Origin of the sequence: Thalassospira sp. B30-1, assembly GCF_015767575.1 — a bacterium.
Taxonomy (GTDB): Bacteria; Pseudomonadota; Alphaproteobacteria; order Rhodospirillales; family Thalassospiraceae; genus Thalassospira; species Thalassospira xiamenensis.
The window spans coordinates 57,672-147,500 of the sequence record NZ_CP065232.1; the positions used below are offsets into that span (position 1 = coordinate 57,672).

At 53.6% G+C, this 89,829-nt stretch carries 86 protein-coding genes, 1 tRNA gene, 1 other RNA gene and 1 riboswitch (2 of these 89 running past the window's edge); of the genes, 47 read left to right on the plus strand and 41 right to left on the minus strand.

The features are described 5' to 3' along the window. The 10 genes from IT971_RS00250 to IT971_RS00290 all read left to right on the plus strand — a co-directional run. Positions 1–547: the 3' portion of a response regulator transcription factor gene (locus IT971_RS00250; protein WP_007088270.1), read on the plus strand. Its footprint begins 170 nt before the window's first position; 547 of the gene's 717 nt are visible here — the last part of the coding sequence; its start codon lies off the left edge, out of view; the stop codon is at positions 545–547. A 63-nt stretch (positions 548–610) separates the two neighbouring features. Then, positions 611–1,948: a stimulus-sensing domain-containing protein gene (locus IT971_RS00255; protein WP_252724169.1), complete on the plus strand. Its 1,338-nt coding sequence runs from the start codon at positions 611–613 to the stop codon at positions 1,946–1,948. Beyond that, positions 1,927–2,268, plus strand: coding sequence for a sensor histidine kinase KdpD (locus IT971_RS22320; RefSeq protein ID WP_252724170.1), 342 nt, complete (start codon positions 1,927–1,929; stop codon positions 2,266–2,268). Before IT971_RS00255 ends, IT971_RS22320 begins: the two co-directional genes overlap by 22 nt. A 94-nt stretch (positions 2,269–2,362) precedes the next feature. Next, positions 2,363–2,803, plus strand: a complete 441-nt coding sequence (locus tag IT971_RS00260) for an HPr kinase/phosphorylase (RefSeq protein ID WP_063092122.1) — start codon at positions 2,363–2,365, stop codon at positions 2,801–2,803. Beyond that, positions 2,800–3,735, plus strand: coding sequence for an RNase adapter RapZ (gene rapZ, locus IT971_RS00265; RefSeq protein WP_063092123.1), 936 nt, complete (start codon positions 2,800–2,802; stop codon positions 3,733–3,735). Before IT971_RS00260 ends, rapZ begins: the two co-directional genes overlap by 4 nt. Before the next feature lie 18 nt (positions 3,736–3,753). Beyond that, on the plus strand, positions 3,754–4,158 hold the full coding sequence (locus IT971_RS00270; protein WP_037989365.1) for a PTS sugar transporter subunit IIA: 405 nt from the start codon (positions 3,754–3,756) through the stop codon (positions 4,156–4,158). Positions 4,159–4,253: 95 nt separating this feature from the next. After that, positions 4,254–4,529, plus strand: a complete 276-nt coding sequence (locus IT971_RS00275; RefSeq protein ID WP_007088265.1) for an HPr family phosphocarrier protein — start codon at positions 4,254–4,256, stop codon at positions 4,527–4,529. Positions 4,530–4,611: 82 nt separating this feature from the next. Next, entirely contained in the window at positions 4,612–6,408 is a 1,797-nt protein-coding gene (gene ptsP / locus IT971_RS00280) for a phosphoenolpyruvate--protein phosphotransferase (protein ID WP_063092124.1), read from the plus strand. Between the two features lie 246 nt (positions 6,409–6,654). Further along, positions 6,655–7,950 carry an adenosylhomocysteinase gene (gene ahcY, locus IT971_RS00285; protein WP_007088263.1) on the plus strand — a complete coding sequence of 432 codons (1,296 nt, stop codon included), beginning with the start codon at positions 6,655–6,657 and terminating at the stop codon, positions 7,948–7,950. Positions 7,951–8,061: 111 nt separating this feature from the next. Next, positions 8,062–8,430 carry a 5-carboxymethyl-2-hydroxymuconate Delta-isomerase gene (locus IT971_RS00290; protein ID WP_063092126.1) on the plus strand — a complete coding sequence of 123 codons (369 nt, stop codon included), beginning with the start codon at positions 8,062–8,064 and terminating at the stop codon, positions 8,428–8,430. A gap of 20 nt (positions 8,431–8,450) precedes the next feature. Here IT971_RS00290 and IT971_RS00295 read toward each other — a convergent pair whose 3' ends face one another. Further along, the gene (locus IT971_RS00295; protein ID WP_063092127.1) at positions 8,451–9,386 is read right to left on the minus strand and encodes a DUF294 nucleotidyltransferase-like domain-containing protein; all 936 of its coding nucleotides are present in this window, start codon (positions 9,384–9,386) and stop codon (positions 8,451–8,453) included. A gap of 332 nt (positions 9,387–9,718) precedes the next feature. Between IT971_RS00295 and IT971_RS00300 the strand changes: the two genes are divergently transcribed. After that, a complete protein-coding gene (locus IT971_RS00300; RefSeq protein ID WP_139189994.1) occupies positions 9,719–10,216 on the plus strand; it encodes a hypothetical protein in 498 nt (165 codons plus the stop codon). Between the two features lie 154 nt (positions 10,217–10,370). Continuing rightward, positions 10,371–10,700 (plus strand): DHCW motif cupin fold protein, encoded by a 330-nt coding sequence (locus IT971_RS00305; RefSeq protein WP_007088259.1) that lies wholly within the window; start codon positions 10,371–10,373, stop codon positions 10,698–10,700. Positions 10,701–10,717: 17 nt separating this feature from the next. Here the strand turns inward: IT971_RS00305 and IT971_RS00310 are convergent, their stop codons facing one another. From IT971_RS00310 to IT971_RS00320, 3 genes are all read right to left on the minus strand, one after another. Beyond that, positions 10,718–12,061 (minus strand): TrkH family potassium uptake protein, encoded by a 1,344-nt coding sequence (locus tag IT971_RS00310; protein WP_110252830.1) that lies wholly within the window; start codon positions 12,059–12,061, stop codon positions 10,718–10,720. Positions 12,062–12,064: 3 nt separating this feature from the next. Next, positions 12,065–12,742, minus strand: coding sequence for a TrkA family potassium uptake protein (locus IT971_RS00315; protein WP_063092129.1), 678 nt, complete (start codon positions 12,740–12,742; stop codon positions 12,065–12,067). Between the two features lie 78 nt (positions 12,743–12,820). Beyond that, on the minus strand, positions 12,821–13,960 hold the full coding sequence (locus IT971_RS00320; protein WP_223304956.1) for an HD domain-containing protein: 1,140 nt from the start codon (positions 13,958–13,960) through the stop codon (positions 12,821–12,823). 377 nt (positions 13,961–14,337) lie between these two features. On the opposite strand from IT971_RS00320, the gene IT971_RS00325 reads away from it, so the two are divergent. Both IT971_RS00325 and IT971_RS00330 read left to right on the plus strand, forming a co-directional pair. Continuing rightward, positions 14,338–16,848: a PAS domain-containing sensor histidine kinase gene (locus tag IT971_RS00325; RefSeq protein WP_063092131.1), complete on the plus strand. Its 2,511-nt coding sequence runs from the start codon at positions 14,338–14,340 to the stop codon at positions 16,846–16,848. 100 nt (positions 16,849–16,948) lie between these two features. Beyond that, positions 16,949–17,800 carry a hypothetical protein gene (locus IT971_RS00330; protein WP_139189995.1) on the plus strand — a complete coding sequence of 284 codons (852 nt, stop codon included), beginning with the start codon at positions 16,949–16,951 and terminating at the stop codon, positions 17,798–17,800. Between the two features lie 32 nt (positions 17,801–17,832). On the opposite strand, the gene IT971_RS00335 is transcribed toward IT971_RS00330, so the two are convergent. Beyond that, entirely contained in the window at positions 17,833–18,789 is a 957-nt protein-coding gene (locus IT971_RS00335; RefSeq protein ID WP_063092133.1) for a D-glycerate dehydrogenase, read from the minus strand. A gap of 44 nt (positions 18,790–18,833) precedes the next feature. Continuing rightward, complete coding sequence (locus IT971_RS00340) at positions 18,834–19,409, minus strand: hypothetical protein (RefSeq protein ID WP_063092134.1); 576 nt, start codon at positions 19,407–19,409, stop codon at positions 18,834–18,836. A gap of 171 nt (positions 19,410–19,580) precedes the next feature. Here IT971_RS00340 and IT971_RS00345 point away from each other — a divergent pair, with 171 nt between their 5' ends. Further along, positions 19,581–20,192, plus strand: a complete 612-nt coding sequence (locus tag IT971_RS00345) for a hypothetical protein (RefSeq protein ID WP_037989373.1) — start codon at positions 19,581–19,583, stop codon at positions 20,190–20,192. A gap of 17 nt (positions 20,193–20,209) precedes the next feature. Here IT971_RS00345 and IT971_RS00350 read toward each other — a convergent pair whose 3' ends face one another. From IT971_RS00350 to IT971_RS00365, 4 genes are all read right to left on the minus strand, one after another. Further along, a complete protein-coding gene (locus IT971_RS00350; protein ID WP_063092135.1) occupies positions 20,210–21,685 on the minus strand; it encodes a DUF4139 domain-containing protein in 1,476 nt (491 codons plus the stop codon). Positions 21,686–21,827: 142 nt separating this feature from the next. Continuing rightward, complete coding sequence (fliW, locus tag IT971_RS00355) at positions 21,828–22,316, minus strand: flagellar assembly protein FliW (RefSeq protein ID WP_063092136.1); 489 nt, start codon at positions 22,314–22,316, stop codon at positions 21,828–21,830. A 102-nt stretch (positions 22,317–22,418) separates the two neighbouring features. Further along, positions 22,419–23,792 carry an adenylate/guanylate cyclase domain-containing protein gene (locus IT971_RS00360; RefSeq protein ID WP_063092137.1) on the minus strand — a complete coding sequence of 458 codons (1,374 nt, stop codon included), beginning with the start codon at positions 23,790–23,792 and terminating at the stop codon, positions 22,419–22,421. Then, positions 23,776–24,510 carry a Crp/Fnr family transcriptional regulator gene (locus IT971_RS00365; RefSeq protein ID WP_110252833.1) on the minus strand — a complete coding sequence of 245 codons (735 nt, stop codon included), beginning with the start codon at positions 24,508–24,510 and terminating at the stop codon, positions 23,776–23,778. The genes IT971_RS00360 and IT971_RS00365 overlap by 17 nt, the downstream gene beginning before the upstream one ends. Positions 24,511–24,926: 416 nt before the next feature. Here IT971_RS00365 and IT971_RS00370 point away from each other — a divergent pair, with 416 nt between their 5' ends. The 7 genes from IT971_RS00370 (at position 24,927) to IT971_RS00400 (ending at position 31,815) form a co-directional block, all read left to right on the plus strand. Further along, a complete protein-coding gene (locus IT971_RS00370) occupies positions 24,927–25,952 on the plus strand; it encodes a DctP family TRAP transporter solute-binding subunit (protein WP_007088248.1) in 1,026 nt (341 codons plus the stop codon). 139 nt (positions 25,953–26,091) lie between these two features. Beyond that, positions 26,092–26,577 carry a TRAP transporter small permease gene (locus tag IT971_RS00375; protein WP_037989435.1) on the plus strand — a complete coding sequence of 162 codons (486 nt, stop codon included), beginning with the start codon at positions 26,092–26,094 and terminating at the stop codon, positions 26,575–26,577. Beyond that, positions 26,574–27,842, plus strand: a complete 1,269-nt coding sequence (locus tag IT971_RS00380) for a TRAP transporter large permease (protein ID WP_065701884.1) — start codon at positions 26,574–26,576, stop codon at positions 27,840–27,842. Before IT971_RS00375 ends, IT971_RS00380 begins: the two co-directional genes overlap by 4 nt. Positions 27,843–27,853: 11 nt before the next feature. After that, positions 27,854–28,702, plus strand: coding sequence for a shikimate dehydrogenase (locus tag IT971_RS00385; protein WP_063092139.1), 849 nt, complete (start codon positions 27,854–27,856; stop codon positions 28,700–28,702). 11 nt (positions 28,703–28,713) lie between these two features. Next, on the plus strand, positions 28,714–29,367 hold the full coding sequence (locus IT971_RS00390) for a GntR family transcriptional regulator (protein ID WP_063092140.1): 654 nt from the start codon (positions 28,714–28,716) through the stop codon (positions 29,365–29,367). Between the two features lie 86 nt (positions 29,368–29,453). Continuing rightward, a complete protein-coding gene (locus tag IT971_RS00395) occupies positions 29,454–31,337 on the plus strand; it encodes a bifunctional sugar phosphate isomerase/epimerase/4-hydroxyphenylpyruvate dioxygenase family protein (protein WP_063092141.1) in 1,884 nt (627 codons plus the stop codon). Between the two features lie 28 nt (positions 31,338–31,365). Next, positions 31,366–31,815, plus strand: coding sequence for a type II 3-dehydroquinate dehydratase (locus tag IT971_RS00400; RefSeq protein ID WP_007088242.1), 450 nt, complete (start codon positions 31,366–31,368; stop codon positions 31,813–31,815). 359 nt (positions 31,816–32,174) lie between these two features. Here the strand turns inward: IT971_RS00400 and IT971_RS00405 are convergent, their stop codons facing one another. From IT971_RS00405 to ffs, 5 genes are all read right to left on the minus strand, one after another. Then, complete coding sequence (locus IT971_RS00405) at positions 32,175–32,519, minus strand: hypothetical protein (protein ID WP_139189996.1); 345 nt, start codon at positions 32,517–32,519, stop codon at positions 32,175–32,177. A 512-nt stretch (positions 32,520–33,031) separates the two neighbouring features. Beyond that, a complete protein-coding gene (gene recR / locus IT971_RS00410) occupies positions 33,032–33,625 on the minus strand; it encodes a recombination mediator RecR (RefSeq protein WP_063093261.1) in 594 nt (197 codons plus the stop codon). Between the two features lie 127 nt (positions 33,626–33,752). Then, positions 33,753–34,076 carry a YbaB/EbfC family nucleoid-associated protein gene (locus IT971_RS00415; RefSeq protein WP_007091823.1) on the minus strand — a complete coding sequence of 108 codons (324 nt, stop codon included), beginning with the start codon at positions 34,074–34,076 and terminating at the stop codon, positions 33,753–33,755. Then, positions 34,073–35,971 (minus strand): DNA polymerase III subunit gamma/tau, encoded by a 1,899-nt coding sequence (locus tag IT971_RS00420; protein WP_063093258.1) that lies wholly within the window; start codon positions 35,969–35,971, stop codon positions 34,073–34,075. The genes IT971_RS00415 and IT971_RS00420 overlap by 4 nt, the downstream gene beginning before the upstream one ends. Positions 35,972–36,126: 155 nt before the next feature. After that, positions 36,127–36,221: signal recognition particle sRNA small type (gene ffs / locus IT971_RS00425), an RNA gene on the minus strand. A 197-nt stretch (positions 36,222–36,418) separates the two neighbouring features. On the opposite strand from ffs, the gene nudC reads away from it, so the two are divergent. Both nudC and IT971_RS00435 read left to right on the plus strand, forming a co-directional pair. Then, a complete protein-coding gene (gene nudC / locus IT971_RS00430; protein ID WP_063093257.1) occupies positions 36,419–37,345 on the plus strand; it encodes an NAD(+) diphosphatase in 927 nt (308 codons plus the stop codon). An 85-nt stretch (positions 37,346–37,430) separates the two neighbouring features. Further along, positions 37,431–38,225, plus strand: coding sequence for an ABC transporter substrate-binding protein (locus IT971_RS00435; protein ID WP_158526697.1), 795 nt, complete (start codon positions 37,431–37,433; stop codon positions 38,223–38,225). A gap of 20 nt (positions 38,226–38,245) precedes the next feature. On the opposite strand, the gene IT971_RS00440 is transcribed toward IT971_RS00435, so the two are convergent. The 3 genes from IT971_RS00440 to IT971_RS00450 form a co-directional block, all read right to left on the minus strand. Continuing rightward, the gene (locus tag IT971_RS00440) at positions 38,246–38,626 is read right to left on the minus strand and encodes a DUF1636 domain-containing protein (protein WP_065701888.1); all 381 of its coding nucleotides are present in this window, start codon (positions 38,624–38,626) and stop codon (positions 38,246–38,248) included. Between the two features lie 70 nt (positions 38,627–38,696). After that, a complete protein-coding gene (locus tag IT971_RS00445) occupies positions 38,697–39,284 on the minus strand; it encodes a YdeI family protein (RefSeq protein ID WP_063093254.1) in 588 nt (195 codons plus the stop codon). A 43-nt stretch (positions 39,285–39,327) separates the two neighbouring features. After that, entirely contained in the window at positions 39,328–40,209 is an 882-nt protein-coding gene (locus tag IT971_RS00450; protein ID WP_037989392.1) for a LysR family transcriptional regulator, read from the minus strand. Between the two features lie 141 nt (positions 40,210–40,350). Here IT971_RS00450 and IT971_RS00455 point away from each other — a divergent pair, with 141 nt between their 5' ends. Next, on the plus strand, positions 40,351–40,959 hold the full coding sequence (locus tag IT971_RS00455; protein WP_063093253.1) for a glutathione S-transferase family protein: 609 nt from the start codon (positions 40,351–40,353) through the stop codon (positions 40,957–40,959). A 136-nt stretch (positions 40,960–41,095) separates the two neighbouring features. Here the strand turns inward: IT971_RS00455 and IT971_RS00460 are convergent, their stop codons facing one another. Beyond that, positions 41,096–41,764: a glutathione S-transferase family protein gene (locus IT971_RS00460; RefSeq protein WP_063093252.1), complete on the minus strand. Its 669-nt coding sequence runs from the start codon at positions 41,762–41,764 to the stop codon at positions 41,096–41,098. A gap of 170 nt (positions 41,765–41,934) precedes the next feature. On the opposite strand from IT971_RS00460, the gene IT971_RS00465 reads away from it, so the two are divergent. Next, entirely contained in the window at positions 41,935–42,615 is a 681-nt protein-coding gene (locus IT971_RS00465) for a TetR/AcrR family transcriptional regulator (RefSeq protein ID WP_063093251.1), read from the plus strand. Between the two features lie 28 nt (positions 42,616–42,643). Here the strand turns inward: IT971_RS00465 and IT971_RS00470 are convergent, their stop codons facing one another. The 4 genes from IT971_RS00470 to IT971_RS00485 all read right to left on the minus strand — a co-directional run bounded on the left by IT971_RS00470 (position 42,644) and on the right by IT971_RS00485 (position 46,794). After that, on the minus strand, positions 42,644–43,729 hold the full coding sequence (locus IT971_RS00470) for a 2OG-Fe(II) oxygenase (protein WP_063093250.1): 1,086 nt from the start codon (positions 43,727–43,729) through the stop codon (positions 42,644–42,646). 40 nt (positions 43,730–43,769) lie between these two features. Beyond that, positions 43,770–44,915: a succinyl-diaminopimelate desuccinylase gene (gene dapE, locus IT971_RS00475; RefSeq protein WP_063093249.1), complete on the minus strand. Its 1,146-nt coding sequence runs from the start codon at positions 44,913–44,915 to the stop codon at positions 43,770–43,772. Between the two features lie 143 nt (positions 44,916–45,058). Then, entirely contained in the window at positions 45,059–45,904 is an 846-nt protein-coding gene (dapD, locus tag IT971_RS00480; RefSeq protein ID WP_007091836.1) for a 2,3,4,5-tetrahydropyridine-2,6-dicarboxylate N-succinyltransferase, read from the minus strand. Between the two features lie 191 nt (positions 45,905–46,095). Further along, positions 46,096–46,794, minus strand: a complete 699-nt coding sequence (locus tag IT971_RS00485) for a pyrimidine 5'-nucleotidase (RefSeq protein WP_063093248.1) — start codon at positions 46,792–46,794, stop codon at positions 46,096–46,098. Positions 46,795–47,221: 427 nt separating this feature from the next. On the opposite strand from IT971_RS00485, the gene IT971_RS00490 reads away from it, so the two are divergent. After that, positions 47,222–48,907 carry an EAL domain-containing protein gene (locus tag IT971_RS00490; RefSeq protein WP_037989404.1) on the plus strand — a complete coding sequence of 562 codons (1,686 nt, stop codon included), beginning with the start codon at positions 47,222–47,224 and terminating at the stop codon, positions 48,905–48,907. A 552-nt stretch (positions 48,908–49,459) separates the two neighbouring features. Here IT971_RS00490 and IT971_RS00495 read toward each other — a convergent pair. From IT971_RS00495 to IT971_RS00510, 4 genes are all read right to left on the minus strand, one after another. Continuing rightward, complete coding sequence (locus IT971_RS00495; RefSeq protein WP_063093246.1) at positions 49,460–51,085, minus strand: phosphoenolpyruvate carboxykinase; 1,626 nt, start codon at positions 51,083–51,085, stop codon at positions 49,460–49,462. A 210-nt stretch (positions 51,086–51,295) separates the two neighbouring features. Continuing rightward, on the minus strand, positions 51,296–52,069 hold the full coding sequence (locus IT971_RS00500) for a HugZ family protein (protein ID WP_063093245.1): 774 nt from the start codon (positions 52,067–52,069) through the stop codon (positions 51,296–51,298). Positions 52,070–52,144: 75 nt separating this feature from the next. After that, positions 52,145–52,351, minus strand: a complete 207-nt coding sequence (locus IT971_RS00505) for a DUF1289 domain-containing protein (protein ID WP_063093244.1) — start codon at positions 52,349–52,351, stop codon at positions 52,145–52,147. Between the two features lie 122 nt (positions 52,352–52,473). Continuing rightward, positions 52,474–52,671, minus strand: coding sequence for a CsbD family protein (locus tag IT971_RS00510; protein WP_037989411.1), 198 nt, complete (start codon positions 52,669–52,671; stop codon positions 52,474–52,476). A gap of 266 nt (positions 52,672–52,937) precedes the next feature. Between IT971_RS00510 and IT971_RS00515 the strand changes: the two genes are divergently transcribed. Then, positions 52,938–53,555 (plus strand): RNA methyltransferase, encoded by a 618-nt coding sequence (locus IT971_RS00515; protein WP_007091844.1) that lies wholly within the window; start codon positions 52,938–52,940, stop codon positions 53,553–53,555. A gap of 126 nt (positions 53,556–53,681) precedes the next feature. On the opposite strand, the gene IT971_RS00520 is transcribed toward IT971_RS00515, so the two are convergent. From IT971_RS00520 to IT971_RS00530, 3 genes are all read right to left on the minus strand, one after another. Next, positions 53,682–55,904, minus strand: coding sequence for an anthranilate synthase component I (locus tag IT971_RS00520; protein WP_063093243.1), 2,223 nt, complete (start codon positions 55,902–55,904; stop codon positions 53,682–53,684). A 251-nt stretch (positions 55,905–56,155) separates the two neighbouring features. Next, positions 56,156–57,127: an ion transporter gene (locus IT971_RS00525; protein ID WP_007091846.1), complete on the minus strand. Its 972-nt coding sequence runs from the start codon at positions 57,125–57,127 to the stop codon at positions 56,156–56,158. Between the two features lie 109 nt (positions 57,128–57,236). Then, positions 57,237–57,881: a phosphoribosylanthranilate isomerase gene (locus IT971_RS00530; RefSeq protein ID WP_007091847.1), complete on the minus strand. Its 645-nt coding sequence runs from the start codon at positions 57,879–57,881 to the stop codon at positions 57,237–57,239. A 144-nt stretch (positions 57,882–58,025) separates the two neighbouring features. Between IT971_RS00530 and ubiE the strand changes: the two genes are divergently transcribed. Genes ubiE through IT971_RS00545 form a run of 3 tightly spaced genes read left to right on the plus strand, consistent with a single transcriptional unit; the run spans position 58,026 to position 60,808 of the window. Continuing rightward, entirely contained in the window at positions 58,026–58,799 is a 774-nt protein-coding gene (ubiE, locus tag IT971_RS00535; RefSeq protein WP_063093242.1) for a bifunctional demethylmenaquinone methyltransferase/2-methoxy-6-polyprenyl-1,4-benzoquinol methylase UbiE, read from the plus strand. Positions 58,800–58,810: 11 nt separating this feature from the next. After that, positions 58,811–60,370, plus strand: a complete 1,560-nt coding sequence (ubiB, locus tag IT971_RS00540; RefSeq protein WP_037989415.1) for a 2-polyprenylphenol 6-hydroxylase — start codon at positions 58,811–58,813, stop codon at positions 60,368–60,370. A gap of 9 nt (positions 60,371–60,379) precedes the next feature. Continuing rightward, positions 60,380–60,808: a GNAT family N-acetyltransferase gene (locus tag IT971_RS00545; RefSeq protein WP_007091850.1), complete on the plus strand. Its 429-nt coding sequence runs from the start codon at positions 60,380–60,382 to the stop codon at positions 60,806–60,808. 82 nt (positions 60,809–60,890) lie between these two features. Here IT971_RS00545 and IT971_RS00550 read toward each other — a convergent pair whose 3' ends face one another. Continuing rightward, complete coding sequence (locus IT971_RS00550) at positions 60,891–62,549, minus strand: methyl-accepting chemotaxis protein (protein WP_063093241.1); 1,659 nt, start codon at positions 62,547–62,549, stop codon at positions 60,891–60,893. A gap of 508 nt (positions 62,550–63,057) precedes the next feature. On the opposite strand from IT971_RS00550, the gene IT971_RS00555 reads away from it, so the two are divergent. The 4 genes from IT971_RS00555 to IT971_RS00570 all read left to right on the plus strand — a co-directional run bounded on the left by IT971_RS00555 (position 63,058) and on the right by IT971_RS00570 (position 66,716). Then, the gene (locus tag IT971_RS00555; protein WP_223304958.1) at positions 63,058–64,638 is read left to right on the plus strand and encodes a tetratricopeptide repeat protein; all 1,581 of its coding nucleotides are present in this window, start codon (positions 63,058–63,060) and stop codon (positions 64,636–64,638) included. 211 nt (positions 64,639–64,849) lie between these two features. Continuing rightward, on the plus strand, positions 64,850–65,329 hold the full coding sequence (gpt, locus tag IT971_RS00560) for a xanthine phosphoribosyltransferase (protein ID WP_007091853.1): 480 nt from the start codon (positions 64,850–64,852) through the stop codon (positions 65,327–65,329). A gap of 136 nt (positions 65,330–65,465) precedes the next feature. Beyond that, on the plus strand, positions 65,466–66,554 hold the full coding sequence (locus IT971_RS00565) for a sorbosone dehydrogenase family protein (RefSeq protein ID WP_223304960.1): 1,089 nt from the start codon (positions 65,466–65,468) through the stop codon (positions 66,552–66,554). 88 nt (positions 66,555–66,642) lie between these two features. Further along, positions 66,643–66,716: transfer RNA gene (locus IT971_RS00570), tRNA-Gly, on the plus strand. A gap of 74 nt (positions 66,717–66,790) precedes the next feature. Here IT971_RS00570 and IT971_RS00575 read toward each other — a convergent pair. After that, complete coding sequence (locus tag IT971_RS00575) at positions 66,791–67,573, minus strand: thermonuclease family protein (protein WP_063093238.1); 783 nt, start codon at positions 67,571–67,573, stop codon at positions 66,791–66,793. 208 nt (positions 67,574–67,781) lie between these two features. Between IT971_RS00575 and IT971_RS00580 the strand changes: the two genes are divergently transcribed. The 3 genes from IT971_RS00580 to IT971_RS00590 all read left to right on the plus strand — a co-directional run bounded on the left by IT971_RS00580 (position 67,782) and on the right by IT971_RS00590 (position 70,785). After that, positions 67,782–69,200, plus strand: coding sequence for a TrkH family potassium uptake protein (locus IT971_RS00580; protein ID WP_063093237.1), 1,419 nt, complete (start codon positions 67,782–67,784; stop codon positions 69,198–69,200). An 81-nt stretch (positions 69,201–69,281) separates the two neighbouring features. Next, positions 69,282–69,485 (plus strand): DUF3012 domain-containing protein, encoded by a 204-nt coding sequence (locus IT971_RS00585; protein WP_223304961.1) that lies wholly within the window; start codon positions 69,282–69,284, stop codon positions 69,483–69,485. Between the two features lie 292 nt (positions 69,486–69,777). After that, on the plus strand, positions 69,778–70,785 hold the full coding sequence (locus IT971_RS00590; RefSeq protein ID WP_063093235.1) for an aspartate-semialdehyde dehydrogenase: 1,008 nt from the start codon (positions 69,778–69,780) through the stop codon (positions 70,783–70,785). Positions 70,786–70,856: 71 nt separating this feature from the next. Here the strand turns inward: IT971_RS00590 and IT971_RS00595 are convergent, their stop codons facing one another. Continuing rightward, positions 70,857–72,293 carry a sensor domain-containing diguanylate cyclase gene (locus tag IT971_RS00595; protein WP_063093234.1) on the minus strand — a complete coding sequence of 479 codons (1,437 nt, stop codon included), beginning with the start codon at positions 72,291–72,293 and terminating at the stop codon, positions 70,857–70,859. Between the two features lie 228 nt (positions 72,294–72,521). Next, on the minus strand, positions 72,522–73,427 hold the full coding sequence (gene purU / locus IT971_RS00600; protein WP_007091860.1) for a formyltetrahydrofolate deformylase: 906 nt from the start codon (positions 73,425–73,427) through the stop codon (positions 72,522–72,524). 307 nt (positions 73,428–73,734) lie between these two features. Between purU and IT971_RS00605 the strand changes: the two genes are divergently transcribed. From IT971_RS00605 to IT971_RS00620, 4 genes are all read left to right on the plus strand, one after another. Beyond that, on the plus strand, positions 73,735–75,183 hold the full coding sequence (locus tag IT971_RS00605; RefSeq protein ID WP_082822536.1) for a TrkH family potassium uptake protein: 1,449 nt from the start codon (positions 73,735–73,737) through the stop codon (positions 75,181–75,183). Positions 75,184–75,369: 186 nt separating this feature from the next. Beyond that, positions 75,370–75,975, plus strand: a complete 606-nt coding sequence (locus IT971_RS00610) for a TetR/AcrR family transcriptional regulator (protein WP_196871097.1) — start codon at positions 75,370–75,372, stop codon at positions 75,973–75,975. A gap of 15 nt (positions 75,976–75,990) precedes the next feature. After that, positions 75,991–76,278 (plus strand): YciI family protein, encoded by a 288-nt coding sequence (locus tag IT971_RS00615; RefSeq protein ID WP_063093233.1) that lies wholly within the window; start codon positions 75,991–75,993, stop codon positions 76,276–76,278. A 31-nt stretch (positions 76,279–76,309) separates the two neighbouring features. Continuing rightward, complete coding sequence (locus IT971_RS00620) at positions 76,310–76,915, plus strand: DNA-3-methyladenine glycosylase I (protein WP_063093232.1); 606 nt, start codon at positions 76,310–76,312, stop codon at positions 76,913–76,915. Between the two features lie 180 nt (positions 76,916–77,095). On the opposite strand, the gene IT971_RS00625 is transcribed toward IT971_RS00620, so the two are convergent. The 3 genes from IT971_RS00625 to IT971_RS00635 all read right to left on the minus strand — a co-directional run bounded on the left by IT971_RS00625 (position 77,096) and on the right by IT971_RS00635 (position 80,840). Next, the gene (locus IT971_RS00625) at positions 77,096–78,556 is read right to left on the minus strand and encodes a HAMP domain-containing sensor histidine kinase (RefSeq protein WP_063093231.1); all 1,461 of its coding nucleotides are present in this window, start codon (positions 78,554–78,556) and stop codon (positions 77,096–77,098) included. Positions 78,557–78,624: 68 nt separating this feature from the next. Continuing rightward, positions 78,625–80,052 carry an NAD(P)/FAD-dependent oxidoreductase gene (locus IT971_RS00630; RefSeq protein ID WP_063093230.1) on the minus strand — a complete coding sequence of 476 codons (1,428 nt, stop codon included), beginning with the start codon at positions 80,050–80,052 and terminating at the stop codon, positions 78,625–78,627. Continuing rightward, positions 80,049–80,840: a TVP38/TMEM64 family protein gene (locus tag IT971_RS00635; RefSeq protein WP_063093229.1), complete on the minus strand. Its 792-nt coding sequence runs from the start codon at positions 80,838–80,840 to the stop codon at positions 80,049–80,051. Before IT971_RS00635 ends, IT971_RS00630 begins: the two co-directional genes overlap by 4 nt. Before the next feature lie 214 nt (positions 80,841–81,054). After that, a riboswitch (SAM riboswitch) is annotated at positions 81,055–81,129 on the plus strand. A gap of 77 nt (positions 81,130–81,206) precedes the next feature. Between IT971_RS00635 and metZ the strand changes: the two genes are divergently transcribed. The 3 genes from metZ to folE all read left to right on the plus strand — a co-directional run bounded on the left by metZ (position 81,207) and on the right by folE (position 83,670). Then, positions 81,207–82,409 (plus strand): O-succinylhomoserine sulfhydrylase, encoded by a 1,203-nt coding sequence (metZ, locus tag IT971_RS00640; RefSeq protein WP_063093228.1) that lies wholly within the window; start codon positions 81,207–81,209, stop codon positions 82,407–82,409. 214 nt (positions 82,410–82,623) lie between these two features. Beyond that, a complete protein-coding gene (gene apaG / locus IT971_RS00645) occupies positions 82,624–83,016 on the plus strand; it encodes a Co2+/Mg2+ efflux protein ApaG (RefSeq protein WP_007091869.1) in 393 nt (130 codons plus the stop codon). Between the two features lie 63 nt (positions 83,017–83,079). Continuing rightward, positions 83,080–83,670, plus strand: a complete 591-nt coding sequence (gene folE, locus IT971_RS00650) for a GTP cyclohydrolase I FolE (RefSeq protein ID WP_007091870.1) — start codon at positions 83,080–83,082, stop codon at positions 83,668–83,670. Positions 83,671–83,881: 211 nt separating this feature from the next. Here the strand turns inward: folE and IT971_RS00660 are convergent, their stop codons facing one another. Further along, a complete protein-coding gene (locus IT971_RS00660) occupies positions 83,882–84,736 on the minus strand; it encodes a fructosamine kinase family protein (RefSeq protein ID WP_063093227.1) in 855 nt (284 codons plus the stop codon). Positions 84,737–84,739: 3 nt separating this feature from the next. Further along, positions 84,740–85,216 (minus strand): low molecular weight protein-tyrosine-phosphatase, encoded by a 477-nt coding sequence (locus IT971_RS00665; RefSeq protein ID WP_063093226.1) that lies wholly within the window; start codon positions 85,214–85,216, stop codon positions 84,740–84,742. 196 nt (positions 85,217–85,412) lie between these two features. Between IT971_RS00665 and IT971_RS00670 the strand changes: the two genes are divergently transcribed. Together IT971_RS00670 and IT971_RS00675 are read left to right on the plus strand one after the other, a co-directional pair. Further along, positions 85,413–86,372, plus strand: coding sequence for an AraC family transcriptional regulator (locus IT971_RS00670; RefSeq protein ID WP_063093225.1), 960 nt, complete (start codon positions 85,413–85,415; stop codon positions 86,370–86,372). Positions 86,373–86,469: 97 nt separating this feature from the next. Continuing rightward, positions 86,470–87,732 (plus strand): hypothetical protein, encoded by a 1,263-nt coding sequence (locus tag IT971_RS00675; protein WP_063093224.1) that lies wholly within the window; start codon positions 86,470–86,472, stop codon positions 87,730–87,732. A gap of 83 nt (positions 87,733–87,815) precedes the next feature. On the opposite strand, the gene IT971_RS00680 is transcribed toward IT971_RS00675, so the two are convergent. Both IT971_RS00680 and IT971_RS00685 read right to left on the minus strand, forming a co-directional pair. Next, positions 87,816–89,252 carry an MATE family efflux transporter gene (locus tag IT971_RS00680; protein ID WP_063093223.1) on the minus strand — a complete coding sequence of 479 codons (1,437 nt, stop codon included), beginning with the start codon at positions 89,250–89,252 and terminating at the stop codon, positions 87,816–87,818. A gap of 104 nt (positions 89,253–89,356) precedes the next feature. Beyond that, a protein-coding gene (locus IT971_RS00685; protein ID WP_063093222.1) for a glycerophosphodiester phosphodiesterase family protein crosses the window boundary here: on the minus strand, positions 89,357–89,829 show its 3' portion. The gene runs 283 nt beyond the window's last position; 473 of the gene's 756 nt are visible here — the last part of the coding sequence; its start codon lies beyond the right edge, outside the window — the gene reads right to left on this strand; its stop codon occupies positions 89,357–89,359.

The window sequence follows — 89,829 nt, forward strand, 5'->3', positions numbered from 1 at the left end:
CATGGATGGCTTGGAGCTTCTGACGCATCTTCGCAAAAAGACCCAGATGCCGGTGATTTTTCTGACATCCAAGGATGACGAGGTCGACGAGCTGACCGGTCTGAGACTTGGGGCAGATGATTATATCAAAAAGCCGTTCTCTCAGCGTTTGCTGATCGAGCGTATCCGGACCTTGCTGCGTCGTGCCGAAATCATGCGCGCAGGCGGTGTTCGCCCGAGCGGTTCGGAAGACGTTATTCAGCGCGGGGAACTGGTTCTTGATCCATCACGCCACATGTGCAGCTGGAAAGGCCAGCATGTGAACCTGACAGTGACGGAATTCCTGTTGATTCAGGCGTTGGCAAAACATCCGGGCCACGTGAAAAACCGTGATCAGCTGATTGATGCGGCTTACGGCGAACATATTTATGTTGATGATCGTACCATCGACAGTCACATCAAACGTCTGCGCAAGAAATTCCGCGAGACAGACAAGGAATTCAAGGAAATCGAAACCCTGTATGGCGTTGGTTATCGTTACCGCGACACAGCGACGGTTGCGAGTTGAAGTCCTGAACACTCTTGTCGCAGTGCCGGGCCGATATTGGCCCGGCCAGAATTGCGGGTCTGAATGAGCGATTTACCTGCCTCGGCTGAACAGCAATCCGTGCCGCAACACGAAACCCGTGTTGCGCGGATAGAGGAACGCCACGGGCTTTTTTCCCCGTTAACCTGGCGCATTCTGGCGGTGAATGCGCTGGCTCTTTTTGTGCTGGTCGCGGGTATCCTTTATCTTGGCCGTTACAAGCAGGAACTGATCCATTCCGAACTTGAAGCCATGGCCGTGCAGGCGGAAATGTATGCCGCCGCATTGTCGACATCGGCTGTCGGACAGGGTGATGATGCAACCAATCGGGTGAAGCTTGAAGTCGCGCGCGAAATGGTGCGCCGACTTGTCGGGATTACCGGGGCACGGGCACGGCTGTTCGGGGCGAATGGCCAATTGATCGCTGATAGCCGCAATGTCCGGACATTTGGCAGCGGTGCGGTTCAGGCAGAAGAGCTGCCAGCACCGGGTGAAGATGACCAGCTTGCCGAAATCATGCGCAAACTGACCGAGGGAATTCTTTCGCTTTTTGAGGGCGAGCAGCCGCTTCCGCTTTATGTCGATCCCCCGGTCGCAAGTGCCAGTGATTATCCGGAAGTACGTGCCGCCCTTGCCGGATATTCACGCGGCGTGGTCCGGGTGGATAGCCAGGGGCGCCGGGTTTTGTCGGTTTCGGTGCCAGTGCAGCGTTTCAAGCAGGTTCTGGCGTCGATCATGCTGACCAAGAATGGTGATGCGATCGAAAATGCCCTGCATGCGGTTCGGCTTGATATTCTGAAAATCTTTGTTTTTGCGTTTGGTATTACGGTTCTGCTGTCGATTTATCTGGCCGGGGTGATTACGCGCCCGTTAAACCGTTTGGCGCGTGCGGCCGAACGGGTCCGGCGCAGCAAGAACCGTCAGTTTACCATCCCCGATCTTTCGGATCGTCGCGATGAAATCGGCGATCTGTCGACGACGCTTCGCGATATGACCGAAACGCTTTGGGATCGTATGGACGCGATTGAACGTTTTGCCGCCGACGTCGCCCATGAAATCAAGAACCCGCTGACGTCGCTTCGCAGTGCGGTTGAAACCGCTACCCGTCTGAAAGACCCGGAACGCCAGCGCCGTCTGATGGAAATCATTGCCGAAGACGTTCAGCGCCTTGATCGCCTGATCAGCGATATTTCCGATTATTCACGCATGGATGCCGAATTGTCGCGCGCTGAAACCGAAGAAGTTGATCTGCGTGTTTTGCTGCAAACCCTTTGCGAGCTTTATACGCCGATGCGGATGGCCCGCCGGTCAAGGCATCGGTGCCTGAAAACCTCATTGTGCCGGCCCTTGAAAGCCGATTGGTGCAGGTGTTCCGCAACCTGATTTCAAACGCGATCACCTTTACCCCCGAAGGCGGATCGGTGCGGGTGCGCGCATGGCGTGACAAGGATCAGGCTGTGGTGACGGTCGAGGATGATGGACCCGGCATTCCGCCCGGCAAGGAAGAAGCAATTTTCAATCGGTTCTATACCGAACGCCCATCAGGCGAAAAATTTGGTCAGCATTCCGGTCTGGGGCTTTCGATTTCCAAACGCATCGCCGGGGCGCATAACGGCGACCTGACAGCGACAAACCGAATCCTCGATGGCGAGGTCAAGGGCGCGATCTTTACCCTGCGCTTGCCGCTTGAAGAAGGTGCGTAATCCGTCGAATTGCCGATAATTTCTATCCATGAGGATAGACCTGCATGTTTCACGTTTGACAAGCCAGTATCACCCGCGCATCGTTTTGTCCGCTATGACACAAATCCATGCAAATTGTGTCGCGCTTGGGTCCTATGCGATTTTGTTGCGCGGGCCATCAGGCAGCGGCAAATCCAACCTTTCGCTGCGGCTTGTCCGGGCCGGAGGGCGGCTTGTTTCCGATGACAGGACCGACATTTTGGCGCGCGATGGCAAACTGATTGCCAGCGCGCCGATACAGATTGCACGATTGTGCGAAGTGCGCGGGATTGGTATCGTCCGCGGGCTTGCCCATCAGGCAGCAGGCGATGTGAGGGTTTTGTTCGATCTGGTGGCCGACCCGGTCGAGGTGGAACGGATGCCCGAGCCCCGTTTTGAAACGTTTTATGGTATTTCGATTCCGTCCTGGAAAATCTGGCCATTCGATATGGCAGTCGACGCCAAGATTGAGGTCGCCTTGTCCTTGGCAACAGGTGAGATGCAGCTCGAAACATGACCGATGCAGACAATGCAATAGGCCCGATAAACGCCGATGGCGGCACCGGCGAGAATGGCGAGGATACGCGACTTGTCCTGGTGACCGGGGTTTCTGGTGCCGGACGAACGACGTCGCTGAAAATCTTTGAGGATTTCGGCTTTGACGCGGTCGACAACCTGCCGTTGCGGTTGCTGCCAGCTCTGCTGAGCGGGGGGACCGACCTTGATCAGCCGCTGGCGATTGGCCTTGATATCCGTACGCGCGATTTCGGTGTCGATCAGTTCGTCAACATCGTCAGCTCTTTGCGCGAACAGCCCGGCGTTAACCCGATGGTGGTTTTTGTCGATGCCGAGACAGGCATTTTGCAGCGTCGCTTTACCGAAAGCAGACGGCCCCATCCTTTGACCCATGACCGGCCGCTTGTCGATGCGATTGAACATGAAAAACGCCTGATGGCGCCGATTGCGGCGACGGCGGACATGATTATCGATACCTCGCGGCTTAAATCGGCCGAGCTTCGCAAGATCCTTCAGGACCAGTTTGCGATTGGCGAAAAGGATGCGATGGCGATCTTTGTCAAAAGCTTTTCGTTCCGTCAGGGCGTGCCCGGCGAAGCCGACCTTGTTTTTGACGTTCGTTTTCTGCGTAACCCGCATTATGATCCCGAGCTTCGTTTGCTGACCGGGCTTGATGACCGGGTTGGTGCCTATATCGAGAAGGATCAGGATTTCGCCGGTTTCATGGATCGGTTAAAAGGCCTTATCGGCCCTGTTCTGCCGCGTTATGCGCAGGAAGGGAAAAGCTATCTGACCATCGCGGTCGGTTGTACGGGCGGTCAGCATCGTTCCGTTTACATCGCGCGCATGCTAAACGACTGGATTGCCGGTCTGGGATATGATGTTCATCTCAGTCATCGTGACAAGCCAGATGAACCGAAACCGGGGGAGTGAATTGATGGAGAAAACGGCATGATCGGGATGGTGCTCGTCACCCATGGCGATCTCGCGAAGGAATTCGTATCGGCCTTGCAGCATGTTGTCGGCGAACAGGAAAATGTCGCTGCCGTCTGCATCGGACCCGACGACGACATGGAACAACGTCGTGCCGACATTCTTGCGAGTGTCGAGGCTGTCGACGATGGCAAAGGTGTTGTGCTGTTGACCGATATGTTCGGCGGCACGCCGTCGAATCTGGCAATTTCCATCATGGAACAGGCCAATGTCGAAGTGATTGCAGGGGTTAATTTACCTTTGTTGATCAAACTGGCATCGGTGCGCATCGATGGCACGCTGGCCGAAACGGTCAATGCAGCGCAGGAAGCGGGCCGGAAATATATCAATGTGGCGTCGCGCCTGCTAAGCGGCGAGGAATAAACAACAAAAACAGAAGTTCGGGCGATCGGGGATGGCCCGGATCTTTTGAAAGTTTGCCGACGGGGACTTGAAGTCGGGACTAAGGCGGGACAAATATGGCGCAGACGGAAAAGCGGATCGTAACCATCAGCAATCAACGCGGATTGCACGCGCGGGCGGCCGCAAAATTTGTTAAACTTGCCGGTGAATTCGAATCCCGGATCATGGTTCGCAATCGCGGAACAGAGGTTTCAGGCGTATCGATCATGGGGCTTATGATGCTTGCAGCATCGACTGGCACGGAAATCGAGATCGAAGCATCAGGCCCGGATGCCAAAAAGGCGATTGATGCGCTTAACGAACTTGTTGATGCCAAGTTCCACGAAGAATAAGCCGCAGAATGAATAGGATTTCCGCATAGGCGGGAACGGGAATTTCTGGAAACAACAAGAACGAGTTGGCAGCAAACCAGGCTTGCAAGTTCCACCAAAAGACCAGACCACAATCGATGACCAGTCGCCGTCCGACCGCCGGGTAATTACAGGGCTTGGGGCATCGGGCGGGATTGTAATCGGTCGGGCCTTTGTCATGGACCGGCAATATGTCGATGTCAGTCGCACACGTATCGATGCGGCGGCCATCCCGACCGAAACCGAACGCCTGCACAAAGGCGTTTCGGAAAGTATCGAACAGCTTAAACGCCTCAAATCCCAATCGGCCAATGTCGGCGGTGCCGCATCCGAGGAGCTTGGATTCCTGCTGGATGCCTACGTTCATATGCTCACCCAGTCGCGCCTTGTGCGCGGGGCCGAAGAACTGATCCAGACGCGCCATATGAATGCGGTACACGCGGTCAGCGAGGTCATTGATGCCATCGCGACCCAGTTTTCCGGTATTGATGATCGTTACATCGCAGCACGCGCGTCCGACATCCGCGAGGTTGGCCTGCGTCTGATGCGGTGCCTGATCGGGGAAACTGACCGGGCATTTGAAACTGCGCCCAAAGGTGCCATTCTGATCGCCGAGGAAGTCAGCCCGGCCGATATGGCGCGCCTTCAACCCGGCCAGATTACAGCCTTTGTCACCGCGCTTGGCGGGGCGGAAGGCCATACCGCGATCATGGCCCGGTCGCTTGGCATTCCAGCGATTTTGGGTGCGGCCGATATCATTCGCGGGGTTTCGGGCGGTGATCTGATCATTGTTGATGGCGGTCGGGGTGAAGTTATCCTGCGTCCGACCGAGGATGATCTGGCCCATTATAGCCAGCGTCGCGAAGACTGGCGGGCGGCACGCGCCAAACTGGCCAGCCTGCGCGATGTCCCGTCGGCGACCCGCGACGGGGTCGAAATTGACCTGCATGCCAATATCGAATTGCCCATCGAACTGTCGGCGGCACTGGAAAACGGGGCGACCGGCATCGGACTTCTGCGCAGCGAGTTCATGTTCATGAACAAGGACTATCTGCCGGACGAAGACGAACAATATGCCGAACTGGCCGATATCGTGACCCGGATGAATGGCAAGCCGGTGACGATCCGTACCCTTGATATCGGGGGTGAAAAGCTTGCGGTGTCATTGCAGGCAGAAATCGGGTCCGGGCCAAACCCGGCACTGGGATTGCGTGGCATCCGTTTGTCATTGCGTAAGCCCGAATTGCTGGAAGCCCAGATGGCCGCCATCCTGCGGGCATCCCTGCACGGGCCAATCCGGGTTCTGATCCCGATGGTGGTCAGCGTTCATGAAATGAGCCGGGCGCGTCAGATTTACGAAGCCGTTGCAAGGCGCCTGCGCAAGGAAGGCCATGCCATACCGGATGTTTTACCGCCACTGGGCGCGATGATCGAAATACCAGCCGCCGCACTGGCGATTGATGCCTTGGCGCGCGAAAGCGATTTCTTTGCCATCGGCACCAACGATCTGACGCAATATACACTGGCAATTGATCGTACCGACGATCAGGTGGCGGGGCTTTATGACCCGTTGCATCCATCGGTTTTGCGTCTGATCCGTGATGTGATCAAGTCATCGCGGGATCGCGACATCCCGATCAGTGTTTGTGGCGAAATGGCCGGTGACCCGCGATATACACCGCTTTTCCTTGGCTTCGGGCTGCGCAATCTTTCGATGTCCCCGGTCAGCCTTTTGCCGGTCAAGCAGCGCCTGCGCCGTCTTGATACGCGTAATACCGAACATCAAGCCGCGCGTGTGATGGAACAATGGGATTCTGCACGCATCGCCATGATGCTGGATGATTTCAACGATCTTGCCTGACCGGCGATCATAATACTTAATAAATCAATCGGTTATGAGATGGGTCCATGCAGCATGGGCGCTGTGTATTTGCGTTTATTTTTCCGGCATTGAAAATTCATCGAAGAAAAGACTTGAAATCGATATAAAGAAATCTTTATATGTCTTCCATCGCGAACGGGCAAACCGTCGCACAGGAATTTTCGGGCGTATCTGCAAGATCCATGTGGTCGGCGGTTGCGCTGTTTTTGTTTGATTGGAGACGACATGTCGAACTTTACCGATTGCAAGGTCGCAGACATCTCGCTGGCCGCCTGGGGCCGCAAGGAAATCGCGATTGCCGAAACCGAGATGCCGGGCCTGATGGCGTTGCGCGAAGAATACGGTGCGGCCAAGCCGCTTGCTGGCGCACGCATCGTCGGTTGCCTGCACATGACCATTCAGACCGCGGTTCTGATCGAAACCCTGACGGCACTTGGTGCTGAAGTTCGCTGGTCGTCGTGCAACATCTTCTCGACCCAGGATCAGGCTGCAGCAGCGATCGCGGCAACCGGCGTTCCTGTCTTTGCCTGGAAGGGCGAGACCGAGGAAGAATTCTGGTGGTGCATCGAGCAGACCATCACTGGCCCGAACGGCTGGAAACCAAACCTGATCCTTGATGATGGCGGCGACGTCACCCAGCTGATCCACGACAAGTATCCGGAACTTCTTGAAGACATCAAAGGTCTTTCCGAAGAAACCACCACCGGTGTGCATCGCCTGTATGAAATGGCGAAAAAAGGTACGCTGAAGGTCCCGGCGATCAACGTCAATGACTCGGTCACCAAGTCGAAATTCGACAACCTGTATGGCTGCCGTGAGTCACTTGTTGATGGCATCAAACGCGCAACAGACGTCATGGTTGCCGGTAAAATCGGTGTGGTTGCCGGTTTTGGTGATGTTGGCAAAGGTTCGGCTGCGTCGCTGCGCAGCCAGGGTGCCCGCGTTCTTGTGACCGAAATCGATCCGATCTGCGCGCTGCAGGCCGCGATGGAAGGTTACGAAGTCACCACCATGGAAGACGCTGCACCGGTTGGTGATATCTTTGTCACCACGACGGGCAATATCGACATCATCACGCTCGACCACATGCGTGCGATGAAAGACCGTGCAATCGTTTGCAACATCGGTCACTTCGATTCCGAAATCCAGATCGGTTCGCTGCGTAACTACAAGTGGGACAATGTCAAGCCGCAGGTCGACGAAGTCGAATTCCCGGATGGCAAACGTCTGATCGTTCTGGCCGAAGGCCGTCTGGTCAACCTTGGTTGCGCAACCGGTCACCCGAGCTTCGTGATGTCGGCATCCTTCACCAACCAGGTGCTGGCCCAGATCGAACTTTGGAAAAACCACGCCAACTACGAAAACAAGGTTTATGTCCTGCCGAAACACCTCGACGAGAAAGTTGCAGCCCTGCATCTCGACCGTCTTGGCGTGAAACTGACCAAGCTTTCGAACGAACAGGCCGAATATATCGGCGTGCCGCAGGCTGGCCCGTTCAAGCCGGATCATTACCGCTACTAAGCGCAATCGCGTTTTGCATCAAAGCCGGTCCGTTCATTCGGACCGGCTTTTTTGTGTTTTGCGAAGACGCGTTCGGGTAAGAAAGACAACACCACAACAGGGAAGCAAGCCATGCCCCAGCTTGAAATCGAATATTCCGCCAATTTGCCAATCGCCGAGCAGCTTCGCGGGTTGGCGATCAGCCTGCATCGTGAAATTGCCAAGGCAGCCGATGCCGATCTGGCCAGTTTCAAGACCCGGTTGTCACCGCTTGAAAATGTCGTGATTGCTGATGGTGGGCCAAAGCATGGCATGGTGCATCTTGATGTGCGGCTGTTGTCGGGGCGCTCTGACGATGTCAAATATGCCGTTGGTGCCATCGCACTTGAAACCGTGCGGGCGCATCTGGAAAATCTGGTCGGGAATTTCGATGTACAGTTTACTGTTGAAGTACATGATCTTGACCGGGCCAATTATCACAAGCATGTGACAAACGCCTGACGGCCCGATCGGGTTGGCAGTTACATCAAAAGTGCTTCATGGATCGGGTGATCGGGGCCGTAACGATCATTCATCAGTTTGATCAGCTCGCGCGAAAACTGCTTGCCTGCATCCAGCAGGGAACGGAGTTCGGTGTCACTGCGATCATTCGGGCCGACTTTTTCAAGCCGTTTGCGGACATCCGGATCGCTGAGTTCGCGCAGAAACCGGTCATAGAGTTCGAGTGCGGGAAGGCTTTTGTCACCAAAAACCGTTTGAACACGTGTGATCGGCGGTAACTGTAAAAGTTCCGATAGTTTTGCCCGTTTGCCGATATAATCACGACCTGCGGTTTCCGCGGCTGCGATAATGCCGCCGAAATAAAGCATCTTACGCGAAAAGACGAGTTTAAGACGTCTGGGCGCCCATGCCTTGCTGGCATCGCCTTCGCGGGTTTTGATTTCGAAATCGACGCTGATGGTGCGGTAATAGCGGATGACGTCATTGACCAGAAAGCGTGCGATGGATTCCCGTGTAACCGTTTCGGTGACATAGTTGGCAATCAGTTCGTCAAAGAAGGCACGTTTGCCGACTTCGTTATAAAGCCATTCACATTCCAGCAGAAACAGCAGGCGGCGTGTGGTGATCGAATTGGTGTCGCCATCAAGGCCGATGCGGTTGACCAGTTCCTCGGCCGGAACATAGGATGAAAACGGGCCGTTAACGGCCGCCTTTTTGGTCACCATGGCACCAAGAATTTCGGAAACGTCACGGTGGGGGGCCAGATCACGGTCAACTTCACGGCCGATGATGAAGTAATCCAGATCCGATTGTTCTGATGCCTCGTGCCGACCGAACGACCCGGTAACAACAACGCAGAAAGCGCTGCCATGCAGCTGATTGGCGAGTGCGCTTCGCATCTCGTCGAGCCGCTTTGCGGTATAGGCCTGATTGCTGGCGATGGTATCTGGCAACAAGGTTGAAATGATTCCGTTGAATGCGGCAATTAATTCAGTATCGACCTAAAGGTGAAAGATTAAAACCGCGTTTATGGGATAACTGCGGAGTCCCTTGTAAAACCGGACCGGATTTCACAATCCGGCGGAGGCTTGGCACATAATTGCCATTACTTGCCGATAAAACGGCCTTAAAGTCGAATAACCCTGTGCCATATGTCGTTTGTCGGGGCCGTTGGCCAAAAGACCTTTTGCATATTTCCCCGATTGGAAATCACCCTGGATTATGGAGAAGTCCGATCAAAAATCTTCATCGCACCCTGCTTGCCGTTCCGCTTCTTGGCCTGATGGCAATGCCTGCCTTTGCCCAGTCCGCCGATATGAAATCGCCCGAGGAGATGAAGGATATGGAACCCGATGCGTTGCGCGACGGGATCGAAAACCGCCATCCATCGGCCTATTACATTCTGGCAGCCAAGCAGTTTAATGCAGGCGAACGTGATGACGCGGTTTTCTGGTTCTATACCGGTCAGTTGCGCTATCGCACGCTTTTGGGCTGCAAACCCGACCTTGCACCGGATCAGGACCCGGCATTGTTCGCGTCCCTGAACGAAACCGTCGGTCGCCCCCTTAATGGATATGCCTTTGGGGATGTGGATGAACTGAGCAGCACGATCGAGGATGTCCTCGAATGGGATGCCGCGCATGCCAATGGCTATGTCGCCAAAGCCGAATGCGAACAGGTCATTACTGCCGAGCGCGCCGGACTGGACGAGTTGCGTGAAATGATCGTCGCGAAGGCAGATGAAATCCGCAAGCAGCGCGAAGAAAACGGGCTGGAAAACCGGTAGATCATTTTACGAAGATTGATAAAAGCCCGGTCCGCGTGCCGGGCTTTGTCTTTGGCTGGATGTGTTGACGGAAAGTTTGGAAACGCGATAGCGTCATGAAATTGTTATCCGGTTGCTGGTGGCAGTTGCCCCACATATCTCTTGAAAGATTACCATGGAAATTTCCAATCTCCCGTTCGGCACGACCGACTGGTCGTCAATCACGCCAACCGAGCATTCCGGCGATACCGGCATGGCATATTGGCGCACACAGCAATTTGGTCCGATCCGGGTGCGGATGGTGACATATACGCCGGGCTATCTTGCCGATCATTGGTGCAAGAAGGGCCATATCCTGCTGTGTCTTGAAGGTGAATTGGTCACCGAACTGGAAGACGGGCGGGTTTTCACCCTTAAACCGGGCATGAGTTATCAGGTGGCTGATAACGCCGAAGCCCATCGTTCATCAACAGAGCCGGGTGCCACATTGTTTGTCGTTGACTGAACTGACGGTTTTGGGAATTACCCCAGATACACCTGACTTGACGGATAGGAAATGCGCGGCGGAACACGACGGGCAAGGAAGAATCCCAGTGTCAGCGGGCCGACACGGCCAATGAACATGATCAGTTCAATCACGATCCGGCCCAGTGTATCGAGTTCGCCTGTCGTCCCGCGCGAAAGACCGACCGTGCCAAAGGCCGACGTCACTTCAAAGACAAGATCAAGAAAATCGCCGTCGTGGGACATGGTGATCAGAAAGATACCGCTCATGACGACGAACATTGAAATCATCGTCAGGGCCAGCACCTTCATCACTTCTTCAAGGCCGATGCTGCGCCCAAAGGCATGTAACTGATTATGGCGTTTGAAAAAGGCGATGGTTGCCAGAACCAGTACGATAAAGGTGGTGACCTTGATCCCGCCGGCTGTTGATGTACTGCCCGCCCCGATTACCATCAGAAGGATGAACATCAATGCGGTGGTATCGTGCATGGATCCGATATCGACCGTGTTGAACCCGGCAGTGCGGGTTGTCAGGCCTTGAAACCAGCTGATTTGAAGTTTGTCGATCGGGCTGGCAAAAGCCCCGAGCGTATCGGGATTGTGCCATTCAAGGATGGCAAACATCGTGACAGACCAGACGATCAGAATGGCAGAGCCGGTCAGCATCAATTTGCTGTGCAGGGATAAATGACGCCAGCCGCGATGAATCCAAAGATCGGAAATCACGCTGAACCCGATTCCGCCAATCAGAAGCAATGCCGGGATTGTCAGATTGATCACCGGGTTTGTGGCCCATCGGCTCAGGCTGTCGGGCATAAGGGCAAAGCCCGCATTGTTGAAGGCCGATACCGAATGGAATACCGCAAACCACGTTCCGCGTGCCCAGCCAAAATCGGGGACAAAAACGGTCAGCAACAGGATGCCGCCGATCAATTCGCAGAAAAGCACAACGGCAAGGATCGTTTTGACCAGACCCACGAGCTGATGCAGCGATGTCTGGTTCAAATCTTCGCGCAGGAAATTGTGATGACGCAGCCCAATTGGCAAGCCAAGTGCGGATAAAACAAGGGCTGCAAATGTCATCAGACCAAGACCGCCAAGCTGGATCAGGATCAGGATCATGGCTTGCCCGAACAGCGTGAAGCTTGACCCGGTATCAACCACGGCAAGGCCGGTGACGGTGACGGCGGACGTGGCCGTAAACAAGGCGTCGGAAAAGCTGATCGGATGGGTGACCGCAACAGGGAGGACCAAAACAACCGCGCCGATCAGGATCAAGGCCAGATACAGGATGGCGAGCAAAAGCGGCGGTGGTATTCGGATCGGTTTTCCGGTGCGGTTCGGAAAATAAAAGGGCATGGCTCAGATGCCGTCGCTGAAGTCGCGCAAATTCTGGCGGCGACCAAGGATCAGGATCTTGTCACTGGCTTCCATCGTGACGGTCCCGGTATCACAGCCGATAAATTCCGATCCGCGCAAAATACCCAGGCACCGCAGTTCGTGGGACTTTTCAAGATCAAGCGACTCAATGGTTTTCCCCGCCATGCTTTCCGGGACTTCCAGATTGATGACATGCATGCCGTTACCAAGGCTAAGGTAATCGCGTACGGCGGGGTTATGCAGTTTCTGGGCGATGTGTTGGCCGATTTCCTGTTCGGGTAAAATGACCCGGTCGGGTTCAAGTTTGGTCAGGATGCGATGATGGGTTTTGTTGATCGCCTTTACCCAGACGGTTTTGACCCCCAGCATTTTGACATTCATCGTGCACAGGATATTGGCTTCAAGGTCTTCGCCAATGGCAATCAGGGCGACGTCATATTTGTCGACCCCGGCCTCGCGCAGGGCTTCTTCATCGCGGCCATCGGCGATGATCGCTTCGGACAGGATATCCGACAGGGCGGCGACGGATTTTTCGTTGATGTCGATGCCCAGGACGTGATTGCCACTTCGTGCCAGATCGGTCGCAACCGTGCTACCAACGGTTCCAAGCCCGATGATGACAAAGGTTCGGTTGCGCTTCTTTTCGGCTTTGGGGGCCATATCGGTTACTCCCTTTGCAATGGATTGCCCGATGCAGCGAAATTCGCACGGCACTGTTATGTCCGAAGGACAAGCATATCAGTCAAACAGACTTGCTGCAGCAGCCTGTTGTGCGGGATCGGTCAGATTGCCGACACGTCGCAGGAACGAGTTCTTTTCCTCGTAATAGCGTTTGCCAAGATCGGCAAAGCTTTTGACCTCGGCATCGGTATTGATGTGAAATTCGCGTTTGGGCACTTTGGTTGCGGTTTCATCCATCAGGACCGCGCTGATTTCCGGATCGATAACATCGGCAACACCGTCAAGCTCGATCCGGTTTTTCAGACTGAACAGAAACTTTTTGAAAGCCGGATGGCGCTGCAAAAATGCTTTTTCGGTCAGAAGGAAATCATTGGCGGCAAAGTCGGGTGCATTTTTGACAACGAATTCGCGGCAAAGATGATCGGTGGCAAAACACATCGGGCCGAAAATGAAATTGCGATAGATGTCTTCTTTAAGCTGCCAGAACTTATCAAGGCGTTTCAGGGCATCTTCATCAAGCTTTACCGCCGCCTCAAGCAACAGGCGCGGATGGCAATGGACATAGTTCGGATGCACATAGGTCTTGGTCCGGCTGATGCCTTCGAGTGTGTCGATATTGACCGGACCCGACAGCAGGCTGGCATGCGGGTGGGTTGATTTTTTCGATAACAAGGCAATGACCTCGTCCGGATCAACACCGTGTTTGACCAGAAGATGATTGACTGACAGATCAAGCTGAACTTCGCCAGTGATGATCTTTTCGGTCAATTGGTGATGGTTCAGGTTGAACCGCCGGGCAAATTCCGGTTCCAGCGTATGGGAAAACGGGCCATGGCCGATATCATGCAAAAGGGCCGCTGCCCCCAGAAGATCGCGATCAGCCTCCGACAGGCCCATCAGGCGGCAATATTGCTGCGACAGCAGGGCAACACCGATGGTGTGGTCATATCGGGAATGGCGGATATTGGCCGGGCGTCCATTGGGATGGAACAGGTAATCAATGGCACCAAGGAACGAAATTTCGCGCAGCCGTTCAAACGCGTGTGACGCGATCAGCTTTTTATGCAATGGGCGGTCAAAGGCCGACGCGATTTGCGAACGTTTGAAATGATAGTTGTATTGTGGCGCATCTCGAAACAGCAGTTCCCATTCTGCGATGTCATCGGCGCTGAAATTGGTGTCGAACAGATCGCGCATTTCCGGTCCCGCCGGTTTGGCCGTGGCAGACTCCTTTTGGGGCGCGACCGGTCTGGCGGCCACGCGCGGCGTAAAAAGGTCTAGCTGCGGTTTGGGACTCATTTTTGAAATGACGAGATCGTTATAGCTGTTGTTTCGACAATAGCGCAGACATAGCCCGATTTGGGGTATATGTCATCGCGGATTTTCCTGCGATCACGGGCGTTCGGCCGGGTATCGGGAAAACGTCGTGAAACAGTGGTAAAAGCAAGACGTTTTCACCATAATAATAGCTCATAAACACAAACGGTTAACAACACGTGACACGGGCTACATCCAACCATCAAAGGGGGAAAGAACCAATTGGTTCCCGCAAAGGGGGATCAAACAGGTTTGGTTTGTCCAGACTGTGGCAATGGGGATGCTATGGTCTGACGTCGCTTTTCATCGCAGCCGACCTGCATGCACAGGAAAAATTCCGTGTTGGCAGCGCACCGGAAGCCGCGCCGAACGCGGGCGCTGTACCAGACGGGGCCTCGATTTTAGGCAGTTTCGCCGATCTGAGTGATCGCGATTGGCTGGTTGTTGGTTTGGCGGCAATTGGTGGTGCTGCGATTGCCGGGGGAATCGGGTGGCGATTATCGCTGCGCATGCGCCGCCATCTTGAAGAGGCGGAAGATCACGAATCCGAATTGGCGGATTCGACCGAACAATTTACCCATCTGTTCTTTGCCGGGCCGGACCCGGTTTATTATTGGAGCCAGGCCGGCTTTGCCGAGGGGGCAAGCCCGTCGCTGAAACGTGCGTTCCAGCTTGGCAAGGATGGGCGTTTCCCCGATGTGCTTGACCAGTTGCGCGATGATGACGCCAGGACCCTTAAGGAACGTGTGCGAAACCTGAAATCCACCCACGAGCGGTTTGAGCTTTGGGTTACAGCTGTTGATGAACGCAAGTTCCACGTCACCGGGGCAATGGCACGCAAGGACCGGACTTCGCCGGTTCTGGCCCATGCGCTTTGGTTCCGTGATGAAACCCGCCATACCCGTGAACGCGAAAGCCAGTTCGGCGATTTTACCGCGCTCAAACGCGAAGTCAGCGGGTTGCGGCTTTTGATCGACAGTCTTCCGTTTCCGGTGTGGCGGCGCGATGGCGATTTGCGTTTGATTGATTGTAATGCGGCCTATGCGACCGCGGTGGAACTCGACACGGTCAAGGATGCACTTGCCAGACAGGCGGAACTGGGCGGCGGGGTGATCCCCGATAAGGGCAGGTCATTGGCGGCGTCGGCATTGCGCAACGGCGAAACCATGACACGCGATTATCATATCGTGATCAAGGGTGACCGGAAGCTTCTGCGCATTACCGAATGTCCGTCGCAAACGCCCGAAGACCTTGATGGTCTGATTGGCTTTGCGATTGATTGCACCGCGATCGAAGAACTGCAATCCGACCTGTCGCGTCATATTCGTGCCCATGCCGAGGTTCTGGAAAACCTTGGAACCGCGATTGCGATTTATGGCGGGGACAAGCGGCTTATCTTCTTTAACACCGCGTTCACCAAACTTTGGGATATGGATGAGGACTGGCTCTGGGCGGAACCGTCGCTTGATGATGTGCTGCGCCGGATGCGCGATGAGCGCAAATTGCCTGAAGTCACCGACTTCACGCAGTTCCGCAATATTGAAAACCAGCGCTTTACCGATCTTCTCAAGCCAGAAGAAGATTTGATGCATCTGCCGAACGGCATGACCTTGCGCCGGTTCATTTCGCCGCATCCGTTTGGCGGACTGATGTTCGCGTTCGAGGATGTCACCGACAAGCTGGTTCTCGAAAGCAGTTACAACACCCTGATCGCGGTTCAGCGCGAGACGCTTGAAAACCTGCATGAAGCGGTAGGCGTGATCAGCGGCGATGGTCGGTTGCGGCTTTACAATCACGGTTTTGCCGATGTCTGGGGCCTTGAAGACAGTTTCCTCTCAGGTGCGCCGCATATCAGCGAAGTGGTCGAAGAAGCCCGTGATTACTGGCACGAGCGCGAAGACTGGGACAAATTCAAAAGCCGGATGGTCGCGCGTATCACCAACCACGAACCCATGAGCGGCCGTATCGAACGTGCCGATAACAGCATCATCGATTTTGCCATTGTACCGCTGCCTGACGGGGCGGTGATGATGTCCTATATCGATGTGACCGACACGATCCGGGTCGAACGGGCGCTTCGCGAACGCAACGAAGCGCTGCGGACCGCCGATCAGATGAAGTCGGACTTCATTTCGACCGTGTCGCGTGAACTGACCCGGCCGCTTGACCATATCAATGGCGAGGCAGACCGCCTTATTCCGCATTTACAGGGCAATGTCGCGCAGTCGGTTGAAACCATCCGGGCCGAAGCCCAAAGCATGCTGGCACTGGTGGATGACATGCGGGACTTGGCAACGCTGGGATCAGGGCAGGTCGCGCTTGAACTTGATACGGTCGATCCAAGGCGTTTGTTACGTTCGCTCGAAGCACTGACGCGGGCGCGCCTGGCGGAACTTAACGTTTCGCTACGCCTTTACTGTTCGCGCAATATCGGCTGGATGATTGCCGATGAACGCCGTTTGAAACAGGCGTTGTTCATTCTGGTGACCAATGTCCTGCGTACCGCCCCCGAAGGCAGTGAGGTTTCCGTGGTTGCCCGTCGTCGGGGCGAGGATATCGATATCAGCATTTCACTGTCGGACGAAGCACCGCAACCGATGCTGTTTGAAGGATTGCGCGAGGGAGAATCACCATCTGCGCGCCGCGCACTTGGCATGGCAATGGTGCGCGCAGTGGTCGAAATCCACGGTGGCCGGGTCAAGGTCAGCCGGGATGGTCATGAAATTTCCTGTATCCTGCCCGCAGGCGAAGAAAGCGATCTTGGGTGAGGATAATGAGGGCTGGGATTGAGCTCTCAAGATGATCTTTCAATGGTATTTAGTTTTTGGATGGATGGAAATGACTATTTACTTTTTGGATCGAAACGTCGTGAGCTTGGTTAAATCAGTATCGGAATTCGGCAATTGTTCTGGGTTGATAAAAAAAGATAATAAAAAAGCCAGCAAGAGAAATCTGAATATGATCAAAAAACTGAGACGGCAAGATAAAATAAAAAATATCCATACATGCGTCTTATCAATAGTGGAAGGAGAGCTTGGTAGGCCTCAAAACGATGTGGATATGAAAAAAGTTGCAGAGAAAGAGATCCAGTCTATGGGGTCTTTTTTTAAAAAATCAAAAACTGACGTAGGAGCTTTGCCATTTATTCAATGTAACTCCGGTTTTTTTCCAAAAGGTCTTTTGGAGGAAAGTGCGGATTGCGTTTGTAGCTTTCTCGAATTTGTTTCGAGTGAAATTTACCAGCCAGTTTCAAAAAAGAAACTGGGAGATGTCCGCGATAAAATTTTAATAAAGGCTTTTAACCTAAATGTTGATTTAAAACACCCTGCAGTGCTTCTATCTATAGGCGCTCTTTACGGAAGTAAGTATGCATCGGGTGTTATCAAGCCTTCTGAAAGCAATTTTAATAAATATAATGCTTATAACGACATTATGATTCCTTTTAGGATTTCAAGATTTCTCTTTAAGGATTCAAGTAAATGGAAATTTTTGACTATGGATGAAAGTCTTTTATCTTATGTCGAAAAAAATTTAGTTTCTTTGAATAGTGCAAGTTTATTTTCTTCCGGAAAGTACGTGGATTATCGTGTAAGTGAAAATTTCTCCACTTTCCTCGATATCAAGATGTTTGAAGAAAAATTAGATGAGAAAGAATATAAACAAATATTGCACATATTAAATAATCCCTACAAACACGTTGGTGTAGAGAAAATACCGTAAATTTTAAGTGTTGTAGCTCTAGTTAATTAGTATCAGACTTTGAATGGAATGACCCTTTCTTCGATAAATGCATCAATGTTATCAAGGGCACGGAATCCCATGGCGTTGCGGGTTTCGACCGTTGCCGATCCCAGATGGGGTAACAGGAACGTATTGGGCAGATCGCGATAGGTCGGCTCGATATTCGGTTCCCCGGCAAAAACATCAAGTCCGGCGGCGGTCAGTTTGCCCGATTTGAGTGCCGCGATCAGGTCCTTGTCATTGACGATATCACCGCGTGCCGTATTCACAATGATCGCCCCATCTGGCAGCTTGGCGATAAAATTGCGATTGACCATACCGCGTGTTTCCGGTGTTGACGGGCAATGCAGTGACAGGAAATCGCAATGGGGCAGAAGGTCATCAATGGTTGAGTGATAGGTCGCGCCGAATTCCTGATCTTCGGGCAGGCGGCGACGGTTGAAATAATGGACTTCCATATCAAAACCACGCGCACGTTTCGCGACGGCCTGTCCGATCCGTCCCATGCCGACAATGCCGAGTTTCTTGCCGGTCACTTGTGTGCCCATCAGATGGGTCGGCCGCCAGCTTGACCAGGTTGCGTTGCGGACTTCGGCCTCGCCCTCGCTGGCGCGGCGGGCAGCGCCCAGAATCAGAAGCCATGCAATATCCGCCGTTGCATCGGTCAGAACCCCGGGGGTATTGCCGATGACGAAACCGTTGGCCTTGGCCGCGGCCAGATCAATATGGTCGGTGCCCACCGAAAAGGTGGCAATGATGCCGACCTTTTGGGGCAGGGCTGCAAAAAAGGCCGCATCAATCGGATCGCCAACCGAAACCAGGGCGGCATTTGCGTCTTTGCACAGGTCAAGAATCTGATCGCGTGACAGCGGATCATCTCCGTCCTGCATGCGCAGATCATAACTTTCGCGTGCGCGTTTTTCGACAGCTTCCGGCAGGCGTCTGGTGATGGCGAGAACCGGTTTCATTCTGATGCATCTCCCTGAATTTTAAGACTTGTTTGTTGATTGTGTCAGAATAGCTGGCCAAGTGCGAGACGAATGCCGATTGTCGTGATGGTCAATGATAGCAGGAAATCGGCTGCAACAATGGCACTTGCCGTGGCAATCGGGACCGCCAGTGTCAGTTTCGCAATATAAACCCCGTAAATCAGCATCGCGATCACGGCAATCAACACAAATCCACCAACGCCAAGCATCGGAAACGCTGCGCCAAGAAGCAGTGCCAGCAGATAAACGCCCATCTGCAAGACGCTTGACCAGTTATAGACGGTGATAAACGCGATATAGCGATTGGCGCGGCCAATCATTGGCGCGACATGCAGCATCAGCATCGGAAAGGCGAACCATTTCATCACATAGGCGACGGTTTCCACCAGCATGTAACGACCAACCGGGAATTCATCGGGAACCGTGTCGAGATCATGCCAGCGCAATAGCGCAAAGGCTGGAAAGACAATCACGGCGGCAAAGAAAGAACGCCAGAACGCTTCGATGGAATAATCAAAGAAAGCAAGGCCTTTGGCGTCACCACGCGCAATGCGCCAGGTTCCGTAAAGTGCGCGCAGGGTTTCAGTCGACATGGTCATGGAGGGTCGTCGTTTCACATAAAATGGGGCTGATAAGCAGGACGAAAATCTTGAACAGGGATCTTAATCACAGCTTATCCCTGTTTGACCCGTCTTCACAAGACGGGTGCTTGCCCGTCTGTTAACCGGCGCACATTGGTCCCGGAATTCAGGCAGAAGCAGGAAAAAGACATGTCGGACAAACTTGCCGGATATTTGCCGCGCCTGTCATTCCTGCGGGCGACGGAACCCGGTTCGTTAACGCTCGCACGTCTTTGTCTTGAAATGGCAACCGCACTCGATAAATCCGAACGGATGGTAGCCCTTTCCCTGTTTGACGAGGCAGATCAAATCTTTGCCTCCCACCTGCAAACGGCACCGGATGCCGCCCGTGCCGGATTGGCCCATAGCCTTAATAACAGGGCAGCCCTTGAAATCGGTGCCGAGCAATGGGCGGATGCAGTTGATGCCGCATGCCAGGCTGTTGAACTTCGTCGTGATCGGCTGGCCAGGTTACCATCGGGGCAGAGCGAAGCCGCCCGACTTGATCTTGGATATTCGCAAGGCGCGCTTGTTTTGGCACTGCGGGGGGCCGGGCAGTTCGGGACCGCGCGTGAAATATGTGGTGAGGCCTTGGTTAATCTTGCGGTGTTTGCCGGAAAGAAAAACCAGCAGGCGTTTATCCTGCTGGCCAAACTGATTTGTCTTTATACCGAACTGTGCGGCATCACTGGCGAGAAACCCGACCCGGTCCTGCTGCTGCCGCTGGCCAAGGCCTTTTATGACAGCAACCAGACCGGATAAGTGGCCCGTTTTAAAGGTTATCGGGTACTTTTTACCGACCAGCTCAGATTGATTTCCTTGCCTGCCGGGACCTCGATGGTCCAGACAATCAGGTCTGGTTGCGGCTTGGTGTGTTTGTGGTCTTCGCCGGTAACAACCCAGTCGGCCGGAACATTTTCACGGATCGTAACGGTTTCGGTGCGTTCACCGCCATTGGTGATCGACCATTCCATGTTGGCGGTGATTTCATCAGGCAGATTTGGGCGTGCCTTGCGATCAAATGCCGTGACCTTGCGCGTACCGGAAATATTGCTGGCCTGGCCAAGGCGTATGGTTGCCTTGCGTCCGACCGGGGTCAAAGACAGATTGTCTTCACCAAGGAAGCCGGTCACACCGCTTTTGGACTGGCCAAAGACGCGCACGGTTCCTGCGGGCCATGGGCTTTTTTCGTCCGGACCACCATCGTTTTCAATTTCGATTTCAAGGTCAGGCCGGACAAATTCAGACACGTCACTTTGTCCGGCATAGTAAAGATTGGCACTGCCGTTAAAGGTGACCTTGCGGGTTGCAGGCAAACTTTGCGATGCGATCAACGGCATCATCACGACATCACCATTGCGCATCGAAAGCCCGTCGAACGGCCCATATAAATGCAGGTTTTCCATGGTTTCGCGATCCGGCGCGCCGCCACCCGGTGCGCTATCTGCCATGGCCGACATCATCATTTCCCCGCGGCCGGCCTTTGCCATCGGGGTGTAGCTGACCCGGTTGGGATCACCGGCGACCAGACGCAGCTGGGCATTGTTGATTGCCGAGCCCGTCTGATTGGTAATGCGTGCCATTGCCGAAAGGTTCAGGACATTTTCCACACTGTCATACTGCCCGACATAGGCCGTCTGCCAGGAAACACCGCCTAAAAGGTAGGCAAGCGAGATGTGATCAAGTGCCGCATCCGAGCCAATGGTGGCTTCGATTGCCGGGCTGGTAGCGAAGTTGCCGGGCAGGTCGGAGATGATGATCTGTTCAACAGGAACCTGTTCAATACCATCAAGGGTCCGAACAAGTGCGCCGCCGTCAATCGATAGCAAAGTGCCCTCAACCAGTTCGTCATCCTTGCGCCGGATGGAAATGGTTTTGCCAACCTGATCTTGCAACAGGCGATACATGGTCGCTGGGCCATTTGCCGTATTGCGTAACGAATGCCAGACAAGATTGGCATCTTTTTGCGCGCCCATCAGGAAGGTCTCGTCCATGATGGTTTGCGGCAAATTTTCGATCCGGAGTGTTTTGACCCCTTTGGGGATCGTGCCGTTACGTTGTTCGGCAATCATGCCAAGATTTCCGGGGTAAACGGTCAGCTGAATTTTACTGCGGCTTTCACCGGAAAGCGTAATGGTTTCTTCGGTCTTTTCGTCACCGGACTGGGCGGATGCCGGTTCGATGACGGGACCTGCAAAAAGGGCCGCGCTAAGAAGCGTGGCCATGGCAAAACGGTTGCGCAATTCTGATGACATCTCGAATCCCTTGTGTCGCTTGGTGCGTATTGTTCTTCAACAAGCTTTACGCGAAAAAGTGGCAGGATCAAGGACGTATCAAGATTATGGAAGGACCGTAATCGCAATTTCGGCCCTTCCGGAACGGTTCGGCATCGACGGGTTATTGACCCAGCGTTTGATGATAGGAATAGGACGCGTCGGGTAACAGATATTGGTATGCCGCCTGCCTGGATGTATCGATGATGATCGGTGCGCGCAGATTGACCGACATGATGGTATCACCGCCATCTTCCGGTTTATGCAGCGTCACAATCAGCAAAACCGCCCCTTCGTCCTTCTTTATGCCATGAACGGTAAAGGCCTGGGCGAGATGTTCGGCTTTGATGCTGTTGCTTTCCATGTTGTAGGGCGCAACGATAAAAGCCAGTTCCTGTTCCGTCAGACTTTGCATGAGGATAAAGGAACCGTTGCTTTCGCCGGGGAAAGAAGCAAGGGCAAAGACGTTGTGATCAGGAAAGCCCTTTAGCCCAGCGGGAAAATAGATGGCTTTGTCCCACAGGAATTCCTTGTCCCCGAACAATGTCCGGATCGTAACAGAAGTCGGCACGCTTTCAGTTCCAGGTGACTGCGGTGTCGTGGAATCCGCCATACCTTCCTCCCGTGTTATGATTGTTTGGCGATCAAGTGGCATCTTGGACCTATTTCACCAGAATTCAAGGCCTTGGCACATCTTGACGGTCGAATTATTCGGTTATATCGGCCGGGGTTGGAAATGAACCGTAACCGCCTGGCTGAAACCTTTGACGTGAATTGCATCCTGTTTGGTAAAGCTGCGCATCAGGATGGATGTGGCTGAGGGTGCCTCGGACCGAAGTTTGTCGGCAAAGCTGTCACTGATAATGATGTCGGTATCAAGGGTTCTGGTCGCACGTTCCAGACGGGCCGCCAGATTGACGCTGGCACCGATAACAGCTGGTGTGACGGCTTCGCCTTCGCCAATATCACCAACAACCGCCGGGCCAAAATTAAGGCCGATACCGATCTGAAGTGGCGTTGTGCTATCTGCTAGATCACCGTTTTGCCAGTCCCGGACATGGCTGACCATGGATTGCGCGGCCGATAACGCGTTTGCCGCCGGACAATTCATATCGTCAAATGCGCCAAAACTGGCCATGACGGCGTCGCCGATATATTTTTCGACAATCCCGCCATAGGCCCCGATTTGTGTCGTCATGATCTGATGGAATTGGTTTAACAGCCGCATCACATCCTGCGGATCGCGTTTTTCGGCATAGCCGGAAAACCCGATGATATCGGCAAACAGGATCACGCATTCCCGTCGTGCGCCAACGCGAACCGGCTCATCGCGATCTGCCAGTTGGTCAGCGAGGGCCGCCGGGAAATATCGTGCCAGATTGCCATGCGCGCGTTCGGCGGCGGCAAACTGATTGATCAGGACGCGTAACCGCGAAACCATCACCGCACAGGCCAGCGTAAACACCACGACAATCACGACCTGCTCGGCCAATGCCGAAATGTCGATAAATTCCGGCAGGGTATAGGTCGTGATGATTTCGTCCTGGGTTGGTGTCCAGTCATCGCCGAAATGCTGCGAAACGATGACACCGGGCCGGGTCATCAGCCAGACAATACTGGTGCTCCATGCGGCGAACAGCCAGAACCCGAACCAGATGATAAGACGCGGTGAAAAGGTCATGATGACCAGTGCCATCATGATCATGGAGAACACAACGCCCCGATCCCGAACGACGAAGCTGTATAGCCATGCGGGATGATCGGCAAATGGGTTCAGCGGGTCTGGAACGACCGACACATAAACGATCAGGGCCGCATCGGCGATTGCCAGAATATAAAGCAACCAGCGCCAGTTGCCGCCGCGAAAGGCGACAAAAAGCTGAACCAGAACACCCGGGATGAACCAGCCCAGAACTTCCAGTAGCGAATACAGCTCACCTGTTGGCGAATCCGGTTTGGAAAACAGCAGCAGGATGAAGGCAAGCATGCATATGCGTAGAAACGCCACAAGGATCAGGCCACGCTTTTCCTCGCGGGCGACCAGTCGATCAAACAGGGAACTGGGAGAAGGATCAGCTTTTGATTGCATCGGCGAGAAGGTTTTTCAGGCCGTCTGTATCGCGGATCACCAAACGCCCGTCACGGCGAGTAATCAGGTCGCGTTTTTCAAGGTCGCGCAGCTTTTTGTTTACCGCTTCGCGTGTCACACCCAGCATAAGGCCCAGTTCCTGTTGCGACAGCGGAAGGGCGATGCGGATGCCTTCCGGGTCGGGACCACCGTGACGTTCAGCCAGCCACAAAAGGCGCTTGACCAGTCGTCCGGTAAGATCAAGGAAATTGGCGTCTTCCAAAAGGTCGCTGACCCAGCGAAGGCGACGGCACAAAAGAGCCGTGATATGACGGCGGAGCGGGGCTTCACGGTCAAAGATTTCAAAGAAATCATCACGTGAAATAAACAAAAGCCGTGTCGGGCCGACAGCACGCGCGGTTGCCGTGCGCGGCTCACCATCCAGAAGCGCGATCTCGCCAAATACCGCACCGGGGGCCAACACGTTCAAAACGATTTCCTTGCCGGTGTCTGAAACGGTCGAAATGCGGATTTTCCCAGCCTCGACCGCGTATAATCCATCGGCAGGCGCGCCTTTTTCAAACAGCAATTCACCATCGTCCATCCGGCGGACACTTGCCTGATTCGAAAGTTGGGCAAGCAGTTCGGGATCGAGATCCTCGAACAGGAAACTGCCCGCAAGAATGCGCGAGGCAATTTTGGCCAGTTGGGGTGTTGCAGTACCGGTAACGCTGTTCACTGAGTTCACTTTTGAAATGGGCGTCGTTTCGATCATCGAATCGATGCATTGCTGGGCCAAAGTAGCATGAAATACCGGCTGCATCGCAAGTGTTTTACAGCAAATTCCATTGTGACGGCAGGGGGATGGCGAAGGAAGAGCATCCAAAAAGTTCGAATTGATCCGTCTTTGTCGTGGAAAGATGGATGGCGTGATGCCGATATTGGTACCGACAGGTGCATAACATCAAACAGGCATCGGCGCGGTTAGGATTTGGGAATGTGGGTTTGCCGAACATGTTCTAAATTATATTGATTCTAGAATATTTGACAAAATCTCCTATATTTTTTAAAGTCTCCCTATTCCGATAAGGGCCGATGCAGAACACCATGAATAATATCGGGCCGGCGGGATTGTTTTCATTCGGGAGGAAAAAAATGAAATTCGTTTCCAAAAGCACGCTGCTGGGCGCTGTTTCGCTTGCTGCTGCTTCTTTCGCCGTACCTGCCCAGGCTGCGGACATCACTTTGAATTTTGCCCATGTTGATCCGGCTGAATGGACGACCTCGAAGAAGGGTGCCGCAACACAGGTCTTTAAAAACATTGTCGAAGCTGAATCGGGTGGCCGCATCGAAGTTCAGCTTTTCCCGGCCGGTTCGCTTGGCGGGGAAACCGACCTGCTGCAGAATACCCAGGATGGCACGCTTGCCATGTCGATGATTTCCGGTCCGTTCTCGAAAGTCTGCCCCGAAGCTTCTGTTCTCGACATCCCTTATATGTTCCCGAATGCGAATGTCGCATGGAAGGTTCTGGATGGCGATTTCGGAAAACAGCTTGCCGAGCATTGCCTTGAAAAAACGGGCTTGCGCACCTTGGCCTATGGCGAAACCGGTTTCCGCAACTTCACCAATTCCAAGCGCGCAATTGCCGAGCCGAAAGACATGGAAGGCCTTAAAATCCGTGTCATGACGGTTCCGCTGTTCGTCGAAATGGTCAAGGCACTTGGGGGTGATCCCACCCCGATCCCGTGGCCCGAAGTGCCGACGGCACTGACAACTGGTACGGTCGATGGTCAGGAAAACCCGATCAGCGTGATCTATGCCAACAAGTTCTACGAAATGCAGAAATACCTGACGCTTGACCGTCACGTATATGGAACCGACTTCATCCTGATCAATGAAAGCGTTTATCAGGGCCTGACCGAAGGCGATCAGGCGCTTCTGCGGCGCGCGGCGGGGATTGCATCGAATGTCGGTCGTGCGGTCCAGCAGTTCAACTCGGCCGAAGGTGTCGCGAAACTTGCTGCCGAAGGGATGGAAGTCACAACCCCGACAGCGGAACAGCTGAAAGCGTTCCGTGATGTGGCCCAGCCAGCAGTTATCAACTGGCTGTCGGGCGAGATCGGTTCTGAATGGATCGAAAAACTGCAATCTGCTGTCGGTGAGGCTGAAGCCTCTATGTAACCGGCATCGGCAGGCCGGGTGCTCAGACCTCCTTTGAGCCCGGCCTGCCCTTTTTGTTCAGTGATCATCGCATCCGCGACAGGCACCAACAATTGTCGCGGTCATGTTGTCGGCTTCCCGTGTTCATCCAGAGGAACTTATGCAACGCGCAGAAAATGCTTTCAGGCATCTGCTTGCCGGGCTTTCGGGATTTAGCATCCTTGTCGTCTTTGGCGTCGTCTTTGCTGGCAGTGTCAGCCGCTATCTGTTTTCCGCGCCTCTGCAATGGAGCGAGGAAGTCGCGAAATATGCGATGATCTATGGCACCATGTTCGGAATGGCCTTTGCCTATCTGCAAGGTACACAGATTACGTTTAGCATATTCATTGATGCCGTTCCTGCCCCGATCCGCCGCAAGCTTGCGTTGGGTGTCGATGTCGCAACGCTGATACTGGGCGGCATTCTGGTCCATGCCGGTTTGATCTTTGCCGCCAAGCGCGGTGGGATTATGGCATCGGGCATCGGAATTCCGATGTATTGGGCGCAAATCGCCATGACGGTTGGCGGGGTCTGCCTTGTCATTGCGGCACTGTTTCGTCTCATTGCTTTCTTCACCCGCAAATCTTCAGGGGGTGAGGAATCATGATCACGGGGCTTGGCCTTTTTGTTCTGCTTGCCATTGGCGCGCCGGTGGCCTTTGCGATTGCGCTGGCGATTGCGATCTACATTGGTGGTGCGACATTCAGCATCGATCTTCTGCCCCAACGCATTTTTGCGGGGCTTGACAGCTTCACCATCCTTGCCATTCCGCTTTTTGTTCTGGCCGGGGAATTGATGAATGCCAGTGGAATCACGTCGCGGGTCATCAATCTTGCCAATGCGCTTGTTGGCCATGCCAAAGCCGGTCTGGCCCAGGTCAATATCTGGTCCTCGGTGATTTTTGCGGGTCTTTCGGGGTCGGCGGTGGCCGATACATCGGCAATCGGGCGTATCTTCATCCCGTCGATGGAAAAAGAAGGTTATCCGCGCGATTTTGCCGCGGCTCTGACGGCGGCATCATCCGTAATCGGTCCGATTATTCCGCCCAGTATTCCTGTGATTATCTATGCGCTGATTACCAGCAATGTGTCCGTTCCGGCGCTGTTTCTGGCCGGGATTGTTCCGGGCATCCTGCTTGCGATTGCGTTGTCGGTTTATGTCCGCATCTTTGCGGCCAATTATGCCACACCGCGTGGCCGGATGAATATGCGCCAAAAGATGCGCGCCCTTTGGGATGGATTGATCCCGCTTTTCATGCCGGTCTTCGTGATCGGATCAATCCTGGCGGGGATCGTGACCCCGACCGAGGCCGCAAGCTTTGCCGTTTTTTATGCACTGGTTGTCGGACTGTTTGTGTTTCGCGAACTCAAACCATCAGACCTGCCGGGTATCTTTGCCAACTCAATGCGTGATTCTTCAAGCATCCTGATCATTATGGGCACGGTCGCCGCGGCGAACTGGTTCATGACCTTTGCCGGGATTCCGCAGGCGGTCAGTTCGTTTGTGCTAGGCTATGTAGATAGCCCGACAATGTTCCTGATCCTGATCAACATCATGTTGCTTGGTGTCGGTCTGGTGCTTGAAGGCATTGCCGCAATGCTGGTTCTGGTGCCGATCCTGCATCCGATTGCGATCAGCCTTGGTATTGATCCGACCCATTTCGGCATTGTCGTGATCTTCAACCTGATGATCGGGCTGATCACACCACCAATGGGGCTTTGCCTGTTTGTTGCGGATGCCATCGCCAATGTTGGTATGGCCCGGATGATCAAATCGATCATGCCGTTGTTCCTGGTAGAACTGGCGGTTTTGATCCTGATCACTTTTGTGCCGCAACTTGTCACTTTCATGCCCAACCTGTTCGGATTTTAGGATTTCGCCCCATGTTGAAACTTGGTCTTATCGGTAAAGGCATATCACGCAGCCAATCGGCCAGACTGCATGTCTTGCTTGGCCGGATGTGCGGAATTGATGTGACCTATGACTATCTCGACAGTGAAAAGATCGCCGATTTCGATCTGATCGGGCAACTTGCAGCCTGTGCCAAGGCTGGTTATGCCGGGGTGAATGTTACCCATCCCTACAAAACCGAGGCCCGCAAGCTGATCCAGCGTCGCAAACGTCTTCCCGAAGCCCTTGGTGCGGTGAATACGGTGGTGTTCCGCGAAGATGGCTGGCGCGGGGACAATACCGACTATGTCGGGTTCATGCGCGGTTATCGCGGGCAGTTTGGCGATCAGGCACCGGGAACGGTTCTTCAGATGGGGGCGGGCGGTGTTGGCCTTGCCACGGCATTCGGGTTGCACGGGCTTGGTGCGGAACGCATCCTTATCCATGATAAGGATGCCGATCGTGGCCATACGCTGGTTGCGACCCTGAAGGCGGGCGGGGCCAACGTTGCCTTTGTTACCGAACCTGAACTTTCCGATGCGATCCGCGATGCTGATGGTTTGATCAATTGTACCCCGGTTGGCATGAACCAGTATCCGGGCAGTCCGATTGATGCTGCTTTGCTGGGCGGACAGAAATGGGCGTTTGACGCGGTTTATACTCCGGTTGAAACCGCGTTTCTTCATTCCGCGCGAAAGGCCGGGCTTTCGGTCATGACCGGCTTTGAACTGTTCTTTTTTCAGGGTATTGAAGCGTTCGAGGTTTTCAGCGGGGCGCAGATCGACGGGGATGCCGCCCGGATCGAATATTTCAATGCCTATCCCGAGGCATTGACGGGGTAAGGGGATAGTCCATGAGCAGCAGCACAGTTGCCGAGACCGTTTATAACGAAATCCGCGATGACATCCTTTATGGCGAACTCCAGCCCGGTGTGAAGCTGAAGCTTGATGCGTTGCGGGATCGTTATAATGCCGGTGTCAACACGCTCCGCGAGGTGCTGAACCGTCTTGTTGCGTCGGGTTTTGTTTTTGTCGAAGGGCAGAAAGGTTTTCGGGTTGTCGAAACGTCGCCCTCGAATTTCAAGGAACTGACCGCGATGCGGTTGCTGCTTGAAACCAACGGGCTTGCGAAATCGATTGATGCCGGGGATGTTGAGTGGGAAGGCCGTGTTGCCGCCGCCCATCACAAGCTTTCGGCCATTGAAAAACGGATGCTGACCGAGGACAGCCGTGAACTGACCGTCCGCTGGAGCCAGTATGACCGCGAATTTCATCAGGCGCTGATCTCGGCCTGCGGATCAGATCTGCATATGCGCATGCATCGTGAAATCTTTGACCAGTTCCGCCGCTATGTGGTGATCGAGCTGAAAACGCATGGTTTCCGTGCCGAAGACATCATTGATGAACATCGTAGCATTTGCGATTTGGCGCTGGCGCGCGACAAGAATGCCGCACTGGCAAAACTGACCGACCACATTGAAACCTATCGGCGTCGTTCGCAGGACTGATCGAACCGATCCTGCCGGGCAACGTGCCCGGAAGTCCTTCCGCGCGACGGTGCCGATGCGCCACACGACCATCCCGGAGGGATAAAATGCTGACTTCCATCGCGACCGTATCGCTATCGGGCGATCTTCAGGAAAAACTTGATGCCATTGCCGCTGCTGGTTTTGACGGTGTCGAGATTTTTGAAAATGACCTTCTGACCTTTGATGGCTCCCCCGAAGATGTCGGCAAGACCATCCGTGACCTTGGTTTGAAACTGGTCACCTTCCAGCCGTTCCGCGATTTTGAAGGCATGCCCGAACCCCAGCGCACCCGCGCGTTTGAACGTGCCGAACGCAAGTTCGATCTGATGGAAGAACTGGGTACCGATCTTTTGATGGTTTGCTCGAACGTCTCGCCGCATTCGCTGGGCGGGCTTGATCGTGCGGCAAAAGATCTGGCCGAGCTTGGTGATCGTGCGGCAAAACGTGGTATTCGGATTGCGTTCGAAGCCCTGTCATGGGGCAAGCATATCAGCGACTATCGCGATAGCTGGGAAGTGGTGCGGCGCGCCAATCACCCTAATGTTGGTCTGGTGCTTGATACCTTCCACATTATGGCGCGCAAGGTGCCACTTGATGCGATTGCATCGATCCCCGGCGACAGGATCTTTCTTGTGCAGGTCGCCGATGCGCCGATCCTTGAAATGGACCCGCTTTCATGGAGCCGCCATTTCAGGTGCTTTCCGGGGCAGGGCGATTTTCCCCTTGATGAATTCATGCGCAATCTGGCCCGGACCGGGTATGACGGGCCGCTATCACTTGAAATCTTCAATGACCAGTTCCGCTCAAGCTCGACCAAAAACGTTGCCAAGGATGGGTTGCGTTCGCTGATTTATCTGGGGGATGGCATTGAGGGTGTAAAAGTTGGGGAAAAGGCGGTTGCCCTGCCGCCAAAGGCGCATGCCCGCAATGTCGAGTTTGTTGAATTCGCGGTCGAAGAAGAAAACGCCGAAAAGCTTGCCGCCCTGTTTGCCGGGCTTGGATTTGAAAAACGCGGCAGCCATAAATCCAAGGCCGTCACATGGTGGAAGCAGGGCAATATCAACCTTGTGATCAATTGCGACAAGGATGGTTTCGCGCATTCCTATAACATCGTGCATGGCCCGTCGGTTTGTGCGGTGGGGCTTAAGGTCGATGATGCAAACGCATCGCTTAAACGCGCGCAATCCCTTTTGGCATCACCCTTTGTCCAGTCCGTTGGCCCGGGCGAGATCGAAATGCCCGCCATCCGCGGTGTGGGTGGCAGTCTGGTCTATTTCCTTGATGATCAAAGCGAACTGGCGCGCATCTGGGATGTCGAGTTCGAAGCATCGAAAACTGCCGACAAACCGGCAAATGACGCCAGCCTGAAGGCAGTCGATCATGTGTCCTATTCGATGCAGTACGAGGAAATGCTGACCTGGGTGCTGTATTTCACCTCGATCTTCGATCTTGGTAAAATGCCAACGGTCGATGTGCCCGATCCCGGCGGGCTTGTGCAAAGTCAGGTGGTTCAGGGTGAGGATGGTGGGGTGCGGCTGATCCTGAACGGATCGCAAAGCCCCCATACCCAGCATTCACAATTCCTAAGCGAATTCTTCGGAAGCGGCGTGCAACATATCGCACTTTCAAGTGGCGATATTTTTGCCAGTGCCGATTTTTGCCGGAAAAATGGTGTTGAATTTCTGCCAATCCCGGAAAATTACTATGATGACATCGAGGCGCGCTTTGGACTTGATCCCGATCTTCTGGATCGACTGAAGGCCGCCAACATCCTTTATGATCGTGATGATGACGGCGAGTATTTTCAGGTCTATACCAAGACCTTCGCCAACCGGTTCTTTTTTGAACTGGTCGAACGTCGCGATTATCGCGGGTTTGGTGCGGCCAATGCACCCATCCGGCTGGCATCGCAAACCCGTATGAACCGGCGCAGTCAGACGTCGAAATAAGCAAACCATTTCAGGGGATCAGGAAACCATGAGCGTTTCGGAAATTCTTGTCATTAACGGCCCGAACCTTAACCTTCTGGGGCAGCGGCAGCCGGAAATCTACGGCTATGACACTTTGGCAAGTATCGCGGATAAATGCGCGTCCCTTGCCGAAACGCTGGGGGTTTCCGTCCGGTTTGAACAGTCAAACCACGAAGGCAGCATTGTCGATTTCATCCATGATGCACGGCAAAAATCGGCGGCGATCATCATCAATGCCGGGGCCTATACCCATACATCAGCCGCCATTCATGACGCGCTGAAAACATTCGATGGCTATATCATCGAACTGCATATCTCCAACCCGCATGCCCGCGAAGAATTCCGCCACCACAGCTGGATCAGCCCGGTTGCCAATGCCGTGATGGCAGGTGCCGGTGCTTATGGCTATGAACTGGCAACGCGTCTTGCCGCGGAAAAGATTGCGCAGACCAAATAGGGTGATGGTGCCCCGGTCCGAAACAACAAAGGCAGCATTGAATGCTGCCTCGGACTGCTGAACAGCTCACAGATAACATTCCTTCAAGACACAATTCCCGCAAAGCCTGCCCCCGTGAAAGCGGGGGCGGCAATCCCGTCTCCTGCAACAGGGTATGGATTCCGGGTTTGCGCTCTGCTCCGCCCGGAATGACGGTTTTGATCCATCGCCAAACCAATCGCGCCAGCCAACCAACCCCGGACCGCTGACAAAGCCCTCCCAACCAGATCGTCATTCCCGCGACGGCGGGAATCCAGTCTCTTTCAACGGGGCATGGATTCCGGGTCTGCGCTGCGCTTCGCCCGGAATGACGGTTTTGGTCAATCGCCAAACCAATCCCGCCAGCCAACCAACCCCTCTGCCCCCGGCATCGCCAAACGCCACCGACCGGACGGCCCACGCCCCGGACGGCCCCCGCTGCCCCGAACGACGCTCGCTCTCGGTTGCCCCAAAACGCACCTCACCCCAAGGGCAACAACGTTGCCGAATGGCAGGCACACAAATCCCGCCATCGATGACCCACGTTTCGGCATCTCCGAACGCACCACCAGCCCGCTGGCAACCGATCCTGCCAGCCGCTCCCCGCCAGCCAATCCCGGCAACCCGGCCGCCGATCCCGTGCTGATCCAATCCGGGCGCAATTCGGGCCCGCTGATTCTCGGCATTGTCACGCTTCACCGACCGGACTGGACTGAACGGACCGGACGAACTTCACCTCGCCCCGGCTATCCCAGCCCCGAACAAACGCCCTTGCCCCAAGGACACATTTCTCCCGTCATGATAAACACCCGTTTTTCGCAAATTTCGCGTGGCCTTACGGCAAGAACACACCACCGCCGTAATGGCTTTTCCATGCGCCATTGACGTCCCTTTGACGACGTCGCCCCCGCCATGTCATCCCGTCAGATCGCTGCCCTGTCATCGTCTCATTCCTGTTTTTGCCGCCCGAAACGCAAAAAACCCGCAAAAGCGAATCACGCTTTGCGGGTTTTGTCTCCGGACCCATTTGTCCTGTTGACTTTATCTTTATGCCACAACCGAAAGAACAAATCAAGAACTTTTTTCAAAAAAAACGGAAAAAGTTCCCGGCCGATGCTCTGCGTGACCAAAAAGATATATTTATCAATATACTAGGCAGAATTGAATGCTGCCTTCTGTTTTCATGAACGGTCTGCGATCAAACTGCGCTGCGTGATCGAAGGGCTGCGGCCAGCGTGCCCTCATCAAGATAATCAAGTTCGCCGCCAACCGGGACCCCGTGCGCCAGGCGTGTGACCTTGACCCCGGTTTCGATCAGGCGTTCGGTAATGTAATGTGCGGTGGTCTGGCCATCGACCGTGGCATTGGTCGCAAGGATAACTTCCGTCACAGCCTCGTCACGTGCCCGTTCGATCAGCTGGTCGATACGCAAATCATCCGGCCCGACCCCGTCAAGCGGCGACAATGTCCCGCCCAGAACATGATATTGCCCCTTGAACGCCCCGGCGCGTTCCAGCGCCCAAAGATCCTGAACTTCCTCGACCACGCAAATTGCATCGCGGGTGCGATTGCGGTCGGCACAGATGTGGCACGGATCGACAACATCAATATTGCCGCAAATGCCGCAATTGGTCATGGCATTGGCGGTTTCTTCCAGCGCGTGGGACAACGGGATCATCAGGGTTTCGGGCTTTTTCAGCATCTGCAGAACCGCGCGTCGTGCTGACCGCGGGCCAAGCCCCGGCAGGCGTGACAGAAGCTTGATCAGATTTTCGATTTCCCGTCCGTTCATGATGGTCCCGTCTTGCGGTTGATCTTGTGATGACTGTTTCTGATAGCTTGTATCAAAAACAAAGGGCGGCGCAATGCCACCCTTTGATTTATGCGGCATGACCGCAATTTGATACCGGTTTTGCCGATCAGAACGGAAGTTTGAAACCTTCCGGCAGGTTGAGCCCACCGGTGACGTCCTTCATCTTGTCCTGAACAGCGGCTTCGACCTTGACCTTGGCGTCGTTATAGGCCGCAACGATCAGGTCTTCGAGGACTTCGGTATCCTCGGGATCGACAATGCTTTTGTCGAGTTTCAGGCCGCGCATCTCGCCCTTGCCGTTCAGCATGACCTTGACCATGCCAGCCCCGGACTGGCCTTCGATTTCAAGTGCAACAAGTCCTTCCTGCATTTCCTGCATTTTGGACTGCATCTGCTGGGCCTGTTTCAGCATCCCTGCAAGGTTCTTCATAGCTCGTCGTCTCCTTCGAGATAAAATGCATCATCGTAAACGGAACCGCTGTCATCCTGCTCGCCCTCGGTTTCTTCCTGTCCCGGTGGCAGATGGACGGCAACGATTTTTGCCTTGGGTAATCCGTCAAGGATCGCCTTGACCAGCGGATCAAGTGATGCATCCGCCTTGCGCTGTTCAAGTTCCTCGAGTTCCTGTTCCTTAAGGGTCGGCGCACCTTCTTCGCGTTCCGAAACACTGACCAGCCAGCGATGACCGGTCAGATTGTTCAGGGTTTTGATAAGTTGGCTCGACAAATCCGCACGTGCCCCGCGCGCCGGACGGAATTCAATGCGACCCGGTTCGTATTTCACCAGATGCATATAGTTTTTAAGCTGGATCGCAAGTGCGGTTGTTTCCCGCTCTTTCGACAGCAATTCGGCGACTTCGGCAAAGGTTTCGGGCAGCTTGGCATAAACCTGCTGCGGGGCCTGTTCGGGCTCACCCAGCGGATCAGGGCGCGCATGGGCAACCGCCGCCCCGCCCCCATTAACCACCTGCATGCGCGGACCCGGTCCGCCGCCACCATTTCCGCCACCGCCTTGCGGGGCATTGCCGGATTTGTTCAGATCATTGCGCAGTTTCTTGATCAGGTCGCCGGGCGGTGGCATTTCGGCGGCATAAGCCAGCCGGATCAGGATCATTTCGGCGGCCTGGATCGGGCTTGGTGCAATGCGGGTTTCTTCAAGCCCTTTAAGCAGCATCTGCCATGCACGGGTGAGCTGCGGCATGGCAAGCTTGGCGGCAATTTCCTTGCCGCGGTCGCGCTCGATCTGCGACACGCCCGGATCATTTGCCGCCTCGGGCGACAGTTTCACACGCGTCAGCCAGTGGGTCAGGTCAAGCATATCCTGCAGCATCACCGCCGGATCACCGCCCAGTGCATATTGCGCCCCCAGCAATTCCAGCGCTTCGTTGATTTCGCCCTTCATGGTCCGGTCAAACAGATCGAAAATCCGCGACCGGTCTGACAGGCCCAGCATATCGCGGACCTGCTGGGTGGTGACTTTGCCCGCACCATGCGAAATCGCCTGATCCAGAAGGCTCATGCCGTCACGAACCGATCCGTCAGCCGCACGCGCGATCAGGGCAAGCGCCTCGTCCTCGATATCGGCATGTTCAAGGGTTGCGATGCGTTTGTAATGGGCGGCCAGTTCATCGGTCTGAACCCGGCGCAAATCAAAACGCTGGCAACGCGAAAGAACCGTAATTGGAATTTTGCGGATTTCTGTGGTCGCAAAGATGAATTTCACATGCTCTGGCGGTTCTTCCAGCGTTTTCAAAAGCGCGTTGAATGCACTTTTCGACAGCATGTGCACTTCGTCGATGATGTAAATCTTGTAGCGTGCCGATGTCGGTCGATACCGAACGCCTTCGATCAGTTCGCGAATATCGTCAACACCCGTGCGTGACGCGGCATCCATTTCCAGAACGTCGACATGACGGTCTTCGGCAATCGCGCGGCAATGCTCGCAAACACCGCATGGCTCGATGGTGGCATTGCCTTTGCCATCCGGTCCGATGCAGTTCAGCGCGCGCGCAATGATGCGGGCGGTCGTGGTTTTACCGATCCCGCGCACCCCGGTCAGAACAAAGGCATGCGCCAGTCGGCCACTTTCAAGCGCATTCGACAGCGTCTTGACCATCGGCCCGTGGCCGATCAGCTCGTCAAAGGTTTTCGGGCGATATTTACGGGCAAGAACCTGATATTCGCTTTTGGGCGCTTCTTCGGCCTTTGGCGCAGTCACAGATGCAGGTGCCGCCGCGGCGGGTTCCTGTTCCATATCAAGCTCTGGCGCCTCAGCCTCGGGCGTTTCTGGTGCTGACGTTTCGGCGTTGTCGATCTGATCCGTCATTCATCCGGTCCGGCATGTTTCAATGTGCTTTGGTTTTAGCAGCTTCGCCCCCGCATGGGAAAGACCAAGTGGGAAATTTCCCACACAAAATTCCATAGCAGGCATGATGCTGCAAAGCATGGCGGAAACAGGTGATTTTTGGGGGGATATAAAGGGTGAGAGACTGAACCGCGACCCGGAAAAACTCGTTACGGCTGCTACCTTCCGGTCCTGACCGGGTTGGCGAGCGGTCCGTCCACGGCCAGCCTCTCGCCCCCTATATCGCGCAAGGAACCATAAAACGCAAGGCCCGGCTTTGATTTTTTGATAAATCGCATGATCGTGGCTTTGACGGCGGGTTTGGTCGCGCTAATGTCGGTGCCCGTCACCTGAATATGCTGACCCACCATATTGAATTACGGGACTCGATCCCGTCTCTGGTGGATCCAACCAAGGAATTGCCCCGAAATGGACAGGCTGTTTTACGAAGCAACAGATCTGGATCGCGATGCCCAGTTGCGCACCCGGGAAAACTGGCGCGAGTTGTTGCTGGCCGAGAAAAACGTCAAAATCCTGATCTGTCATGGTGGTGATCCGCTTTTTGCCTGGCCCGAAGACATGAACGAACATGAACTGGTCGTTGTGGGCGGCCCGGCATTGCCGCATCTTGATCTCGAAATCGAACGGGCAAACTGGATCTATATCGGTCGACAGGGCGGCGAGGCGGTCATTGCGATTGATATCGAACCGGTTATTTCCGACCGTGATGATGCCATCCGTCGGCTGGGGGGCGGTTTTGGCGATATGCGAAGCCGCATGGCAGCCCTTTCCGAAGACGAGGCCGCCCTGGCGGCCCAGGCCCGTGCCATTTTCAACTGGCACCACAAGCACCGTTTTTGTGGTGTTTGTGGTCACCCCAACCATGTGATGGAAGCCGGTTACCGTCTGCAATGCAGTAATCCGGTATGTGGCACACCGCATTTCCCGCGGACTGATCCTGCGGTCATCATGCTGATCCATCACAATGATCATGTGTTGCTGGCGCGCTCACCACAGTTTCTTCCAGGGACCGTTTCCGTGCTTGCCGGGTTTGTCGAGCCGGGCGAAACCCTCGAACAGGCGGTTGCGCGCGAAGTATTCGAAGAGGTCGGCATTCGGGTAAAACGCGCACGCTATATTGCCTCCCAGCCATGGCCTTTCCCCGGTTCATTGATGCTGGGTTTCGTCGCCGAGGCAGAAACGACCGACATCGTCATTGATGAAAAGGAAATTGAATTTGCGATGTGGGTGCATCGCGACGATGTTGCCGGGCTCCCCGAAAAGGGCATCAACCTTCCCCGTCCGATTTCAATTGCACGCTACCTTCTGGAAAATTGGCGCGAAGGCCGCATATAGAAGGGATCAGCGTCATATCCTGATGCAAAATCCGGGGCCGACGCGCATTGGCGATCTAAAGTGTGCGAAAAGGGAGAGTCTTCTGATGCAGGGGATATCTCGTTGGTTTTGTCATATGTCGAGCGTACTGGTTTGTTGGGTGGTTGCCACAGTGGCCAATGCTGACACCAAGAACGCGATACCTGTTAAGGTTGGTGCCTATGAATATGGCGTCGTCTATTTTTTTGAAAATGATAAACCTTCAGGTTTCACCCCGGAATTGATTGCAGACCTCAATGCCATCCAATCGAAATACTTTTTCGAGTTGGTCGAAACATCGTCACGTCGTCGCTACAACGATCTTGCGATGGGGGGCTTCGATCTCATTTTGATGGAAAGTCCCGACTGGGATTGGAGAGATCAGGATGTTCTGTTTTCTGATCCCATTGTTGTCGAATATGATTTATTCATTGCCCGCAAGGAGGACGTTCCGGGGCCAGGTTGGTTCGACGATATAACCCGACATGAGCTTCTTTGCGTACTGGGGTTCCACTATAAATTTGCCTCTTTCAACGCCAATCCTGAGTATTTGCAAGATCATTTCGGTGTTTTGTTCCACTATGACGAACAACAATTGTTCGACCATTTGTTGGACGGAGAAGGTGACGTTGGCATTGTTTCAGCAGGATTTCTGGCAAGAGCCTATGCAAAAAATCCGGAACTGAGTCAGAGAGTATTTATTGGACCAAGCCCTGATTTCAGCTACGAGCTGGTTGCGGTTATTTCAAAACAGTCGGCGATATCGCTGGCTGAGTTCAATGATTTAATCCGGATAGTGAAAAGGGAAGGAAATATCGCGCAGGAATGGCGCGATATGCACGGAAATTTGCCAACAGGTTAAGCTTTTGGCCTCAATTGCCGTCAGTCTAGTGGCGGGATTCGGGCAATCACATTGCGACGCAGACTTTCAGGGCGTTCACGCCACGGCACAATGCCGTCATCGGTTTCCGCGTATTTTGTGGCAAGTTCCTGCAGATCAGCGATCATGTTTTCCGGATCAATATTTCCGTAAACATAACCCCATTTTCCCTTGCCATTCAGCGCAACCGAACAGCCCGACTTGCAATTGGTCAGGCATTCAACTGCCCTGATTTCAAACGGTATGTCCAGCGTCGCCCCGTTTTCGACCATTTTATCAAACAGTATCCGACCGTGACGTGGCTCCGTTGCCCCTTCGGTCGAGGATGCGGTGCAGGTCGTGCAGATATTCAGGCGGGCCTTTGGGGACATGGTATCCGTCATGATTATGGTGTTTGCGGGGGCGCATAAAACCAGCTTGCCGGTTATCGGGTCAAGCAATCATCTGGTGGTTCTATCGACCCTGAAGACCTTTGCCCGCAAGAATTCCGGCAACAGATTTTTCAATTCGGGATCTGCGTGTGGCCGATTGTTTGGCGCCAGAAAAATAAAGATTGTATCCCCGCTGCCGACCCGGCGTCAGGGCCTTGAACGCTTTTTCAAGATCAGGATTTTTTGCAAATTCATCCAAAAGTTCAGCCGGAAGCTCAAGATTTTCCTTTTCGCTGAAATCAATCTTCAGGCCGGATTTTTCGACTTCGATGGCCGCTTTGATATAGGCCTTCAGAGCATTTTCTTTTGCTCTGATTTCTTCAGCCGACGTAAAATGAATGCGGCGCATTGCTTGCGAATTTTCACCCGGTTTCGCAAGAACACCCTCAGGGTCCTCCATCAACGCGCCCTTGAAAAATCCAAGCGCGCAATCATCTTTCATCCCGTAAATCATAAGGATATTTTTGCCCTCCGACGTGTAGCAAAGATTACCCCACTTCACGTCTTCGGTCAGGCCCGATTCAAGAATGATCGTTCGCAGGGCCTTGCGTTCTTCGTGCCATTTCTCCTGTGCCAGAAGGGCCTCAATCTTTAATGTCAGACTATTCATTTTGTTGAATCTCCGGCGGACGTGTCTCCCGGGCGGAATAAAATCAGCTTGCCGCGCGTTTGGTCAAGTCGTCATCAACTACATACTCGCTGACAAAATTCTGTATCGCTGCGGCAAGTTGGCGATCAACAAGTGGATGAGACGTATCTGACAGCATCAGGGCTACGCCGACTGCGGGTAATGGTGGGAAACCGTCGCGACTTTCAAGAATCTGAAACTCATCGGTGACGCTTGCCGCTGCAAGGGCGGCGACACCCAAACCGTCACGCACCAGATGCAAAAGCGATGCGGCCTGTCGTGTGGTCGCAAGCAAGGTATATGGCCGGTCTGCCTTGGAAATCGCATCAATTGCCCATGCATGGAATTTGCAATCCTCTGCAGGCAGAACAAGTGATAATGGGTTTGCCAGATGTTGTCGGTGAATGGGGGATGAAACCCAGACACCGGGCTCATGACGCAAGAAATATCCTTCTTCGCCCTGTTCCGACCGGCTGATGACGGATATATCAAGTTCTCCTTGGTCGAGCATCCGGCGCAGCAATATCGTCGGGTTGACGGAAATGAAGAATTTGGCATCGGGATGGACCTTGCGTATTGCACGCAGCACCACCGGCAGGATTTTCTGAGTGTAATCATCCGGGCATCCGATCCGGATCGGACGGCTGCTATCATGACCGCGCATCTTTCCCATAGCTTCGTGCTGCAACGACAGCATTCGCCTTGCATAACCGACAAAGGTGATGCCGTCCGCTGTCAGCAAAACATTGCGGCCCTCCCGTTCAAACAGCTTGTTTCCGACAAGATCTTCCAGCCGTTTCATCTGCATGGAAAATGCCGATGGAGTGCGGCCGATCCGATCCGCAGCACGGTTGAAACTGCCACATTCGGCAAAGGCGACAAAGCTTCGGAGCAGATCGGAATCCATGTGACTTCCTTTGATCAGTAAAAAAGATCAATAAAATTGAACGGTCAGGTCAAAACTATTCGATTGTTTGATCCTGGGCCAGAACCAATTATCTCCCTCGGCCGGCCAGTACGAAACCGTATGTGCCAAAGGAATACCGGAATGATACTTCACGATTTTTTACCGTCGGGAAACGGCTACAAGATTCGTTTGCTGCTGACCCTGCTTGGCAAATCATTTGATCTGGTCGAACATGACATCACCAAGGGTGAAACCCGCACACATGACTTCATGTCGCGGATCAACCCCAATGGCAAAATTCCTGCGCTGGAATTCGATGATGGTCGGGTTCTTGTCGAAAGCAACGCGATCCTGATCCATCTTGCCGATGGAACGCCTTATTTGCCGGCCGATGCGTGGGAACGCACGGAAGTCATGCAATGGCTGTTCTTTGAACAATATGATCATGAACCAACGATTGCTGTTTTGCGGTCATGGGTCGGGATCAAGGGCATGCCTGAACATGCCGATATTCTGGTGCCGATGAAGCGGGCTGGTGCGAAAAAGGCGCTGGATCTGATGGAAAAGCGGTTGGCGGGGCACAACTGGCTGGTCGGGGACGCACTGTCGATCGCAGATATATCCCTGTATGCCTATACCCACGTCGCTGAAGAAGGCGATATCGACCTTTCGGTATATCCGGGCATCCGTGCCTGGCTTGATCGTGTTGCGGCCTTGCCGGGCTATATTCCGATCACGTGGAAGCCCTGATTTTCCGGGGATAAAGAAAGCAACCGCCCCGACACCGGAAAACATATTGGGGGAATCCGGAATGGGGCGGCTGCAACACCAAATGCGCGATCCAGTTAGCGCAAAGGGGTAAGGAAAAGGAAGGTGCGGGGGGCCTCTATGCCGTCCGCAAAATGCGGTCCGGTAACAGCGGGTCGGTCACAGCCGCAGAATGGCGTGCCTGAAAATTTTTGAACGCCGTATCCAGATTTGGTACTTCTGCCAGAATTTCCGGTCCCCCGGGCATTGCTTTGAGATAGTGGATCATGGGCATGATCAGCATATCTGGAATGGTGAAACGCTGGCCGAATAACCAGCCATCATCATAATGCGGATCAAGAATTTTAAGGTCATGAGCAATAAGATCGCCCATGCGCTTCATTCGGACCGCAAAACCCAGGTCATTGCGCTGTTCTGTATCGGCAAAAACCATCGGGATGACAAATTGCCGCAGGATTTGTGTATCCAGCCGCGTCGTGGCGACACTGATCCATTGTTCCATGCGCGCCACTTTGTCCTTTCGCACCGGGCGCAATAGTGGCCCGTCAAACGCATCATCAATGTAACGGCAGATCGCACTGGTTTCGTACAGAACCAGATTGTCATGAACCAGAACAGGTACCTTGCCGAACGGATTGAATTGCAGCAATTCCGGTGTCGGCTCTGCGCCTGGGGATTGAATGCCTTTGGTGCGGAACTCGAACGAAATCTGTTTCTCGATACAGGCAATCCGTACCGTGCGCGAGAGACTGCTGCGCGGCATGCCGTAGATGATCACCTTGGACATCGCAAAATCCTTTGCATCTGTAGTGGCGTGTCGTTGCGGTTGCGCGGCTCTGAATCAGCGCCCCGCTGCGCGAGAGTTGTCAACAGGATTACGCACGACATAATATGTTCAAGAACATATTATAAAAATGTGCGAGCCTTGTTTCCCGTCACCTCAATCGGAGCCAGATCATGCCTTACAGTCCGGATCACAAACCAAAGACGCGGCAAAAAATAATCCGATCAGCAGCCAAGCTTTTCAAAACGGTCGGCTATGAAAATGTGACGATCGATCAGGTGATGGCCAATGCGGGACTGACGCGCGGCGGGTTTTACGCGCATTTCAAAAACAAGGAAGACCTGTTTGTCGCCACTGTAGATAGCGGTATTAACCTTTTGTCAGAACCGATCCTGTCGCGTTTGCGCAAAGCAGAAAAATTCGGCCTTGATTGGACCACGGCTTTTGCTGATCTCTATCTGTCGAACCAGCACCTCAATCATCCCGGCAAGGGATGTGCGTTGCCGACGCTTTCAACCGAAGTTGCCCGGTCGGGCGAACGGGCGCAAAAAGCCTTTTCCAAGGTGATCCGCGGGGCGTGTGGCAGGCTTGCCGGAAAACTCGCACTCGAAGAACGCGGTATAGCCCCGATGACCCGCGAAGAAGCCGATGAATGGTTTGAAAACCCGCCACTTGATGAAATCAGCAAGGAATACCGCATCAATGCGACCGCGATGCTGTCGATGATGGTCGGCGCAATGGTTCTTGGACGAGCGGTTGATGATGAAACTGCTGAACTGATCCTCAGCTCGGTGCGAAAAACGGTGCCGCGGCTTAAATCACCTCAGAAAAGCAGAACTGATGCGGTGCTTTGACCGGCTGAAAACACGGTCTAGGCCTTGATCAGCGTTTCATCGCAAGTGGTGCAACCTGGCCTTTGCGTTGTGCAATCATTTTCTGTTCCGCAATCGCACCGGCTTCATCGGTTAGGAAAGTAAATATCCCGAACCGGCGTCCCTTGGTCACCGGCATTGCTTCATGCAACAGTGAACAGGAAAATACGACGGCACCCCCGGCAGGCGGCGCGTAAAGGCCGCGACCATACTCGGGAAAACGAACCTGCCCGCCTTCGTAAGTTACCGGGTTCAGGTTTAGCGACACCGCAAATCGACGATGTGCGGTAAATGCGGTGCGATTGTCCCGGTGGCGACCGAAATGTCCCTTGTCGGCGGCGTCATAACACCCGATCCTTAGGGCTTCCATGCTTGCCGTTCTGAACTGGAATGCCTTGAACAGTTCCGGGATAACCCGCCCCACAAGTCGGCTTTTGACTTTCTCAAACAGCACTTCATCCAGAAGGACAACGTCATTGCGCTTTTTGATGTCGGATTTCGCCGTGCTGCTGTTTTCCGTCCCCTTGGATACACCATCCGCACGCTTTTCACCGGCTTCCCAATAGGAAATCAGTTCCTGACACAATTCCGGTTCCAGAATGTCATGCAGCAACATGACCGGTGCCTGGCGATTGATCATGTCTGATTTGCTTCCGGCGTGGATTGCCTTGCAGACGTCAATGCCGTTATCAACATCCGCAAACGATGCGTTGAACACCAGCCGATGATTTGGATCGATCAGAAGCATTGAGGGGCCAGTAACGCCAAACAGCTTTTTGACCGCGTTTTCCGCGTCATAAAGCTCGGTTGCCTTGGCGTTTGACTTTGCTGCCTTCCTGGGGCTTTTAGTGCCGCCGATGATCAGAAAAGTCAGGGTCTCGCAACCCGCGACCTGATCGAGAAACCGATCAATTTCCTGCCATGTTTCCTTGGTCGGTTTTTCATCCAGCAACCAAAGCGCAAGTGTGTTTCCCGCGATCAGTTGATCTGTCAGGTCGACCGTTTGTCCGGCGGTATCGGGCAGGACGATTTTCGGGACAATGTCACCTTTGGCAATCCGAATTGAACTGGTTGCGGCCTTCGGTGTCTCTGCCATTTCCCTGATCCCCGATCCATTTAAATCTATCCGGCCTTTCTCAGACTTTCGCAAAGTACCCCGAAAGAATATCGGCGTAAATCACGACCAGTTTTTCGATATCATCAATCATCGCATGCTCATCGACCTTGTGCATGCTTTGCCCGACAAGGCCAAATTCCGCGACTTCGCAATATTTGTGGATGAAGCGCGCATCCGAAGTGCCACCCGTTGTGCTCATATCCGGTCGGTGGCCGGTGACTTTTTCCGAGGCATCGGAAATAAGGGCTGCCAGTCTGCCCGGCTTGGATACAAAGGCTTCGCCGGAAATCTTGACTTTAAGGTCATGGGGACCGGCATGTGCAGCACAGGTTTCACGGATCCATTTTTCCAGATCGACGCCCTGATGCAGGTCATTGAAACGGATATTAAATGCAGCACTGACCTTTGACGGAACCACGTTGGTCGCCGGATTCCCGGCATCGATGGTGGTGACTTCCAGATTGCTTGGCTGGAAATGCGGGGTGCCTTGATCGAGTTCATGCGTGGTCAGAGCATTGAGGACCTTTAACATGCGCGGTACCGGGTTATCTGCCAGATGTGGATAGGCAACATGACCCTGCGCGCCATAGATCGTCAGCCAGCCGGTAATGGAACCGCGGCGACCGACTTTCATCATCTCGCCGAGATATGTCGGATTGGTCGGCTCGCCAAGAAGGCAGACATCAAGTTTCTCGCCATGCTTGTCACACCAGTCCAGCAGCTTGATCGTGCCGTTCACCGCATCGGCTTCTTCATCACCGGTAATCAGGAAGCTGATGCTTTCGTCAAAATCGGGATGGGTCGCCAGAAAGGCGTCAACGGATTCAACGAAACAGGCAATGTTGGTTTTCATATCAACCGCGCCGCGCCCGAACAGACGGCCATCCTTGATTTCGCCACCAAATGGATCAACAGTCCAAGCCGCGACATCGCCCGCCGGAACCACATCAGTATGCCCGGCAAAACAAAAATTGCGCCCTTTGGTTCCCAGCCGCGCATAAAGGTTGTCTATGCTGTCCCAGCCGTCTTCGTGAAACACTTTTCGTTTGCAGTCAAAACCGCGTGCTTCAAGGGCTGTCTGCAAGACATCAAGCGCACCGGCATCCGCAGGGGTAACGGACGGGCAGCGGATCAGGGATTGGGCAAGATCAAGGGCGGCGGACATTTGATATTCTCTTGGCTTCTTGATGAACGAGTAGGATTAAAAATCCATCATGGATGTTTCAAGTGAAACATTTGATGTGCAAAGGGGCGAAACGGCATTCCGCTTCGCCCCTTATAGATCATTGGCAAATCCGGTGACAGAAATCAGTCACGCAGCAATTCGTTGATCGAGGTTTTCGAACGGGTTTTTTCATCCACACGTTTGATGATGACCGCGCAATACAGGCTCGGTCCCGGCTTGCCATCGGGCAATGGCTTGCCCGGAATGCTGCCCGGAACCACAACCGAGTATGCCGGAACGCGACCTACAAAGGTCTCGCCGGTGGTGCGGTCGATGATCTTGGTTGATGCGCCGATAAACACACCCATCGAAATTACGGCACCTTCTTCGACGATAACACCTTCGACGATTTCCGAGCGCGCCCCGATAAAAGCGTTGTCTTCGATGATGACCGGACCGGCCTGAAGGGGCTCAAGCACGCCACCGATACCGGCACCACCCGACAGGTGAACGTTTTTACCGATCTGTGCGCAGGAACCGACCGTTGCCCAAGTATCGACCATCACGCCGGTATCGACATAGGCACCAAGATTCACAAAGCTCGGCATCAGAACGGTGCCCGGTGCGACATAGGCCGAACGGCGCACGATGCTGCCCGGTACGGCGCGGAAGCCGGCATTTTTGAACTCGGCTTCACCCCAACCTTCAAATTTTGACGGGACCTTGTCCCACCAGTTGGTGTTTTCGCCGGGGCCGCCGGAAATGGTGGTCATGTCATTGAGACGGAAGGACAGAAGAACCGCCTTCTTGGCCCACTGATTGACAATCCACTTGCCGTCTGTCTTTTCGGCAACACGCAGTTTGCCGCTATCAAGTGCGGCAAGCGTCTGGTCGACGGCCTTGCGGATTTCACCCTGGGTGGCGGAGCCGATTTCGTCGCGGTTTTCCCATGCGACGTTGATCACGCCTTCAAGTTCTGTTCTGTCCATTTTCAGAAGTCCTTGCGGTCAGCCTTAATTTCATGTCGGGCGGAGAATGGTCAAAGCCTGCTGTGAAGTCAACTCCGCCAGTTTACTTAGTTCCGGCTTTTGGGTTCCCTGATTCTGACCCGCGCAAGAATTACCCGATCACGGCACCAAGCTCAATCTTGGAACCATGACAAATTTGCCCGAACCCGGTTTTAGGCCGGACCCTTGCCCAGTTCGCGTAAGAAATGCACCAGATTGTTGGTTTCGTGGTCGATCCTGGGATCGTCGCGGCCAACCTGCGCCCATTCCTCGTCAGTATGGACCCATACGGTCGTCATGCCCATGTCCTTTGCCGGAAGCAGATTTTTGGCCATGTCTTCGAAATAGATCGCGCGCGTTGGATCAATTGCATCGCGCGCAAGCAATCGGTCATAGGGCTGGCGTTCGGGTTTGGGGATATAGTCGGCGTCGACGATGTCAAAGATGGTTTCGAAATGGCTGGCAATGCCAAGGCGATCCATCACCCGTTCGGCATGCCCGCGCGATGCGTTGGTGAAGATTACCTTGCGGCATGGCAGCGCATCCAAAGCAGCCGCCAGTTCCGGCGCAGGATCCATCACGGACAGATCAATATTGTGAACCTTGTTAAGGTAATCCGCCGGATCAATGTCATGTTCGGTCATCAGACCGCGCAGCGTCGTGCCATAGCGGTGAAAATAGCTTTTCTGGATCACATAGGCCTCGTCCGCCGGAATCCGTAATGTATCACGCACATATTGCCCGATTAGATTCGAGACCTGCGAAAACAGGTCGCATGCCGAGGGATAGAGCGTGTTGTCGAGATCAAAGATCAGGACATTGTCCGGCGCAATACGCGGAATGACAGCAGTGGCAGAAACGATCGAGGGCATGTTGAAGCATTCCGGTTATGGGCGATGGCGGCACAAAGCTACGCGGCGTTCACGACATTCTTTATTATGGGATTACATCCGGTTTGCAAAGGTGCCGACGGTGATTTCGCAATGCAGCATTGTAGGCATGCGGTTTTTGCAACAATTTCAGGCTCGAATAATTCGGGGTAGGGGTTTAAAAAGCGCAGCCTGAACAAAGATATAGTCAATCTGTGTTTGGAGCCGGGCGGTGCCAGGGGAATGTTCCGAATTTCGGCGCGTTACGCACCCGGAAATGTATTCGCGAAGTTCGAAATCTGTCGGTGCTGTAAAGGCGTTATTAAGGGTGCCATGCAGATGATAGGCGAATTCGTCTTTGCGGATGATGTGACTTCCTGAATTGGGGGCAGGAAGGCGCAAGGATTTCGAGGCAGCGCAAGAGGACCCTTTGGAAAAGCTTCTCAAAAGTCGAACGACGGCACTTCGGAACGAACGGAATCGTTTCGCTGCACTTGCGTTTGTGTGGGGGGATCTTCTGCTTGAACTGGATGACGATCTGAGGATCGTGTTCGCATCCGGGGCGGCAGATGGCATGATGGGCCGGTCCGCAGCCGACCTTGAAGGACATAGTCTGCAATCGGTTCTGGCCCCGCAATTCCGGCCGCTGGTTCAGGAAATGCTGTATGTGGCGCGCCGTCGCGGCCGTATGGACAATATCCAGGTGCGGTTTATTCGCCCGGATGAGCAGTTAAGCGCCCCGGTTTCCATGAGTGGTTATTTCCTGCCCGATCTTGGCGATCATTTCTTTGTTGCCCTGCGCGTTGCGATCAATACGCTACCCCATGATGTGGCGCGATCAATCAGGCGCGATGAGGCAACCGGACTGATGGACGAGGAAAGCCTGTCCCGGGTGGTGACCGAACGCCTGATGGCGCAACGCGAAACCGGTGCAGAACACAAATTTACCCTGATGACATTGAATGCCTTTGATCCGCTTTGCAAACGCATGGAGCAGATCGAACGTGATGAAATGCTGTCCAGTATCGGTGCATTTCTAAGGGCGCATTCCGTTGCCGGGGATACTGCGGGCCGCCTGAATGGCAATCAGTTCGGTATGTTGCACCGGCCCGATGTGCCGGTTGGCGAACTTGAAGATCGGATTGCCGATTGTGCGCGGGACGCCGATCCGGAAGGCAAGGGGGTGGAGATTTCCACGTCCGTTACCGACTTTACGGCCGAAATGATCCCGCCTGGCGATCTTGCTCGCGGGGTGCTTTATTCTATCCGCCGGTTCTGTGACCGGCAGGAGCACGGATTTACATTTTCGCGCCTGATAGGGCAGACCCCCAATCTGGTGAATGATACCTTTTCGGCAATGCGCGATTTCGGCATGCGGGTTGACCGTCTGAAATTCGATGCGGTTTATCAGCCGATCGTGCGGTTACCATCTGCGGAAATCCATCATTTCGAGGTCTTGGCGCGCTTTTATGATGACGATGGTAATCTTATTCCGACGGAACGACTGATCAGCTTTGCCGAACAGGTCAATATGATCCACAGGCTGGATCTGGCGATGATGCGCCGGACCCTCAAATGGATCCGTAACCAGCTGGACGAGGGCATCGATGCCCGTGTGGCGGTCAACGTTTCGGGTCATAGCATCGAAAACCCGGATTTCTGCCGGTCTGTGATTGCACTGTTTGAACGCAATCGCGACACGATGGGGCAGTTGATGATCGAGATTACCGAAACGGCCGAGATTACGGATATCGATACCGCATCAACCTGGATTTCACGGTTCCGCGATTTTGGTGTTGAAATCTGTCTGGATGATTTCGGTACAGGAGCATCGAATTTCCGATATCTCAGTGCGCTGGATGTTGATTATGTCAAAATAGACGGGGAATCGATCCGGCAGTCATTGAAGGCAACCAAAGGCCGTGCATTCCTTAAATCGCTGGTCGATCTTTGTCATGAACTGAAGGTCGAGGTCGTGGCCGAAATGATCGAAACCGAAACCATGCGCGAAATGGTCACCAAGGTCGGTTTTGACTATGCCCAAGGATATCTTTTCGGTAAGCCCGAAAAGGACATTACGCTTTACTGGCGCAATATTAATGATCCCAAACGGTAGTAAGTTCAGTATCAGTTAGTCACCGTAAAGGTCGCCATTCTGAGCCTGTGTCAAAACCCCGTTAGATTGTTAGCGGGGTTTTGCATAAGCGAGAGTGTTTTCATTTTGCCGGGAAGAGCGAGAGCCTTTCGATGATGTTTTTGACCCCCAGAATGTTTATTTAATTCGTTCTGGTACGATGTCGCCTGTGTCACCGCGTGATGGGCAATTAGTCCGTGGGGGTCATCTACCGCCGACTGAAAATTGTAGCCGACAACCACTTGCGTCTGCCCCATCTCTTCCATCAAAAGCACCGATTGGGTCAAATCGGCTTTCTGCGCACGCAGCTTTGCCAGTGTTGCACGCAGATCGCTCTGGCAATGCAAACATCAGAAAGCGTGCATCAAAAAGCCAGCGGATGATCGACCGCTGGCTTCAGGAAAAAACGTCAACGTATTTTAGGACGGCACAGCTCGGACAGTTCCGTCAGTTGAAACGAGAATCAATTTTCTGTTTTCAGCAGAAAGGCCGATGCATGCACCGGCCTTTCTGAAATAACGGGTGTCAGTTGCCTTACTCGGCGGCTTTTACTTCGGCGTTGCTGCGGATTGCAGCATCGCGAACGTCGGCCGCGACATGTTCTTCGAACTTCGCGAAGTTCTTTTCGAACAGGCTGGTCAGGTTCGCGGCGGCTTTGTCATAGGCAGCCTTGTCCGACCAGCTTTCACGCGGGTTAAGGACTTCGGCGGGGATGTCACCACACGCGGTCGGGTATGCCAGACCAAAATACGGGTCGGTCGCGAAGTCGGCATTTTCGAGTTCGCCATTGAGCGCCGCGTTCAAAAGGCCGCGGGTATAGGCGATTTTCATGCGCGAACCGACACCATACGCACCACCGGACCAGCCGGTATTGACCAGCCAGCAATTTGCCTGATGTTTTTCCATCAGTTCGCCAAGCAGCTTGGCATAAACCGACGGATGACGCGGCATGAACGGTGCGCCAAAGCAGGCGGAAAACGCCGCGGTCGGTTCCTTGACGCCTTTTTCGGTGCCGGCAACTTTTGCGGTGTAACCCGACAGGAAGTGGTACATCGCCTGTGCCGAGGTCAGCTTGGCGATCGGCGGCAGAACGCCAAACGCATCGCAGGTGAGCATGATGATGTTTTTCGGGTGACCACCACGACCGTTTTCCGATGCATTCGGGATGAATTCGATCGGATAGCTTGAGCGGGTATTTTCGGTGTGACGGGCATCGTCGAGGTCAAGCTCGCGCGATTGCTTATTCATCACAACGTTTTCCAGAACCGTCCCGAAGGTTTGGGTTGTGGCATAGATTTCCGGTTCTGCCTCTTTGGAAAGCTTGATCACCTTGGCGTAGCAGCCGCCTTCGAAGTTGAAGACGCCATCTTCACCCCAGCCATGTTCATCGTCGCCGATAAGCGTGCGTGATGCGTCGGCCGACAGGGTGGTTTTGCCGGTACCCGACAGACCAAAGAAGATCGCGGTGTCGCCGTCCTTGCCCATATTGGCCGAGCAATGCATCGGCATGACGCCTTTGGCCGGAAGAATATGGTTAAGAACAGAGAAGATCGATTTCTTCATTTCGCCGGCATACCAGGTGCCGCCGATGATCACCATTTTGCGTTCGAACGAAACGACGACGAATACTTCGGAACGGGTGCCGTCGACTTCCGGATCAGCCTGCAGGCCAGGAGCGTGCAGAACGGTGAATTCCGGTGCGAAGTCGCGAAGTTCTTCTTTCTGCGGCTGAATGAACATGTTGCGCGCAAAAAGATTGTGCCATGCATTTTCGTTGATCACGCGAACCGGTAGGCGGAAACGCGGATCCGAACCGGCATAGCAGTCCTGAACGAACAGTTCGGTGCCCTGGAAGTAAGCGCGCACTTTTTGATACAGGCGCTCGAACACTTCCTGGCTGACCGGGCGGTTAACGTCGCCCCAGTCGATGTCATTCTTGGTGCTTGCCTCTTCGACGATAAAGCGATCCAGAGGGGAACGTCCGGTATGCTCGCCTGTCAGCGCAACAAATGCGCCACCCTTGGCAATTTTACCTTCCTGACGACGGATTGCATGTTCGTAGAGGCCGGCAGCGTCCAAATTCCAGTGAACGGCGCCAAGATTCTTGAGGCCATGGGTTTCAAGGCCTACACGGCTGACAACGGGTCCTGATTGCAGCACGGATCTCTCCTGGTGGGAATTGAGTCTGGGGGTTAATAGTCAATTCTACACAATCGGTATGTGGGTTAACCGTTTGCGTCGCGACATATTGTTACAAAGGTGTCTCAAAAGCAACCTGTCCTTTGGCTCAATACCAAGGAAAACGTAGACGTTTTTGCGTTTGCGAAAAGTCACCTTTCGAAAGTGATAATTAAATCTTCGTTGCCAAATTCAGGACACCTGACCGCGCGATTTTTTACACATTTCGACCAGAATGTCGCGCGCTTCGCCGGGGTTGCGGATTGTTTCGGTGAAGTTGACCCGCAAAGGTCGGGAATCGGCAGAATTGCATTCCAAATCCATTCCATCGCAATCAATGGCGACCATTTTCCAACCGTCATTCTTATCCTGATCGGTGAAATATTCGACAATGTCGGCTATCGCATCGGCATGATCGGAATTCATGTGGAAAATGACTTCATCATGGCCATCAATCAGTGGTTGGCAGCCATCAATCACAAACTGGTTCCCCGTTAGTCGGCGCTGTTTGCCAAACCCGCCAACCCAGTAAACCGCCTCTACCGCAACGTGGTAAAAGTCAAAATCGGCGAAATCGGCATATTGGGCGGCATCGGGATGGGTTTGAAGGTAGCGTTGGCGTGTTTCCGGTGCGTGATCGGCAACGGCCCGGCCAAAGATCGTCAGTCTGGCATTATCCGTATCGATCCGCTCGCTTTGTCCGGCATCGATATTGCCGTCGGTGAAAAGAAGCGACAGACGCGGATCACGTCGTAAATGACGGGTATGATCCGCCAGATCGGAAATCAGCAGAATGGGGCTGCCATCAATATGCGCAGCAGGGACAACGATTGACGTCACCGGCCAGCCATCGCCGACCTGTTTGTGATCACAGGCGGTTGTAGCCATCACGGCATGTAAGGAACGTCTCGTCATGCGCCGGAGTTCTGCCGCTGCATTTCCGTTTTGCTGTGCAAGGCTCGACATGCATACGCCCCTTTGATGATCAGGGTTTTTATTTAGGATTGGTTGTTGCCGTCCGCAATGTCTGGTCTGGCTGGGTTACAGGTCTTTGTCCCCGGTCGTAATCAGCGGCGCGGAAGTGGTCGAAAGACGCCGTTTGCGGATGGTTTCCAGCAACCGTTTCTTGCTGCCGTCACTCATGCCCATCCATGCACCAATTTCGTCGCCCGTACGAAAGCATCCGGTGCAGTAGCCAGCGGCGGGGTCAAGAACGCAAACGCCAATGCAGGGGGATTTGACAGGCATGATTTTCCAAATCTGGTAACAGGATTGATTGCCTGCATAGAAAACACAAAGCCCGCCAGGATCAAGAGGGTAATAATCCGGCGGGCTTATTTATGTGTGGTAATCTGGTGGGGATGAAAGCCCTAGAGGCGGTCAAACCAGTTGCGGACCTGGCGGTCGGCCTCTTCGCGTTTAACGCCATAGGCTTCCTGAACCAAGCCAACCAGTTTTTCCTGCTGGCCTTCGATCTCATCAAGATCATCGTCGGTGAGGCGGCCCCATTCGCGCTTGACGTGACCACGCATCTGTTTCCAACGGCCTTCAATCTGGTCCCAATTCATCAGGTGTTCTCCTGTTTCTTTCGGATTGTTTGCTCGTTCGGTCCGGAAATTTTATCTGCATGCCAATGGCATGCTGCTTTTCCGGTTGCCTGATCATAAAACGGCTCGGAGTGTTTTTTGTTCCACGATGCCCGGATTGCTTCCTCTGCCGGGGCAGGGGTGCGGCCCGCTGACTTGCCATATTCGCCTGTGAGGGGTATAGCCGAGCCAGTTTTTTCATTGGAGTGTGTGTGAGCGCACCATCGGCGTGCAGCACGGAGGACAATATGCGCGGATATTTCGGGATCGGGATCGAAGGGGCCAGCAAGCCCTTTAACGTGGGCACGCTGTTTCGTTCCGCTCATGCGTTTGGTGCCAGCTTTGCCTTTACGGTGGATGCGGATTTTCGTGATGAACGGGCCAATGTGGCCGACACATCACGTGCGTCCGAGCAGATGCCCTACTATCACTTCCCGGATCACGATCATCTGTTCCTGCCCGATGGATGCCGGATGGTTGGTGTCGAACTGACACCTGATGCGATTGAACTGCCAAGTTTCAAACACCCGTCGCGCGCGGCCTATATTCTTGGCCCGGAACGCGGAAATCTGTCGCAGGAAATGCAGGATCAGTGCGATTTCATCATCAAAATCCCGATGAGCTTCTGCGTGAATGTCGCGATTGCTGCCAATATCGTGATGTATGACCGCCTGATCAGTCTGGGCCGGTTCGCCCCGCGCCCGGTACGTGCTGGTGCGCCGACCGAACCAAAGCCGGAAGCCTTTTATGGCGGCTGGATTTCGCGCACGCGTGACAAACGCAAAGCCGATCCGGAAAAGTTTCGTCAGGCTCCGCCACCCGATTACAGTGTGATCGACGGGACGCTGGATGACGACGACGATTAAGGCATGAAATGAAGCAACGGCCGCGAGGGAGGGGCGCGGCCGTCGCATTTTCCTGACCCGGTTTCATCGACAGGGGGAGGTCGATGGCAGGGGGATGGGTCAGGTAATCCGGTCTATCGTATCGCTTCAGGCGGCTTGGACTGTTGCTTCATCACCATCGAAAATCTCAGCCTTTTCGGGCAGAATGCCGTGCGGGTTGCGAAGCAGGTTGGCAATCATCCGCATTCCGACATCGCCTTGCAGGGTCAGCAGGCTCTCGGGATGGAACTGAACCGCGCTGATCGGCAGGCTTTGATGACGTATCCCCATAACCACACCGTCATTGCTGCGCGCGGTGACTTTAAGGTCAGCAGGCAGGCTTGCCAGGTCGGCAAATAGCGAGTGATAGCGCCCAACAACGATTTCATCGGGAAGACCTTCAAACAACGGATCAGACGGGTCCAGTTTCACCTTAGACGGTTTGCCATGCATCGGTGTGTCGAGTTGACCAAGTGATCCACCAAAAAATTCGACAATCCCCTGTAAACCAAGACAAACACCAAAGACCGGAAGCCCCGCGGCAAGGGCACGTTCGATGCTTTGGCCCAGACCATAATCATTAGGCCGCCCCGGTCCCGGGGACAGGAACACCAGATCCGGTTTGAAATCGTCAAAGGCTTCGTCCGGGAAACCGGGCCGGAGCGTTAACGTTTCGGCACCGGTTGCACGGATATAGCTGGCAAGATTTTGAACAAAGCTGTCTTCGTGATCGATCAAAAGAACCCGTTTGCCGACGCCCGAGACGCTTGGATCAATGGCGGTTTCGTCCTTGGCGTCACGGGTGACGGCATCAATCATGGCCGATGCCTTCAACACGGTTTCTGCTTCTTCGGCGGCAGGTTCACTATCAAACAGCAATGTCGCACCCGCGCGAACTTCGGCGACACCCTGCTTGAGACGTACAGTACGTAATGTCAGGCCGGTATTAAGATCGCCATTACACAGAACCGCACCGATTGCGCCGCCATACCATGCGCGCGGGCTGCGTTCGACGGTTTCAATATGCTTCATGGCGGCCCGTTTGGGGGCACCGGTGACAGTCACAGCCCAGCAATGCGTCAGGAAGGCGTCAAGCGCATCAAAGCCTTCGCGCAGGCGGCCTTCGACGTGATCGACCGTGTGGATCAGGCGGGAATACATTTCGATCTGCCGACGGCCAAGAATTCGGATGCTGCCCGGTTTGCAGACGCGTGCCTTGTCGTTGCGATCAACGTCGGTGCACATGGTCAGTTCGGATTCTTCCTTGGCCGAATTCAGAAGGGTTCGGATATTTTCCGCATCCTCGATCGCGTCGCGACCGCGCGCGATGGTGCCCGAAATCGGGCAGGTTTCAATACGTTGACCGGTGACGCGGACATACATTTCCGGCGATGCTCCGATCAGGTGTTCACCGTCCCCAAGATTGATCAAGAAACCATAAGGTGCCGGATTTCGGCGTTTAAGGCGGCGGAAGATTTCCGATGGGGCCGTTTTGCATTCGGTCCGAAAGACGCGGCTTGGCACGACTTCAAACAGTTCTCCGCGCGCAAATCGTGGTTTGGTTTCATCGACGACGGCGGCGTATTCGCCGTCTTTCATATCATTTTCTACGATGCCGTTTGCACCATGGGATGGCGGGTGATCCTGGGCAATGTGGTCGAGCCCGGCGGTACTATGGCCATCTGGTGCAATGAATTCATATTCAAAAAGGGTCGCGACCTTGGACGCATGGTCGACTGTAATCATCTGATCGGGCAGGTAAAGATGGACATCCTTATGATCACTGCTGCGGTCCTGGGTCAGTGCAATTTGTTCGAAATGAAGGGCGATGTCGTAGCCAAAGGCACCGTATAGACCCAAACGTTCCTCGCCCTTGTGGGCAAACAGATCGCGAATGGCCCGGACAACGGAAAACAGGCTGGGTTGTTGACTGCGTTCTTCTTCCGGGAACCAAGCCGCGGCTTTGCCGACATAGCCGTAAAGCCCGTCATCGCCTTTGGTCAGGCCTTCTATATGGGCATGATCGGCAAGGGCGTTTTCAATCACCGGCAAAAGCACCTGGCCGCGATCATTAAGCGCCCGGATTGCAAAGCCGCGTTCCCGTCCGGTGATTTCCAGCGGTGGTTTGGCAAATCCCATGTCCCAGCGCGAATAGCGACCCGGAAACTCGTAGCTTGAAGACAGCAAAACACCCTTGGTCCGATCAAGCGCGTCGATCAGGCTTTCGGTGGCATTTTCATAGGTGATTTCTGTCTGGCGGCGAATAATGGCGATGCCGCCATCGGTGGTATATCGATATTCGCTACTGGTTTCAGAAGTCGGGTTGGTCACGTCAAATACTCCGTTTGCGGGGCGCTGCCGCAGGAGCAATGTGACTTTTCAGCAGATAGGAAAAAGGTCTGAAAACACAAAGCCGCCTGCGAGGATCAGGCGGCCGGTTGTTTCAGGGCATGATAATTGGCCGCCCGCTTATGCGGACCACCACCAACGATTGGAAATAAGGATCGGGTTCATGCCGTGTGTTTTCATGCATCAAACTATGATCAGCGATCAGGCGGGCGTCAAGCATTTTGATCAGACGATTATTCGCCCGGTTCGGAAACTTCGAAACGAAGCGGTTTATGGCAATGTGGACAGGACAAAAGATCGTCTTCGTGATTGTGATGAATGTCGCGGATGTCGGATATGATTGACTGGGCCTGTTCATCGCTGATGCCAAGTTCGTCCTGATGTGATCGCAGCCTTTTTCGCACGGCCTCGGTCAGGCGTTTTCCCGAAAGCTGATGGGCAGCTTGTTGGCGATAGGCCTCTTCGCGGCGGCGCAGTTCACTGGAAAAGGCGGATGCCAGAATACCGGCAGGCACCGCGACGATGCCGATACCCGTTAGTGAAATCAGACTTGCGATGATTTTACCGAGTGCTGTGATTGGTACGACATCCCCGTAACCGACGGTGGCAAGGGTGATAACGCTCCAGTAAAGGGCACTGGGCAGGTTGCCAAATGCGTCAGGTTGGGCTTCGTGTTCAGCAAGATAAATGGCGCCGGCGCTGAAAACCAGCATGCAGGCCAGCGCTGCGCTTGCGGCACCAAAGATGCCCATCTGCTGACGAAACACCATCAGCATCAGTTCAAGGCCGGTAGAATAGCGGGTGAATTTCAAAAGCCGAAGCAGACGGACAATGCGGATGAACCGCAGATCAATCGACGTGAAAAACAGCAAGAAGACCGGAAGGATCGCAATCAGATCAACCATTGCCATTGGTCGCAGCATATAACGCAAACGCCCCCATTTTCCGGAAAATTCCGGGTTATCGGGGGCGGACCATACGCGCAAGACATATTCAACTGTGAAAATCGCCGTGCAGATCAGCTCAATGACCAGAAACAGTATAAAAAACTGTTCGGCCAATTCATGAACGGTGTCGAGAATGACGCAGATAACATTGATCACGATCAACGAAGCAAGGATCAGATGTACCGTCAATGACACCCGTGATTGACGGTCGACCCCATGCAGCAAATTCTGAACTTTTGATCGAAGCGTTCTTTCCATTTGACCCCATACGCTAACGGGGCACCAAACACCGCCCGCAATCGTCCGATAATTGCGGGGATCGCTTCAGAAATGGTTAAAGAAGATGCTGATACAGCGCGGTCGGGTGCTAGTAACCCTTTGCCGCGCGAATGAAATCGGCAATCTTGCGTGCGTCTTTCACGCCTTTGGTCTTTTCAACGCCAGACGATACATCAACCCATGGTGCACCGGAAATGCGTACCGCATCGGTGACATTATCAGGGTCAAGCCCACCGGCGAGCATCCAGCTGCTTTTGAAACTGCGCCCGGTCAGAAGTGTCCAGTCAAAGCTGACGGCGTTGCCGCCGGGAAGAATGCTTTCTTTGGGCGGTTTGGCATCGAAAAGCAGAAAATCGGCGACGCCATCGAAGTTTGCCGCAGCGGCATCAATGTCATCGGACGTACTGACCGAAACGGCCTTCATGACGCGCAGACCGAATTTTTCTTTTACTTCTGCGACCCGTTCCGGGCTTTCCTTGCCATGCATCTGGATCACGTCAAGGCGACCGGCCTTGATCGCGTTTTCAAGGGCTTCGTCACCAGCTTCAACGAACAGGCCAACCTTAAGGATGCTGTCCGGTACGCGCTCGGTCAAAGTAGTGGCGCCGTTAAGCGATATGTGACGCGGGCTTGGTGGAAAAAAAACATAGCCCAAGGCATCTGCACCGGCACTCATCGCGGCCATTGCGGCGTCTTCGCTATTGATTCCACAGATTTTGACCATGCAGCTCATCGGAGTGTCCTGTCTTGTAGCCAATTCAAACTTCCGTCCAAGTCATTTGGTCCTAGCAGAAAGTGATCCCGACCAACAGGATATTTGCGAATTTAGGTGGCTTTCCACTGGCGAGATGGCGGTTGCTGCGCTATTTTCCCGGCCATGAGCAAGCACACAGGCCCAGCCGGGGGCGAAAACGGCGAAAAGACAACCCATTTCGGTTTTCGGGATGTTCCGGAAAGCCAGAAGGCATCCATGGTGCGTGAGGTTTTCGATACTGTCGCGTCCAAATATGACTTGATGAACGATCTGATGAGCGGCGGTGTACACCGTTTGTGGAAAGATACGTTCATCAACGAGCTGAAGCCGCGTCCGGGCATGAAGCTGCTGGACGTTGCCGGTGGCACCGGGGACATTGCATTCCGGTTCCTGAAGAATGGTGGCGGCTCTGTCACGGTGTGCGACATTAACTATGAAATGCTGCATGTCGGTCGTGATCGCGCGGTGGATCACGGGTTGCTGAAAAACATCAACTGGACTGTTGGCGATGCGCAGAAACTGCCACTGCCCGATCATTCGGTTGATGCCTATACCATTGCCTTTGGTATTCGGAACGTGACGCGGATTAACGAAGCCCTTTCCGAAGCCTATCGTGTGCTCCGACCGGGTGGAAAATTCCAGTGTCTAGAGTTTTCCAAGGTGGTGGTGCCGGGGTTTGATAAACTTTACGACACATACTCCTTCAAGCTTTTGCCTGAAATCGGTCGCTTCATTGCCGGGAATCGCGAAGCATATCAGTATCTGGCCGAAAGCATCCGTCAGTTCCCCGATCAGGAAGCTTTTGCATCCATGATCCGCGATGCCGGGTTCGAACGGGTGAAATATCGCAATCTTTCCGGTGGTATTGCCGCCATTCATTCCGGCTGGCGGGTATAGGTGGCGACTGAATGATACGGTTCGTTCGCAACAGCTTTCGACTGCTTGGAATGGCTAGGACTTTGGCGCGTCATGATGCGCTGTTTCCACTTGCCCTTGTGCCGGGTGGAAAGGTTCTGGCGTTTTTTGCCCGACTGACAGCACCATTTTCACGTCGATCCGATTTGCGGCCGGGGCGCCGGTTGGCCCGTGCGCTTGAAGAATTGGGCCCCGCATTCATCAAGCTTGGCCAGACACTGGCCACGCGTGCCGATCTGATCGGGGATGATGTTGCGGCTGATTTATCAAGCCTGCAGGATAGATTGCCGCCATTTTCGGCCAAGATTGCCAAGCGGATCATTACCGAACAGCTTGACGGGCCTTTTGAAACCCTTTTTTCCGAGTTTGATGATACGCCTGTTGCGGCGGCATCCATCGCACAGGTGCATTTTGCCACCACGTCCGATGGGCGAGAAGTTGCCGTCAAGGTGCTGCGCCCGGATATCAAGACGCGCTTTGCCCGTGACCTTGATCTGTTTTACTGGGTGGCGGAGATTGCCGAACTGACGCAACCGCGCTTGCGTCGTCTCAAACCGGTTGAAACCATCAAGACGCTGGAAGACAGCGTGCATCTTGAAATGGATTTGCGGTTTGAAGCATCGGCAGCATCCGAGTTCCGCGATAATTTCGAGGCTGATCCGACTTATTATGTGCCGCAGATCGATTGGGAACGGACGGCGGAACATGTGATCACCATGGAACGGGTCAAAGGTGTTCGCATCGACAATGTCGAAGCCCTGGATCGCATGGGTGTTGATCGCTCCGCCCTTCTGGCGAAGGCGGCGGGGGCATTTTTCCAACAGGTTTTCCGTGACGGCTTCTTCCACGCCGATATGCATCCGGGCAACCTGTTTGTCGACGAAACCGGTAAGGTCAGCATCGTTGATTTCGGGATCATGGGGCGTGTTGACCGTCAGACGCGCCTGTACCTCGCAGAAATGCTTCTTGGCTTTCTGACGCGTGATTATCGCCGTGTCGCCGAGGTGCATTTCGAAGCGGGATATGTCCCACGTAACCAGTCGCTTGAAAATTTCCAGCAGGCGTGCCGTTCCATCGGCGAGCCGATTCTGGGCAAGGAACTGGCCGATATTTCGGTCGGGCGGCTGTTGGGGCAGCTTTTCCAGATTACCGAAACCTTCGGGATGGAAACCCAGCCGCAGCTTCTGATGTTGCAGAAAACCATGATTGTCGCCGAGGGGCTTTCGCGTATTTTAAGCCCGAACGAGAATATGTGGGAATTGTCGCGTCCGCTGATTGAGGAATGGATGCGTGAAAACCTTGGCCCGGAAGCAAAGATTGCCGAGGCCACCCGACAGGCAGGGACCATGTTGCGCCGGTTGCCGCGCGTTCTTGAGGCTGCCGAACAGGCATCGGCTGTCTTTACCGATCAGGGGTTACGCCTGCATCCTGATACGGTTGCCGCGATGCGTGGCCGGTCAAACGGGCAGCGCAGTTCCGGTGGAGTTTCCAAGCAATCCATCCTGCTTTGGGTCGCGATTGCAGCACTTGCTGTCGCCCTGTTCGTCAAATAGAGGACGGCAATGAGCGAAATTGAGATCAGTTGTGATCGCGGTCGGCTGGACCTTGGATATTGCTATGATTTCATTGCCAATTCTTATTGGTCGCGGGGCAGGTCGCGCGGCGAGTTTGACCGTTCGGTTGAAATGTCGGTACCGGTTGGTGCCTATTGTGACGGGCGGCAGGTTGGTTTTGCCCGCGTCGTGACCGACTTCATCGCCATTGCCTATATCGCCGATGTGTTTGTTGACCCCGATTACCGTCGTCGGGGCATTGCATCCATGATGCTTGATGCCCTGCATGCTCATCCCGATATTGCGCGGGTCAAACGATGGATGCTGGCGACACATGATATGCAACCGGTTTATCGCCTTCATGGATATGAAGACCTTAATGAAACGATCATGATGCGGCTTGATGCAGAATCCGATGATCGGGAACCTTTGCTCTAGGTATGATTAAACCCGACATCTTTTAAAAGAAACGCCGCCACGGTCAGACCGGGCGGCGTTTTTGTTTCCGGCAATCTCGCAATCAGCTGGTGCGGACTTCATCAAGGAAGTTGCCGACTTCGCTGCGCAGCGTTCCTGATTGCGCGCCAAGTTTTTCGGAGGCATCAAGTACCTGTCGGGCGGCATCGCCGGTCTGGCGGGCCGCAGACTGCATTTCATGGATATGGCTTGTGACTTCCTGCGTACTCTGGACCGCCTGCTGCACGGAGTGTGAGATTTCGGACGTCGCCTGTCCCTGTTCCTGAACTGCGGCGGCAACCTCGGATGCGATTTCGTTCAGATTGGCGATGATGCTGGTGATGCCATCAATTGCACCAACAGCTTCCTGGGTCGATCCCTGAATGCCGGAAATCTGGGCTGAAATATCCTCGGTCGCGCGTGCTGTCTGATTGGCAAGGTTTTTGACCTCGTTGGCCACCACGGCAAAGCCTTTGCCCGCGTCACCGGCACGTGCGGCTTCGATCGTGGCGTTCAGCGCCAGAAGGTTGGTCTGTTCGGCAATGGCCTGAATGATCTGGACCACTTCGCCGACTTTCTGTGCTGAAACATCAAGCCCCTGAACCATTTCATTGACCCGATTGGCTTCGGTGCTGGCGTTGGCGGTAATGTTTGACGTGTCATTTACACGCGCACTGATATCGCGGATTGAAACAGACAGCTGTTCGGCAGCACTGGCAACCGTTTCGACGCTATGATTGGCCTGCTCAACCGCGGCAACCACTGCCTGCGAACCGGATTCGTTCTGATGAACGGCCGCAACCATTGTCTGGGCGACTTGCTGCATTTCGCTTGATGCGCCCGATACACCGTCGACAACACCCATGACGGTCTGTTCGAAACGACCGGCAAGGCCGTTCATTGCCTCTCGCCGTTTTATTTCTGCGCGCTCGCGTTCCTGTTCGCGTTCCCGATCAAGTTGGGCAACTCGGTTGGCATTTTCCTTGAATACTTCGATTGAGGCCGCCATCTGGCCAATTTCATCGGTGCGATGAACGCCAGGGATGTGAATCTCGCGATTGCCATCAGCAAGGGCCGCCATGGCACCATTGATTTTAACAAGCGGGGTAATGATCTGATTGCGCAGGACAAACCAGGTGCTGCCCAGAAGGACGGCAAGGATTGCCGCCGCAAGGGCCAACTGGATGATGACGGCCTGTTTTACCTCGGCATTTACGCGCTCCAGGCTCCATGCGGTCAGCAGCATGCCGCGATATTGATCTTCGTCCCGGCGTTTGGAATATTTGGTAATCGGCGCAGCAACAATGACCGCATCGTCAGAGATGAAGCTGACAACTTCCTTGTTTTCAAGCCGCTCCAGATAAGGTTCGGCAAGTGCAGCCAGATCGTGTTCGGGAAGGTTTTCGGATTGATAGGTCGCAATGGGTTCGCCGTCCGGATTGGCTGCCACCAGCGATGCCAGCTGTGATCCTTCCTTGTCGGTGATCTTGCGAAATTCTTTTTCGACCGAGTTGCCGTCCATGGCAATAAAGCCCGGTTGCACGGCTGTTGACAGCATTTCGGTTTTTTCGACCGACTCATTATACATGATTTCGATCATCGCATCGCGTTGCGAAACCGTCTGGATCGTCATCATTGCGCCGAAGCCGACAATCAACAATGCAACCACAACCAGAATAACTTTGCGTCCGACAGAGCCGCCGGATCGTTTGGTTTCGGCCATTTAAGGTCTCCCGTCCTTTGAAGCCTGATGAATTTTTGTTTCCTCGAAATCCTCTCGTCTGCCAGCGATCATTTGAGGCTGTCGTGGCATGAACGATCAGGATTGGTATCGTTCCGGCTGTCATCCGAATGGTGATTTCGGGGACCTGCCAAAGCGACGATATTTATTCTTTCTGACTTCCCCTGATGTAAAACTCCCTAGGGAACGGGAAGCTTTTTGATGCTTTCCTTCGGACCCCACAAAAAAGCTACTGCAAAGCGGTGGATAACCGAAATAATTAAAATAGGCTTGTTTGAAATTACCGGAAACTTGCGAAATGCGATAAAATCGTCCGGCATCATTCAAGTTTTTAGTAAATAATGCTGTTCGGGGAACCGGTGTTTCTCGTGATGCGAATCGCAGGCTGACTTCGTCGGTCCTAACATGCCTATTCATATGGTGATGGTGGCTTGTGTTTTTGATGCTGTCCGATCACGATGCTGCAGTTTTTGCGGGACGGGGAACCCGAATGGCTAAGTCCAGAACCATAACAAAATCGCGTGCCACCAAAAAAGGCAGGAAAACCATGGCTGTTTCCGGGGTGAAAAGCCCTGTGACCAAGCCCGCGGGTGATGACAGTCCAAAACTGCCCAAAGGCGAAATCGGTGCCCTTGATCAAATGCGAGGCGATGAACCCGGATCAGCAAGTTTATCGTCCCGACCGGCACCGGATATTGCGGTTAACCGTTCTGACAAATCGGAACTTTTTGCGCGCGCGCTTGAAGCACATCAGGCGGGCAGGATTGACGAAGCGATTGCGCTTTATGGTGCTGTCCTTCGACAGAACCCGGATCAACCCGATGTCTGGAACAATCTGGGCGTGGCACTTCGCCGCAGCAAACGCCATGATGCGTCACTTGTTGCTTATCGTCGCGCGGCGGAGTTAAGGCCGGGAAATGCCGGGCTTTGGTCAAATATGGGCAACTGCCTGCGTGAAATGATGCGCTTTGAAGAAGCCACGGCAGCGCATGACAAGGCCCTCGAACTTGATGCTTCGATCAAATCGCATCCGTTTAATGCCGGTCTTGTTTTTCGAGATACCAACCGTTTCGAGCAGGCAATCCGGCATTTTGATGCAGCATTGGCGATTGATCCCGACTATGTCGACGCCAACTGGGACAAGGCATTGGCCCTTCTGGCGATGGGGCAATATGAGGCTGGCTGGGCGGGATATGAAACGCGCCGCAAACTGGCCGATAACCCGATCCGTCCTCTTGAAGGTGCTCCGGAATGGGACGGCAAGGCTGATTTGCGTGGCAAAAGACTGCTGCTGCGCGCCGAGCAAGGCTTTGGCGACATGATACAGTTTGCCCGTTTTGTGCCAATGGTCGGGAAGAAGGCCGCGCATATTATCCTTGAATGCCGATCAGAATTGATCCCGGTGATGCGTACGATTGCCGGTGTCGGAACAATTGTTGAAAAGGGCGCAAAACTGCCGCCCTTTGATCTGCATGTGCCGTTGCTCAGTTTGCCGCATGTTATGAAAATCAACGAAGCGGAATTACACCGCGTATCTGCGGAACCCTATTTGAGCGCACCGAAAGGCAAGCAGGCACGGCTGAGCCCGCCACCGGGAACGGTGCTTAAGGTCGGACTGATATGGGCAGGCAAACTTAATCCGCGTGACCGATCCTGCCCGCTTGAAAAGTTGATGCCGCTTATGGCTCAGAAAGGGGCCTGTTTTTACAGTTTTCAGGTCGATGAACGGCGTGGTGACATAGCCAAACTTGGTGCCAATGCCCTGATTACCGACATGGGTGAACATATTCATGATTTCGGTGACAGTGCCGCGTTGATGAAGGCGATGGATCTGATCATCACAATTGATAGTGCCCCTGCCCATCTTGCCGGCGCGCTTGGTGTACCGGTCTGGATGTTGCAGCTTTATACAACGGATTGGCGGTGGATGGTCGGGCGGGCCGACAGCCCGTGGTACCCGACGATGCGGATTTATCGGCAAGAAGCACCGGGGGATTGGGCTACTCCGATTGGAAAGCTGGGGGCTGATTTTGCCAATCTGCTTAAGGCGCGGCTGGGTGCCACGGCATAGTCAAAACGATGGGTCGCGATATTTTTGCCCGATAGCGGGCGATTGTCTGATCAATTCTTTGGACAGGAACGGTCCCGCCCCTTGTGTTTGACTGTGACTCAGCGTAGGAAAGCGCCTTAAATTTACGAAGAATATCGACCGCTGTCCGGTCTTTCTCCTGATTTGGTATGACAGACAGCAGGCGATCCGTTTTTTGCGCAGGAGAAAGCTTGTGAGCGAAGCTGCTTATAACAAAGGTTTCCCGGTTTCCTGGGAACAGATGCATCGCGACGCACGTGCATTGGCGTGGCGTCTGCTTGAAAAAGGTCCGTACAAGGGCATTATTGCGATTACCCGTGGCGGTTTGGTCCCGGCGGCCATCATCGCACGCGAACTTGATATCCGTTTGATTGATACGGTTTGCGTTCGCAGCTACTCTGACAAGTCGCGCGGTGATCTTGAATGGCTTAAGGGGATCGAAGGTGACGGCACGGACATGCTGATCATCGATGATCTGGTCGATACCGGCAAAACCGCAAAGGCTGTGCGTGAAAAACTGCCAAATGCGCATTTTGCGACTGTTTATGCCAAGCCGCTTGGACGCGAGATCGTCGACAGCTTTGTGACGGAAGTTTCCCAGGATACGTGGATTTATTTTCCTTGGGATATGGAGCTTTCGGTTAACGCACCGATATCCGAACGCGTCCGCTAATCGGTCTTGAAGATCTGATCGTATCTTTCTCAAGGCCCGTTGGACCGAAAAGGAGGACACGATGCAAAATCAAAATTGCCCGGCCTGCTATCGTCAACCGTCATCAACGGTCCGATGGGCCGGGCATTTGTTTTTTATGCTGGGATTCTGCGTCCTGAGTATTCTCGGTGCAGTTGTTCCGGCATTGGCAGATAATTTGCCGCTGCAGACCGCGAAGGCGATGTCACTGCTAAGGCCGGAAAGCGGCTACAGGCTTGAATTATTCGCCGCGGTAAATAATGCGCGCTCTATTGCTGTTGCCCCGGAACTGAAGGGTATTTTCGTCGGAACGCGTGGTCCCAAGCTTTATTTCGTGCGTGATGCGGATGGGGATGGCAAGGGCGAGGAAGTCAATCTGATTGCTGATGACTTCAAGATGGCGAATGGCATGGCCTATAAGCCCGGAACCCTGTTTGTCGCCGATCAGCACCGGGTTGTGTCCTATGATCTTTCAGATTTTGATGGGAGAGCGTTGGGGCGCCCGCGTATCCTGTTTACCAACCTGCCGGACAAGCGTCATCATGGTTGGCGTTATGTTGCACTTTCGCCGGATCAAAGCCGTCTGTTCATTGCCGTTGGCGCGCCGTGCAATATCTGCAAGGTTGGTGGGCTGGAAGGTACGATTATTTCCATGCCGATCAGCGGTGGGGCACCCAAAATCTATGCCAGCGGTATCCGTAATTCCGTAGGGCTGACGTTCCATCCCGACACCGGAGATTTGTGGTTTACCGATAATGGCGGGGATAACCTTGGTGACGATGTTCCGTGCGAGGAGCTGAACCACGCCACCGCCGAAGGGCTGTTTTACGGATATCCCTGGTATGCCGGAAACGATACGCGTTCCCCGCAGTTTGCCGATGAAACTCCACCGGCTGAGGTTACCTTTCCTGCCTTTACCTTTAATGCGCACAATGCAGCGCTTGGTCTTACCTTTGACGATGGTGATGCACTTGTGGCGTTGCACGGATCATGGAACCGGACAATTCCGGATGGTTACAAGGTTGTGCGGGTGGAATTTCGCAATGGTGAACCTGTGGCGGCCAATCCGTTCCTTGACGGTTTTCTGCGCAGCAACGGCGAAGTTGTTGGCCGCCCGGTCGACGTAAAGCATTATATTGATGGATCGATTCTGGTGTCGGACGACCACGCCAGTGCGGTTTGGCGACTGGTTCCGACAAAGGAGTGACAGAGGAATGAGAGGTTTAAATAAATCATCCCGGCATCGGGGATGGGCTTGCACCCATCCTGAAACCGGGCTATAAAACCGCCGCTTAGCGGGTGTAGTTCAATGGTAGAACGGCAGCTTCCCAAGCTGCATACGAGGGTTCGATTCCCTTCACCCGCTCCAAGCTTTCCAAATATTTCGATGCCAGATTGCCGTGCAAGGCCGGTTACTTAAAGAAACCGTTCGGTCAGATCGGCTTACTTTTCCATCGGCGCGTAAGAAAGGTTCTGTTTGCGGGCTTGTTCATCGCTACACAGAAGTTTTGCCTTATCCGTGACGAGCTCCTCATAGCGGGGGTCCAAGGTGCTGACATAGTGTCCATTAGCCACTGTGGCGAAAAGACAGCGTCCGCTTTCACCATCAAGCCGTTTGCCTGATCTCCATTCGGATGGCGGTATCATATCACCGCCCTGAATGCCTATTCCTGCATTATCGGCTTCTTTCGAAAGACCGTCATATCGGTGGGAATATACTTCGATCGGAAAGGCTTCGCCGTCACTGACCATCGCTGCGGCCACATCGCGTTCGCCAATGCCGCATTCGACAATCGGGAAATCGTCACCTTTGCCAGAATGTTGCTGATCACCGGGCCAGCAGCGCACCGTGAAGGGGGCCATGGCGAAATATTTGCGAAGCTGCATGGCCGATGACATGCCGCAATCCCAAAAACTACCGTTATGCAGGCATTGCTGTCCAAGTTCCGGTGCATCGATCCCGGCAATATCGGCAACGACGCCATCAATCATGATTGTATCACCGTCAATGACCAGAACATCGCGTCCTTCTGCCTCCAGCACCATTTGATCGCTTTTTTGCTTGTCACCCCCGGCCGCTTGAACCGGTTTGTCCTGCAAATAGACGGCAAGTGAAAAAGCAACAGGAATGGCAAGCAGGATAATCAGGCGGAAAAAGCGGTTCAAAGTGACCTCGATGGTTTGGTGATTGGACAGAGGCGATGCAATCGAGATACAGAATGGCATAAATGACTTTGATAAGGACAGCCGAAAACAACGGCAAAATACTGACCCCCAATATCGGGAAATTTGCGGCTCTGATTCCTTCTGTGAAGGTGCATCTGCGATAACAGGATGCAATCGTTGTCGTTTGGCTGTAAAAGCGGATTTTCCGAGTTAGGCACGGACACTGTTCTTGTTTCGACTGCAACCCATCTTTTTCGTCGTAGGTATCATGGTCATCATCATCGGTGTGTCGATGATGATCCCGGCTGCGGTCGATTTGTATTACGGCAACCCGGATTGGAAAATCTTCGCGCAGGCGTCGATGACCAGTATCGGGCTTGGTGGTATGGCTTGTCTTGCCTGCCGGTCTGAAATGGGCCCGCGTGTGACAGCCCGGCAGGGATATGTCCTGACAGTTTTTTCATGGGTCGCGATCAGTCTGACCGGGGCATTGCCCCTTTGGTTTTCATCTCTTGATATCAGTTTCTGCGATGCGGTCTTCGAGACTGTTTCGGGGCTGACGACAACCGGATCGACAATTTTGTCCGGGCTGGATGATATGCCGCCCGGGTTGTTGCTTTGGCGGTCGATTCTGCAGTGGCTGGGCGGCATCGGGATTATTGTTACAGCGCTTGCATTGTTGCCTATGATGCGGGTTGGCGGAATGCAGCTCTTTCAGATGGAAAGTTCGGACCGTTCGGAAAAGCTGAGTCCGCGCATTCGTGACATGTGCCTGCAAATCGTGATGATTTATGTCGGCCTTAGCGTCATCTGCATGGTGTTGTACCGGATTTTTGGCATGACCTGGTTTGATGCGATCAATCATGGCATGTCGACTCTGGCGACTGGCGGTTATTCAACATCCGATCTCTCATTTGCCAAATTCGATTCCAGTTTGGCGCTGCACTGGGTCGGCATCATTTTCATGTTTGCTGGTGCCCTGCCTTTTACGGCCTATGCGGTTCTGATTCGCAAACGCGATATCAGCGCGATAATAAGTAATCAGCAAATAAGGCTTTTCCTGCTTGTCATTGCCGTTTTCACCGGGCTTCTGACACTGAGGCTGATGCATATTTCTGATGACGGCTTTTTCAGGTCGCTGACCATGGCTGCGTTTAACCTTGTTTCGGTGATCACGACAACCGGTTACGCGTCGGGCGACTATCTGCAATGGGGACCAGCGGCGATCATGCTGTTCTTCTTTGCGACATTTATCGGCGGGTGTTCCGGCTCTACGGCCGGCGGATTCAAGATGTTCCGGCTTTATGTCGTGTTCACCGGACTTAAAGCCCATTTTATGCGGCTTCGCAGTCCTTCGGCAGTAATAGTAAGCCGGATCGATAAACATGAAATCACTTCTGATATCTATAATGCGGTAACGGTCTACGTCTTTCTGCTAACGATCAGCTATATCGCGATCAGTGTCGCATTGGCTTTTACCGGGCTTGATCTGGTGACCTCGATGAGTGCTGCGGCGACGTCACTTGCCAACGTTGGTCCGGGCCTTGGCCCGATTGTCGGTCCGGCAGGGAACTTCCAGTCATTGCCTGATGCGGCAAAATGGATTCTTGATATCGCGATGGTGCTTGGGCGGCTGGAATTTGAAACATTTCTTGTGCTTCTGATGCCAGCCTTCTGGCGGGACTGATTTCGGTCATTTATGACGAATGCCCGCAGCATTGCCGCGGTTTTGCCCGATACGGGCAGTCGTTTTCATCGGAACAAATCAATGAAGGACACGCAAATGGCAAAATGGAACATTCCCGGTCGTAAACTCGTTCTTGGCTTGTCGGTTTTGATGGTGGCCGGGGCGCTCGGTGCCTGTTCGCCAGACGTTGGCAGCAAGGAGTGGTGCGAGGAAATGAAAGCAAAGCCAAAAGGCGACTGGACGGCCAACGAGGCAACAGATTTCGCCAAGCATTGCGTTTTCTGATCTTCGATTCCCTGTTGCAATGGGGGGCTTCGGCCCGACATCCTCTAATGATGCCCTTTGGCTGCCGCATGTCGGGAAAAAGGCCAAAGGGCAGAATTTTGCGTAAAACCCGAATAAAAATGAATGGAACAACTCGTTTAGAGTGGCGTTTGAGTTCCAAGATTGCCGCGTATGCGTGTGATGCAGCAAGCTGCATTTGCCAACGCACGAGAAATCCCTATAATGCGCGGCCCGCGAGCAATCGCGTAAGTCGAGAATGACAACAATTTTTATACGAGGTTAGACAATTATTATGAGTGCCGAAAATCTCCATGTCGGTGTGATCGGCGCAACCGGTGCGGTTGGCGTCGAGCTGATCAATGTTATGTTTGATCGCAACTTCCCTGTGGGTGAACTCACCCTGTTCGCATCCGAGCGTTCTGCAGGCAAGACCGTGGAGACTAAGTACGGTACTAAGACCATCGCACTGTTTTCGGTTGAAGAAGCCAAGCAGTGTGACATTGTCTTCCTTGCAGTTTCCGGTGATTTCGCGAAGGAATTTGCCCCGCAGATTGCCGAGGGCGCGCTGGTGATCGACAATTCTTCAGCCTTCCGTCTGAATGACGATGTGCCGTTGATCGTGCCGGAAATCAATGGTGATCTTGCCAAGACTGCCAAGCTTATTGCCAATCCGAACTGCACCACTGCGATTGCTGCCGTGGCTCTTTGGCCGCTGCACAAGGCATTTGGTCTGAAAAAGGTGTTTGTATCCACCTATCAGGCGGCGTCTGGTGCGGGGCAGCCGGGCATGAACGAACTGCGTGAAGGTTTGGCCGCAGGTCTTGAAGGCAAGCCGGTCCCGGCCGAGGTTTTTGCTCATCCGCTGGCTTTCAACGTTATCCCGCATATCGATAGCTTCCAGGAAAATGGCTATACCCGCGAAGAGATGAAGGTTACTTGGGAAACCCGCAAAATCTTTGGTACGCCGAACCTGCCAGTATCGTGCACGGCTGTGCGTATTCCGACCGAGCGTACCCATTCGGAATCCATCGTGATCGAAACCGAAAAGGCTGTGACCCCGGCGGCCGCGCGTGAGGCGCTGGCGAATGCCAAGGGCGTTAAACTGGTCGATGACCCGGCAAACAATGTCTATCCGATGCCGATCAACGCGACCAAGCAGTATGACGTCGAAGTCGGTCGTATCCGGTCAAACCTGATCTTTGGTGATCATGGTCTGGAACTGTTCGTTGCCGGTGACCAGTTGCTTAAAGGTGCCGCGTTGAACGCAGTCCAGATCGCTGAAGCCTATATCGCGGATTAAGCGATATAACGGATGCTAAATGAAAACGGCCCCGATTTCGGGGGCCGTTTTTGTTTGTGAAATCACCGTATTCAGGCAACAGAGATGTGATCCCGTCCGGTATTTTTGGCGGTATAAAGCGCATTATCAACACGTGTGATTAGCGTTTCAAACTCCTCGCCATCACGATATTCCGTGATGCCGGCGCTGACTGTGACCAGAATGTTATCCCGCCCGAAACGTATCGGATGTTCGCGAATGGCATCAGCAATTTCGCGTGCCTTGGTCATGGCTTCCTGCCGGTTGAGTCCGGGCAGAAGAAGAACGAATTCATCACCACCCCAACGGCATAGCGTATCTGATTCCCGCGAATGATGGCGAATGGTGGTGGCAACTTCCTTAAGCGTTGCGTCGCCTCCCGGATGGCCGAAGGTATCGTTGACCTCTTTGAATTCATCAAGATCAATACAGACGATGCCAAGCGGTTCTGCCCGGCGTTTGCAGGATTTGGCCACACCTTCAAATACCAGATCAAAAACCTGTCGATTGCACGCACCGGTCAGCTTATCGCGCGATGCCAGTTCTTCCAGGCGGTTCTGATAATTGCGGATCGTCAGATATGCGGCAATGCCGACAATTGCCGTGATCAGAAGGGATATGGCGATATTGATCAGGAAGGTGGTTTCAATCTGCTGATCACCGATGTGTTCCTTTTGTTCAACCAGCAACAGCCAGCCGAATTCGGGAACAAGGCGACTGTTGACGAAATAGGTTTCACCATGGTCCTCGTAGGTGATCGAAGAGCCCGGAGACGTCAGAATCTGCGTCGCATGAATACGAATGCCATCGCGATCATGCAATGTTTCGGACGTGCCAAAGCCACTGCCGTGCAGGGTGATGCGGCCTTCCTGATCAACAAAGTAAATCGTCCGGCCATACCGTTTCTGATAGGTTTCTATCAGGCGGGTCACAGAGTTGACGGATAGGCCAACACCGGTAATGCCGATGACATTGCCATCATAATCGCGCACCTGATAATTGACGAAAACGGCCAGGCGCGACCGGTCTGCGGTATCGTGATCAACATTGATTTCATAAGGTTTTTGATTGTCGCGGGCCTGAAAATACCAGAAATCAGCCGGATCATCTCTGGATACCTGCTTGATCATGCCGGTCGGGTGATAATAGTTCCGGGTTTTATCCGAGATGAAATAAGCTGTGACCGTGTCATAGCGCATCTGGATTTCGCTGAGATAGCGAATGATTTGTTCGGGATCATTTTCCCCGCCAAGCGTCCAGTCGCGGACAAAGGTGTCCTGCGCCATCAGTGACGAAATAAAGATCGGTTGCAACAGGTCGCGCTGGATTTCCGAATAGATGTTGTCACTGGTGAGTGGCAGGGTGCTCTCGGAAATCTGCTGTTCCAGCGATTGTCGTGCGACATAGAAGCTGACAAAACTCGTGGTCAGAAATCCGACAACGAGCAAAATGCATAAGACGACGGCGAAATAGATTTTCTTTCCCGGCACGGAAAGCCCCCAAAATAGTTTCAGGGCAACGATATTCGTTGCAAGTTATTGTTATTTTGGGAATTTTATTTTCCCAAGTATAATTTATTCGATAATTTTCATGTTTTCTATCGGCCATTTCGCCGAATTAACGAATTACTTTCATAGGTAGTAAATTATATCAAAAAATAAACCGCCAGTCATTAAAGCTGGCGGTTTGATGAGAGATTGTGGTTTCGCGTCTGTGTTTTATCGACGGAAGACGACGGTCTTGCTGCCATTGCGGAAAACACGATGTTCGCAATGCATCTGAATTGCGCGCGAGAAGACGACGGATTCAATATCGCGCCCGATTTCAACCATGTCTTCGGCCGTCATCGTATGATCGACATGTTCGATGGCCTGATGGATGATCGGTCCTTCATCAAGGTCGGCTGTGACATAGTGCGCAGTTGCCCCGATCAGTTTCACGCCCCGCGAATGCGCCTGATGATAAGGTTTGGCACCCTTGAAGCTTGGCAGGAAGGAGTGATGAATATTGATGCAGCGACCTTCAAGTTCGCGGCACAGATCGGTTGAAAGAACCTGCATATAGCGCGCCAAACCAACCAGATCGGCATCGTGTTCGTCGACGATATCAAGCAGTTTGGCTTCCTGGGTTGCTTTGGTTTCTTTGGTCACCGGGAGGTGATAGTAAGGAATTCCGTACCATTCGACGATTCCACGCATGTCTTCGTGGTTTGAAACAATGGCCGGGATTTCGATATGCACATTGTTTGAGGCAACCCGGTGCAGCAGATCGTTCAGGCAGTGGCCAAACTTTGACACCATCAGCAACACTTTTGGCTTCCGATGGAAATCGTGAAGTTCCCACTGCATCGTGAATTTTTCTGCGATGGTGGCGAATTTATCGGCAAATTCGGCCTTTGTGCGTAGGGCACGACCGGCATCGAATTTCACGCGCATGAAAAAGCGATTGCTCTGCGGGTCGCCGAATTGCTCCAGCTTGTTGACGAACGCGCCTTCTTCGGCAAGGAAGCTGGTGACACCGGCGACGATCCCGAACGTATCCGGGCAGGTGATCGTCAGGATGAAGGTTTTGGCGAGTTCGGACATTTCCGCTTTGTCTTTCGGTTTATGAATTTTGACCTGCATGCGATATACCGGCGTTGGCAGGCCGTGCCAACCCGGAATTGGCGTTAAACAAGCTCTGCCAACGCTGATAGACCTAATACGCATAGCTCTATGATTGAAGGCATGAAATTACGATCAAGCAAGGAGCCACACGTTTAAAAGCTGGACATTGGCAGGGCATGTGCGAAGAATTCCGCTTCGTTTGCCGGAAGATGATGCAAACGAACCGGTTTTTCGGTTATGCAGTGCAGCTTGTCGGGATAATCGCGAAGACATGTCATGCCCGGTTCAATGGGAACGGGCGTAAAACATGGTACGGGGCTTTTCATTGATCGATTTTCGTCCAATCCTTTTCATTATCGGCATTTTGCTGTGCACCCTGTCGATCGGGATGTTCATCCCTGCCTTGGTTGATATGTATTACGGGCAACGGGATTGGTTGGTGTTTTCAGCCGCGTCGGCCGTATCGCTGTTCATCGGCGGTGCGCTAGTGATGATGAACCGGACCGAGAATCTCAAAATCACATCGCGACAGGCTTTTATCCTGACCACAACAAGCTGGCTTGTTCTGACTGCCGTATCGGCATTGCCCTTTGCGTTTTCCGACCTTGATATGAGCTACACGGACGCGTTCTTTGAAGCGATGTCGGGGATTTCGACGACCGGTTCGACCGTGATCGTCGGACTTGATACTGCCCCACCAGGCATTTTGCTATGGCGCGCACTTTTGCAGTGGCTTGGTGGGATTGGAATCATTGTGATGGCAATTGCCGTCATGCCGATGCTGCGTGTTGGCGGTATGCAGCTTTTCCGGATGGAAAACTCTGACAAGTCCGATAAGGCTTTTCCGCGTGCAACCCAGATCGCCATTGGTATCGCCAGTTTGTATCTGGGCTTTACCATAATTTGGGCGTTTCTTTTGTGGTGGGCGGGTATGCCCGGATTTGATGCGATTGCCCATGCGATGACGACGATTGCGACCGGTGGCTTTTCGACCAAGGACGCATCGGTCGGGCATTTTGATAATGCCGCAGTTGATGTGATCATCACATTGGGTATGGCAACGGGCGCATTGCCCTTTATCCTTTACCTTCAAATGCTGCGTGGCAGGACCTTGGCGCTTTTTATGGATGGTCAGGTTCGCTGGTTCGTTGCGATTGCCAGTTCGATCATTCTGGGTCTGACCATCTGGCATTCGCAAACAAACGAAGTCGCCTTCCTGAATGCGCTTCGATACACGTCGTTTAATATCATTTCCGTGATGACAGGGACTGGCTACGCCACAACCGATTATGGCCTTTGGGGGCCATTTGCCGTTACGGTATTCTTTTTTGTGATGTTTATCGGCGGCTGTGCCGGCTCAACGACCTGCGGGGTCAAGATATTCCGCCTGCAGGTACTTTACGAAATAGCCAAGGTTCAGCTTTCTCATATGCTGCGGCCTCACGGTGTTTTCATTGCTTATTATAACCGGAAACCGCTTTCCGAAGACGTTACGGAATCGGTGCTCAGCTTTTTCTTCCTGTTCGTCTTCTGCTTTGTGGTTCTGGCGGCGGCTCTTGGCGCAATGGGGCTTGATTTCATTACGGCGGTTTCAAGTGCCGGTACAGCGATTGCCAATGTCGGTCCCGGACTTGGTCCGATTGTCGGTCCGTCCGGTAACTTCGCAACCCTGCCAGACGGGGCAAAGTGGTTGATGTCGATCGGTATGCTGATTGGCCGGTTGGAGGTCTTCACCGTTCTGGTGCTGCTGTTCCCGGCTTTCTGGCGCGACTGATTTTACTCTTCCAGCCTGCCATGATACCCCGCCTTTGTGCGGGGTTTTCTTTTTCTTTCTAAGTTGATTGTCAGCGAAACCCGTTGCGATTTGATTGATTGACAGATTAGGTCATTTGTCCTAAATCTCAAATAGGGCAATTGTCCTAGTCGGGTTTCAAGCACCCATCATTCAGGTTGAACAGACATGATCGTGGAACAGGGCACGCGCGAACGGATTGTCGAAGCTGCGGATCAGCTGTTTTATCAACAGGGGTTCGAGCCGACCTCCTTTGCGGATATTGCGGCCAAGGTCGGCATATCGCGTGGCAATTTCTATTATCACTTCAAAACCAAGGACGAGATTCTTGATGCCGTGATCAATCGGCGCCTGACCAATACCGAACAGATGCTTGATCACTGGGAAGCCACCGGAGAAGACCCGGTCGCCCGCATTCGAAGTTTCATTCATATTCTGATCGTGAACGGGGAAAAAATCCGACGCTACGGATGCCCGGTCGGAACACTTTCTGCCGAACTGGCAAAGCTCAATCATGCTGCGCAAAGTGACGCGGCGGGACTTTTTACCCTTTTTCGCGTCTGGCTAGGTCGGCAGTTCACACGACTTGGCTTTGCAGAACGATCGGACGGTATGGCAATGCATTTGCTTGCGCGCAGTCAGGGTGTGGCGGCGCTTGCCAATGCGTTTGGTGATGAAAAATTCGTCCAGTACGAAGTCGATCAGATGTGTGACTGGTTGGATGGACAAATGCGGTCGCTTCGTACCCGGAACAACCATGCAGCAACCAAATGATCAGGGATAAGAGCAATGTTCACCATTTTACTGACGTTTTCGGAGAATCGAGCGAAGGCATCGCAGTTTATGGAGGGCCATAAACGATGGATAAGCCAGGGGTTTGATGAGGGCGTGTTTCTGGTGGTCGGCAATCTCCAACCCAGTCGGGGAGGGGGAATTCTTGCGTACAATACGACCATGGAAGAGTTAACGGAACGTCTGAATGCCGATCCGTTTGTTATCGAAAAAATCGTCGAGGCCGAAATCATTGAAATCACCCCGGCCAGAATGGATGAACGTTTGGAATTCCTGAAGGCGTGATATCTCCGGGACTAAGAAAAGAGGGGGCTGTATGGGAACCACAACGATCAGCGCAGACGGCAAAACACGCTGTAAATGGTGTGATGCAGCACCAGAATTTGATGTCTATCACGATACGGAATGGGGCTTTCCTGTTGGTGATGATCGCCGGTTATTTGAAAAGATCTGTCTGGAAGGTTTTCAGTCCGGCCTTAGTTGGCGTACGATTCTGACCAAACGCGAGAATTTCCGCACCGTATTCCATAACTTCGATTTTGATCTTGTTGCTGAGTTTACAGATCGTGATGCTGAGCGGCTGCTTCGGGATGCGGGCATTATTCGCCACCGTGGCAAGATCGAAGCCATCATCAACAACGCCAAACGTGCGCGTGAAATGGTGGCACTAGAAGGATCGCTTGCCGCTTACTTCTGGCAGTTCGAGCCAAGGGAGGATTCTGTTGCAAAGCCGCAGACTGCATCCATGTCTGAAATTTCGGTCGCACTTTCAAAGGATCTGAAAAAACGGGGTTGGAAGTTTGTTGGCCCAACGACCGTCTATGCCTTTATGCAGGCAATGGGCTTGATTAACGATCATGCAGAAGGATGCTTTATGCGACCGGTAATCGATGCTGCGCGCCGGGAATTTGAACGGCCGTGATTCTAGAGAAGGTGGCGATGCCAGACCTAGGGTCAGGAGCGGATCGGGGATCGGGATATTGGTCCAGCATCGCCTTGACCCAACAATGCCAAATGAAATTCATTTGGTAAAATCGAATGTAAATTTAAATTTGATAGAAAAAATCTATTATTGTTGATTCTTTAGCGGAAGCCGACAACTTCACATTATGACCCGGAGCTGCACGCAAAACGTGGCGCCATCCGGTCCTGTTGCGCTCAGGCGAAGGTCCCCTTCATGGGCCAGAATCAGTTCCCTTGCGATGGCAAGGCCAAGACCGGTTCCGCCTTTCCTGCCGGTTGCGGCGAACGGGACAAATAGATTTTTGATTGCCTTTTCAGGTAAGCCGGGCCCGTTATCCATGATCAGGATTTCAGCAAACGCGTCCTCTTTATTCTGATCATTTGCAGGTGCCAGTTTGATGGTCACCTCAGTTGCCCCGGCATCTAACGGATTGCGGATCAGGTTGCTGAAGGCACGAAAAAGCTGATCATAATCGGCTTCAATCATCAGTTCCGGCGGCAGCTCGATATGGATTTTGGCCTTGCAGGGTTCCTTGGCCGTATCGAGGCTTTCCGGCGCCAGAAGACTTTCACCACCATTCTGCAACAGCACCTGATCGCGCACTTCCTCGATCAATTCGATCAGGGTAAATCGTGCGATATCAAGTGTTGGTGGTGCTTCACGGGCAAAAGACAGCGTTTGTTCGCTGATATAAACCGCACGCTCCATCGATGATAACAGGCGGGGGACGACGGCACGGACTTCCTGATCCTCGCTTTGGGCGAGCTTCTCGGTCATCAGCATTGAGGTTGCCAATGCATTGCGCAGGTCGTGGCTGATTTTTGTTGCCGCGGTTCCAAGAGCCGCAAGACGACGACGTTGGTTTAACATTGCCTGTAAATCGTGCTGCATATTGGCCAGTTCGTGCCGGGCGATGCCAATTTCATCGTCACGATCATCTGGCACGATGACTGATCCCTGATCCTGCGGATTTTCGCGAAAACGGATCATGTCGCTGGTTAATGTTCGCATCGGCCGGACCAAAAGCCGGTTCAACGCAAAATAAACCAGCCCAGCGGTAAAGAAAGAGATCACCAGCGATAACCCCATCACCCGCCAGCCGAAATTGCGCATGTCTTCTGCCAGACCGTGTTCATGAACCAGTATTTCAATTTCGAAGTCCGGTGCCATGGATGGCATGCCAACCACACGCAACATGCGATCATGCGGCTGGGTCAGGGTCGAAAGACCTTCATACAATGCCATCAGGATGGAAAAGGTCGTCAGATCGACGTCATGATCGACCTTTGCGGGCATATCATCGCGCTGAAGCAGCAATTTGCGATCATCTCGGCGTAAAATAACCGCTTCTATCCCGGCATTGGACAACAGTTCCTTTTCCAGATCATCGGGGATCATCTGATCGGGTGTGGCTTCCAGTGCTAGTGCCGCCAGGTAACCGGAATCAAGGTGCGCCTTAAGCCAGTCGACCCGATATCGGGCAACAGACGGTGCAAAGACGAAAATTTCGGCAAGCATCACAAACCCCACAGTCAGCACGAGCAACCGTGCCGACAGCGATTTGGCCCATGGGGGCAGTTTGAGATGCGGGCGTTCCATGACAAATGTTAGCCAGAGACGGGGAAAAATGTACAGTGTTTCAGAAGCTTGCCCCCACTTTGACCGTCCTAGCCGAATTTCAGCAGGAAGCGGACGATCTTGCGAGTCTTTTCGCTAAACAGGCTGGGTGTGTACCATGCCCCGGCAACGCGTTTGGACAATTCGCCAAGAGTCGGATAAGGCGCGATCATTCCGGCAGTCGCTCCGATTTTCATTTTCTGTGATATGGCCAGCGACCAGAGGCCGATAAGTTCCCCGGCTTGGTGACCAACAATACCGGCACCAAGGATTTTACCGCGTGTTGTGGTCACGATTTTGATAAAGCCTTTGGTTCGGGCTTCGGCCCGCGCGCGATCATTTTCCGCGTATTGCCAGGTAACGACCCTGATTGCATCGCCAAATTTTTCGCGTGCTGCGGTTTCGCTCAAGCCAACCTGTGCCAGTTCTGGATTGGTATAAGTCACCCATGGAACGGCTTTGTAATCGATCTTTGCAGGCAACCGGAACAGGGCGTTGCGAATGACAATGCCAGCATCGTAACCCGCCATATGGGTAAATTGCAGGCCACCGGTGACATCGCCAATGGCAAAGATTTTGGAATTGCTGGTGCGTAATCGTTTGTCGACGTTGATCCCGCGCGCGCTGTATGTCACCCCGGCCGCGTCGAGGCCAAGATCATCGACAGTCGGTTTTCGTCCTGTTGCAATCAGAAGGTGGCTGCCTTCGATGGTGATATCTGCACCGTTATGCTCGATGATAACGCGTATCTGATCGTCATGTGTCTCCACCCGCTTGGTTTTGATCTTTTCATACAGGCTTATGCCAGAAGACTCGATCATATCGCGAACCACAGCCACAAGATCGGGATCGTCCTTTGGCAGGATCGTTGCCATTTCGATTACGGTGACTTTTGCGCCAAGCTGCTGGTGTGCCTGTGCCATTTCAAGGCCGATGGGGCCACCGCCAATGATGAGCAGGTGATCAGGGCAAATCCGGTTCTTAAAGATGGTTTCGTTGGTAAAATACGGGACGGCGTCAATCCCGTCGATTGGTGGAACGGCTGCACGTGACCCGGTCGCAATCACAAACCGTTTGGCGTGAATGCGTTTGCCGTCGGCGATGACCTCGTTCGGGCCGGTAAAATGTGCTTTGGCCTCGATAACCCGACAGCCGAGTTTTTCAAATCTTTCAACCGAGTCATGCGGTGCAATACCGGCGATGACCGAATGGACATGATCCATGGCGCGCGGAAAGTCGATTGCCACCGGGCCGGTGTCGACACCAAATTGAAATGCTGTCCGGGCATTCTCGGCCGCGTGTGCCGCAGCCAGCAATGCCTTGGACGGAACGCAACCGGTATTCAGGCAGTCGCCGCCCATCTTGCCCTTTTCTATCAGGACAACATCGGCACCCATCTGGACCGCACCGGCAGCAACCGAAAGCCCGCCTGATCCGGCGCCAATGATACAGATGTCTGTTTTGATTATATCACTCATCGGGTGTTTGCCCCGCTATTGCGGTTACGGAATTTTTTATAGGCCACCGGGATCATTGCCAGCACAGCCAGGCCGATGATCGGGGTTAGAATGCGGGGTTCAAAAATAATGCCAAGATCGGGCGTCTTGCCCTGATCAAACAATGCACCCAAACCATCCCCGATTGAAACATACACAAAGGTGCCCGGGATAATTCCAACCGCCGTACCCACAACAAATGACCGAAATTTTACCCCCAGCAGAGCCGGGACCAGATTAACCAGCCAGAACGGAAACAACGGTACAAGCCGCAGGACCATAAGGTAGCTGAATGCGTTTTCGGCAAAGCCAGCTTCCATTTTACGGATCGCACTTCCGGCCTTGGCACGCATGAGGTCATAAAAGGCATAGCGCGCGGCAAGATAAACGACTGTTGCGCCAATAGTCGCGGCAATCACGACATAACCCGTGCCCAGCCACGCCCCGAACAGAAACCCGCCAACAATGGTCAGTATCGACCCCACCGGAAGCGACAGGGCAACGGCAATGGCGTAGCCCGCCATAAAGGTAGCAACGCTCAGAACCGGATTATCTGCGACGAAATTCTGCAAAATATCGCGATTCTCGCGCAGGGTTTCGAACGATAAATAATCCACCGCACCAAATAGCCACGCGAGCACCAATCCGGCAAACAGGATCGAGACCGGCAGAAATTTGCGCCAAAGTGGCGTTCTGACGCTGGTGGCTTGCCCGGACTTGGAATGATCTTTGGTCGTGTGCTCTGACGTCATTGAATGTGTCTTGGTCATTGATTTTACTGTCTTAACCGCCTCTCTGAGGGAAGCGGCTTTCAAAGGATTGCATGTCTTGGCTGAACAATAGAGCGAAAAAGTACGAGATGCTTATGAACTGCTTTCACCATTGCGTGAGGCCACTGGGAAACTCCCATATGGATTCAAAGACGGATAGGTATGATTGTCGGGTGCGTGATGCTTGACGTCGGGGAAACCAAGTCGTATCGTCGGATTTCTTCGTGGGATTTGTCGACCGGCTTGCGACCACGTAAAAAATCGCTAAAGAGGGTAATCGTGGCTTCGGCCCTGACCCATCGTGCCGGTCAGGGTTTTTTTGTGTCCGGGTCATCCCAATATGACCGGGCATATAGGAGCAAGACGATGACAACCGAAAAAAAGGCTTCTGCTAAATGGCGTGCGGCCACCCGTGCAGTTCGGGGCGGCACGGCGCGCAGCGGGTTTAACGAAACCTCCGAAGCCATTTTTATGAATTCCGGCTATGTCTATGACAGTGCTGCCGAGGCTGAAGCATCTTTTGATGGTACCGGCCCGGAACGCTTTGTGTATTCGCGTTTTGCCAACCCGACGGTGGGGATGTTCGAAGAACGTCTGGCGCTGCTCGAAGGTGCTGCATATTGCCGTGCAACCGCATCTGGCATGTCTGCTGTTTGGAATGCCCTGATCGCGTGCACAAAGGCAGGCGGCCGTGTTGTCGGTTCGCGGGCACTTTTCGGTTCGTGCGAGTTTATCCTGACGACCCTTTTGCCCCGGTTCGGGGTTGAAACCGAACTGGTGGACGGCACAAACCATGCTGCGTGGGAAAAGGCATTGTCGAAACCGGCTGATGCCGTTTTCCTTGAAACGCCGTCCAACCCGACATTGGAAGTCATCGATATCGCATTTGTTGCCGATCTGGCGCATAAGGCCGGTGCCAAGGTTGTTGTTGATAACGTTTTTGCGACACCGATCCTACAAAAGCCGATGGAATTGGGCGCTGACATTGTTGTCTATTCCGCGACCAAGCATATCGATGGTCAGGGACGCTGTCTTGGTGGCGCGATCCTTTTCAATGACAAGGAATGGCACGATAACCACCTGACAACGTTCCTGCGCCACACCGGTCCCAGTATGAGCCCCTTCAACGCATGGGTTCTGCTTAAAGGTCTCGAAACGCTTGGTCTGCGTGTTGATCAGCATATTCGCAATGCAACAGCACTTGCCGGGTTCCTTTCGGAACAGCCGCAGGTATCGCGCGTTATCTATCCAGGGCTCGAAAGTCATCCGCAACATGAACTGGCGATGAAACAGATGTCGGGGCGTGGTGGGGGATTGATCGCGATCGAGCTTGCCGGGGGAAAGTCGGCTGCTTTTTCGTTGCTCGATAATCTTCAGCTTATTGATATTTCGAACAATCTTGGTGATGCCAAAAGCCTTGCGACCCATCCGTGGACCACGACCCACCAACGTGTTCCGGCTGAAGACAAGATCACTATGGGCATTACCGAGGGCATGCTGCGATTGTCTGTCGGTCTCGAAGATATTGATGATCTGAAAGAAGATCTGTCTGCCGCGTTGCGCGTATAACAGTAAGCAGGTTCGGCGATATGCCTATGTCAGGCGGTCCGTATCTGCACGGGCCGCCTTTTGCTTAGCCGAGAAAATACGTGATCGGGATGGCAAATTGGTGGCAGACATCTGGTACTTGGGGCATTGACTGTCTAAATATGACCTAGGTAAAGCAAAAAAGCGCAACGCCCTTGGCAGAAGGAACGCAATAAGAATTGGCCTGGAGTTTTGCATGTATTCATCCGTGACCCGAGACATAAAAGTATCCGTGCAACCTGTGTTCCTTGACGAACAGTCAGACCCGGACACCCACCGTTATGTCTGGGCCTATCGGGTTGTCATCGAAAATCATGGCCCGAAAACAGTACAACTTTTGAACCGTTACTGGCGTATTACCGATTCCCGGGGATCAACCCAGGAAGTCCGGGGATCAGGTGTGGTCGGCGAGCAGCCGGTTCTGGCAAGTGGCGAAAGTTTCAATTACACAAGCGGCGCGCCATTGGCGACGCCAAGCGGTTTCATGGTTGGGACATATGAAATGACTGACATGGATGGAAACCGGTTTGATATTGAAATCCCGGCATTTTCGCTCGACAGTCCGCATAGCAAGCGCACACTTAATTAAACGAACCAAGATCAGGGTCGGGAGCACATGACCCACAGGACAGAATTATAAAGAGGAAGCCAAATGTGCAGCGAAACCAGCGCCGTTAAACGCCCATCGCAAGAAGAAGCAGAAGAAGCCGTTCGTACCCTGCTTCGTTGGGCAGGAGATGATCCTGATCGTGAAGGGCTGCGCGGAACGCCAGACCGTGTTGTGAGGTCTTACGGTGAATTTTTCGCAGGTTACCAGCAGGATCCGGCAGAAATTTTACGTCGCACCTTCGAGGAAACCGACGGCTATGACGAGATGGTCGTGCTGCGTGATATCCGTGTTGAGTCTTATTGTGAACATCACATGGTGCCGATTATCGGTGTTGCGCATGTCGCCTATCTGCCGCGTCGCCGGGTCGTTGGTATTTCCAAGCTGGCCCGTGTCGTCGAAGTTTACGCAAAGCGCCTGCAGATTCAGGAAAAAATGACCGCACAGGTCGCCAATACCATTCAGGAAGAACTTGATCCGCTGGGTGTTGCCGTCGTGATTGACGCCAACCATCAATGCATGAGCACACGCGGCATTCACAAGACCGGGGTGTCGATGGTGACCAGCCGGATGCTTGGGGCGTTTCGCGATGATCCGATCACCCGGCGCGAGTTTTTCGCGATGATCGGTCGATAGGGTTTGTTTCGAATATAATGAATAGAGGCCGCCTTTCGGGGTGGCCTTTGTCATATGCACGGTTATGTTCAGTCGGCACGAAACTGCTGATGGCAGGATTTGCAGGTTTGCAGCACGTTGCGGAATGCATCGTTAAACTGACCAGCATCGTCGCTGCCACTTGGAAACAGTTCCGTAAAAGCCGATCCTGCATGGCGGCTGATTTTATCCGTCATACCCCAAAACGGGCGAGAATACGATCCACGGAACCGACATAAGACCCACCGAAAAGACGAACATGCACCAGAAGGGGGTAAAGTTTGTAAAGTTCACGGCGTTCTTCAAAGAAGCCTGGCAGGATCGGGAAAATTTCCGAATACCGATCAAAGAATGCAGGTGTAAGGTCACCAAACAACGTGCCAAAGGAAAGCTCGATCTCCCGATCACCAAAATAAACTGCCGGATCAACCAATCCGGCGATCTTTCCCTGTTGGCACAGAATGTTGCCACCCCACAGATCGCCATGCAGCAAGGATGGTTTGCAGCCTGATGGCAAAAGACCACCAAGTTTGGCCGACAGGATTTCGATCCGTGATAAAAAATGCCCTGGCAGTCGTCCGCAATTTGCTGCCTGCTGGGCCATGTAAAGCAGACGGTGATCGCGAAAGAAGGTGATCCAGTCGACCGTAAGGGGATTGGGCTGCTCAAGGCCGCCAATAAGTGTGTCAAAGGACAACCCAAACCGGCCTTGTGTAACCTGATGTTGCCTGGTCAATAGAACGGCAAGGTCACTTTGAACCTGACCGTTCATGTGACCATCATTTTCTATGAAATGCATGATCAGCAATCCGGGCTCGGCATGTAACACGGCCGGAAATGGAATGGGGGAATGAGTGCCCAGATAGTCAAGCATCCGGCCTTCAATTTCCAGATTTGCCTCACCGCCCTGTTTGATGACGAGTTTGCGACCATCGCGAAGATCGGCCCGCTTCACATCGGAAACGCACCCTCCCGAAAGCTGGTGATAGGCCGCAACCTCGCTTCCGGTAATGTCTTTAATCCGTTGTGTAATCACCGGCGATGCCATCGCTCAAATTCCATGCTTTTCCCTGATGTGGATTAGCAAGGCACCTGACGTTTCCTCAATCATATCAAAAACCGATTTGAAGCCGTTTGCCCCACCATAATAGGGATCAGGAACGCTTTGTCCTTTACGGTTCGGGTGGTAATCCAAAAACAGTTCCAGCTTATCGCGATACTGGGAGGGACATTGGTTTTGCATATCGGCCAGATGTCCGTCATCCATTGCAAGGATGTAATCAAACTCGCTGTAATCACTTGAAGTGATTTTACGAGATCGGATCAGGGACAGGTCATAACCGCGACTGGCGGCCATTTCGCGTGATCGCGGATCAGCCTGTTCACCGGCGTGATATCCCGAAAGGCCGCAGCTATCGACTTTGATGGCATCATCCATCCCTGCTTTGCTGACCATGGTCTTGAAAATGCCATCGGCGGTGGGAGAACGGCATATATTGCCGGTACAGACAAACAGAACTTTAATCACGATATGGCTTTCCGTTGAGTCGGGACCTTGCCAGACTGGCACATTCGGTGCCTTCGGCGCAATGATATCTACGGTAACTGCGCGAAACACCAAATGATCAATGTAACAGCTTCGTGACATTTTCTACGATAAGCTGACAGCCATCTCATATGTTTGTATGATCGCGCCAAGTGGTGGTTCAAGAATGTGATTGGTAATGCAGGAATTCGTTTCGTTTGGTTTGCATATCGCCCTGATCCGGCAGCTGGCGTGGTTGCCAAAGGGATATGATCTTGTGCCGGAAGGCACGGTCATCACCAGTGCTCGCCTGCGCAGCATTCTGCTTGCTCTTGAAGAAGCTAACGGGCCTTCGGTATTGGTGCGGCTGGGGCGTCATCTGGCGCTTAAGGAACAGCAACCTGTTTTGACCATGTTGCGCCAGGGGGCAACGCCCGAATTGATCGCGGATCGCTGGCATCGGCTTGAAGGTTATTCCCATGCCCGCAGTCGCACCGATTATCAGGCAGCCGGCAAATCATTGACCCTGCATCGTGCTGCTGTCCGTGGCCAGCCGCCCGCACGGGTCGAAAACCTTTTAATGCATGGTTTCATGGTTGGTCTGCTCGAAGCGGTCGGTGTCGAAAATGTCAGCAGCGCAATCCTGCCCAGCCATGGTCCTTCCATTCCGGTAATCCGAAATGGAAAACTGATCAAGAAACTCGATTTTGCCGGGCGTGCTTTACGTTTTCGCATCAGTTGGCAAAGCTATGTCGCGATTTCATCGGGCTATCCGTTTATGGCGAATATGCCCGGAACGGCGCCGACCGTCGGGAACAGTCGGCCGGTCGTGCAAAAGCTTTGCGCTGTGCTTGAACATGATATCGGGCGCAGCTGGACGATTGAAGATGTTGCCAATGCGCTTGATACATCCGGCCGGACTTTGCAGCGTCGTTTGCAACAGGCCAACAGCCGCTTTTCCGATCTTCTGCGTCTGATGCGGGTACGCGAGGCGTGCCGCCTTCTGGCTGGCACCAGCCTGATGGTTGGTGAAATCGGATTTTGGTGCGGTTTTACCGACAATGCGCATTTCAGCCGTGATTTCCGTCGTCTGGTGGGGATGCCTCCTTCGGTGTATCGCGAAGCCAGTCTTGGTCATGCCGGTCTGACGCGCGCCTGATTAAATTGCGGCGGCGATTGACCGGTCTGGTTTCCTTGGGTATCAGCACGACAGCAACCATTGCGCCACTATCGCCGCCCAGATTGCGAGGCTATCCATGACCGATACATCCGCAACCGATCAGTATGCAGGTTTCCTGCCACCATTCTTCCGGGATCGCCCGGATGCAGAGGATGTGATGATCCGGACCTGGCAGGTCGGGGATCCGCTTGGCGATCATGATGTGCCTGAATTACCAGCACCGATTGCCATGTTCTTTGATCTGGTTGCAGCTGCCGCTGAGCGGGCCGGGTCAAACGGGTTTGCCCATTTATGGCTGGATCGCCATCCGCATGAACAACCGGGTTGGCGGCTTTCTGTTGGCCATGTCGGTTCTGCCGATGAACTTGATGCTGCTATTGCCAAACCCCTTGCCCGGCTGGGTGGTTCCATGGCGATGGCTCTGATCGAAACCGAAAGCTGGCATGTGACCCGTCCGCTTTGGCGCAAGCGCGCCGAACCGGTGCGTCTGACCTTCTGGGGGGCATTTGGCAAACACGCGCGCAGCTTGATCGACCATCGGGATGCTGCCGGTTATTATCAGCCGGTAGGGGCGGGCCTGCGGTCCGATCATGTGTTTGCCGCATTGCCATTGCTTGAAGATATGCTGGGCGATCCGTTTTTGCGCGATGGTATGGGATTTGAAGACGCGCTTCGTATCGGCATGTCGCTTGGACGGGCGCACCTGCTTGAAAGCTGGATCGAAGCTGGCGGCGCGGAAAAGGAACCCTATTTCAGACCAATGCAAATCTGGCATCAGGCATGGCTTGCCAATGCTCTGATCGATCCGGCGGTGGCCACTCTTGCAATGTCGGCGCAGCCCCCGATGCCCGCCCTTGATTTTGATCGCAAAGCAGATCCGGAAACGCGGCGCGCTGCGCTTGATGATCTTTCTGGTTGGCTGACGGCGGTGTTTTTCAATGATGCCAATCCGGCTCTTCGCAATGCGTTCATTGCCGGGGTGCAAAATGCCGTCTGGCTTGATCCCGATTTGCAGCAATATGTTCAGCCCCAACAACGTGCCGAAATTCTGCAAGGCTTGATGCCCTATTGCCGCTGGTTCCTTGCGATGGCGCTTTATAACCATCTTGGAAATCTTGCGGCGGGAACAGCACGCGAGGATCAGGTCGCATTTTATGCAACCCTTGTCGAAGCCCTGCCGGAACTTTCACCCTTGGGCGAATTTGCAACCCAGCGTGATATCGAGCAGCACATCATCCGCATTGATGCCGCACGGGCGGCTTCGGCTCTGGATACGCTGGTTCTGCCATTTTGTGATCTGCTGATGCCGCGCCTTAAACTCGATGCGGTGCGCGCATAGCTTTGCATGTAGGCAAACGCGCAAAATAAAAGGTCCGCTGAGGGTATTCGGCGGACCTTTCTTTTGGCGATAAGGCGCTTGGTCTATTGCTGATAAGCTTTGATCGGACGGCTCGATACAATCGCAAACCGGATGGCAAGGCCGCTAACCGCGACAAGGCTTGCAATCACAATCCCCCAGAACAGCCCGGCAACACCAAGCCCGACCACAAAGGTCAGATAGTACCCGGAGGGTATCATCACACATATATATGACACCAGATGCAGGATCGTCGGAACCCATTTATCCCCGGCACCGCGCAATGCGCTGATGGCGGCATTCTGTCCGCCGTCGGTCGGGAAAATGATCGGCATCAGAACCAGGACACCGGCTGTCGTGGCAATCACGGTGGCGTCCTGCGTAAACAGGTGTGCCACCATCCCCGGAAGCAGATAAAGCGGCGTGCTGAGCAACAGCATCACAGCCATGGTTGTCAAAAGCCCGATCCACCCGGCCAATGCCATATCGGGGCGGTCACGTCTGCCATAGGCAATGCCGACCCGAACGGATGTCGCCGATGCCAGTCCAAGGGCGACCATGAACATCAATGCCAGCATCGTCATGGTGATACCGTAACTTGCCGCGGCCACGACCCCAAGGCGTCCTGCGAAAAGCTGCATGGCGGCAAAGGCGCTGGTTTCCATGCCTTGGCTGGCGCCTGCGGCATATCCCATGTGACGGGCATTACGTGAATAGCGCCACCAACCGGCAAAACCGTCGCGAATGCCGTAATCGACATGACTGCGCATCAGCAGGATATAACCAAGCAGACTGATCGCCATAAGCCAGCGAATTACGGTTGATGTCCATGCTGCGCCCTCTGCTCCCATTTCCGGAAAGCCAAACGCGCCATAAACCAGTCCATAATCCAGTACCAGATTAATAAAATTAGCCCCGATCATCAGCATCATGCCGGGTAATGGACGTTGAAGGCCTTCAAGGAAAAAGCTGCACACAATATAGACCATTGCGGCGGGCATTCCGATCGACAGGATGACCGAAAGGTTGCTGGCATGCTCGGTGATATCTTCTGGTTGGCCGGTGGCGATAAACAGCCATTCGGATTTCCAGGTCACAAGCATGAAGGCAATGCCAATCAGCATGCCATAGGGCAGACAGGCCCGCCATGTCTGTCCCGCTTCAAGAAGATTGTTTCGTCCCACCGAATGTGACGTCAGGATCATCACCCCGGTCAGAAGCCCGATGCCGGTAACCATCAATGATGTAAAGGGTGCATGCGCAATATTGAGATAGGCCAGACTGGCACTGTCATAATTGCCAACAACGATCGTATCGACAACCGACATGATCAGCATGCCAAGCCGCGCAATCACAACCGGCAGCGCCAAACGGAACAGTTCGCTTAAATGACGCCGAACGCGATTATGCGGGTATAGGGGAACCGGCGGAACATTCGGTGGCAACCCTTCCGGATGATTTGGGGGCATACCCGGTGGGGCGCCGGGTGGTGTGATCGTCATAGTCTTCGTTTCCTCGTTATCATTGACGCGCGGCAGTCATTGCGGTGGCGGTGCAATGCCGGGTGGGTGGCACGTAGCGCGTGATTATTATCTTGCCTGTCGGCTTATTTGTTCCGGCCCTGCGGGTTGGGATGACGCGGGATTGCGGCAATCATCTTTGCGGGATCATCGGTAATGACCGATGTTACCCCCCAGCCAAACAACTCTTTGGCATGGGCCGGATCATTGACGGTATAACAGACCAGCGGCACATTGGCCGCAACGATTTCAGCGGCCTTTTCGGGATCAAGTGCCTTGTGATCGATATGAAGCGCACTTGCACCAAGCTGGGTATATCCGTCATGCCAATTGTCGGGTAGTGTCTCCAGAAGCCAGCCACACGGCAGGTCGGGCAAAAGCCGCCTGATTTCGGCAACGGCACTGTCATCAAAACTTGAAAGCAGGATCGGAAGCTTCTTTGCCCGGTCAAGTTCTTTTGCAACTTCCTGGCACAGCCGCACAGGATCACAGCCCGATGGCTTGATTTCAAGATTGGCCCCCATATCCATAAAGAACAGGGTCTCAAGCGTGTCGCTCA

What these genes read in the sequence shown, in the direction of transcription:
- IT971_RS00255 (WP_252724169.1), top strand. Translation starts at nt 611, where the DNA reads ATGAGCGATTTACCTGCCTCGGCTGAACAGCAATCCGTGCCGCAACAC.
- IT971_RS00260 (WP_063092122.1), top strand. Translation starts at nt 2,363, where the DNA reads ATGACACAAATCCATGCAAATTGTGTCGCGCTTGGGTCCTATGCGATT.
- rapZ (WP_063092123.1), top strand. Translation starts at nt 2,800, where the DNA reads ATGACCGATGCAGACAATGCAATAGGCCCGATAAACGCCGATGGCGGC.
- IT971_RS00270 (WP_037989365.1), top strand. Translation starts at nt 3,754, where the DNA reads ATGATCGGGATGGTGCTCGTCACCCATGGCGATCTCGCGAAGGAATTC.
- IT971_RS00275 (WP_007088265.1), top strand. Translation starts at nt 4,254, where the DNA reads ATGGCGCAGACGGAAAAGCGGATCGTAACCATCAGCAATCAACGCGGA.
- ahcY (WP_007088263.1), top strand. Translation starts at nt 6,655, where the DNA reads ATGTCGAACTTTACCGATTGCAAGGTCGCAGACATCTCGCTGGCCGCC.
- IT971_RS00290 (WP_063092126.1), top strand. Translation starts at nt 8,062, where the DNA reads ATGCCCCAGCTTGAAATCGAATATTCCGCCAATTTGCCAATCGCCGAG.
- IT971_RS00300 (WP_139189994.1), top strand. Translation starts at nt 9,719, where the DNA reads ATGCCTGCCTTTGCCCAGTCCGCCGATATGAAATCGCCCGAGGAGATG.
- IT971_RS00305 (WP_007088259.1), top strand. Translation starts at nt 10,371, where the DNA reads ATGGAAATTTCCAATCTCCCGTTCGGCACGACCGACTGGTCGTCAATC.
- IT971_RS00310 (WP_110252830.1), bottom strand. Translation starts at nt 12,061, where the DNA reads ATGCCCTTTTATTTTCCGAACCGCACCGGAAAACCGATCCGAATACCA.
- IT971_RS00315 (WP_063092129.1), bottom strand. Translation starts at nt 12,742, where the DNA reads ATGGCCCCCAAAGCCGAAAAGAAGCGCAACCGAACCTTTGTCATCATC.
- IT971_RS00320 (WP_223304956.1), bottom strand. Translation starts at nt 13,960, where the DNA reads ATGCGCGATCTGTTCGACACCAATTTCAGCGCCGATGACATCGCAGAA.
- IT971_RS00335 (WP_063092133.1), bottom strand. Translation starts at nt 18,789, where the DNA reads ATGAAACCGGTTCTCGCCATCACCAGACGCCTGCCGGAAGCTGTCGAA.
- IT971_RS00340 (WP_063092134.1), bottom strand. Translation starts at nt 19,409, where the DNA reads ATGACCATGTCGACTGAAACCCTGCGCGCACTTTACGGAACCTGGCGC.
- IT971_RS00345 (WP_037989373.1), top strand. Translation starts at nt 19,581, where the DNA reads ATGTCGGACAAACTTGCCGGATATTTGCCGCGCCTGTCATTCCTGCGG.
- IT971_RS00350 (WP_063092135.1), bottom strand. Translation starts at nt 21,685, where the DNA reads ATGTCATCAGAATTGCGCAACCGTTTTGCCATGGCCACGCTTCTTAGC.
- fliW (WP_063092136.1), bottom strand. Translation starts at nt 22,316, where the DNA reads ATGGCGGATTCCACGACACCGCAGTCACCTGGAACTGAAAGCGTGCCG.
- IT971_RS00360 (WP_063092137.1), bottom strand. Translation starts at nt 23,792, where the DNA reads ATGCAATCAAAAGCTGATCCTTCTCCCAGTTCCCTGTTTGATCGACTG.
- IT971_RS00370 (WP_007088248.1), top strand. Translation starts at nt 24,927, where the DNA reads ATGAAATTCGTTTCCAAAAGCACGCTGCTGGGCGCTGTTTCGCTTGCT.
- IT971_RS00375 (WP_037989435.1), top strand. Translation starts at nt 26,092, where the DNA reads ATGCAACGCGCAGAAAATGCTTTCAGGCATCTGCTTGCCGGGCTTTCG.
- IT971_RS00380 (WP_065701884.1), top strand. Translation starts at nt 26,574, where the DNA reads ATGATCACGGGGCTTGGCCTTTTTGTTCTGCTTGCCATTGGCGCGCCG.
- IT971_RS00385 (WP_063092139.1), top strand. Translation starts at nt 27,854, where the DNA reads ATGTTGAAACTTGGTCTTATCGGTAAAGGCATATCACGCAGCCAATCG.
- IT971_RS00390 (WP_063092140.1), top strand. Translation starts at nt 28,714, where the DNA reads ATGAGCAGCAGCACAGTTGCCGAGACCGTTTATAACGAAATCCGCGAT.
- IT971_RS00395 (WP_063092141.1), top strand. Translation starts at nt 29,454, where the DNA reads ATGCTGACTTCCATCGCGACCGTATCGCTATCGGGCGATCTTCAGGAA.
- IT971_RS00400 (WP_007088242.1), top strand. Translation starts at nt 31,366, where the DNA reads ATGAGCGTTTCGGAAATTCTTGTCATTAACGGCCCGAACCTTAACCTT.
- IT971_RS00405 (WP_139189996.1), bottom strand. Translation starts at nt 32,519, where the DNA reads ATGCCGAGAATCAGCGGGCCCGAATTGCGCCCGGATTGGATCAGCACG.
- recR (WP_063093261.1), bottom strand. Translation starts at nt 33,625, where the DNA reads ATGAACGGACGGGAAATCGAAAATCTGATCAAGCTTCTGTCACGCCTG.
- IT971_RS00415 (WP_007091823.1), bottom strand. Translation starts at nt 34,076, where the DNA reads ATGAAGAACCTTGCAGGGATGCTGAAACAGGCCCAGCAGATGCAGTCC.
- IT971_RS00420 (WP_063093258.1), bottom strand. Translation starts at nt 35,971, where the DNA reads ATGACGGATCAGATCGACAACGCCGAAACGTCAGCACCAGAAACGCCC.
- nudC (WP_063093257.1), top strand. Translation starts at nt 36,419, where the DNA reads ATGGACAGGCTGTTTTACGAAGCAACAGATCTGGATCGCGATGCCCAG.
- IT971_RS00435 (WP_158526697.1), top strand. Translation starts at nt 37,431, where the DNA reads ATGCAGGGGATATCTCGTTGGTTTTGTCATATGTCGAGCGTACTGGTT.
- IT971_RS00440 (WP_065701888.1), bottom strand. Translation starts at nt 38,626, where the DNA reads ATGACGGATACCATGTCCCCAAAGGCCCGCCTGAATATCTGCACGACC.
- IT971_RS00445 (WP_063093254.1), bottom strand. Translation starts at nt 39,284, where the DNA reads ATGAATAGTCTGACATTAAAGATTGAGGCCCTTCTGGCACAGGAGAAA.
- IT971_RS00450 (WP_037989392.1), bottom strand. Translation starts at nt 40,209, where the DNA reads ATGGATTCCGATCTGCTCCGAAGCTTTGTCGCCTTTGCCGAATGTGGC.
- IT971_RS00455 (WP_063093253.1), top strand. Translation starts at nt 40,351, where the DNA reads ATGATACTTCACGATTTTTTACCGTCGGGAAACGGCTACAAGATTCGT.
- IT971_RS00460 (WP_063093252.1), bottom strand. Translation starts at nt 41,764, where the DNA reads ATGTCCAAGGTGATCATCTACGGCATGCCGCGCAGCAGTCTCTCGCGC.
- IT971_RS00465 (WP_063093251.1), top strand. Translation starts at nt 41,935, where the DNA reads ATGCCTTACAGTCCGGATCACAAACCAAAGACGCGGCAAAAAATAATC.
- IT971_RS00470 (WP_063093250.1), bottom strand. Translation starts at nt 43,729, where the DNA reads ATGGCAGAGACACCGAAGGCCGCAACCAGTTCAATTCGGATTGCCAAA.
- dapE (WP_063093249.1), bottom strand. Translation starts at nt 44,915, where the DNA reads ATGTCCGCCGCCCTTGATCTTGCCCAATCCCTGATCCGCTGCCCGTCC.
- dapD (WP_007091836.1), bottom strand. Translation starts at nt 45,904, where the DNA reads ATGGACAGAACAGAACTTGAAGGCGTGATCAACGTCGCATGGGAAAAC.
- IT971_RS00485 (WP_063093248.1), bottom strand. Translation starts at nt 46,794, where the DNA reads ATGCCCTCGATCGTTTCTGCCACTGCTGTCATTCCGCGTATTGCGCCG.
- IT971_RS00500 (WP_063093245.1), bottom strand. Translation starts at nt 52,069, where the DNA reads ATGTCGAGCCTTGCACAGCAAAACGGAAATGCAGCGGCAGAACTCCGG.
- IT971_RS00505 (WP_063093244.1), bottom strand. Translation starts at nt 52,351, where the DNA reads ATGCCTGTCAAATCCCCCTGCATTGGCGTTTGCGTTCTTGACCCCGCC.
- IT971_RS00510 (WP_037989411.1), bottom strand. Translation starts at nt 52,671, where the DNA reads ATGAATTGGGACCAGATTGAAGGCCGTTGGAAACAGATGCGTGGTCAC.
- IT971_RS00515 (WP_007091844.1), top strand. Translation starts at nt 52,938, where the DNA reads ATGCGCGGATATTTCGGGATCGGGATCGAAGGGGCCAGCAAGCCCTTT.
- IT971_RS00525 (WP_007091846.1), bottom strand. Translation starts at nt 57,127, where the DNA reads ATGGAAAGAACGCTTCGATCAAAAGTTCAGAATTTGCTGCATGGGGTC.
- IT971_RS00530 (WP_007091847.1), bottom strand. Translation starts at nt 57,881, where the DNA reads ATGAGCTGCATGGTCAAAATCTGTGGAATCAATAGCGAAGACGCCGCA.
- ubiE (WP_063093242.1), top strand. Translation starts at nt 58,026, where the DNA reads ATGAGCAAGCACACAGGCCCAGCCGGGGGCGAAAACGGCGAAAAGACA.
- ubiB (WP_037989415.1), top strand. Translation starts at nt 58,811, where the DNA reads ATGATACGGTTCGTTCGCAACAGCTTTCGACTGCTTGGAATGGCTAGG.
- IT971_RS00545 (WP_007091850.1), top strand. Translation starts at nt 60,380, where the DNA reads ATGAGCGAAATTGAGATCAGTTGTGATCGCGGTCGGCTGGACCTTGGA.
- IT971_RS00550 (WP_063093241.1), bottom strand. Translation starts at nt 62,549, where the DNA reads ATGGCCGAAACCAAACGATCCGGCGGCTCTGTCGGACGCAAAGTTATT.
- IT971_RS00555 (WP_223304958.1), top strand. Translation starts at nt 63,058, where the DNA reads ATGGCTAAGTCCAGAACCATAACAAAATCGCGTGCCACCAAAAAAGGC.
- IT971_RS00565 (WP_223304960.1), top strand. Translation starts at nt 65,466, where the DNA reads ATGCTGGGATTCTGCGTCCTGAGTATTCTCGGTGCAGTTGTTCCGGCA.
- IT971_RS00575 (WP_063093238.1), bottom strand. Translation starts at nt 67,573, where the DNA reads ATGCCATTCTGTATCTCGATTGCATCGCCTCTGTCCAATCACCAAACC.
- IT971_RS00580 (WP_063093237.1), top strand. Translation starts at nt 67,782, where the DNA reads ATGGTCATCATCATCGGTGTGTCGATGATGATCCCGGCTGCGGTCGAT.
- IT971_RS00585 (WP_223304961.1), top strand. Translation starts at nt 69,282, where the DNA reads ATGAAGGACACGCAAATGGCAAAATGGAACATTCCCGGTCGTAAACTC.
- IT971_RS00590 (WP_063093235.1), top strand. Translation starts at nt 69,778, where the DNA reads ATGAGTGCCGAAAATCTCCATGTCGGTGTGATCGGCGCAACCGGTGCG.
- purU (WP_007091860.1), bottom strand. Translation starts at nt 73,427, where the DNA reads ATGCAGGTCAAAATTCATAAACCGAAAGACAAAGCGGAAATGTCCGAA.
- IT971_RS00610 (WP_196871097.1), top strand. Translation starts at nt 75,370, where the DNA reads ATGATCGTGGAACAGGGCACGCGCGAACGGATTGTCGAAGCTGCGGAT.
- IT971_RS00615 (WP_063093233.1), top strand. Translation starts at nt 75,991, where the DNA reads ATGTTCACCATTTTACTGACGTTTTCGGAGAATCGAGCGAAGGCATCG.
- IT971_RS00620 (WP_063093232.1), top strand. Translation starts at nt 76,310, where the DNA reads ATGGGAACCACAACGATCAGCGCAGACGGCAAAACACGCTGTAAATGG.
- IT971_RS00625 (WP_063093231.1), bottom strand. Translation starts at nt 78,556, where the DNA reads ATGGAACGCCCGCATCTCAAACTGCCCCCATGGGCCAAATCGCTGTCG.
- IT971_RS00630 (WP_063093230.1), bottom strand. Translation starts at nt 80,052, where the DNA reads ATGAGTGATATAATCAAAACAGACATCTGTATCATTGGCGCCGGATCA.
- IT971_RS00635 (WP_063093229.1), bottom strand. Translation starts at nt 80,840, where the DNA reads ATGACCAAGACACATTCAATGACGTCAGAGCACACGACCAAAGATCAT.
- metZ (WP_063093228.1), top strand. Translation starts at nt 81,207, where the DNA reads ATGACAACCGAAAAAAAGGCTTCTGCTAAATGGCGTGCGGCCACCCGT.
- apaG (WP_007091869.1), top strand. Translation starts at nt 82,624, where the DNA reads ATGTATTCATCCGTGACCCGAGACATAAAAGTATCCGTGCAACCTGTG.
- folE (WP_007091870.1), top strand. Translation starts at nt 83,080, where the DNA reads ATGTGCAGCGAAACCAGCGCCGTTAAACGCCCATCGCAAGAAGAAGCA.
- IT971_RS00660 (WP_063093227.1), bottom strand. Translation starts at nt 84,736, where the DNA reads ATGGCATCGCCGGTGATTACACAACGGATTAAAGACATTACCGGAAGC.
- IT971_RS00670 (WP_063093225.1), top strand. Translation starts at nt 85,413, where the DNA reads ATGCAGGAATTCGTTTCGTTTGGTTTGCATATCGCCCTGATCCGGCAG.
- IT971_RS00675 (WP_063093224.1), top strand. Translation starts at nt 86,470, where the DNA reads ATGACCGATACATCCGCAACCGATCAGTATGCAGGTTTCCTGCCACCA.
- IT971_RS00680 (WP_063093223.1), bottom strand. Translation starts at nt 89,252, where the DNA reads ATGACGATCACACCACCCGGCGCCCCACCGGGTATGCCCCCAAATCAT.